The following is a 115,343-nucleotide window of genomic DNA, read 5'->3' as shown; positions in this document are numbered from 1 at the left end:
CAACTGATCCGGTAGCGCTATGAACGGGCCTTTCCTTGCAAATTTTGCAAGGAAAGGCCCGTTCATAGCATCCGGGAGCGGGTCGGACGAGCGGGTCAGACGAGCCAGACGGCCGCGTCCGGCGGCAGTTTCCCGTTCACCAGCGGCACGCTCGACAGCAGCACCTCGCCCGGCGGCACCGCGATCGGGCTCGCCGACGTGTTCAGCGCGCAGATCAGCCCGCCGCGGCGCCGGAACGCGAAACAGCCGGCCGGGGCGCCGTACCAGTCCAGGTCGTCGCCGCTGAACGCCGGATGCGTCTTGCGGATCTCGATCGCCTGCCGGTACAGCGACAACGTCGAGGCGGGATCTTCCAGCTGCGCTTCCACGGTCACAGACGCCCACGAAGCGGGCATCGGCAGCCACGTCCGCGGGTTGCGGGAGAAACCGAACGGCGGCAGATCGCCTTCCCACGGCAGCGGCACCCGCGACGCGTCCCGGCCGAACTCGGCGCCGGAGGTCTTGGCGCGCGGGTCGGCGAGCGCGTCGGGCGGGAGGTCGACGTTGCCGAGGCCGAGTTCTTCGCCGTTGTAGAGATAGACCGTTCCCGGCAGGGCGAGTTCGACCAGCGCCATCGCGCGGGCCCGCCGCACGCCCCGCTCGCCGCCGCCGTACCGGCTGACCTGCCGCCAGACGTCGTGGTTGCCGAGCGTCCAGGTGGCCTGGGCCCCGGCCGACTTCGGCACCGCCAGGGACCGTTCGATGGCCGTGCGCAGCGCGTCCGCGTCGAAATGCGTGAGCACCAAACGGAAGTTGAAGGCCAGGTGCAGTTCGTCCGGCCGCAGGTAGCGGGCGAGCCGCTCCTCGTCGGTCACCCAGATCTCGCCGACCGCCATGGCGTCCGGGTACTCGTCGAGCACCTTGCGGATCATCTGGTGGATCTCGTGGACACGGTCGTTGTCGAAGCGCGGGTCGTAGAACTCGCTCGGCCCGAGCGGGTTCACCCGCGGGTCCATGTCGGGCAGGCCCGGCGGTTTCGCCATGCCGTGCGCGACGTCGATGCGGAAGCCGTCCACCCCGTGGTCCAGCCAGAACCGCAGGGTGCGCTCCAGATCGGCGGCGACCTCGTGGTTGGTCCAGTTCAGGTCCGGCTGCTGCGGCGAGAACAGGTGCAGGTACCACTGGCCGTCGGGCACCCTGGTCCAGGCCGGGCCGCCGAACGCGCTGACCCAGTTGTTCGGCGGCGAGTCGCCGCGCGGGCCGAGCCCGTCGCGGAAGATGTAGCGATCCCGTTCCGGGCCGCCCGGAGGCGCCGCCATCGCCGATTTGAACCAGGCGTGGGTGTTGCTGGTGTGGTTGGGGACGACGTCGATGGTGACCTTGATGCCGCGTTTGTGCGCCTCGGTCAGCAGCACGTCGAAGTCGCCGAGCGTGCCGAACATCGGGTCGACGTCGCGCGGGTCGGCGATGTCGTAACCGTGGTCGGCCATGGGCGAGGAGTAGAACGGCGTCAGCCACAGCGCGTCGATGCCGAGCAGTTCGAGGTAGCCGAGTTTGCTCCGGATTCCTTCGAGGTCGCCGACGCCGTCCCCGTCGGAATCGGCGAACGAGCGCACGTAGACCTGGTAGAAGACCGCCTGGTCCCACCAAGTGGCGCCCCGCGCCATCACACGAAGCTGTTCATCATGCTGTTCGCCGCCATTTCGAGGTAGGCCCACAGCTGCTTGCGGTAGGGCTCCTCGATGTTCTCCTCGTCGACCGCGATCTTGATGCAGCGCAGCCAGGCGTCGCGTTCGATCGGGCCGATCTTGAACGGGTTGTGCCGCATCCGCAGCCGCGGGTGGCCACGCTGATCCGAGTAGGTGTGCGGGCCGCCCCAGTACTGCATGAGGAACAGCCGGAAGCGCTCCTCGGCCGGGCCGAGGTCCTCTTCGGGGTACAGCGGGCGAAGTACCTCGTCGACCGCCACCTCGGCGTAGAACCGCGCGACGATCCGGGTGAACACCGGTTCGCCGCCGATCGCCTCGTACAAGGTCGTGGGGTCTGGCTCGCTCACTGACACAGCTCCATTCTGCCCTGCACTTGTCCTACTGACTCGCGGGCCCGGACGACATATAGCGCCCCAGAGGTGGCTCGAAGCCCGCCTCGTCCAGCGCGGCGAGCAGGTTCGCCCGCAGCGCGCGCTGCACCGCCCACTGCTTGCCCGGCCGCACCTTCACCGTCATCCGGAGCTTGATGCCCTCGGGGGTGACGGTTTCCACGCCGAGCATCTCGGGCGGCTCCAGCACGTTGGGCGCCAGGCCCTCGCTTTCCAGCAGGGCCGTCGCCTTCTCGGCCATCAGCGCGATGGCCTTCTCGACGTCGGCGGAGTAGCTGACCGGGACATCGACGACGGCCACGGCGAAGCCCTGGCTCGAGTTGCCGACCCGCAGCACCTCACCGTTGCGGACGTACCAGACGGTGCCGTTGATGTCACGCAGGGTCGTGATCCGGAGACCGACCGCTTCGACCGTGCCGGACGCCTCACCGACGTCGACGACGTCACCGACGCCGTACTGGTCCTCGATCATCATGAACATGCCGGACAGGAAGTCCTTGACGAGGTTCTGGGCACCGAAACCGAGCGCGACACCGACGATGCCGGCGGAGGCGATGATCGGCGCCAGGTTGATGCCGAGTTCGCCCAGGACCAGGATGAACGCGAGGCCGTAGATCAGGAACGTCGCCATCGACTTGAGCACCGAGCCGATCGTGGCGGCCCGCTGACGACGTCGTTCCATCACCGCCGAACCGAGCACTTCGGGAGCCTTCTCCCGCAGCGGTCTCAACAGCGCCGGCAGCTTCTTGGAGCCGCCGGGCATCCGGGTCACGCGGTTGATCAGGCGTCGCACCAGGTAACGCAGCAGGAACGCGACGGCCATGATCATCAAGATCCTGATCGGCTTCGTCAGCAGCCAGCCCGCCGACGCGGCGAGCCATTGGTTGTTTGTGATGTCGAACACCTGGCCGCACAGCGTACTGGCGTCCCTCGTACAGGCCGGAGGTTCGGTGGGCAGCAGGTTCACGGAGAGGAAATGTCCTTTCGTGCTCGGTGGGGATCGTTCGCGCTGTCGAGCGCGGCGGCGGTCCCGGCGGATTTCGGCACACCCGACTTTTGGTGGCCGCGAGGTCGCGCGCATGTGACACGTCTTGTAACACACGTGCACTTTGGGGCTGATCTGTGGTCGACTATGCCTGCACCGGTGGAGGTGGTCGAGTGCCAGACCGACAACCCATCCCCCTCGGCGTCCCGAGCCAAGCCTTGGCCGGTCCGGCGCCGGAGGTCGTGTTGCGCGCTCATCCGGGAGGTGTCCCCTCGCATGGGGCCCCCTCGGGCGGGCCGGGAACGCGGCCAGGGGGTGTAGCCCGCCCGCCCGGACAGCGTAGAGGGCGGGACCCGTCGAACACGGCGGTACCCACTACGACTTCAGGGTCGTCTTGGGGCCGCAGACGGGTATTGCTGTTGAACGCCACGTTCGAACCGCTGACGGCGTTGCCGTTGCGGCGCGCGGTGGTCCTCGTGATGTGCGGCAAGGCCGAGGTGGTGCACGGCGACCCGGGAGGGCTCGAGGTGCACGCCGCCACGGTGTCGCTGCCCGTGCCGTCGGTGATCCGGCTGAGCACCTACGTGCGCGTGCCCTACCGCGCTCAGGTGCCGCTGACCCGGGCCGGGCTCATGCATCGCGACCGCTACCGCTGCGCCTACTGCGGAGGACGGGCCGAGACCATCGACCACGTCGTCCCGCGAAGCCGCGGTGGTCCGCACAGCTGGACGAACTGCGTGGGCTGTTGCGCCAAGTGCAACCATCGGAAGGCGGACAAGCTGCTTTCCGAGATCGGCTGGCGTCTGCGCGTGGTGCCGAGGGCCCCGCACGGGCCGCATTGGCGGTTGCTCGCCCATTCCAAGGAGGCCGACCCGTTGTGGCGGCCGTACCTCGGAACGGCGGCCTGACCGCCGGGCCCTGGACATGTCGGTGCCCCGGCTGCCTTTCGGCGGCCGGGGCGGGCCGATAATGCTGCTAGCTGGTGCCGCTACAAGTACGCCGTCCCCTACTACCGCGTAACTCGCCGTCGAGCCGGTCCGTGTCCGTGCTCAGGCGGCCAGGGAGAAGTCGCTCCGGCAGGTGACGCGGGTGCCACGGGTGACCCGGGTTCCGGCCGTGACGCGGGTGCCACGAGTGACGCGCGTGCCACGGGTGACACGAGTTCCGGCGGTGACGCGGGTGCCACGGGTCACCCGGGTGCCGCGAGTGACTCGCGTGCCGGCGGTGACTCGCGTACCGCGAGTGACACGTGTACCGCGAGTAACCCGTGTGCCCGCCGTCACACGCGTACCGGGGACGAATTCAGCTTCGAAGAGTGACGAAATGTCGTCGATGATCGCCTGGCCGGGTGTCTGGGTGCTCTGCATGACGTGTCCTCCTGCGACCGGTGCGTTACCTGCTGGGGGTGGGGGAGTGGGCGCAAGGCCCGTACAGGTGAAAAAGCTACGAGGATTTCAAGGCCGCGACAAGATGACAGCGCCGGGTGCGGCCGCCCGTACGTTGAGTTGCAACCTTTCGGCCTTGAGGGCTTCGGCTCAACGTGGGAGCGCTTTCGCGGCAAGCGGCGGACGGCCACCTCACGACGATGAGCGGTAGTCGTCGCGGAGTACGTTCGCGCGAGCGGGTGCGGCACGGCGGCGGCCATCCGGGTCGGATACGCTCACGCGCGTGAACCTTGTCGAGACGATCCTGGTCTTCGCGGTGATCCCCTTGGCCATCTACGCGCTTTGCGGAGTGGCCACGCTGCGGTCGAAGGGCGCGGGCATCGCCCGGTACCGGCCGGGGCAGCCGTGGGAGTACCCGGCCATGTGGTGGAGCGCCAACCCCGACGGTGTCGGCGCCAGGCATTCGCACGCGAACGCAGGCGGCGCGACCGCCGTCGTCGCGTCGGACGGAGCTTCGGTGACGGGAGGCGCTCGTGGCAACTGGTGAACTGACCCATTCGTCCGCGGCTGTTGACGAAGAGCCCGGTTACGGCGCCGCCGTTACCTCCAGCGGCCGGGTGTCCGCCGCCAAGATGTACGAACCGGCTGGGCCGATCAGCCCATTCTCGACCCAGCAGCTCGCCCGCTTGGACGAGGCGCTGACCCTGGCCAGCCGCGAGACCGGCCTCGACTTCAGTGTGTACCTCGGCGAGCTCGGCGAGGACACCCGCGTCACCGCCGAAGGGCTGCTGGCCTCGACCGACAACCCGGCGGACTCCGTCCTCGTCGCCGTGTCGCCGGGCCAGCGCGTGATCGAGATCTTGACGGGCTCGCTGGCCAAGCACCGCCTGCCCGACCGTGGCGCGAAGCTCGCCGTGGCCAGCATGGTGGCCTCCTTCAAGGAAGGCGACCTCGTCGGCGGTCTCGTCAACGCGCTGCGCATGCTGAGCGACCAGGCAGGCAGCCCCAGCTAGTCGCACTTTCCCGTGCCATGAACGGCCCGTTACTTGCAAATTTCGCAAGTAACGGGCCGTTCATGGCGTTCGGGACCTAGATGCCGGCCTGCGAGTCGAACTCACGGGCGGCCAGCGCGCGGACGATCCCGGCCCGGCCTTCGGAGACGAGACGGCGCAGCGCCGCCGGGTGCTCCCCGGTCAGCCACGCGTCCGACGCCTTCACCGTCGACGGCTCGATCGCCCACGACGGGTACAGCCCGACCACCGTCGGCTGCGCCCGCTCACTGGAACGCCGCTGCCAGACCTCGTCGATGACGTCGAAGTAGCGCGTCACGTAGTCGCCGAGCAGGTGCTTCTGGCCTGGGTGGGAGAAGCCGGTGATGAGCGAGTCGCTGACCGCGTTGGGCAGCTCGTCGTCGTACACCGCCCGCTGCCACGCGTCGGCCTTCGCGTCGTCGGTCGGCCGCAGCGCCCGCGAGCGCTCCGCCTGACGCCGTCCGGCGGCGGTGTCGTCCTTGGCGAGTTCCGAGTCGATCTCCGGGTTCTCCGCCTTGCCGTGCGCGACCAGCGCCTGCAGGAGCCGCCAGCGCAGATCGGTGTCGACGGTCAGCCCCTCCAGCGGAGCCGTGCCGTCGAGCCAGCCGGCGATGATCTCCAGCGTCGGCTCGTCGAGCACCGAGTGCGAGAGCGAGTTCACGAAGGCGAGCTGGTGGTCCGAAGCGGCCTCGGCGCCCTGCGCCAGCTCCAGCAGCCGCGCGGAGAACGCCGGCCAGCCCTTTTCCGTGGCCCAGGCCCTGTTCGCGTACGAGTTCAGCGCCGTCTGCGCCTGCAGCAGCAGCCGCTGCACCACGCCGACCTCGGTCTCGGTGTGCACACCGCGCTCGACCAGCGTGACGAAGTCGCGTGCCTTGAGCTCGGCCTCGCGCGTCATCTCCCACGCCGCCGACCAGCACAGCGTGCGGGGCAGCGGTTCGGTGATGTCGGCGACGCGGTCGATCAGCGTCGTCAGCGACGTCGGGTCGAGCCGCATCGTGCAGTAGGTCAGGTCGTCGTCGTTGACCAGCACGAGCTTGCCCGCGGGCAGCCCGACCAGGTCCGGCACCTCGGTGCGCTCGCCGTCGACGTCGAGTTCGACGCGGTGCTTGCGGACGATCTTGCCGCTGCCGTCCTCGTCGTAGACGCCGACCGCGACGCGGTGCGTCCGCAGCTCACCGGCACCCGGCTTGGCGCCGGTCTGCGTGACGGCGAAGGCGGTGTACTTGCCGTCCGCGCCGATCTCGTAGCGCGGGCTCAGCGAGTTGAGACCGGTCGTCTCCAGCCACTGGGCACTCCACCACGAAAGGTCGCGGCCGGAAGCCTCCTCCAGCGCGCCCAGCAGGTCCGCCAGGGTCGCGTTGCCCCACGCGTGCTTGCCGAAGTAGACCTTCAGGCCTTCGAGGAAGTGGTCGAGCCCGACGTAGGCGACGAGCTGCTTCAGCACGCTCGCGCCCTTGGCGTAGGTGATCCCGTCGAAGTTCACCTCGACCGCGTGCAGGTCGACGATGTCCGCGGCGATCGGGTGCGTCGAGGGCAGCTGGTCCTGCCGGTACGCCCACGACTTCTCGATGTTCGCGAAGCTGGTCCACGCGTTCTTGTACTCGGTCGCCTCGGCCTGGGCCAGCACGCTCGCGAAGGTCGCGAACGACTCGTTCAGCCACAGGTCGTCCCACCAGCGCATGGTGACCAGGTCGCCGAACCACATATGCGCCATCTCGTGCAGCAGCGTCTCGGCGCGGCGCTCGTAGGCGTAGCGCGTGACGCGGCTCCGGAAGACGTAGTCCTCCAGGAAGGTGACGGCGCCGGCGTTCTCCATCGCGCCCGCGTTGAACTCCGGCACGAACAGCTGGTCGTACTTGGAGAACGGGTACGGGGTCGCGAACTTCTCGTGATAGAAGGCGAAACCCTGCTTGGTCTCGGTGAACAGCTTGTCCGCGTCCATGTGCTCGGCGAGCGACGAGCGGCAGTAGATGCCGAGCGGGATGGTGCGGTGGTCGTCGGAGTACTCGTCGCGCCACTCGCTGTACGGGCCGGCGATCAGCGCGACCAGATAGGTCGAGATCCGCTCGGACACCGCGAAGACGATGCGGACGGCACCGTCCGGGGTCTCTTCGGTCGACTCGACCAGCGCGTTCGAAATGACCTTCCAGTCCTTCGGCGCGAGCACGGTGAGCCGGTAGACCGACTTGAGGTCGGGCTGGTCGAAGCAGGCGAACATCCGCTTGGCGTCCGCGGTCTCGAACTGCGTGTAGAGGTACACGCCGTCGTCGACCGGGTCGACGAACCGGTGCAGGCCTTCGCCGGTGTTCATGTACCGGCAGACCGCGTCCACGACGAGTTCGTTCGACTCGGCGAGCCCGGGCAGCTCGACGCCCTTGTCCTCGACGTACCCGCTGACGTCGAGGTCCGACCCGTTGAGAACGGCCGAGGAGACGCCCTCGGCGACGATGTCGACCCACGACGCCTCGCCGCTTCTGGCGCTCGCGAACTTGATCGTCGTCTTCGACGTGAAGGTCTTCTCGCCGGGACCGCCGCGGCCGTCGGTCAGATCCAGCTCGATGTCGTAGGACTCGACGTCGAGCAGGTCCGCGCGCAGTTTGGCTTGGTCTCGGGTCAGGTTGGGGGCGGGCACTGGCACCTCTGGTCATCGGTATCGGTTTTGGTTTCCAACTACAGGCATCCAATCATGTCCAGGGTGGTGCTGACGACGGGAACAACACCGACGGCCGCGATGTTGGCTGGCTGTGTAGCACCCTGTAAGCACCCCGCACACCAAGACGATGGCACTGGGAGAACGAGATGACCGCCCCGTCCGAGACGACCAAGGTCGACTTCTACTTCGATCCGATCTGTCCCTTCGCCTGGATCAGCTCGCGCTGGATCCTCGAGGTCGAGAAGCACCGCAGCCTCGACCTGAGGTTCCGCATCATGAGCCTGTCGGAACTCAACAGCGGTCGCGAGGACCTGCCTGAGCAGTACAAGGACCTCCTGAGCCGCGGCTGGGGGCCGGTGCGCGTCGCGACCGCGCTGGCGCAGAAGAACGGTGAGGAGGCGCTGCGCGACTTCTACACCGAGTTCGGCACGCGGCACCACAACCAGGGCGACAAGGACATCCCGAAGGTCATCAAGGAGACCCTCGAGGCCATCGGCGCCCCGGCCGAGCTGGCCGAGGCCGCGGAGTCGACCGAGTACGACGAGGCGCTCAAAAAGAGTCACTACGAAGGTATGAATCCGGTCGGAATGGACGTCGGCACACCGACGATCCACATCGACGGCGTCGCCTTCTTCGGCCCGGTGCTCAGCTCGATCCCGCGCGGCGAGGACGCCGTCAAGGTCTTCGACGGCGCCCGCGCGCTGGCGAGCTACCCGGACTTCTTCGAGCTGAAGCGCACCCGGTCCGGCGACCTGAACTTCGACTAAGAAGTCGCGAGAGCGGCCTTGGTGACATCGTCGGGGTAGGACGACCTCACGACGGCTTCGTCCGTCGTGAGGTCTCCCGCGGCGATCGCCGTCTTGAGCGCGAGCAGTTCGCGCAGGCCGTCGCGGTGCTTCTCGATGAACGGCCCGTCGACCGGGTCGCCGTGTCCGGCGACGATGATCCGGGGCTCCAGCGCGAGGATCGCGTCCATCACCGCGGGCCATTCCTCCAGTGAGCTGCCATCGTTGAAGGAGTAGGCGCTGAAGCCTGCTTGTGACGATGCCTTCTCGGCGGGAAAACGTGCCTCGAAGGGGGCGTTCTCCACGGCGTCGCCCGCGTAGATGATCCCGGCGTCCGGCACGTGGACGAACAGGTCGTGATCGGTGTGGGCGCGGCCGAGGAACCGCAGCACCGCCGTCCGGCCACCGAGGTCGATCACGGCCGTGTCGGTGACCAGCTTGCCGGGCAGGGTGATCTCGGTGCGCTCCAGCGCCGCCGCCATCTCCGGCCGGTTCTCGGACTCCATCTTCGCCATCCACTTGCGCCGGGCTTGCTCGCCGAATTCGGCCAGCTCGGCCACGCAGCCTTCGTGCGCCCAGACGTCGCAGGGCAGGAACGGCGTGGTGCCGAAGGCGTGGTCGAAATGCGCGTGGGTGTAGACGACCGACCACGGCAGCGGCGTGATCTCCCGCACCGCCGCGGCGAGTTCGGCGCCCTGGTCGACGTCGCCCCGGACGTCGACGACCAGGCAGCGTTCACTCCCGACGACCAGACCGACGGTCAGGTCCAGTTCCTCGTAGCGGCGTGCGTACACCCCGTCGGCGAGTTCGAGCCAGTTCACCAGGCCTCCAGAATTCCCTTGCGCAGCACCGGAACCGTGCTGCTCGTGTCGAGCCGTGCGGCGAGGGTCACGTCGTTCCCGTGCCCGGCCGCGGCCAGCTCACGCCCTGACGAACACTCTGCCAGCGCCACGGGGATGTCGGTCGCTTTCGCCGCTGTCGCCGCGAGGCGTGCTTCAGCGGACAGACGGCCGTAATCGCCGAGGGCGGCCACGATCGCGCCCGCGCCGAGCTGGTCCTCGACGCAGGGCCGCAGCGGGCAGCCCGCGAGGATTTCGGCACCGGTCGTGGCGGCTGCGTCGCACAACGTGGCGCCATTGGGTGAAGGAAGCGCCAGCAGGGTTCCGGAAGGGATTTCCGTCACAGACGAAGGTCGTAAAGTCCACTCGCCTTCACCCGCCAGGATGGCGCCTCGCTCTTTCGCGATTTCCGCGCCGCGGTGATCGCGCCAGCGGACCGGCAGGACGCGTCCGCCGTTGCCGAGGACGAGATCCGTTGTGGTGCAGAAGGAAAGCACGTCGACGATGACGAGAACGGCGCACTTCTCACCGAGGACGCCGACGCCTTCGGGTCCCCATTCGAGCCGGATGTCGGATTCCTGCTGGGCCCGGATGTCCACCCCCAGAGCATGCCCGAGGCCTGCGGTGATGGCAGACTCCGCGCTGTGCGTGTTTACCTTGGCTCTGACCATGCCGGTTTCGAATTGAAGAACCACCTCGTGGCCCACCTCAAGGAGAAGGGGCACGACGTCGAGGACGTCGGTCCCTTCGTCTACGACGCGGCCGACGACTACCCCGCCTTCTGCATCGAGGCGGCCCGCCGGGTCGTCGCGGACGAGGGCAGCCTCGGCATCGTCGTCGGCGGTTCCGGCAACGGCGAGCAGATCGCGGCCAACAAGGTCAAGGGCGCTCGCGCCGGCCTCGCGTGGAGTGTGGAGACCGCGAAGCTCACCCGTGAGCACAACCACGCCCAGGTGATCGGCGTCGGTGCGCGGATGCACACCGCCGAGGAGGCCACGGAGATCGTCGAGGCGTTCCTCGCGACCCCGCCGAGCCCGGACGAGCGGCACGGCCGCCGCGTCCAGCAGATCCTCGACTACGAGAACACCGGCTGGCCGCCGCCGCTTCCCGAGCACTGACATGCCCGAGGGGCACACGCTCCATCGCCTCGCCCGGCTGCACAAACGCCGTTTCGGCGGCCATCCGGTCGCGGTGAGCAGCCCGCAGGGGCGGTTCGCCACCGAAGCGTCCCGTTTGGACGGTCGGGTACTGGTGAAATCCGAGGCGTACGGGAAGCACCTGTTCCACGACTACGGTCCACACGGGACGGTGCACATCCACCTGGGCCTCTACGGCACGTTCTCCGACGAGCCGCTGCCCGCGCCCGAACCGATCGGGCAGGTACGGCTACGGATGGTCGGGCCGACCCATTCGGCTGATCTGCGCGGCCCGAACCAATGCGAGCTGCTCGACGCGGACCGCGTCGACGCGATCAAGGCCCGGCTGGGCCCGGATCCGCTGCGCCGGGACGCCAAGCCGGACAAGGCGTGGGAGCGGATCTCCCGGTCGAAGACGTCGATCGCGGCGCTGCTGATGGATCAGTCCGTGCTGGCGGGGGTGGGCAACGTCTACCGCGCCGAGGTGCTGTTCCGGCACGGCGTCGCGCCGCTCATTCCTGGCCGCGCGCTCGATCGCGAGCTGTGGGACGACCTGTGGGCGGACCTGGTGACGTTGATGCGCCACGGTGTCCGGGTGGGACGGATCGACACGGTGGCGCCGGAGCACCTGCCCGAGGTGACCGGCCGCGCGCCGCGGCAGGACCGGCACGGGGGCGAGGTCTACGTCTACCGCCGGGCCGGCGAGCCGTGCCTGGTCTGCGGGACGCCGGTGATGCGCAGCGACCTGGCCGCGCGGAACCTCTTCTGGTGCCCGACCTGCCAGCCCGCCTGATCTTTCGGTCCCGGACGCTATGAACGACTCGTTACTTGCGAAATTTGCAAGTAACGAGTCGTTCATAGCACTTGAAGGACCGGGGTCAGAAGCCGCCGAAGTCGCCGCCTCCGCCGCCGAAACCGCCGCTGTCGAAGCTGCCGCCGTCGAACCCGCCTCCGTCGTAGCCTCCGCCATCGAAGCCGCCGCCGTCGCCTCCGGCGTCACCGCCCGCGTCACCGCCGCCGTCGGCCGCGCCCGCGTCTTCCTGGCCGGCGTCGTAGCCGGACTCCCAGGCCGACGCGCTCGCGATCCCGGCCATACCGGAGAACATCGCGGTGAACAGCAGCATCGAACCGAGACCCCAGGCGCCGGCGACGAGCGCGGGCTTCCACCACGGCTCGCTGTACCAGCCCTGCGGGACCGGACGGCCTGCCACGCGCCCGCCCGGGTAGTAGTGCGGCGTGCGCTGGCTCGGATCCGGCGAGGCTTCGTAGTGCCCGTCCTCGACGTCGATCGAGCGGTACTCGGTGACCTTGCCCGCGCGGTCGCGTTCTTCGCTGCCGGGCAGATCCGGGCCGGGGTCCATGCCCATCGCGACCCGCGCGGCGCGCACGTAGTAGAGGCCCTCGACGGCGGTCTCCTTGACCAGCCGGGCCTGCTCCGCGGTCTGCGCCTGTTCCATCTGCGAGCCCGCGGCGTTGTAGCGCTCGGCGGCGTCCGCCATGGCCTGCTGGGAAGCGATGTCGTTGCCGGAGATGTTCAGTACCTGACCGCCGAGTCGTTCGACGAGACGTCGTGCGTCCGCCTTCGCGTCGTCCAGCAGGCGCTTCTTGGCCGCCGCCTGGGACTTCGCGAAGTAGATACCGCCGCCGACCACGACGACGAGGAGCACGATCAGGAAGATCGCGGTGCCCATGTGCCACTCCAGTAATCGTTCGGCCCTTTGATCCGGACAACGCGGGCGGTACGCCCGGGGTTCCCGGTGAGTGCTCCTGGTCACCACGCGCACTGGCGGGCGAAACTAGAACACGTTATAGTTCGCCCCATGAAGTTCACCCTGTCGATCGCGATGAATCCGCTCGATCAACTGGGCGAGCTCGCCCGCGCCGCCGAACAGGCGGGGTTCTCCTCGATCGCGCTCCCGGATTCCCTGTTCTATTCCGAAACGGTCTCGGCCGACTACCCGTACACACCCGACGGCAGCCGGTTCTGGACCGAGGAGACGCCCTGGGCCGATCCGCTGGTGGCGGCCGCGGCCATGGGCGCGGTCACCGAACGGATCACGTTCTACACCTCCGTGCTCAAACTCGGCTCCCGCAATCCGGTCCTGCTGGCGCGTCAGGTCAACTCGGTCGCCGCGCTGACCGGCGGCCGCTTCGCCCTCGGGCTCGGCGTCGGCTGGTCGCCGGAGGAGTTCCAGTGGTGCGGCGTGCCGTACGAGCGCCGCGGCAAACGCGTCGACGAGGCGATCGACGTCCTGCGGCTGATCCTCGACGGCGGGATGGTCGAGCACCACGGCGAGTTCTACGACTTCGACAAACTGCGGATGAGTCCCACACCGCCGTCGCGGGTGCCGTTCTACATCGGAGGCCACACCGACGTCGCGTTGCGCCGTGCCGTGCGCGTCGCCGACGGCTGGTCTTCGGCGATGATGAAGTTCGACGACCTCCGCGACACGATCACCCGGTTGCGTGCGTTGCTGGCCGAACAAGGCCGGGCCGACGATCCGTTCGAGTATCAGGCCGTCTGTATCGACCGCTTCGGGCTCGATGGTTACCGCGAGCAGGGCGAGATCGGCGTGACCGACGTGATCACCATGCCGTGGGTGTTCGACGGCGTCGGTTTCGACGCCGAGATCGGGCCGAAGCTGGATTCCATCAAGAAGTTCGGCGACGAGATCATCGCGAAGGTGGGGGACTGAGCCATGAGTGTCGACGTCTGCTGGGATCCGGCCGCCGAACAGCCTCCCGCGCGCCGGGCCGCGTACCGCTCGATGATCGCCGTCGCCTCCGGAGACCAGGACAGCTGGCTTGAACTCTTCGCCGGGGACGCCGTCGTCGAGGACCCCGTCGGGCCGTCGATGTTCGACGCCGAGGGCAAAGGTCACCACGGCCACGACGGGATCAGGGCCTTCTGGGAGGCGACGATCGCGAATGTCGAGCGCTTCCAGTTCACCATCCGCGATTCCCACGCGGCGGGAGACGAGGTCGCGAACGTCGGGACGATCACGACGTATCTGCCCGGCGGCTACCGCGTCGACACCGACGGCGTTTTCGTCTACCGGGTCCGGGAAGACGGGCTGATCGTCTCGGTGCGGGCGTTCTGGGAGACCGCGCGCGCCATGGCCACCGCACGGCAGGTCGAGGAGTGACCCTTTAAGGGCGGCTGTGGACGCCCCCCGACGGGGTAGGTTCCCACCATGCGGATCGGCGTGGTCAAGGTCGTGGTCCTGGTGCTGGGGTTCTACGCCTTAGACACGCTGATCTTCGTCCTGCTGGCCTTCGGCGGCGGCCTGCTGCTGGGCCGGATCGACAACGTCGCGCTGTTCCTGCTTGCCGCGCTCGGTTTGGGGCTGTCGCTCGGTGCCGGGGTCGCGGCCTTGCTGCCGTTCCGGGCGAAACCCTTCGAGCCGAACGGTGTCCCGCTCTTCCGTGACGACGCACCGGAACTGTGGGCCACGCTCACCGAACTCGGCGAGATGATCGGAACCCGGCTGCCGGATCAGGTGTGGCTCACCTCCGAGCCAGGGGCGTCGGTCATCGAAGAGGCGAGCCTGTTCGGCCTGAAACCCGGCCGCCGGTTCCTGATGATCGGCTACCCGACGCTCCAGGCGTTCACCCGCGTCCAGATGCGCGCGGTGCTGGCGCACGAGTTCGGCCACTACGGCCACTTCGACGCGCATATGACGGTGACGGGCTATCGCGCCCACGTCGCCGTCGCGCGCATGTTCGCACGCTTTCCCCGGAGCACGATCAACCCGCTCTCCTGGCTCTTCCGCGGCTACGCGCGGCTGTTCATCCTGACCCAGCAAGTCGCGAGCCGCCGCCGGGAGTACGGCGCCGACCAGATCATGGGCCGGATCGCCGGGCGGGCCGCGGCGCAGTCGGTGTTACGGCTGTTCCCGGTGCTCGCCGACGAGTGGACCCGGTTCGTCCACGTCCACGTCGAGTCCGGAGCGGATGTGGGGATGGCCCCCGCCGACGTCTACGGCGGCTTCGCCCGGATGCTCGAAGCGCGGCGCGAGTGGCTGTCCACCGCCGACGCGCCCCTCCGATCCTCATCGCGATGGGACACCCATCCGCCGACGGAGGAACGTCTGTGGGCCTTGGATATCGCACCTGATCGGTCCGATGTGGACGATCGCCCGGCGCTGGGTCTGCTCGCCGATTCCGCCAAGTCCGCCGCTCGGTTGGAAGAAACCGCCTTCGACTTCGACGGACGTCGCCGGATTCCTTGGGACGATTACCCTCGCGAGTCGACGCTGGCGCGGCTGAAGGCGGATGCCGAGGCCGCGTACCGGGCGATCGCCAGGGCCTCGGGACAGCCGGTGGGAAGCCTCGAAGCACTTCTCGCCTTGCCTGGAGCGGACATCCCGGAGGACGGTCTGGTGGCCGCCATCGTGCTGGCCGGCTGCGACGCGGGCACGATCCGCTTCGAGCATCGGTGGGACGACGAACCGGATTTCGTCCACGCCGACGGATCTTTCGTGGCCCTCTTCGACCTCGTGGAGGATCTGCTGATCGGCGAACCCGAGCATGTCGCGCGTGCTCGCGCGGCGCTGGCCGGGCTGGGCATCGACCCCGCGACCGCGAGCGGTGGCGCGGAACGGCTTTCGCCCCGCGGCTCGGAGGTCATCGGCGGCCTCGCGCTCGTGAAACTGGACGACCGGCTCGGGCACCTGCTCCTCACCGATCGGGGCCTGCTCTTCGTGGCCGTCCTGGAAAAGCCCGCCGACAGCGGCAAACAAGGGCTGCTGGCCCTGATGGCCGAGGCACCCGCGGCCCGGGCCGGGTCTGTCTGGCTACCGTACGAAGAGTTCGTGCGGGTCGTGAAGCACCGCGACTTCCCGATCAAGGCGACCATGACCCTGTACGACGGCACAGTGCATCGGCTGCATGCGTTCTACAGCGGGCACATCCACGAAAAGTCGCACGACACGATCCTCGGCGTCCTCAGCTGAGCCGCTCCGCGCGCAGCGTCAGGTACTGCTTTTCGGGTTCGCTCGCGGTCTTCTCCGCGGCCCGCAGGTACGCCTCGCGGGCGGCGCCGGTGTCCCCGGCCAGTTCCAGCAGATGCCCGCGAACCGAGTCGAGCCGGTGGGTCTGGCTCATGCGGGTGTCGTCGTCGAGCGTGCCGAGCAGTTCGAGGCCGGCTTCCGGGCCGTGGACCTCGGCGACCGCGACGGCGCGGTTGAGCGTGACGACCGGGCCGGGGGAGACCTTCTCGAGGACGTCGTAGAGCGCGAGGATCTGCGGCCAGTCGGTCTCCTTTGTCGTGGCCGCCTCGTCGTGGACGGCGGCGATCGCGGCCTGGAGCTGGTACGGCCCGACGGGTCCCGCTTCGAGCGCCCGGCTCACCAGCTCGACTCCCTCGGCGATCGTCTCCGCGTTCCACCGCGAACGGTCCTGGTCGGCGAGCGGGATGAGCGCGCCGTCCTCGGTGGCGCGGGCGGCGCGGCGGGCGTCGGTCAGGAGCATCAGCGCGAGCAGGCCGGTGACTTCGTCCTCGGCCGGCATCAGCCGCCGCAGCAGCCGGGTCAGCCGGATCGCCTCGGCGGTCAGGTCCGCGCGGTGCAGATCGGGGCCGCCGCTGGTCGTGTAGCCCTCGTTGAAGATCAGGTACAGCACCTGGAGGACGACACGGAGGCGCTCGTCGAGTTCGGCCCGCGGCGGCAGGACGAACTCCGCACCGGCCTTCTTGATGGTCTGTTTCGCGCGGCTGATCCGTTGCGCGAGGGTGGATTCCGGGACCAGGAACGCGGTCGCGATCTCGCCGGTGGTCAGGCCGCCGACCGCGCGCAGGGTGAGCGCGAGCTGGGACGGCGCCGACAGGGAAGGGTGACAGCACAGGAAAAGGACGGTGAGCGTGTCGTCCGATGAAGACACTGTGGACGGCTGCCCCGGCCCCGGGAGGTCGAGCGTCGCGGAGTTCTCTTCGCGACGGCGTCGCGCGCTCTCGCTGCGCCACTCGTCCACCAGCCGCCGCGACGCCACCGTCGCGAGCCACGATTTCGGGCTGTCCGGGATGCCCTGCTCCGGCCACTGCTGGGCGGCCGAGAGCAGAGCTTCCTGGACGGCGTCCTCGCAGGCGTCGAACTGCCCATGCCTCCGCACCAGCAACCCGATGACCTGCGGGGCCAGTTCTCTCAGCAGGGCTTCCACCCGGCGATCATCCTTCACGACGCCAGTCTTACCGCATTTCGTCCTCTAGTCGCGGTAGTTGCACGCGCAAGGACCGCAACCAGAGGACGAAACGCGGCGGGTCAGGAGGCGACGGGGAGTAGGCGACGGGGGGCGCGAAGCATCGTCTTCGGGTGGGCTTCGTCAGCTCGCCGAAGCGCCGTCAACCCGGATGGCTCAATGTGTACAGCCTCCGTAACGGGTGGCTCGGCGACACCGACCCTTTCCTGTGTCCAAGCGAGGAAACCGTCGTCATCGATCTCGGCGATGTGGCGGTTGACTCGGAAATCGCGGCGAGGATTCCCGATGCCGGCGCGTTTCTGCTCCAGGAACTTCCGATCACTGATGAAGGTATTTTCCGCGCTGTCGAAGCGTCCATCGACCGTTTGCGGCATGCCAACGGTGCCATCACCGGAAAGCGGCTGAGTGAGATCGGGAGCAGGAACTGGAAGGCGGGCCCGGTCACGCATCTGGCGTGGCTGACCGCCCAGGACGGCATCATCCTCGAGGTTTGGGCGTCGTTCGGCCTTGGCCGCCGGGAAGGCAAGCGAATAGGTCAACAGGTGCTCCAGGTCTATTTGATGCAAGGAATTCCGGCGGCAGCCACCTGGGCTTTCCGTTCTCGTCCGAATGCCCGGCTCGACCTCGATTCTCTCGTCGGCCAGCTGACCGGTAGCCGGATCGAGTGGATGGGCAAGCTGACCAACGGCGACATCATCAAATCCTTCAAGAAATGGCGACCCGACGAGAGGTGACTCATGAACAGATGTCCCAAGTGCGATAGGCCACTGAACGACTGTTCCGCGTGCAAGGGCGGCCGGGCACGCAGCCCGCTCGGTGACAGGCTCAGCTGCCGTAACTGCTCGTCCACCGGCCTGGTGTGCAGTCAGCACGGAGGCCACTGGAAGTAGGGCGAGTCACGGCTGCGGATCGCCAGGCTCGCGAACCGAGACGGCGAGGGCACCTCGCCTGAGGTGCCCTCGCCGTGTTCGCAGGTCAGAGTCGGGATGACAGGATTTGAACCTGCGACCCTCCGCTCCCAAAGCGGATGCGCTACCAAGCTGCGCCACATCCCGGGTCACACTCCCGGCCACTGATCACCGGGGGGTGTGCGCACAGCCTAGCGGGTCACGCTAAGCTGTTTTCGCACCCGGTACTTCGGGGGCATGCGGGTGTAGCTCAATGGTAGAGCCCTAGTCTTCCAAACTAGCTACGCGGGTTCGATTCCCGTCACCCGCTCCATCGCTCCAAACGAGACCCGCAGCCACTCTGGCCTGCGGGTTCTTTCGTCTCCGAGGCCCAAGTACGTGAAGGCCTCCTTCCCTACGCTCAAGGTAGGGAAGGAGGCCTTCACGGAGCTACGGGCTCAGTCGGTGTCGTCCGAGGCCACCACGACCTGCGAGAGACCGCTTGAAGCGGCATCCGCCTCGAGGTGTGCCGCGATCAGGTCCAGCAGCCTGTCGGTGTCCACCGGCTTGGTGACGTAGTCGTCCGCGCCCGAGGCCAGGGTCCGCGCCTTGTCCTCCGCCGTCGCCTTCGCGGTGACGGCGATCACGGGCAGGTCTTCGTGGGCGGCCTCGGCCCGGATGGCGGCGATGGTGGCGTTGCCGTCCAGTTCCGGCATCATCACGTCCATCAGGACGAGCGCGGTGTCCTCGTGCCGTTCCAGGGCCCGGATACCCGCGACGCCGGTCTCGGCGTAGATGACTTCCAGGCCGTTGCGTTCCAGTACGGCGGCGAGCGCGAAGACGTTGCGCAGGTCGTCGTCGACGATGAGGATCTTCTCGCCGTGGAACCGCTGCGCCGGCGCGGTCGAAGGTACCGGGATCACCTGCGGGACGGCCATGATCAGCGGGACACCGCCGGCCTGCGCCGTCGGCACGATCAGGTTCGACGCGCTCACCGGCAGGTACAGCGTGAACGTGCTGCCCTTCCCGGGCTGGCTGCGGACGCGGAGTTCGCCGCCGAGCAGTTCCGTCAGCTGCTGGCTGATGGACAGCCCGAGCCCCGTCCCGCCGTACTTGCGGCTGGTGGTGCCGTCGGCCTGGCGGAACGCGTCGAAGATGATCGCGAGCTTGTCCGGCGCGATGCCGATCCCGGTGTCCTCCACGGCGAACGCGAGGACGCCGGGGGCATCGCGGAGGCTGTCGGCTTCCACCTCGCGCGCGTCGGCCATCCGGATGTGCAGGCGCACGCCGCCCTCGTCGGTGAACTTCGCCGCGTTGGACAGCAGGTTCCGCAGCACCTGCTGGACGCGGTGTTCGTCGGTGTTGATCGACGACGGCACCGGCGGGTCGATCAGGACGGCGAACTCGAGCCCCTTGTCCGCGGTGAGCGGGCGGCAGATCGATTCGACGTACTCGACCAGTTCGGGCAGCGTGACGTCGGACATCTGCAGGTCCAGATGGCCGGCCTCGACCTTGGCCATGTCGAGGATGTCGTTGATCAGCTGCTGCAGGTCACTGCCGGCGGAGTAGATCGTCCGCGCGAACTGGATCTGTTTGCCCGAAAGGTTTCCGTCCGGGTTCTCCGAGAGGAGCTTCGCCAGGATCAGCGCGCTGTTGAGCGGTGTCCGCAGCTCGTGCGACATGTTCGCCATGAACTCGGATTTGTACTGCGACGCCATGGTCAGCTGCCCGGCGCGCTCTTCGAGTTCCTGCCGCGCCTGTTCGATCTCGCTGTTCTTGACCTCGATGTCGCGGTTCTGCTGGGCCAGCAGCGCCGCCTTCTCGGCGAGGTCGGTGTTCGAGCGGCGCAGTTCCCGTTGCTGTGCCTGCAACTGCTCGGAGCGTGCGCGCAGTTCCTGGGCCAGGCGCTGGGATTCGGTCAGCAGCGCCTCGGTGCGCGAGTTGGACTGGATGGTGCTGACGTTGACCGCGATGGTCTCCTTCAGCTGCTCCAGCAGGTCGATGTGGACGGTGCTGAAAGCGTTGATGGACGCCAGTTCCAGCACGCCGAGCACCTCGCCCTGGAACAGCACCGGCAGCACGATCACGTTGACCGGGGCGGCCGAACCCAGACCGGACGAGATGAGCGCGTACTCCGGCGGGGCTTCGTGGACCAGGATCGTGCGGCGGTCGACCGCGGCCTGCCCGATGAGCGATTCGCCGGGGGAGAACCTGAGGCCCGCCTGGGATTTCGCCAGCCCGTAGGTGGCGATGCTCTCCAGGATGGTCTCCTCCTGCTCGTCCTCGCGGCCGAGGAAGAACGCGCCCTGCTGCGCCGACACCAGCGGGGTCAGCTCGGACAGGATCAGCGACGCCACCGACGCGAGATCGCGGTGCCCCTGCATGAGCGCGGACAGCCGGGCGAGGTTGGTCTTGAGCCAGTCCTGTTCCTGGTTGGCGCGGGTGGTCGCCTTCAGGTTCGCGATCATCTGGTTGATGTTGTCCTTGAGGTCGGCCACCTCCCCGGACGTGTCGACGGTGATCTGCCGGGTCAGGTCGCCCGCGGTCACCGCGGTGGCGACCTGCGCGATCGCCCGCACTTGGGTGGTCAGGTTCCCGGCCAGCTGGTTCACGCTCTCGGTCAGCCTCGACCAGGTACCGGCGACACCGGGCACCTCGGCCTGGCCGCCGAGCATGCCGTCCGTGCCGACCTCGCGGGCGACACGGGTGACTTCGGAGGCGAAGGCCGAGAGCTGGTCGACCATCGTGTTGATGGTCGTCTTGAGTTCGAGGATCTCGCCGCGGGCGTCGATATCGATCTTCTTCGACAGATCGCCCTGCGCCACCGCCGTCGTCACGGTGGCGATACTGCGGACCTGGCCGGTCAGGTTGTCGGCCATGACGTTGACGTTGTCCGTCAGCGCCTTCCACGTGCCCGCCACGTTCGGCACGCGGGCCTGGCCGCCGAGGATGCCTTCGGTACCCACCTCGCGGGCGACACGCGTGACCTCGTCGGCGAACGCGCGCAGCGTCTCGACCATGCTGTTGATCGTCTCGGCGAGCACGGCGACTTCGCCCTGGGCGTCGATGGCGATCTTCTTCGACAGGTCGCCGTTCGCGACCGCCGTCGTCACGGTGGCGATGCTCCGCACCTGGTCGGTGAGGTTGTCGGCCATGACGTTGACGTTGTCGGTGAGGTCCTTCCAGGTTCCCGCGACGCCGCGCACCTGCGCCTGGCCGCCGAGCTTGCCTTCCGTACCGACCTCGCGGGAGACACGGGTGACTTCGTCGGCGAAGGCCGAGAGCTGGTCGACCATGATGTTGATGGTGTTCTTGAGTTCCAGGATCTCGCCGCGCGCGTCGACGATGATCTTCTGGGTCAGATCGCCCTTCGCGACCGCGGTCGTCACCTGAGCGATGTTCCGGACCTGGTCGGTCAGGTTGTTCGCCATGAAGTTGACGTTGTCGGTCAGGTCCTTCCACGTCCCGGCCACGCCGGGCACGGTGGCCTGACCGCCCAGCCGCCCGTCACTGCCGACCTCGCGGGCGACCCGGGTGACTTCGTCGGCGAACGACGACAGCTGATCCACCATCGTGTTCAGCGTGTTCTTCAGTTCGAGGATCTCGCCCTTGGCGTCGACGGCGATCTTCTGCGACAGGTCGCCCTTCGCCACCGCTGTCGCCACCTGGGCGATGTTCCGGACCTGAGCGGTGAGGTTGTTGGCCATGAAGTTGACCGACCCGGTGAGGTCGCGCCAGGTCCCGGCGACCCCGGGCACCTGCGCCTGGCCACCCAGCTGACCTTCCGTGCCGACCTCGCGGGCGACCCGGGTGACTTCGTCGGCGAACGACGAGAGTTGGTCGACCATCGTGTTGACGGTCGTCTTCAGTTCGAGGATCTCGCCGCGCGCGTCGACCGTGATCTTCTGGGTCAGGTCGCCCTTCGCGACGGCGGTGGTGACCTGGGCGATGTTCCGGACCTGGTCGGTGAGGTTGTCGGCCATCTGGTTCACCGAGTCGGTGAGGCCACGCCAGGTCCCGGCCACGCCCGGCACGGTCGCCTGGCCGCCGAGACGGCCTTCGCTGCCGACCTCGCGGGCGACCCGGGTGACTTCGTCGGCGAACGACGAGAGCTGATCCACCATCGTGTTCAGCGTGTTCTTCAGTTCGAGGATCTCGCCCTTGGCGTCGACGTTGATCTTCTGCGACAGGTCGCCCTTCGCCACCGCGGTGGCCACCTGGGCGATGTTGCGGACCTGGTCGGTCAGGTTGTCCGCCATCAGGTTCACCGAATCGGTGAGGTCGCGCCACGTGCCCGCCGCGCCGGGGACCTGCGCCTGGCCGCCGAGACGGCCTTCGCTACCCACCTCGCGCGAGACCCGGGTGACTTCGTCGGCGAAGGCCGAGAGCTGGTCGACCATGATGTTGACGGTGTTCTTGAGTTCCAGGATCTCGCCGCGCGCGTCGACGTGGATCTTCTGCGTCAGATCGCCCCGCGCGACCGCGGTGGTGACCTGGGCGATGTTCCGGACCTGGTCGGTCAGGTTGCTGGCCATGACGTTGACGTTGTCGGTCAGGTCACGCCAGGTGCCCGCCACGCCGGGGACCTCGGCCTGGCCGCCGAGACGGCCTTCGGTGGCGATCTCGCGGGCCACTCTGGTGACCTCGGTCGCGAACCGGGAAAGCTGTTTGATCAGGCCGTTCACCGTTTTCGCCACTTCGGCGAACTGACCCTGCAACGGCCGCCCGCCGACTTCCAGCGGCATCGGCTCCGACAGGTCGCCCTCGGCGACCGCGACGAGGACCCGGTTGAGCTCGGCGGTGGGCCTGCTCACGTCCTCGATCAGCCCGTTGACGACGTCGACCGCGGTCGCCCAGCCGCCGGGCCCGATCTCGGCGGCGACCCGTTCGGTCAGCCTGCCTTCCTTGCCGACCGCTTCGCGGACGCGCAAGAGCTCGGTGACCAGACGCTGGTTGCGTTCGGCGATGTCGTTGAAGGCGACGGCGAGCTGTGCGGTGAGCCCGTCGCCGTGCGCCACGAACCGCCGCCGGAAGTTGCCGTCCCCGAGGTCACGGGCCGCCGAGAGCAGGCGTTCCAGGGTCGCTTCGTCCACCTGGCCGCCACCACCTTCGGCAGGGTTCCGGTCCCTTTGGGAGTGCTGTGTCATCTGTGTCGACCCTCTCCACCACGCATGCCAAGCCATGGTCGTCGCATCAGCGTGCCATGATTCGACCTACACTTCGAGCCAGTCCGCCCGCTCACGCTGCGCTACCCGCCAGGCAGGAGGAGGTCCGGGAATGGTGTCACGGCCGGCCCCGGCCTCGACGTCGCTCCCCTCGGAGCCGTCGGCAGGGGCGAGTGAGGGCGCGCTGCCCGAATCCGGGAGGTTCTGGCGCGAGCTGCTCGAGGACGTGCGTGACGCCGTGCTCCTGCAGGATGTCGGCGGCGCTTTGCGCTGGTCGAACCCCGCGGCCAGGGAGCTGTTCGGCGGCGGTCGCCCGGTGCTCACCGCCGAAGGCCCGGACGTCGGTCACGTCGAGCACACCGGACGCCGGTTCCCCGCGCGGATCCGGCCGCTGCCCGGCGGCTGGCACGCCTGGACGGTGACCTCGGAGGTCGCCGCGGACGGCCCGCGTGTCGACGGCTTCCTCGCCGCTTCCGCACCCCGTCTCGCCTCGGCACGGGGACGGCACGGGACGGCCAAGGTGATCGCCGAGGTCGCCGCGGCCGAACTCGCGGACTGCGTTTTCGTGCTCTTGCCCACCACCCGGGGACGCTGGGAATGGTGGAGCTGCGACCACCGCACCAACCACGGCCACGGCCGTATCCGCCGCGTTCCGGCCCAGCTGGCGCCGGTGCTCGCCGGGACGTTCGCCTCCACCGAGGAACCCGAGGCCAAGGTGGTCCCGGAGGAAGAGGTGACGACGCTGCCCGCGGTCGTCGCGGAACGGCTCGCCGGCCACGCGTCGGTCACCGTGGTCTCGCTCGGTCTCGACGGCGGCGCCGGGGTCACCGGCGCGGTCGTGCTGGGCAGGCGCGGCTCGCCGTCGTTCGGTGAGGGCCATCCGCGCGCGGTCACCGAATTCGCCCGCGCGGCCGGGACGGCGCTGGCCAACGCGCACCGCTACGCCCGCCAGGAAGAGGCCACCCGCGGCCTGGAGACCACGCTCCGCCCGACACCGCCGCCGGACGTTCCCGGCGTCCGGTTCGACGTCTGGTACGAGCCTTCGGGCGGTCTGCTCGACGTCGGCGGCGACTTCTACGACGTCCTGCCGCGCGAGGACGCCGGCGCGATGTTCGTCCTCGGGGATGTCTGCGGCAAGGGCGCCGAGGCGGCCGCGCTGACCGGCCGGGTCCGGCAGACCGTCGCCGCGCTCAACCTCGTCGAACGGGACGGCACGACGCTGCTGAGCCTGCTCAACTCCTTGCTCATCAGCGGCGGCAGCGGCCGGTTCGCGACGCTGGTGCTCGGTTCGGTGCTGGCGGACGTGGACGGCCTCGACCTCACGCTGGCTTCCGGCGGGCACCCCGCGCCGCTGGTGATCCGCCGCCGAGGCGGGGTCGACGAGATCACCCTGCCCGGCACGCTGGTCGGGATCTCCCCGCAGGCCCGGTTCGCCGAGACGACGATCCGGCTCGCCGAGGGCGACGTCTGCCTGCTCTACACCGACGGGATCACCGAGGCGCGCCACCACGAGCGGACCTCGGACCTGTTCGGGGACGAGCGGCTGCGGGAACTGCTGATCGGCTGCGCGGGGCTGTCCGGCCGCGAGGTGGTCGCCCGCGTCCGCTCGGCGGTGCGGGACTGGCTCGGCAGCGGGACGCACGACGACATCGCCGTCCTGGCCATCGAAGCCGCGCCGGGTCAGCTACGAGCCGCCCAGTAACCGCACCACCGCGCGTTCGACGATTTTCCGGGCTTCGTCGGGGTCACTCACCTTCCCGGCCCGCCGCATCGCCTTCCCGATCGTCCGGTCCTGGCCGTACGCGGTGATCACGCGAGGGTCCACATAGGACCGCCGAGCCACGGCAGGGGTGTTGCCGAGGCCTTCCGCGACCTCGGTCATCACGGCCTTTTCGGCTCGCTTCAGACCTCGTTCACTCGACGGCTTTTCCGTGTCGGCGAAGGCGGAAGCGGCGAGCACGGTGGCGTTCCAGGTGCGCAGATCCTTCGCGGTGAAGTCGTCGCCCACGAGCTCCTTGAGCCGCTCGTTGATGTCGTCGGCCTTCACCTCCTGCCAGTCGCGGCCGTCGCGGTAGGCGAGCAGGCGCACGTCCCCGCCGCGGCCCCGCCGGAGCGACCGGACCAGCCGCACGAGGCCGTCGTCGCGCAACCGGACCTTTCGCTGTATCCCGCCTTTCGCGGGATAATCGCAGACCAGGCACCCTTCGCTGACCTCGACGTGCTCGCACAGCAGCGTCGCCACCCCATGGGTGCCGTTCTCGTCGGCATAGTCCTCCCCGCCGGTCCGGAACACGCCGAGGTCGATCATCCGCAAGGCCCCGGCTAGCACCCGATCGCGGGAGAGACCGCGCCCGTCGAGGTCCTCCTGGACGGCTTCGCGAAGCCGGGGGAGCCGTCGTGCCAGCGCGAGCACCCGTTCGTGTTTTTCCTCGTCCCGGGCCTGACGCCACTCCGCGTGATAGAGGTACTGGCGCCGCCCGGCGTCGTCCACGCCGACGGCCTGGATATGCGCGTTGTCCTCCGGCGAGATCCAGACCCGCCGCCACGCGGGCGGGATCGCCAGCCCGTCGATCCGCTCGCGGACTTCCGCGTCTTCGAGCGGCTCGCCGTCCGGGGTCAGGTAGCCGAAGCCGCGACCCCTGCGCCGCCGCCGGATTCCGGGGGACCCGAGGTCTGCTCGCCGAAGTCGCATGACCACCGGATACCCGCGGTGATCGGAGTTCATACCCGTGGTTCGAAGGGCCTGGTCCGGGGTAATCACCGGGCGAAGGTGACCTTAGGAGGAACCCCATGGCGACACCGTTGAACGGGCGCCGCGTGGCCATCCTGGCCGCGGACGGCGTGGAGCAGGTCGAACTGGTCGAACCGCGCAAGGCGGTCACCGAGGCGGGGGCCACCGCCGAAATCGTCTCGCTCGAATCCGGCGAGATCCAGGCCATGAACGGCGATATCGACAAGGCGGACAAGTTCCCGGTCGACCGCATGGTCAAGGACGTCACGATCGACGATTTCGACGCGCTGGTGCTGCCCGGCGGCACGATGAATCCGGACAATCTTCGCGCGGACGAGAACGCCGTCCGGTTCGTCCGCGATTTCGTCACCAGTGGCAAACCGGTCGGCGTCATCTGCCACGGCCCGTGGACGCTGGTCGAGGCCGACGTCGTCCGCGGCCGCACGCTGACGTCGTATCCCAGCCTGCGCACCGACATCCGCAACGCCGGTGGCACCGTCGTCGACGAGGAGGTCGTCTCCGACAACGGCCTCATCTCCAGCCGTAACCCCGGCGACCTGCCGGCGTTCTGTGCCGCGATCGTGGCGGAATTCGCGAAATGACCGGTACGCGTCACGGAATCGAGTGGCGCCGGTCACACTCTAGGAGGACCCTGGTGGCAGAGAAGGGGGTGCCGCGATGACCGTGCATTCACGACGCTACGGCCGTTGGTGCCGTGAGCACTTCGATATCCACCCGGAAGACGAGTGCCCCGACGGGGCCGCCGGGCAGGCCGTCGAGGCCACCACGAAGGTCGACGCCGCCGAAGCCGGGATCGTTCAGAGCGGGATCGTTCAGGGCGAGGCCCTTCAGGGCACGGCCGAGATCGGCGACGTCGCCGGGGGCGAGCCCGGCAGGCTCAACTGAGCGTGCGCCGGTACCAGACCCGCTTCGGTCCCGGCAGCCCGATCCGCGAGACCAGGTCGGTCACCACACCGCCGATGATCAGCCACAGCAGGGCGGCGAGCCCGTCGTTGAGCAGGGTGCGCAGTTTCGCGCCGTCGGGGGTGAACAGGTCGCGCAGGCCGAGGGAGATCCCGGCCGACCACCGGTCGATCAGCTGGGCGAACCCGTTGCCGGAGTTGGCTTCGCCGAAGACGAGCAGGATGTGCACGATCAGCACCAGCGCGAAGACCCAGCACACCGCGTGGACGAGCGCGTTGACCGTGCGCACGACCCGGATCCGCCGTGGCGTCCGTTCGACGATTTCTTCCTGCGGTTCGCGCGGGTCGTTGATGTAGGTCATCTTCGGCTCCCATCATCGTCCACAGTGGACTGTCCGGTCGGGCGGAGGCTCAGCCGGAGGCCGGCTCCTTCGTCTGGCTCCTGGTCTTCGTCTTGGTCTTCGTCCTGCTCGGCTTGGTGGAGGCGCTCGAATCACCGGAGGTCGCGGACGTTCCGCTCGGCGTCGACGTGACGCCGACGTTCGGGACGGTGCCGGGCGGTTCGCCGTTGACCGGGACGTCCTCGGTCACCACGACCGTGCCCGGCGGCTCGTCGCCCGCGCGGGTGGGGACGTCGACCCCGGTCTGGGGCGGATCCTGGCCCCCGGCCTGGCTGGGGCCGCTCGCCGCGGGCGGAGCCACCCCGCTGTCCTGCTGCACGGGTGCGGGGGCGCCGGTCTGGTTCATCGCCAGCAGCACCCCGATGGTGATCGCGGCGGCCGGTGCGCTGACGGCGGCGAGAAGGGCCACCCGCCTGCGGTTTCCCGGGCCGATGTAGGCGACCGCGGTCCCGGTGGAGTCCTCCAGCAGGATCCGGGCGATCGCCGCCGCGGTCGGGCGATGCGAGGGTTTGCGCGCGGTCATCCCGCGCAGCAACGTCGTCAGCGTGGTGGACAGCCCGGTGGGGATCTTCGGCTGCCGGTGCAGCCGCCCGACCGCGGCCTCCACCGGCGTCCCGGTGTACTCCCGTTCGCCGGAGAGACATTCGAGAAGGACCAGCCCGAACGAGTAGACGTCGGCGGGCGGGCCGATGTCCTCGCCCCGGACCTGTTCGGGCGCCATGTACGCCGCCGTGCCGACGACGCCGCCGGTCTCGGTCACCCTGGTGGCGTCGAAGGCGTGCGCGACGCCGAAGTCACCGATCAGCGGGCCCTCGTCGGCCATCAGGATGTTCGCCGGCTTGAGGTCGCGGTGGGTGATGCCGTGCGCGTGGACGTGCGCGAGCGCGTCGGCGAGCCGGGCCGCCAGTTCCAGGACCGCTTCCTGGGAGAGCGGGCCCGAGCGGAGGCGCTGGGCCAGGTTCGGCCCTTCGACCAGGCGCATCGTGAGATAGGAGTAGCCGTCGTCGGAGCCCGCGTCGTACAGCGGGACGAGACCGGGATGGCGGACCACGCTGAGCGTCTCGATCTCCTGATCGCGTCGGCGTTCGTCGCGGTCGAGGGTGTCGGCGTGGAACAGTTTCAGCGCGACCTCGCGTTCTTCACGCAGGTCGCGAGCGCGGAACACACGGGCCGTCGCGCCGCGGCCGAGCAGATCGCCCACCTCGTACCGGCCGGCGAGCCTGCGCGGCAGATGGTCCGGGTCGTGGACGTTCAGGCTGAAGCGGCGTTCCGTGGTCCCGGCATCCTCATCACCGTCAGCGCGCGTACCCGCGTCGTCCATCGGTGCTACCTCCGTCTCACCGGCCGAACGCCGAGTACCCGGTCTCGACCCGGACGAAACAAGTGTGCGAGCGTACCGGACGGGAGATGTACGTTCACTCCGAACGGAGCGCAACCCCCGTGCGGGTGAGACGTCCCGTGATCATGAAACCGATCCGGTGGGCCGCCTTCGCCGCCACCGTGCTGACCGCGCTCGTCACCGTCACCCCGTCCGCCGTCGCCGAACCGTTGGTACCGAAGGGTTTCGCGCCCGCGTCGACGAGCTGGACAGGGCCGCAACGAGGGTTCGTCCTGGGGTTTTCACCTTGTGGGAAGCCAGGATGGTGTGCGTCGCTGCTGGCCACGGACGACGGCGGGCGGCGGTGGCGGCCGGTCGGCACACCGCCGGTCTCCTTGCCGGACAACCACAATCAGGTCCGGCTCACCGTGATCGACGAGCGTGACGTCTTCCTTTCCGACGGCACGAAACTGCTCGCGAGCCGCGACGGAGGACGCACCTGGTCCCGGGTCCGGCTCGCCGGTGTTCGAGAACCGTTCTATATTTCGAAAATCGCCGAATCTGGGGCGAGGGTGTTCGCCATGGTCACCGGATTCGGCAGCCCGTCGACGACGACGCTCTACGCCGGGCTCGCCGGTTCGCGGATCCTTCTGCCGGTCCCGGGGTTCACCGTCACCGGTTCGGCCACCTACGGCGACGTCGCCACGAGCGGCGGGGTCCAGGTGTCGATGGGGGCCGACTACCGCGTCCAGAAGTACTGGACGTCGGCCGACGGCTTCACCTTCGCCGACGCGCCGGCACCCTGCCCGGCCGACACTTCGGCTTCGTTGAGCGGAATCCGGCGGGGTCAGGTGCTGGCACTGTGCAGCGGGGGACCGGGATCGCCGCAACCGGGGGCGACGGTCCGGCACCTGTGGCGGGCACCGCGGCTCGGCGGGCGGTTCACCGGGACGGCCCAGGCGCCGACGCTCGGGATCAACCAGAGCTTCAGCGCAGCCTCGCCCACCGCGGCGACCGTGGCGGCGGAAGGCGGCGGCACCGGGTTCCTCCACAGCACCACCGACGGTGGCGCGACCTGGACGACGACCGAACTCAGCGGCCGCGGGGTCTGCCTCAACGACCTCGAGTTCCCCGCCGAACGCGTCGGAGTGGTCGTCGACGGGCTGCCCGACGCCGAGGGCGGGTCGGCCGTCTACCGCACCACGGACGGCGGTGTCACCTGGCGTGAACTCACCTTCGGGTGAGACTGCGCGGCCACGGTCGTGATCTCCGCAGGTAGGCAAGGCCCTGTGGGGAGGTTCACAGTCCCCCACGGCATGTCGTAACCTGAGCACTGTCCGTCGATGTCGAGGGAAGCCGTGGGCCGTGTTCGCCGCGATCCGCGCTGAAGGGTGGAGCGTGTCCATGACTTCGGACGAGGTCCGGTCTGTGCCGAGGCGTCCGCCGGCCCTCGACTACAGCAAGCCCAATCTCGCCCGGATGAAGGACGCCCTTCTCGGGGGGCACGATCACTACGAGATAGACAGGCAAGCCGTCGAGGCCTTCCTCACGGTGGCCCCCGACGGCGCCGCGGTGGCCAAGGAGTTCCGGTCCTGGGCGAGCCGGGTGGTCCGGTTCCTCGCCGGCACCCGTGGGGTCGGCCAGTTCCTCGATCTGGGCTGCGGCATGCCCTACGTCGACAACACGCACCACTCGGCGCAGCGGTACAATCCCGACGCGCTGGTCGTCTACGTCGACGACGACCCGGTGGTCCAGGCACACGGACTGGCGTTGCTGGAAGACCATCTCGTGCACGTCAGCGGCGCGGACCTGCGCGATCCCGAGCAGACGCTGAGCGATCAGGTGGTCGCCGAGCACCTCGAACTCGACCGCCCGGTCGCGGTGCTCCTCAACGCGGTGCTGCACCACATCGAAGACCTCGGCAAAGCGCAGGCCATCGTCCGCGGCTATGTCGATGCGCTCGCGCCCGGGTCGTATGTGCTGCTCACGCACTACTACACCGACGGCGACGGTGCGCGCGGCGCGTTCGCGCGGAAGCTCGACGGCCTGATGGCCGGCATCGGTTACCCGACGGTGCACCGCAGCCGTGAGGAGATCGAGTCGCTCTTCGACGGGCTGGAGATCCTCGAGCCCGGCGTCGTCCACCTGCACGAATGGTGGCCGGAAGGCCCCCGTCTGGCGCCCTTGACCCAGCTGAACTACCTCAGCCTGGGCGGCGTGGGCGTCAAACTTTAGTCTTTGAGGGACTGGAAGAACGCCTTCAGTTCGTCGTGGGCGGTTCCGAAGTCCTCGGTGTTCCCGGTGATCGCCAGTTCCAGCTTCTCGCCGTCGGTGAGTTCCAGCGTCAGGTAGACGGTGAGCTTCCGTCGCGGGAAACCACCGGCGACGACGTCCGTGAACGGGATCCGCCGCGCGCCCGGCTCGGCCCGCAGGTCGTCGAGGCCGCGTTCCCGCAGCTTCCGGATCCGCTTGCGGTCCGACACCCCGCGGGCCCCGATCAGGCCGGCGACCCCGCGCCGGATCAGCACGGAACGCGCCATCGGCAGCAGTACCACTTCGGTGTCGCAGACGATCAGGTCGTACAGCTTCCGCTTGGCCTTCAGCGCGGTGAACATCCCGAGCATCCGGGCCTCGCCGGGATCGGGGGCGAGTCCGGGTTCCTGTTTGCAGAAATACGCGGCGGGCACGTTCAGCAGCTGCAGGTTCTCGACCAGTTCGTCGACCGCGCGCGGACTGGCCACGGCCGGGCCGACCAGGTCGACGACGTCGAACGGCTCCCCGTCGCCGAGGCACAGTTCCCAGCCGCCGCCCCAGTTCAGCCGGTGCGCGGCGACGCCGTGGTCGATCAGCGCGGCGGTGACGGTCTCGGCGAACAACTCGGTGAGCAGGTCCCGGCCCTCTTCCCGGGACGGGGCCCGCAGGGGCTTGGCGAGCGCGTCGGCGTCGCCGTCACGCAGCACGCGCACGACCTCGCCGATCGTGCCGCGCGGCGCCAGCCTGCTCTCGATCCCGGCCGCGGTCAGCAGCTTCGCGCCCTCCGCCACCGAAGCCCGCCCGGCGCGTTTGACGACCTCGTCCCAGTCCGCGCGCGGCCCGACGTCGCGGATCAGCACGTCCAGTTCCGCGGCGGGAACGTCGGTCTTCGGGGCGCCCAGCAGCGACCAGCCCGGCCGCGCGTCCGGTTTCACCGGGTTGTCCGGCAGCCCGGCCAGCGCGGAGAGCCGCCGTTTCGTCGGCGGATGGCTGTCGAATCGGGTCAGCTCTTCGCTGTCGAGGATGTCTTCGGCGTACTCGGTGACCCAGTCCCGCTGGACCGGGTGGTTGAGATAGGAGCGGAAACCCAGCAGGACCGCGGGAGTGCGCCTCGCCGTCGCGCCGAGCGAGACGTAGCGCTCGCAGTAGTCCTTCCACAGCGGGCTCAGCGTCGCGACCTTCCGCAGCGCCGCGGCGGCGGTCCGGCTGCCGGCCGCGAGCACGGACGCCTCGTCGGCCTGCAGTTCCTGCCGCCGGTTGGCCGACCGCGCGATCAGGAGGTACAGCTTCGAATAGGCGGACAGCAGCGCCCTGGCGGGACCGCCGTCGAGCCTGCCGACGGTGAAGGCCAGCGTCTGGGTGCCGCGGTAGGTCAGCGCGAGCAGCCGGGTGTGGCCGCCGCTGTAGTGGCCGAGTTCGTGCGCGAGCACCGACCGCAGTTCGCTCACGCTCATCGCGGCCAGCAACGGCAGCCCGATCAGCATCGTGCGACGGCCCGGGCGCAGGCCCAGGAACCGGGCGTCCTCGCTGACCGCGGCGTTGATCTCGCCGATCAGCACGATCTCGTCCGGCGGCCGCGTCTTCACCTGCTCGGCCAGGTCGTCGATCATCCGCCACAACGCGGGATGGGCGTCGCGATCCAGCCGCGGCCCCTCGATCGGGGGACGCCGCGCCCGCAAGGCGCTGACCAGGCCGAAGCCCAGCGCGATCATCATCGCGAGCCCGGCCAGCATGACGTAGGTGCCGGTCTTGCCCTGGATCCGAAGCCCCGCCACCACACTCGCCACCCCGACCGCGACGACCACCAACGGGAACGCCACAAGGAGAAGGGTCGCGAGGACGGCGCGTCCTCGGGCCTGCATCGTCCGGTTACCTCTTTTCGCACTGGTGCCCTCTGTGCGGCCGAATAGTAACCGGCTACACAGAGGCCTCGTGCGAGAACGAAGAGCTACGCCCGCTACCTGCGGAAGTCCGTGAAGGACTCCTTGAGGGACTCTGATTCCCTCAAGGAGTCCTTCACGGAACTCTGGGCCCGGTGCCTACGCGACGTTGAAGGTGTCAGGGTCCGGGCCGGTCCGGAGGCCGCGGTCCAGGCCGGACAGCGAGGCGACGTCCTCCTCCGACAGGGTGAACCCGAAGACGTCGAGGTTCTCCTTGATCCGCGACGGCGTCACGGATTTCGGGATCACGACGTTGCCCAGCTGCAGGTGCCAGCGCAGCACGACCTGCGCGGGAGTGCGCCCGTGCTTCTCCGCGAGCGCCTTCACGGCCTGCTCGCCGAGCAGGTCGCCGCCCTTGGCCAGCGGGCTCCACGCCTCGGTCGCGATGCCGTGCTTCGCGTCGAACGCGCGCACCTCGGCCTGCTGCAGGTATGGGTGCACCTCGACCTGGTTCACCGCCGGGACGACGGAACCGGCGTCGAGAAGCCGCTCGAGGTGGGCGGGCTGGAAATTGGAGACGCCGATCGCGCGCACCCGGCCGTCGGCGTAGAGCTTCTCGAAGGCCTTCCACGTGTCGAGGTAGAGGTCGCGCTCCGGCGTCGGCCAGTGGATGAGGTAGAGGTCGAGCCGATCCAGGCCCAGTTTGGCCAGGCTGGCGTCGAACGCCTTCAGCGTCGCGTCGTAGCCCTGCTCGCTGTTCCACAGCTTGGTGGTGATGAACAGGTCGTCGCGGGCGATGCCGGACTCGGCGAGCGCCTTGCCCACACCGGCTTCGTTGCCGTAGATCGTGGCGGTGTCGATGCTGCGGTACCCGGCGTCCAGCGCGGCCTTGACCGCCGCGGTGGTCTCGTCGTCCGGTACCTGGAAGACGCCGAACCCGAGCTGCGGCATCTCCACCCCGTTGATGAGCTTGACGGTGGGAATGTCGGTCACTTGACTTTCCTTTCGGTGATTACTGAGGTTCAGGCGGCGGGGGCCGGTTCGGCGCGACGGGCCTTCCGCCGTCCGCGATCGAGCATGCCTGAGATGACGGCGACCAGCAGTCCGGCGAGCGCCAGGGCGGCGCCGATCCAGTTGGGCGCGGTGTAGCCGAGACCTGCGTCGATGGCCTGGCCGCCGAGCCACGCGCCCCCGGCGTTGCCGAGGTTGAACGCGGCGATGTTGGCGGCCGAGGCCAGCGCGGGCGCGCCTTCGGCCTTGTCCATGACGCGGGCCTGCAGTGGTGCGACGGTCGCGAAACCGGCGGCGCCGAAGACCGCGATGGTGATCGCGGCGGGCAGCTGGGAGTGCGCGGTGAAGACGAACACGACCAGCACGGCCGCGAGCACGGCGAGGATGACGTACAGGCTGGGCATCAGTGACCGGTCGGCCGCCTTGCCGCCGAGCAGGTTGCCGACGAAGAGGCCACCGCCGAACAGCACGAGCAGCCACGTCACCGCGCCGGAGGAGAAGCCGGCGACCTCGGTCATCATCGGGGCGATGTAGGTGAAGGACGCGAACACCCCGGCGAAACCGAGCGCGGTCATCGCCAGCGCCAGCCACACCTGCGGGCGCCGGAACACGGCGAGTTCGCTGCGCAGCCCCGCACTCGGGACGATCTGCTGCTTCGGCACGAGCGCGAGGATCCCGATGAGGCCGATCACGCCGAGGACGCTGACCGCCCAGAACGTCGAACGCCAGCCCATCGCCTGTCCGAGCGCGGTCCCGGCGGGGACGCCGAGGACGTTGGCCACGGTCAGCCCGGTGAACATCATCGCGATGGCGCTGGCCTGCTTGTTCGGCGCGACCAGTGACGCGGCGACGACCGAGCCGACGCCGAAGAACGCGCCGTGCGAGAGCGCGGCGACCACCCGGCCGGTCATCAGCAGGCTGTAGGTCGGGGCCAGCGCGGAGGCCACGTTGCCGGCGATGAACAGGACCATCAGGCCGACCAGGACCAGCTTGCGAGGCACCCGCGACGCGAGCGCCGTCAGCACCGGGGCGCCGACGACGACGCCGAGCGCGTAACCGGAGATCAGCAGCCCCGCGGAGGGGATGGACACCCCGAAGTCGCCCGCGACCTCGGGCAGCAGGCCCATGATCACGAACTCGGTGGTGCCGATACCGAAGGCGCTGATCGCCAGTGCGAGCAGAGCGGCAGGCATGAGGAGGTCACTTCTTCCCGTAGAGTGGTGTTAACTGGCGTTAGCAACTACGAGCGTCTGAAATAGTTGCACGCGCCGTATATTGCACACGCTTGATGATGCACGACGCAACTAAGCTCGGGCAACCGGGGAAGAGGTGAACCGTGTCACTGGCCGATGACGCCGTGGAGGCACGCGCGCAGGGCTGGCGGACGCTCGCCGCGCTGCACGCGCGGATCGAGGACGCGCTGGAGCGCGCGCTGGCGCAGCACCACGAACTGTCCGTCAGCGAGTACACCGTGCTGGACGTGCTCGCCCGCCAGGACGGGTTCCACCTGCGGATGAACCAGCTGTCGAACGCCGTCGTGCTCAGCCAGTCGGCGACGACGCGGCTGGTCTCCCGGTTGGAGGACCGGGGTCTGCTGCAGCGGTACCTGTGCCCGACCGACCGGCGCGGGATCTACACCGAAGTCACGGCGACGGGACAGGAACTGCTCGTCGCCGCGCGGCCGACGCACGACGCCGTCCTCACCGAGGCCCTGTCCGCCGCCGAGGAACTCCCCGAACTCGCGCCCCTGGTGTCCGCACTCGGAAAGCTCACCTTCGCCCGCCCTTAACTCGCGTTTCGTTCTCTAGTCGCGGTAGTTGCGCACGCATGGACCGCAAGTAGAGGACGAAACGCGGGCGGGCTGGCAAGGTGAGCAGGGTGGACGATCTTCTGTTGCGCCGGGTCCGGGTCGGCTTGGCGGGCTCCCTGTCGGACGTGCTGATCAAGGGTGGCCGGATCGCGGCCATCGCCGGCCCCGGGCAAGCGGGTGAGGCGTCGGAGATCCTGGACGGGCACGGTGGCACCGTCCTGCCCGGCCTCGTCGACGCGCACGCGCACACCGCGCAGTGGTCGGCCGCGCGCCGCCGGATCCCGTTGGAGCAGGCGAGGTCCGCGGCGCACGCCGTCGACCTCGTGCTCGCCCATCTGCTGGCGAACCCGGTGCCGCCCGGCTCGCTCGTGCTCGGCGCCGGGTTCCGTGACGGCCTCTGGCCCGACGTGCCGCACAAGGACCTGCTGCAGAAGGCGTTGCCGGGTCATCCCGTCGCCCTGTTCAGCGCCGACCTCCACACGCTGTGGCTCAGCCCGGCCGCGCTGAAACTCATCGGCCGCGAGCATCCGACCGGGCTGCTGCTGGAGAACGACTGCATGAGCGCGACGGCCGAACTGCCGGTCGCGCCCACCGACGAAATCGACGGCTGGGTCGCCGACGCGCTCGACGCCGCGGCCGCCCGCGGGGTCACCAAGATCGTCGACTACGAGTACACCGACACCGTCACCGACTGGCGCCGACGGCTGGCACGGAAACCCTTGCCCGTACGGGTTTCCTGCGTGATCGCGAAGTACCTGCTCGACACCGCCGTCGAACGCGGCCACCGCACCGGCGACGTCCTCGAAGACACCGGCGGCCTGCTCACGGTCGGCCCGTTCAAGCTGTTCGTCGACGGCTCGCTGAACACGCGCACCGCGTACTGCGTGGAGCATTACGCAGGAACCGAGTCCTTCGGGCTCCTCGAACTGCCGCCCGAGGAGCTGGAACCGTTGATGCGCAAGGCTTCCGAGCACGGCCTCTCCCCGGCCGTGCACGCGATCGGCGACCACGCCAACAAGATCGCGCTCGACGCCTTCGCGGCCGTCGGCTGCGCGGGCCGGATCGAGCACGCCCAGTTGCTCCGCGCCGACGACGTCGTGCGGTTCGCCTCGCTGGGTGTCGTCGCGAGCGTGCAGCCCGCGCACCAGCCGGACGACCGGGACGTCGCCGACCGGCACTGGCACGGCTGGACCGACCGGGCTTTCCCTTACGGCGCCTTGCATCGCGCCGGGGTGACCATCGAGTTCGGCTCCGACGCGCCGGTCGCGCCGCTGGATCCGTGGGACGCGATCGCGTCGGCCGTCAGCCGCACCGACGACGATCGTCCGGCGTGGCATCCCGAGCAGGCCATGCCGCTGGAGGCCGCGCTCGCGGCGGCGTCCGGTGGCCGTTCTTCGGTGGCTGTCGGGGATGTCGCGGATCTGGTCGTCACCGCGGTGGATCCGTCGCGGCTTTCCCCGGCCGGGCTGCGCGACATCCCCCTCACCGCCACCGTGCTGAACGGCCGGATCACTTACGTGTCTTGAGTCCGCGACGGGCTGTACACCAACGGCGCGGTGGAATTCGCCGAAGACGTCGTGCGCGCAGCGATCTGACCCGGCTGGCCCTTTCCTTGCCCAGGGGCAAGGGTCAAATGAGAAATCATGCTGAAAACGCTCGGCGTGGACCACCGCCTGCTCGACCGGATCCGGGACCTGCACGGTTCGCTCGGCATCGACGTCGCCTGTATCACCCGGATGGTCGACGAGGACACGCCGCGCGCGGACGTGCTCCGGGACCTCGGCGAGCGGCTCACCGAACTCGGCGCGGCCCTGATCCGCCGATCGGACGACGTCGACGCCGACGTGCTCGCGAAGCTGCCCGACGACGGCTGGCTGCCCGAAGCCGGGGTGCATCACCAGGCGCTGATCGTGGCGCACAACGTCGGTGCGCGACCCCTGCGATGCGGGCGCATCTACCTCGGCCTCTGCGGTGCCGCGTGCTTTCCCTTCTACGGCAGGGACCTCACCGGCCGGACGGCGCGGCACGACCGGTGCCGCGCCTGCCAAGACCGCCTGTTCCGGTGACGGTCGCTGCGATCGGCGCCCGGGTGGGGCAGGGTGAGGTGGCCAAGGAGGGAGCGCTCATGACCACCGAAAAGCTGTTCCGGGTCGCCATCGCTTTGAAGGGCCTCGACGGCGCCCTGCAGGTGGTGGGCGGGCTCGTCCTCATGCTCGTCCCGGCCTCGGTCATCACCGGCTTCGCGCACGCCGTGGTCACGCGCGACCTGCTCGGCGACCCCGAGGGCACGCTGGCCCGGCACCTCGAACTCGCCGCCGGCCACTTCGTCGAAGGCCGGACGTTCGCCGTCGCCTACCTGCTCGCGCACGGGCTGATCAAGCTCGGCCTGGTCTGGGCGCTGGCCCGCAAGGTGCTGCGCGCCTACCCCGTCGCCGCCGTGGTGCTTTCGGCGTTCGTGGTCTACGAGATCATCCGGGCGATCCACACCCACTCGCTCGCACTGCCGTTGTTCGCCGCACTCGACGTCGTCATCGTCGTGCTGGTGCTCCGCGAGTACCGCCAGCTCAAGAGGGATCGCGTCGCGGCCTGACCGCCCGGTTCAGGCCGCGACGCGAAATTTCTTCGTGATGTCCTCCGCCCGAGGCGGGTCCACCACGATCGCGGTGGCGTTGTCGGAGCCACCGATCGAGATAGCCGTCCGCACCAGCTCGGTCGCCGCCCTGTCCGCCATCCCGAGGATGTCGAGCATGGTCGCGCCGCTGAGCGTCTTGTGCACGCCGTCGCTGGTGAGGAGCAGGCCGCCGGTGGCGACGACGGCCGTGCCGATCTCGTGTTCTCCGGCCGTGCGGACGCTGGTGGTGACGACGTGTTCCATCCGCGGTGTCACAGGTTGATCATGGTCGCGGAAGTACTGCGCCAGCGTATGGTCTTTCGTGACCTGCCGCACGGTGTAGCCGTCCCAAGCGTACGCCCGTGCGTCTCCGACCCATGCGAGGTGATACCCCTTGTCGCTCTGCACCGCCACGACGAGGACACAGTCACCTGTCCCGCCGAGGTCGTGAACGGCCCGCTGAGCAGCCAAAACAGCCTTGACCGCGCCGTGGCCGACCGGCGTCCGCGCCGCCGCCGAAGCCGCCGTCCGAGCCGCGCGTGCCGCGGACGGGTGATCTCCGACCCCGTCCGCCAGGGCGAACACGATCCCCGCCCCGCCGGCGGCCGCATAGGCCCCGACGGCGTCCGCGTTGAGCTTGCGCGGCCCCTGCGCGCTCGCCGTGTGCCAGCGTGGCAGCTCCCGGTCGGTCATGGCCTTCTCCTCACCCCTGGGTGATTCTTTCCCTACTTCCAGGATCCGCCTGTTTCCTGTGCGCGGGCTGAGGTTCGGGTGTCGGTCGCCTGTCGGTGCCGGGCCAGAGCGCGGTGGTCTGCGCCGGGGGTGTGTGGAAATCGGGACACTCAACGTCCCTATTTCCACACAGTGCAGCGACATTCGACCGGCCCGCCCACGTTCTCGTCCGACCAGCGCGGCCGCGTTCCAGGAGCGTCCCGAGCTGGTCGGGGCGCACGAGGTCCCAGCGGTACGGCCGATTCACGCCGTCCAGGATCCCGTGCGCCCCAACGCTTTGTCGACGCATTTACCGCGCTCAGGAGCGCAGGTCGTACACCGTCTGCTCGCCGACCGTGGTGGCGGTGAAGTTCGCCGCGACCCATTCGCCGATCTCGTTCGAACCGCCGCCAGGGCCACCGCCCCGGCCGCCTTCGACGTAGTAGCCGATCTCACCGTTCGCCACGTACTGCTGGAATTCCGCGAGCGTCGGCGCCGGGTCCTGACCGCTCCAGCCGCCGATGCCGATCACCGCCTTCCCGCTCGCGAGTTCCAGGCTCGCGGCCGACTGCGAACTCGCCGTCGCCGCCGCCCATTTGGTCGTGGTGGCCGAAAGCAGGGCCCCGACCTCCGACGAAGCGCTCTCTTCCATCCCCGGACCGCCCATGCCCATGCCGCGCTCGCCGCCGGAGGTGGGCCCGGACGTCGGGATCGACCCGGAATGCGCCTGGGACGACGTTTCGACGGCGTAGGCGGCGGTCCCGAGACCGACCGTCAGCACGGCCACCGTCGCGACGACGGCGACGAGTTTGCGCATCGGCGGGACGCCGACCAGCACGACGGTCGCGGTCACCAGCCCGAGGCCGGCGATGATCCAGCGCAGCGCGGGCAGCCAGTCGGCGTTGCGGTCCAGCAGGATGTACGCCCACACCGCGCTGGCCGCGATCATCAGCGACAGGAACACGCGCGGCGCCAGGTGCGCCCGGCCCTTCCACAGCGAGGTCCCGGAGATGGCCACCACGGCCGCGATCGACGGTGCCAGCGCGACGGCGTAGTACGGGTGCACGATGCCGCTCATGTAGCTGAACACCAGCGCGGTGACGAGCATCCAGCCGCCCCACACGATCAGCGCGGCCCGGGTCTTGTCGGTCCGCGCGGCCCGCCGGGTGAACCACAGCCCCGCGACCAGCCCGATCAGCGCGGCGGGCAGCAGCCAGGAGACCTCGCCACCGAAGCTGGCCCCGAACATCCGGGTCAGGCCGCTCTCGCCGCCGAAACCGACGTTCCCGCCACCCGCGGTCCCGACCGTCATGCCGCCGCCCCGTCCCTCGCCGAAGATCCGGCCGAGACCGTTGTAGCCCAAGGCCAGTTCGAGGAGGCTGTCATCGGTCGAGCCGCCGATGTAGGGCCGCGAGTCCGTCGGCCACAGATCCACCAGCGCGATGAACCAGCCCGCCGAGACGACCACCGACGCGACCGCGCCGAACAGGTGAAGCAAACGCTTGCGCACGGACGTCGGCGCGGCGACCAGGTACGCGAGGCCGAACGCCGGCAGCACCAGGAACGCCTGCATCATCTTGGTCAGGAAGCCGAATCCGATCGCCGCGCCGGCGAAGGCCAGCCAGCGCGGGCTCGCCTTTTCGATCGCCCGGACCGTGCAGTAGGCGCCGACGACCAGCAGCAGCGTCAGCAGCGCGTCCGGGTTGTTGAACTTGAACATCAGTGCGGCCACCGGGGTGAGCGCGAACGCGGCCCCGGCGAACAGCCCGGCGACCGGGCCGGACGTGCGCTTCACCGTCAGATACAGCAGGCCGACCGAGCCGACGCCCATCAGCGCCTGCGGGGCCAGCACGGTGAAACTCGAGAAGCCGAAGATCCGCGCGAACGCTGTCGTGACCCAGAGCGCGGCCGGGGGCTTGTCGACCGTCAGGATGTTCCCCGAGTCGAGGGAGCCGAACAGCCACGCCTTCCAGTCCTGCGTTCCGGCCTGCACCGCGGCGGCGTAGAAGGAGTTGCCGTAGCCGGAGGCCGTCAGGTTCCAGAAGTAGAGCAGCGCGGTGCCGGCCAGCAGCGCCAGGACGGCGGGCCGGACCCAGCGGGCCCGCGGTGGCGCGACGTCTTCCGCCGCGGGTGCGGGTTCCACCCGGGAAGCGAGTGCGGTGGTCATGGGTTCAGCTCTCCATCTCGGTGGCGGGCTGGCGGCGGGAGCGGAAGACCCAGCCGCGCAGCAACAGGAAACGCAGCACGGTGGCCGCGAGGTTCGCGAGCACCAGCACGCTGATCTCGAGCGTCAGCCCCGGTGCGGTCATCGTGTGCAGCACGGCCAGCGCGCCGCTGGTGAGCCCGAGGCCGAGGCCGAAGACGACCAGGCCTTGGAACTGATGCAGCCCGGCGCCTTCGGAGCCGCGGATGCCGAAGGTGAGCCGCCGGTTGAGCGCGGTGTTGCCGATCGCCGTCACCAGCAGCGCGACCAGGTTCGCGGCCTGCGCGCCGGTGAACGTCCGCAGCAGCAGGAAGAGCACGAGGTAGGCCAGCGTGCTGGCGACACCGACCGCGGCGAACCGCACCAGTTGACGCACGAGGCTCGGCGCCACGCCCGGCGCGTGGACCTGGATCGGCGCGCGGCCCAGTTGTTCGCGCAGGCTGCTGACCGGGATGTGGCCGGTCATCGTCGCCCGTGTCAGCCGCGCGATGCCCTTGAGATCCGCGGTGGCGGTGGCGACGATGTTCACCGACGAGTCCGGATCGTCGACCCAGTCGACCGGGACCTCGTGGATCCGCAGCCCCGATTTCTGCGCGAGCACCAGCAGTTCGGTGTCGAAGAACCAGCCGGTGTCCTGGACGTGGGGGAGCAGGCGTTCGGCGACGTCGGCACGGATGGCCTTGAAACCGCACTGCGCGTCGCTGAACCTCGCCGCCAGCGTGCCGCGCAGGATCAGGTTGTAGCAGCGGGAAATGAACTCCCGCTTCGGCCCTCGCACCACCCGCGCGCCGCGGGCGAGCCTGCTCCCGATGGCCAGATCGGAATGCCCGGAGATCAGCGGGGCGACGAGCGGGCCGAGCGCGGCCAGATCGGTCGAGAGGTCGACGTCCATATAGGCCAGCACCGGAGCGTCCGAAGTGGACCAAACGGCGCGAAGGGCTCGCCCGCGGCCTTTCTCGTCCAGATGGCGGACCTCGACCTCGTCGAACTCGCGGCCGAGCCGTTCGGCCACGCGCAACGTTTCGTCGGTGCTGGCGTTGTCGGCGATGGTGATCCGGAACGGGTACGGGAACTGTTCCTCGAGATGACCGTGCAGCCTGCGGATGCACGGTTCGAGGTCGGTTTCCTCGTTGTAGACCGGGATGACGACGTCGAGCACGGGGGAGCCGGTCGGGGTGATGGCGGGGCGGCGGCCGGTGTCGGCGCGGGAGGTGATCGCGGCTGTCATGTCTTCAATCTCGGCCATCGCGCTGAGCCTGGATTGTGTCTCGCCTGTGCCGTTCCTGTGTTCCGGCACGGGTTTCACCGGCTCAGGTCGTAGACGGTGACATCGTCCACTGTGGTCGGTGTGTAGGTTTCCTCGACCCATGTGGCGATCTGCTCGGCGGCGTCACTTCCGGTCTCGCCGCGCATCATCATGCCGCCGCCGAGGAAGTAGTGGATCTGTCCATTTCGGACGTACTCCTTGAACTGTTCCAGTGTGGGCGCGGGATCCGTCCCGTTGAACCCGCCGACGGCCATTACCGGTGCCCCGCTGCCGAGCTGGAAACCCGCGGCGTTGTTGGACCCGACCGCCGCCGCTGTCCAGGTGTGGTTCGCGCTGTCCTTCTGCAGCAGGGCGACCAGGTTCTCGCCGGGCAGGCTGGTCCCGAGCAGGCCACCTGCCCCGCCGCCCCGCCCGCCCATACCGCCGGTGCCCATGCCCATGCCACGGCCGGTCGCGGGGCCCGCGGAGGGAAGCGCGCCGGAATGCGGGGTGGCCGCCGTCGCGACCGTGTACGCGCCGGTGCCCGCCAGAACGGTGACCAGCGCTCCGACGGCGACGACTTGTCGTGCCGCGTCGGGTAACTGCGCGGCGAAGAAGACCAGGATCGCGCACAGCAGACCCACGACGAGGATCCCGATCGCCAGCCCCGGGAGCCAGGTGGACTGGCGGGACAGCAGGACGAACGCGGTCAGCGAAGTCAGCGCGATACCGGCGCTCAGCGTGCCCGCCGCGGCCGGATTGCCGCGAGCACGCCACAACTGCACCGCCGCGATCCCGACGAGCGCGGCGATCGCCGGGGCGAGCGCGATCATGTAGTACGCGTGGATGATGCCGCTCATGTAGCTGAACACCAGGGCGGTCGCCAAAAGCCAGCCGCCCCACAGGATCAGTGCCGCGCGGCTCGGGTCGGTGCGCCGTGCGCGGCGGGTGAACCACAGCCCGGCGCCCAGCGCGACCACGGCGGCCGGCAGCAGCCAGGCGATCCCGCCCGCCATCTCGCTGCCGAACAGCCGCGCCCAGCCGGTGCCGCCCCAGCCGCCGTTCCCGCCGCCGCCGACACTGCCGACCTCGTCGCCGGTGATCCGGCCGAAACCGTTGTAGCCCAAGGCGAGTTCCCACAGGCTGTTCTCCTGCGAGCCGCCGATGAACGGGCGGTCCGCGGCAGGCCACAGCGCGACGACGGCGAGGTACCAGCCGGCGGAGACGAGGGTCGCGCTCAAAGCTCCGAGCAGGTGCAGCAGGCGACGGCCGAGCGACGTCGGCGCGGCCACCAGGTACGCGATCCCGAACGCCGGCAGGACCAGGAACGCCTGCAACATCTTCGCCAGGAAGCCGAAACCGACGGCGACCCCGGCCAGCGCGAGCCAGCGCGGGCTCGCCTTCTCCAGTGCCCGCACGACGCAGTAGGCGCCCGCGATCAGCAGCAGGACGAGCAGCGAGTCCGGGTTGTTGAACCGGAACATCAGCGCCGCGGCCGGGGTGAGCGCGAGGATCCCGCCCGCGAGCAGGCCCGCGGCCGGTCCCGAAGTCCGCCGGACCGTGGCGTACAGCAAGGCCACCGAGCCGATGCCCATCAGCGCCTGCGGCACCAGGATGCTCCAGGCGTTCACGCCGAACAGGCGAGCGGAGAGGCTCATGAACCACAGCGCGGCCGGGGTCTTGTCGACGGTGATCGCGTTCGCCGCGTCGCTCGATCCGAAGAACAACGCCTTCCAGCTCAGCGATCCGGCCTGCGCCGCCGCCGAGTAGAAGGCGTTGGCCCAGCCGGATTCGCCGAGATTCCACAGGTACAGCACGGCTGTCGCGAGCAGGAGCGCGGCCAGTGACGGCCGGACCCAGCGAGGATCGGCGGGCGGGTCCGCCTCGGTGGCCGGAGCGTCGGTTGCGGCGTCGTCTCGGGAGGCGAGGAGGGTCATGCCCCCAGGTTCAGGGGCCGACCTGGGGGTGCCTTGTGCCGAAGCTGTGTGCGGCCTGTGGGGATCCGATCACCGGCAGATACACCGCGAACTCGGTCCGGCCTGGCCGGCTGTGCACCTCGATCGTGCCGCCATGGGCCACCACGATCGCCGACGCGATCGCCATGCCGAGCCCGGTGCTGCCGGTACTGCCCGCGCTGCGCGACCGGGACGAATCGCCACGGGCGAACCGTTCGAACACGCTCGGCAGGAGTTCCGGGGTGATGCCGGGGCCGTCGTCGGTCACGGTCAGCACCGCGGTCCCGCCGTGGGAGCGGCTCAGCGAGGTGACCACCGTGGTGCCCGGCGGGGTATGCGTGCGCGCGTTGGACAGCAGGTTCGCCAGAACCTGGTGCAGCCGCTGGACATCGCCGTGGACGGTCAGCGGACCGTCCGGCAGGCGCAGTTCCCAGCGGTGTCCCGGGCCGGAGACGTGCGCGTCGCCGACGGTGTCCGCGGTCAGCCGGGTGAGATCGACTTCGCCGACGTCGAGCGGCCGTCCTCCGTCGAGTCTCGCCAGCAGCAAGAGATCCTCGACCAGCGTCGTCATCCGGGCGGACTCGGACTGGATGCGGGACAGCGAATGCGCGACCTCCGGCGGCGCCAGGGTGCTGCTGCGCCCGGCGAGTTCGGCGTAACCGCGGATCGCCGCGAGCGGGGTGCGGAGTTCGTGGCTCGCGTCCGCGACGAACCGGCGGACGCGGGTTTCGCTGGCGTGCCGCGCGTCCAGCGCCTGCGAGATGTGCCCGAGCATGAGATTGAGCGCGGAGCCGACCTGGCCGACCTCGGTGCGCGGATCGGTGTCGATCTCCGGCACCCGCACCGAAAGCGCGACCTGGCCGCGGTCGAGCCGCATCGCCGACACACGGCCCGCCGTCGCGGCGACGCGATCGAGTGGCCGCAGGGTGCGCCGGACCGCGAACGCGCCGAGGAAGGCCGCGCCGACGGCGCCGGCCGCGGACACCCCGAACAGGATCAGCCCGACGGTCAGCAGCGTGTCCTGCGCCGGTTCGAGCGGGAGTCCGGTGACGACGACCCCGCCGGGGATCGAGACCGCCCGCACCCGGTAGTCGCCGAGGCCGCCGAGCGTCATGGTCACCGGCGGACGGCCCACCGGCAGGGCGTGCAGACCGGCTTCTTGCTCGGACGACAGTCTCTGGGGAAGTCCTTGTACCGAAAGGACTCCGGCGTAGAGCACCTGATCGCCGGTGAAGCGCACGTTGAGCGTCCCGGACGCCTGGCCGGGCGCGTTGAGCGGATCGGGCCCCGGGCCGTGCTGGTCGTCCGGCGGCTTGTTCGCGAAGTCCTGGGCGCGGGCCGACGCGGCGGCGAGCTGGCCGTCGATCTGGTCGATGAGGAACGACCGCAGGGCGATCTCGCTGGCGACACCGATGAGGAGGCAGACGAAGGTGAGCAACAGCACCATCGAGCCGGTCAGCTTGGTGCGCAGGGAAAGCCGCCCGGGCCGGGACCACCGGCGAGGGCCGGTGGTCGATGCCATTCCGGGAGCCATGCCTTCGAGCGTGCGCCGTGGTCGTATGCGCGCGTTGTGTCCCGCCTGTGAGCTCGCTGTGTGCCGCGGTCACAGGGAGGTCTGACGGCGGGCACAGGTCCGGCACAGCCGGGGTGCGGACGGTGGGGGAAACGACGACACCACAGGAGTTCCGATCATGAACCAGCCTCACGAGAACACCGCCACCGCTCCGTCTACATCGGACTGGGGAGCGCCGTCGCCTTCGTCGAAGAAGCCCCGCTCCGGCAAGCGCAAGGCGCTGGGCGCCGGTGCGGCCGCGGCGGTTCCGGTGGTTCCGCGAGCCGTGCCCTGCACGGAGAGTTCGTCGTCTCCGACGGGAACGGCGGCTACACCACTCAGCTCACGCAGACCGGGAAGGTGACCGAGCTGAGCGCGACGTCGCTGACCGCGGTGAGCGACGACGGCTTCAGCAAGATCTACACGATCGACTCATCGGTGGCGAGCGGCGTCGAGACCGGTGACACGGTCAGCGTCGTCGCGACGACCTCCGGGACGACGGCGACCGCCGAATCAGTCCGGGAAACGACGGGAGACGACCAGGGACCTCCCGACGGCGGGATCCCTCCCGGCCAGTAAGCGTGATCAGACGGACGACACCCGTGATCAGAGGCGTATCTCGCGTGATCAGACGCCGCACACTCAAGTGCGGTGTCCAGTCACGCGAGATACGCCTCTGATCACGCGAGTGCGGTGTCCGGTCAGCGGTCGTAGTCGACGGTCAGTTCGGCGGTGGTCGCCACGGCCCGGCAGGTCAGGATCCGCCCGGCGGCGACCTCGTCGCCGGTGAGCGCGTAGTGCACGTCCATCCGCGCGTCGCCTCGCACCACCGTCGCCCGGCAGGTCCCGCAGGCCCCGCCGACGCACGCGTACGGCGCGTCCACGCCGTGCCGCAGAGCGGCGCTGAGCACGGTCTCGCCCACGGTCGCCGGGATCTCGGCGGTCTTCCCGCCGGCGGTCACCGTCAGGATCGGGCCCGGACGGCGCGAGGGCCGGACCGGGAGCGCGCCCTGGAACAGTTCGAAGTGGACGTTCTCTTCCGGGACGTCCTTGTCGGCCAGCGTCCGGCGGGCCATGTCGACCAGTTCGCGCGGGCCGCAGAGGAACCAGTCGTCCACCTTCGCCGGGTGCAGCCGCGCCTGCAGCAGCGCCCGGAGGCGGGTGCCGTCGAGGCGGCCGCGCTGGTAGCGCTCGTGCGAGATCGCCAGCGCCTCGCCGACGATGTCGGACGGCTTCCCGATCCGCTGCGTCCGCAGGTCCGGGTCGCGTTCGTCGGTGCGGTAGTGCACCACGTGCAGCCGGCCGCCCAGCCGCGCCGCGAGCGCACCGAGTTCCTCGGCGAACATCGTGCTGGCGCCGGAGGTGTTGATGTAGAGGAGGGTGGCCCGGCTGTTCGGCTCGTCGATCAGCGTCGTGGCCAGGATCGACAGCACCGGCGTGATCCCGCTGCCCGCGGCGAGCGCGACGTACCGGCCGGAGCGGCCCTCTTCGGGGGTTAGCGTGAACACACCGTCAGGGGGGAGGACGTCCAACACGTCGCCCGCCTCCAGTTCAGTGGTGGCGAAGGTGGAGAACGCGCCGCCGATCTGGTGCTTGATCGCGATCCTCAGTTCGCCGGAGCCGGGCGTCGAGCAGATCGAGTACGCGCGCCGCACCTCTTCCCCGTCGACTTCCGCGCGGATCACGACGTGCTGGCCGGGGGTGAACCGGAAGGTCTCCCGCAGCCGCTCGGGCACTTCGAAGTTCACGGTGACCGCGCCTTCGCACAGCGGCCGGACGTCGGCCACGCGCAGCTGGTGGAACGCGCTCGGCGCCCGGGGCTGCGGGGCCGGCGGCGGCTCTTCGTCGAACGAGCCGGTCAACTGACGCCATTCGCGGTATTCCGACGACGTCAGCCCGCGGCCCCAGGCGGTGGCGATCGGGACGTCCTTGGCGAGGTAGGCGTCGCGGTTGTCGTTCCAGGCGCGCAGGTACCGGTAGAACGGGATCGCCGGGTGGAGATGGTGCACCAGGTGGTAGTTCTGGCACAGCATGATCGGTGTCATCAGCCATTCCAGGCCGACCCGGACCCGGGTGGCGCCGAACCGGTTCTGCCGCTGGGCGCCGAGGTCGTGATGCGGGAGCCAGTCGAACCACCAGGCCAGCACGGCCAGCCCGATGCGCTGCGGGATCAGGTAGACCACCAGCAGTTCCCAGCCGTGGCCGGTCGCGATCAGCCAGCCGAACGCGGCGAGGCTGAGGAGGATCACGACCGCGGTCTCGATCCGCTCGGACGGCGGGCGGGTGCGCTGCCGGGCCACGGAGAAACGGGCGTACCAGCCGTCGATCGTCAGCCACCGCAGCGGCAGCTGCCACCAGGGGCCGTGCGCTGTCCACGCGTCGGGATCGGTGTGCGCGTCCTCATTGGTGTTGCGGTGGTGCTCCAAGTGGATGTAGCGCACGAAGGGAAAGGCGCCATAGCTCGCGACGAACGGCATGGCGAGCCTGCCGAGAAGTTCGTTGACCCAGGTGAGCTGGCCGGCCGCGTGGTGCGTCGACTCGTGCAGCACGGTGAACATGGTGAAAGTGACCAGCGCGTGCAGAGGGATGGTCACCCACAGCGGCGCGGCACCGTTGACCACCAGCCAGGTGGCACCGGCCCAGACCATGGCCCCGCCGACGAACAACAGCACGGTCGGCACCGAGACCACCGGAAGCGGGATCCGCGGGTTGGGCACACCCCGTCCAGGTCTCTCGGACAGGTCCCCCGCGTCCTTGGGCCGGGTAGCGGCGACGGTCATCGATCGGTCCCCTCGGTCGATGCTACCGGGACAAGCTGTCACACCGTAGACAACTAGTACTGGTTTGTAAACTTCAACTACCTGCTGAAACGTCCGGTGACGGCGCCCGATGGTGAAGCCCGGCACGCATCCGTGTCCAGGATCGGACGGCTTCGTAACAGAGAAGAACCGAAAACTGGTCCGATCGGGTGGTCTGTGTCCTGTTCGCCGGACGACGTCCGAATGCTGTGATCCCGGCCGGAAAGGGCACTGGAAGCCCCCGGACCCGGGCCGATGAGCCGCGGGGCCTAGACTCGGTCGGCCCGGTCTGCAAGGTGACCAGGGGACATCCGCCGCGGATCACGAAGCTGACCGCGACCGGATGCTCAATCACATCGTTTACCGCTCGAGGAGATTACGTTGAAGAGCACCGTCGAGCAGCTCAGCCCGACGCGAGTCAAGATCAATGTCGAGGTGCCGTTCGACGAGCTCAAGCCGAACTTCGACCGCGCCTACCGCAAGATCGCCCAGCAGGTGCGCATCCCCGGCTTCCGTCCGGGCAAGGCGCCGGCTCGCGTGCTGGAAAGCCGGATCGGGCGAGCCCCGGTGCTCGACGAGGTCGTCAACGAGGTCATTCCGGCCAAGTACATGGAAGCCGTGCGCGCGGGCGAGGTCCGCACGCTGGGCCAGCCCGAGTTCGAGGTGACCAAGCTCGAGGACCGTGAGGTGCTCGAGTTCACCGCCGAGGTCGACATCCGTCCGGAGATCTCGCTGCCCGACCTCGAAGGCTTCACGGTCAGCGTCGACGACGTCGAACTGACCGACGCCGAGGTCGACGAGCAGCTCGACGAGCTGCGCGCCCGTTTCGGCACCCTGACCGGTGTCGAGCGTGCGGCCGAGACCGGCGACTTCGTCTCGATCGACCTGGCCGCCACGGTCGACGGTCAGGACGTCGAAGAGGCTTCGACCACCGGGCTGTCCTACGAGATCGGCTCCGGCCAGCTCGTCGACGGCATCGACGAGGCGATCGTCGGCGCGAACGCGGGCGAGACCAAGTCCTTCACCACGAAGCTGGTCGCCGGCGAGCACGCGGGCAAGGACGCCGAGGTCACGGTCACGGTGCAGACCATCAAGCAGCGCGAGCTGCCGGAGGCGGACGACGAGTTCGCCCAGATGGCGAGCGAGTTCGACAGCATCGACGAGCTGAAGGGCGACCTTCGCGAGCGTCTCGGCCGCGTCAAGAAGATGCAGCAGGGCGTTCAGGCGCGGGACAAGGTCCTCGAGGAACTGCTCGAGCGCACCGAGGTCCCGATCCCGGAGAAGGTCCTCGACGCCGAGATCGAGAACCGCAAGCACGACGCGATCCACCCGTTCGACCACAACGAGGCCGAGTTCGCGAAGGCACTCGAGGCCGAAGGCCGCACTCTGGAAGAGTTCGACGCGGAGGTTCGCGAGGAGTCGGAGAAGGCGGTCCGCACGCAGCTGCTGCTGGACACCATCGCCGACGCCGAGAAGACCTCGGTCAACGACGGCGAGCTCACCGAGCGGATCATCTACCAGGCCCAGCGCTTCGGTGTCAGCCCGGACGAGTACGTCCAGCGGGCGCAGCAGTCCGGTCAGCTGACCGCGATCTACGCCGACGTCCGTCGGGGCAAGGCGCTCGCCACGGTGGTCCGCCGGACCACCGTGACCGACGCCTCCGGCACCGCGGTGGACCTCGACGAGCTCTTCGGCCCCGCAGCCGAGGAGACGCAGGTCACCGAGGAACCCGCGAAGACTGCGGCCGAGTAGGGAATACGCGGTCCTCGCGAAACGGACCGTAAAGCTGTAAGCGAACTTGGGCGGTGTCAGGCATTCTGCACCGCCCAAGTTCGTTAGGGTCGGTTGCAAGATCTTCAGCACCTGGACACAGCATCTGGACATACAGCGGCGGCCGAAGCTCGGCCAGGCCGCCGTCGGCGAAAAGGCAGGCAGACGTGACGCAGCACACGCCCGAGGCGCGGTCCGGAACCGCAGGGCTCAACCTCACCGACTCGGTCTTCGAGCGGTTGCTCCAGGAGCGCATCGTCGTCCTCGGTTCCGAGGTCAACGACGAGGTCGCGAACCGGATCACCGCCCAGTTGTTGCTGCTCGACGCAGACGACTCCGATTCGGACATCCGCTTCTACATCAACTCGCCCGGTGGCTCGGTCACCGCGGGGTTCGCGATCTACGACACCATGCAGCTCATCCGCCCGGACGTCGCGACCTACGCGATGGGCCTGGCCGCGTCGATGGGGCAGTTCCTGCTCTCGTCCGGCTCGCCCGGCAAGCGGTACGCGCTGCAGCACGCCCGCATCCTCATGCACCAGCCGTCGGCCGGCGTCGGTGGCACCGCCTCCGACATCGCGATCCAGGCCGAGGTGTTCGGCAAGTGGAAGCAGGAACTGGCCAAGATCACGGCCGAACAGACCGGCCAGACGGTCGAGCAGATCGTCAAGGACGGCGACCGTGACCGCTGGTTCACCGCGCAGGAGGCGAAGGACTACGGGTTCGTCGACCAGGTCCTGACGCGCGAGAACCCGCTTCCCAACCGCTGATCCGCGCCGGAACACAGGAGATTCCCATGACCAACTATCAGCTTCCGATGGGATCGCAGGCGGTGCCGTCCTCGCAGTCCCGGCTCCAGCTGCCGCAGTCGCGGTACGTCCTGCCCTCCTATGTCGAGCGCACCAGCTACGGCATCAAGGAGTCGAACCCGTACAACAAGCTGTACGAAGAGCGCCAGATCATGCTCGGCGTGCAGATCGACGACGCGTCGGCGAACGACGTCATGGTCCAGCTGCTGCACCTCGAGCACGAGGACCCGGACCGCGACATCATGATCCTGATCAACTCGCCCGGTGGCTCGTTCACCGCGCTGATGGCGATCTACGACACGATGCAGTACGTCCGCCCCGACATCGTCACCATGTGCATCGGCCAGGCCGCTTCGGCCGCCGCGGTGCTGCTGGCCGCGGGTACCCCCGGCAAGCGCTTCACGCTGCCGAACTCGCGCGTGCTGATCCACCAGCCCGCCACCGAGGGCACCTACGGTCAGGTGTCGGACCTGGAGATCCAGGCCAACGAGATCCAGCGGGTGCGGCGCCAGATGGAGGTCATCCTGGCGAAGCACACGAACAAGGAAGCCGACGACATCAAGAGGGACATCGAGCGCGACAAGATCCTGACGGCCGACGAGGCCAAGGCGTACGGGATCGTCGACGAAGTTCTCGAGTACCGCAAGGCTTCGAGCAGCTGATCGCACCGGAACCGGTGCGTGTCGGGAGACGACACGCACCGGATCCCTGGTCTATGGTCAGCTTCTGGCGTGCTCAGATGTGACGTTGGTTCTCCCGCCGAGGGCATCGGGCGGGTACCGTCAGTGGCAGTGTGTGAGGCTCCGAGCGGTCATCCGTGACCGGGGCGGTAAGACAGTCAGGCGCAACAGTGCGGGCGTAGAGAGTGCGCCGGAGGGGACGAGGTCAACGGCCATGGCACGGATCGGTGACGGCGGCGACCTGCTGAAATGTTCTTTCTGCGGCAAGAGCCAAAAGCAGGTGAAGAAGCTCATTGCCGGCCCCGGGGTCTACATCTGCGATGAGTGCATCGATCTCTGCAATGAGATCATCGAGGAAGAACTGGCCGAAGCGGGTGAGGTCAAGCTCGACGAGCTGCCCAAGCCCGCGGACATCCACGAGTTCCTCGAGCAGTACATCATCGGCCAGGACGACGCGAAGCGGACGCTGGCCGTGGCGGTGTACAACCACTACAAGCGTGTGCAGGCCGACGACAAGGCCGGGCCGAAGGATTCCAAGGACGAGACCGTCGAACTGGCGAAGTCCAACATCCTGATGCTCGGACCGACGGGATGCGGCAAGACCTACCTGGCCCAGACGCTGGCGAAGATGCTGAACGTCCCGTTCGCGATCGCGGACGCCACGGCGCTCACCGAAGCCGGCTACGTGGGCGAGGATGTCGAGAACATCCTGCTCAAGCTGATCCAGGCGGCGGATTACGACGTCAAGCGGGCCGAGACGGGCATCATCTACATCGACGAGGTCGACAAGATCGCCCGGAAGTCGGAGAACCCCTCGATCACCCGCGACGTGTCGGGTGAGGGCGTGCAGCAGGCGCTGCTGAAGATCCTCGAGGGCACCACCGCTTCGGTGCCGCCGCAGGGCGGCCGCAAGCACCCGCATCAGGAGTTCATCCAGATCGACACGACGAACGTGCTGTTCATCGTGGCCGGCGCGTTCGCCGGGCTGGAAAAGATCATCAACGAGCGGGTCGGCAAGCGCGGCCTCGGTTTCGGTGCGGAGATCCGCACGAAGGCCGAGATCGACGAGAGCGACATCTTCTCCGACACCATGCCGGAGGACCTGATCAAGTTCGGGTTGATCCCGGAGTTCATCGGCCGGCTCCCGGTCGTGGCGACGGTGACCCACCTGGACAAGGAGTCGCTGGTCAGCATCTTGACCGCGCCGCGCAACGCGCTGGTGAAGCAGTACAAGAAGCTCTTCGAGATGGACAACGTCGAGCTGGAGTTCACCCCGACCGCGCTCGAGGCCATCGCCGACCAGGCCGTGCTCCGCGGCACCGGCGCCCGTGGCCTGCGCGCGATCATGGAAGAGGTCCTGCAGCCGGTCATGTACGACATCCCGAGTCGCGACGACGTCGCGAAGGTCGTCATCACCGAGCAGACCGTCCGCGAGAACGTGAACCCGACGATCGTGGCGCGTCAGCCGTCACGTCGTCGCAGCAGCGAGCGCGGCGAGAAGTCCGCCTAGGCAGCAGCTTTGTCCAGCATTGTCACCACCGATGCCCCGGCCGGGAACCTCCGGCCGGGGCATCGGTTTTTACGCGGCCCTGCCCGGCCGGTGACCGGTCCGGGATAGGATGCGCGGGTGCCGCTGACTCCCACGAAGGACGAGAACGAGGCTCCCGAGCTGGCAGCCACGAGTCCACGCGAGGTCAGAGGGCTCGTCGAACTCACCGAACGCATCATCCTCGGTGCCTATCGCGGGCACCCCTGGATCCCGCGTGCGCTGACGATCGTGCTCGGCGTGCTGGTGGTCACCTGCCTGGTGGCGGGTGTCGTCCGGCTGTCGCTGCTCCCGCTGATCCCGTTGCCGCTGTTCGCGGTGTCGGCGTACGCTCTCGTTCGCATCAAGGCGGCGCGGGCCGCGGAGACCGACCGGTCGCTCGTCGCCTGGACCGGGTTGTACACCGGTGCCACACTCACCGGATTCTGGTTGATCTCGATGGCGGGACGCTGGTTGGGCTGATCGGCCCGGCTGATTCGTGATTTTCCCCCATTGGACGGGTTTCATCTTCGTGATGGTGGGGTAAGACGACAAAGTGACAGTCACCATGGAGCCCTTTGTGCACGTGGGCCTGCTCTACTCTGGTGACACCGAGTACCTGGACGGTACGGTTCCGTACATTCTGGAAGGCCTCACGCTCGGCGAGCCGGTGGCGGTGGCCGTTCCCGGCCGGAATCTGACGCTCATCGAGGACGCGCTGGGCGAATCGGCGGCCGAAGTCGAGTTCATCGACATGACCGAGGCGGGCCGTAACCCGGGCCGCATCCTCCCCGGCGTGCTCCTCGCGTTCGCGGACAACCGGCGGGGCCCGGTGCGCATCATCGGCGAGCCGATCTGGGCGGGCCGTTCGGCGGTCGAGTACCCGGCGTGCGCGCAGCACGAGGCGCTGATCAACTTCGCTTTCAGTGGCCGCGCGCTCAGCGTCCTGTGCCCTTACGACCTGAGGAGTCTCGGCGAGGGTGTCCTGGCCGACGCCGAGCAGACCCATCCGCTCCTCTCCGGGACCGGAGGCGACCGCCCGAGTGCCGCTTACGCGCCCGATTCGGTCGTCGACAGGTACAACCTCCCTCTGCCCGAGCCGTGCACGGTCGAGACCTTCAGGTTCGATCTGGCGCGTCTCGCGGCGGTCCGCCGCTTCGCGCAGACGCGGGCGGAGGACAGCGGGCTCGGCCCGGACCGGGTGGACGATCTCGTGCTCGCGGTGGCGGAACTGTCCGCCAACAGCGTGCTGCACGGTGTGGGCCAGGGCGTCGTCCGGGTCTGGCGTGACGAGGGTCATGTGCTCTGCGAGGTCATCGACGAGGGCACGCTGAGCGATCCGCTGGCGGGCCGGCGCCCGGCCCCGCCCGGGCAGATCGGCGGCCGCGGCCTGGTACTGGTCAATCAGGTCGCCGACCTGGTCCGGCAGTACCGGAGGCCGGGCTCGACGGTGACGAGGGTGTACTTCCGCGTCTGAGCCGCCACCGCGGTCTTCCTCGCGATGGCGGCCGGTGACGCGCGTCAGGTGAACAGGCTGCGGCCCGCGATCAGTTCGTCGACCTCGGGGTCGGTCGCCCGCAACTGGTCGATCAGCGTGCTGTCGGTCTCGCTCCCGATGTGATCGGTGTTGTCGTTGAGCCACGACGGGGCATACCCGAAGAGCACCAGGCGCCGCCGTCCGCAATCGGCGGCCGTCGGAGTCGTCTTGTGCCAGAGATTGCCGTGCATGAGGATGCAGTCACCCGGGCTGAACTTCAGCTGGACCTCGTCCGGGTGGGTGTCGTACGTGCCGTCGTAATCGCGGCGCGGGTCGTTGTCGATATGGCTTCCCGGAATGACCGACAGCGGACCCTCTTTGTCCCCGATTTCATCGAGATAAATGAGTCCCTGCATGGTGTGCGGATAGCAGAAGAATGGCGGGAGCGGGTCCGGGATCACCGCCATGTGGTAATGCCAGGCGACGCCGGCGTCGGCCACGCCCGCCAGTGCGACCCGGGATTCGACGTAGAACGAAACCTGGGGGCCGAGCAGCGCGCGGGCGACCGTGAGCGAGGGGTCGTACTTGATCAGCCGGTGGAAGGTCTCGTTCCGTTCGAGCAGCCGGCGGAAGTAGAGCCCGTTTCCTTCGTACACCTCGGCTTTCGGCTTGCCCTTGTCCTCTTCGATGATCTCTTCGAGGGCGGCGCCGAAATCCTCGATCCATTCCGGCGGGATGAAGTTGCGGCGGACCAGGAAGCCGTCCCGCACGAAGGTTTCCATCTCGTCCGGGGAGGCGTGCACCTTGATCTTGTGCTGCGGGTAGTCCTTGAACCGGTTGTTCACGTCGTACTTGATTTCGTAACTGTCGAGCGCCTTGGTCATCAGAGAGCCCTTCGGTTTCTCGGTACTCGCCGTCCGGAATCGACTGTAGCCACGAAAAGAAGGCCTTTGTTCTTTGTCGGGCGCTCTCTGGTGCACGCGCTCTTGCGTTAGGATTTCGCTTGTCTCGCCGGCGAGACGCGCGATTTCAGGCGTTCTTGGGCACGTGCTTGCCGAGGAACGCGACCAGGCTGGGCACGACCGTGCGGTTGAAGGCGTCGCCGTGTTTGCCGCGCGCGGTGTGCGCGACGGCGGGCCGTGCTTCGGAGATGAACTTGCGCACCCCGCCGATGAACGGATCCTCGGTGCCGCACCAGATCGCGGTCGGCACGCTCTTCGTGGTGGCGACGTGGCGCAACGGGTCCAGCGAGCCCCAGTCGGTGGCGTCGCGGAAGGCACGGCGCTTGCTCATCTCGGACCACGACGTCATCAGGGCGGGCGCGAGGGCGGCGACCGCGGCGGGCGGGCGACGGCGTTCCAGCCGGCGCCGGGTGTAGAGGAGCGCGCCGAAGCCGCCCATCGAGAGACCGGTGGCGGCGAACGGCAGCCCGTCCCGGCCGCCGAGGCCGCGCGCGGCCAGCCAGCGAGGGACCTCTTCAAGCAGCATCGCCATCGGGTTGTCGCCGGGCTGGTTCTCGTGCCAGTAGTGATCGCCGCCGTCGACGGCCACGAACCCGAACGGCGGGACGGCCTTGCGGGCGACGTCGCTGCCGAGTTGCTTGAGGAGCCCGGTGGGGGCCGCGTGCCGGGCGGTGCCGTGGAGGCCGTGCAGCATCAGCGACATCGGCAGGCCCTTGGGCGGGGCCTTGGTCGGCAGCATCAGCACCAGGTCGACCTCGCGGCCGCGGGCTTCGGAGTAGACGCGTTCGACGCGGGGGGTGCCCAGCTGGGTCGCGGGGGTCGGCGAAGCGACACCGAGCGCCCGCTGGAGGGCTTCGCTGAACGGGAGGACGCCGGTGGCCGTTCCGGCGGTGAGCCCGGCCACGCCCAGTCCTGAAGCGCCGGCGATCAGCATGGAACGGCGGCTGAGCCAGCGGCGCGCGTCTCGCACCCCGTGAAGCGCGTCGTGCGCCTCTTGCCCCTTGTCGTCGTTCACCCGTCCCCGTTCCCCCGATGACCTGCTACCAGGTCAGACGCGCACTTCCGCTTCAAGGTTGCACGTGACACCGACCTGTGACCGGGGTATCGCCGGATCAGGTGTCGATGTTTCCCTCATTCGCGCGCCATGACTCGATCGAGACCCGCACGGACTCCGTCGCGGCTTCGAGGGTGTCGCCGAGGCCCACCCCGAGGGTGGTGGCCAGCGGAACGAGGATCTGCTCCACGCCGTTCTCACCGTCGCCGAAGTAGCCGGCGACCTCCAGCGTGATGTAGCCGTGCACGGCGCTCCAGAGCTGCGCGGCGACGGCGAACTCCGGGGCGGGGCGGAACCGGCCCGCCTTGATCACCCGCTCCGCGGCGCGGACGAGATAGCTGAAGGCCACGATGCCCTCTTCGCTGAGGTTCTGACGCGTCTCTTCGTTGGTCATGTCGCCCAGCGCGGCCTTCTGCCCGTTGGGCTGGCTCTGGCCGAAGGTCACCGCGTAGAGCTGCGGGTTCTCCACCACGGTCTGCCGGTACGCCAGCGCCAGGGTGAGGATGTCGGCCGCCGGGTCGTCGGTCTCCTGGACTCCGCCCAGATTCGCCGAAAGCCGCCGGAACCCTTCGCGGGCGACCTCGTCCACCAGTGCGCCCATCCCGCCGAAGTGGGTGTAGACGGCCATGGTCGACGCGCCGATCTCGGCCGCGAGCTTGCGGGCCTGCAGGGCCTCCGGGCCGCCGTCCGCGAGCAGCCGGATCGCCGCCTCGATCAGCTTGGCCTTGACCTCGGCGGCGGAGGGTTTGGGTGACATGCTTGCCAGTATCCCATAACCCTGTTATAAATGTATCCATAACCACGTTATATCGATCGCAGCATTTATCAAAACCAGGGGACACGTGATGGGTAACAGGTTCCTCGAGGGCAACTTCGCCCCGGTCAGCCGCGAGCACACGATCACCGAACTGAGCGTCACCGGGCATATCCCGGAGTACCTGGACGGGCGGTACCTGCGCAACGGGCCGAACCCGCTGTCCGAAGTGGACCCGGCGACCTATCACTGGTTCATGGGCGACGGGATGGTGCACGGCGTCCGGCTGCGCGACGGCCGCGCCGAGTGGTACCGCAACCGATGGGTGCGCAACCCGAGGCTGTCGGAAGCACTCGGCGAGCGCTGGGAAGGCGGCCAGGTCGCCGGGATCGCCTCCATGGGGGCCAACACCAACGTGATCGGCCACGCCGGCAAGACGATCGCGCTCATCGAGGGCGGCGTCACCAACTTCGAACTGGACGACGAACTCGACACCGTCGGCGCGTGCGACTTCGACGGCACCCTGCCGGGCGGCTACACCGCCCACCCCAAGCGCGATCCGGAAACCGGCGAACTGCACGCCGTGTCGTACTTCTTCGGCTGGGGCAACAAGGTTCAGTACTCGGTGATCGACGCGGCCGGCCGGGCCCGCCGCAAGGTCGACATCGAGGTCACCGGTTCGCCGATGATGCACGACTTCTCCCTGACCGAGAAGTACGTCGTCTTCTACGACCTGCCGGTCACCTTCGAGACCGAACAGGCCGTCGCCGCGTCCGTTCCGTCGTTCATGCGCACCCCGGCCCAGCTCGTGCTGTCCGCGATCGTGGGCAAGGTGAAGGTGCCGGACCCCATCAGCGCGAGGCTGCGCCGGCGCGTCTCGGGTAACGGCGGCCTCCCGTACCGCTGGAACCCGAAGTACCCGGCGCGGATCGGCGTCATGCCGCGCGAGGGCGGCAACGGCGACGTCCGCTGGTTCGAGGTCGAGCCCTGCTACGTGTTCCACCCGATGAACGCCTACGACGACGGCGACAGCATCGTGCTGGACGTGGTCCGGCACCCCAAGATGTTCGACAGCGAACTGCGCGGGCCCGCCGAGGGGCCGCCGACCCTGGACCGCTGGACCGTCGACCTGGCCGTCGGCAAGGTCGTCGAGGAACGCCTCGACGACCAGGGGCAGGAGTTCCCTCGCGTCGACGAGCGGCTTCTCGGGCGTCCGCACCGGTTCGGCTACTCGGTGTCCACAAGCGACGGATCGGCGTCGTCGGGGTCGCTGCTCAAGCACGACCTGTGGAACCGGTCGGTCGCTTCGAAGGAGTTCCGTCCCGGCAGTCAGGTGGGGGAGTTCGTCTTCGTTCCGTCCTCTGTGGACGCGGGGGAGGACGAGGGTGTGCTGATGGGCTTCGTGTACGACGCCACGACCCAGAAGAGCGACCTCACCATCCTGGACGCGGGGACGCTGGAGACCGTCGGCGCCGTCCACCTTCCGGACCGGGTGCCCAACGGCTTCCACGGCAACTGGGACCCGTCTAGCTGAAAGCGCGTGAGGGCCACCCTCAGGGACTCAGAGTCCCTGAGGGTGGCCCTCACGCGCTTGGGCAATCGGTCAGCTGAGGTCGGAGACTCGGTGGTCGCCGGTGTAGAGGTTCATGCTGTCCCCGCGCAGGAAACCGATGAGCGTCATGCCGTTCTCCTCGGCCAGTTCCGCGGCCAGCGACGACGGCGCGGAAACCGCCGCCAGCAGGCCGATCCCGACCATGGCGGCCTTCTGAACCAGTTCGAACGAGGTGCGGCCGGACACCAGCAGACCGGCGTCCGCCGCGGGGATCCGGCCTTCCTGCAGTGCCCAGCCGAGCACCTTGTCGACGGCGTTGTGCCTGCCGACGTCCTCGCGGACGACGGCCAGGTTCCCGTCGGTGTCGAAGAGGGCGGCCGCGTGCAGCCCGCCGGTGCTGGCGAAGACCTTCTGGTGCGTGCGCAGCGTGTCCGGGAGTTTCGACAGCACCTCGGTGGTCACCGTGAATTCGGACTTCTCCGGGGAAAACCGGCTGCGGAGCTTGACCGCGTCGAGCGCGGCCTTGCCGCAGACGCCGCAGGAGGACGTGGTGTAGAAGTTCCGCTCGACACCGGTCTCCGGCGGAGCGACGCCCTCGGCCAGCGCGATGTCCAGCACGTTGTAGGTGTTGCGCCCCTGGTCGTCGACGCCGTCGCAGTACCGCGCGGTCGCGATGTCCTCGCGCGAGGCGAGCACGCCTTCGGACAGCAGGAACCCGTGAGCCAGTTCGACGTCGTGGCCGGGAGTCCGCATGGTGACCGCGAGAGCCTTGCCTCCGACCCGGATTTCCAGCGGTTCTTCGGCCGCCAGCGCGTCGGGTCGTCGCACGTCCCGGGTCGCGGAGATCTTCCGCACCGGACGGCGCACCGTCACCCTGCCCACTTGTCCACCCTTCTGGCTCGTTATTCGACACTCGAGTACTGCAACGCCGGGCATTAAGTAATACATTCCCAGTGTTCACCCCCACAGTACGGAGGCGTCGGATGGCTGCCGGCTTCCTGGATCGTTCCCGCATTGTCGCGCCCCCGGGCTGGAGCCGCTGGCTCGTACCGCCCGCCGCGCTGGCCGTGCACCTGTCGATCGGGCAGGCGTACGCATGGAGCGTCTTCAAACTCCCGCTGGAGAAGACCCTCGGGCTCACCGGCACGCAGAGCGCGCTCCCGTTCCAGCTCGGCATCGTGATGCTGGGACTTTCGGCGGCGTTCGGCGGGACGCTGGTCGAGCGCAACGGCCCGCGCTGGGCGATGTTCGTCTCGATGGTCTGTTTCAGTTCGGGCTTCCTGATCTCCGCGCTCGGCGTGGCGACGTCGCAGTACTGGCTCGTCGTCCTCGGCTGGGGCGGGATCGGCGGCATCGGGCTCGGCATCGGCTACATCTCGCCGGTGTCGACGCTGATCAAATGGTTCCCGGACCGGCCGGGGATGGCCACCGGGATCGCGATCATGGGCTTCGGCGGTGGCGCGCTGATCGCCTCGCCGTGGTCGACGCAGATGCTGGGCGCGTCGCCGTGGACGATCGGGACGGTCGCGACGGCGTTCCTCGTGCACGGCCTGGTCTACGCGGTTTTCATGAGCCTCGGCATCTTGCTGATCCGGGTCCCGGCCGACGATTGGAAGCCGAAGGGCTGGCAGCCGAAGACCGACCACGGCAACGCGATGATCACCACGGCGAACGTGTCGGCGCGCAACGCCATCAAGACGCCGCAGTTCTGGCTCCTCTGGGTGGTCCTGTGCTTCAACGTGACGGCGGGCATCGGCATCCTGGAGAAGGCGTCGCCGATGATCGCCGACTTCTTCCGAGAGACCTCGGCGCCGGTCGGCACCGCGGCCGCGGCCGGGTTCGTCGCCCTGCTTTCGCTGACCAACATGCTGGGCCGGTTCGTCTGGTCGTCCACTTCGGACCTGGTGGGGCGCAAGAACATCTACCGGCTCTACCTCGGCGTCGGCGCCCTGCTGTACCTGGTGATCGCGCTGACCACCAACGCCTCGAAGCTCGTGTTCGTCCTGTGCGCCATGCTGATCCTGTCCTTCTACGGCGGCGGGTTCGCGACCGTCCCGGCGTACCTGAAGGACCTTTTCGGCACCTACCAGGTCGGTGCGATCCACGGCAGGCTGCTGACGGCGTGGTCGATGGCGGGTGTGCTCGGGCCGCTCATCATCAACGCCATCGCCGACGGGCAGAAGGCGGCGGGCAAGACCGGTCCTGACCTCTACACGACGTCGCTGTTCATCATGATCGGCCTGCTGGTCATCGGTTTCGTGGCCAACGAACTGGTCCGTCCGGTCAACCCGAAGTTCCACGAGCCGGTGCCGTCCGGCGAGCCCGCGAGGAGTGAGACCCGATGACCGAACAGGCTCCCGAGCGCCGCACCGGGCTGATGGTGCTGGCCTGGCTGTGGGTCGCGCTCCCGTTCGCCTATGGCGTGTACGAACTCTTCCGCAAGGTGGTCCAGCTTTTCGGCGGCTGACCCGCGTAGGGTTCGGCGCGTGGGTGTACTGGTGACCGGGGCATCGCGCGGCATCGGCCGCGCGATCGCCCGCGCTTTCGCGGAAAAGGGCGACCGTGTCGCCGTCCACTTCGCTTCGAACCAGGAGGACGCCGAGCAGACGTTCGACGAGCTTCCGGGTTCCGGCCATGGCCTCGTTCGGGGCGATGTCTCGGATCCCGAGGTCGCGCGACAGGTAGCCGACGAGGCCGAGGCCCTGGTGGACGGAGTCGACGTCCTGGTGAACAACGCCGCCGTCGCGCCGTCGCCCGCGTCGGCCCATCCCGTCGCCGAAGTGTCCTATGAGGACTGGCAGAAGGTCTGGCGGCGGATGGTCGACGTCAACGTGCTCGGTACGGCGAATGTGACCTACTGCGTGGCACGGCACATGATCGCGCGAGGCGCTCCCGGCCGGGTCGTCAACATCGGGTCGCGGGGCGCGTTCAAGGGCGAGCCCGACTTCCCTGCGTACGGGGCCAGCAAGGCCGCTCTGCACTCGCTCGGGCAGTCGCTGGCGGTGTCGCTGGCGCCGCACGGGATCGCCGTGACGTCCGTCGCGCCGGGCTTCACCGCCACCGACCGGGTGGCCGTCCAGCTCGAAGGCGCGAGTGGCGAGGTCCTGCGCGGGCAGAGCCCGTTCGGCCGGGTCGGCACGCCGGAGGAGGTCGCGGCGGCGGTGCTGTACCTCGCCTCCGCCGAGGCCGCGTGGGCGTCCGGCGCGATCCTCGACCTGAACGGCGCGTCGCATCTGCGGATGTGAAGTGGATCACTTATGCAGCAGTGATGGCCTCTCGCGCGTCTGAGGAGTGTGCACAAACTGGGGAAGGTCCTCGTCGCCGTGATCGCGGTGGCTGTTTTCAGCGGGACCGCGTACGGCTACACGACGCTGGAGTCGCTCGACGGCATCACCCGCGAAGACGTGATCGAGGCGCCGGAGCCGGGAGAGCAGCCCGCCGACGGTTCGCTGGACATCCTGCTGGTCGGCCGCGATTCGCGGACCGACAACCAGGGCAAGCCGCTGGCCCCGGAAATCCTGCGTGAGCTGCGGGTCGGCGCGAACGGCGACGACCTGACCGACACGCTCATCGTGATGCGAATCCCCAACGGGCAGCAGGCGGTGAAGGCCTTCTCGATCCCGCGCGACTCCTGGGTCGCGCAGCCGGGGCAGAAGGACAAGAGCAAGATCAACGAGATCTTCGGCCGCGCCAAGTTCGCCTCGGCGAGTGCACAGCGCGAGGCGGGCAAGACCGACAAGGCGGAGATCGACAAGCAGGCGATCACCGTCGCCCGTAAGGCGACTTTGAAGGCCGTCGAGGAGCTCACCGCGGTCAAGATCGACCATTTCGCCGAGGTCAACCTGCTGAGCTTCTACGAGATCAGCAAGGCCGTCGGCGGGGTCGAGGTCTGCCTGAACAAGGCCACCAAGGACCGCGATTCCGGCGCGGACTTCCCCGCCGGGAGGCAGACGATCCAGGGCGCCGACGCGCTCGCCTTCGTCCGTCAGCGCAAGAACCTGCCCCGCAGTGACCTCGACCGCGTGCGCCGTCAGCAGGTGTTCCTCGCGGGACTGGCGAAGCAGACCCTTTCCGGTGGCACGCTGGCCAACCCGGCCCGGGTTTCCGAACTGATCGACGCGGTGAAGCGTTCGGTCGTGCTCGACGGCTCGTGGGACCTGCTCGACTTCGTCCGGCAGATGCGCGGGGTTTCCGGCGGCGGCATCGCCTTCGACACGATCCCCGTGGTCAACCCCGACTACCGCTACGACCCCAGGCATCCGACCTGGACCGCCGTGCAGGTGGACCCCGCCCAGGTGCGTGCCTTCGCCGCAGGCTTGATCGGCGGGCAGCCCGCCACGCAGCAGGCGCCCGCCGGTCCCACCGTCGACGTCCTCAACGCCAGTGGCAAGGACGGTCTCGCCTCCCGCGTCTCGGATCTGCTGGGGGAGAAGGGTTTCGGTAAGGGCGAGGCGAAGAACGCCGACGAGGTCCGCCGGACTTCGCTGGTCCGGTACAGCGACGCCGCCGACCGTGGCGCCGAGGTCGCGAAACTGCTCGGCGGGCTGACCGCTCAGAAGGTCGATTCCGTTCCGGCGGGCCATATCGAGGTCGTCCTCGGGCAGGTCTACAAAGGACCGGGTGCGTCCTCGGGCGGCGGGGGAGCGGCCGGCGCGCAGGGCGACCAGCCGATCACCCCCGACACCTCGGGCTGCATCGACTAGGTGTACTGACCTGAGAGGTTGGGGCGGGTGGCCGCCGCGTGCCGTGAAGGACTCCTTGAGGGACCCAGAGTCCCTCAAGGAGTCCTTCACGGACCTGGAACGCACCCTCGGCCCAGACGGGGGTCATTCCCTCGGCGGGATCTTGCCGTTCTTGGCGACCGGAAGGCCGAGCTGAGTCGGTTCGGTGAGGGTGACCTGCTCGGTGGGCAAGTGTGCGAGCACCGGGTTCAGGTGGGTCAGTTTCAGCGTGACCGGACCGATGACACTGGGGCCGGTGCGGATGTCGGACTTCGCCAGATCCAGCCACTGGACGGTGTCGAGCACCTCCGGAGGGATCTCGTCACCCCGTTTGGCGACCGGGACGCACAACTGCCGCGTGGCGCCGACCTCGACGTCCACCTTCGGCCGGTCGGCCAGCACCGGGTTGAGGTGCCCCAGCGTCAACGGGAAGGGACGGCCGGGGATGCCGAGGACGCGCAGGGCGTAGCACTCGAGGTCGATGTGCCGCACGAACGACAGGATTTCCGGGGGCGGTAGTTGGCCGTTCTTCGCGACCGGGACGCACAACTGCTCCGGCGACAGCATGGTCACGTGGGCGTCCTGGATCCCCAGCTTCTGCACGACGGGGTTCAGATGGCTCAGCGTCAGCGGGAAGTTCGCCGCGCCGCCTTCGATCCGATAGCAGGACAGATCCACCCAGCGGACGTAGTCGAGGATCCCGCGCGGCGGGATGACACCGTTCTTCGCGACCGGCACGCAGAGTTGCTCGCGTGCCCCCAGTTTGACCGTCTCGGCCGGCAATCCCGCGAGTACGGGATTGAGATGCCTCACGGTGACCGCGGTCGGCGGCGGTTCGTAGCCTTCGGTCCGGTAGCAGGACAGATCGAGCTGGGAGACGAAGGGGAGCGGCGGCGGTGCGGCCGGAGCGGCGGTGGCCGCACCGGGCAGCGTCGCGACGAGAACGAGCGAAGCCAGGGCGGCGAAGCAGCGCAGGATCGATCTTCGGGACATGACAAGGCCTTTCCGCGAGCATCGTGAACGGGTTACCCCTTCACGGTGCTCTCGGATCGATCCTGCCCGGCACCGCCAAGCGGGCGGCCTAAGGTGCGGGTAAGAGGTCTCGGCTGACGCGGGCCGACCTTCGGCTACGCCAAGGGCTCCAGCCGGACCACGATCGCCTTCGACACCGGGGTGTTCGACTTGTCCGCCACCGCGTCCAGTGGCACCAAGGAGTTCGCCTCGGGGAAGTACGCCGCCGCGCAGCCGGGCGCGGTCGGATAGGAGACCACCCGGAACTGTGGTGCGCGCCGGTCGCCGTCCCGCCATTCCGAGACCACGTCGACCATCGCGCCGTCGGCCAGCCCCAGCGACACGAGGTCGTCGGGGTTGACCAGCACCACGCGCCGGGCGTCCTCGATCCCGCGGTAGCGGTCGGAGAGGCCGTAGATCGTGGTGTTGTACTGGTCGTGGCTGCGCATCGTCTGCAGCAGCAGCCTGCCCTCGGGCACCTGCGGGTACTCGAGTTCGGAGACGGTGAAGTTCGCCTTGCCGTTGGCGGTTCCGTTGAACTGCCGGGAATCGCGCGGCGCGTGCGGGAGGACGAACCCGTCGGGCTCGCGGACCCGGGCGTTGTAATCGTGGCAGCCGGGGATGACGCGGGCGATCCGGTCGCGGATGAGGTCGTAGTCGCGGTGGAAGTCCCGCCACGGCACGGCATGCCCGGCACCGAGCAGGGCCTCCGCGAGATGGCAGACGATCGCGACCTCCGAGAGCAGATGCTCACTGGCCGGGGTCAGCCTGCCGCGTGAGGTGTGCACCTGCGACATCGAATCCTCGACGGTGACGAACTGCTCGCCGCCGGCCTGGGTGTCGCGTTCGGTGCGGCCCAGCGTCGGCAGGATCAGCGCGGTCTTGCCGGGGACGACGTGCGATCGGTTGAGCTTCGTCGACACGTGCGCCGTCAGCGAGCACGATTTGAGCGCCTTCTCGGTCAGGTCGGTGTCCGGGGTGGCGGAGGCGAAGTTGCCGCCGACGGCGAAGAAGACCTTGCCCTTGCCGTCCCGCATCGCGCGGATCGCGGCGACGGTGTCGTAGCCGTGCTCGCGCGGGACCTTGATACCGAATTCGTCGTCGAGGCTGTCCATGAACGAGTCCGGCATCTTCTCCCAGATGCCCATCGTCCGGTCGCCCTGGACGTTGGAGTGCCCGCGCACCGGGCACAGCCCCGCGCCCGGCTCGCCGATCATGCCGCGTACCAGCGCGAGGTTCGCGATCTCGGAGATCGTCTGCACCGCGTGCTTGTGCTGGGTGAGGCCCATCGCCCAGCAGTAGATGGTCCGCTCCGACGTCGCGATCATCCGAGCCAGCCGCTCGATCTGCTCCCGCGGCAGCCCGGTCGCGGTACCGACCTCGGTCCAGTCGATCTCGCGGAGGTGCTTCGCGTAGTCCTCGAAGCCCTCGGTGGTGGACTCGACGAACTCGCGGTCGACGATCGTGCCCGGCGTCTCCTGCTCCCATTTCAGCAGGAGATGCCCGATCGCCTGGAACAGCGCGAGGTCGCCGCCGAGGCGGATCTGCGCGAACTCGTCGGCCAGCGGGGTGCCCTTGCCGATCACGCCGCGGACGTTCTGCGGGTTCTTGAACCGCATCAGCCCGGCCTCGGGCAGTGGGTTGACCGCGACGATCTTCGCGCCGTTGCCCTTGGCCTCTTCCAGCGCGGACAGCATGCGCGGGTGGTTCGTGCCCGGGTTCTGGCCGACGACCACGATCAGGTCGGCCTTGTGGATGTCGGCGAGCGACACCGAGCCCTTGCCGATCCCGGTGGTGGCCGCGAGCGCGGCGCCGGAGGACTCGTGGCACATGTTCGAGCAGTCCGGCAGGTTGTTGGTGCCGTAGGAACGCACGAGCAACTGGTAGAGGAACGCGGCCTCGTTGCTGGTGCGGCCGGAGGTGTAGAAGATCGCCTCGTCCGGGTCTTGGAGCGCGCGGAGTTCGTCCGCGACCAGTGTGAACGCGTCGTCCCAGGAGATCGGCTCGTAGTGCGTCGCGCCGTCGCGCAGGACGAACGGCTCGGTGATCCGGCCCTGCTGACCGAGCCAGTAGTCGGTTTTGACCGACAGGTCCTGGATCGAGTGCTCGGCGAAGAACTCGCGGCCGACCCGGCGTTTGGTGGCCTCCTCGGCGACGGCCTTCGCACCGTTCTCACAGAACTCGGCGAGCTTGCGTTTCTCGCCGTCGACCTCGCGCGGCTCCGGCCAGGCGCAACCAGGGCAGTCGAAGCCGTCGCGCTGGTTCAGCAGGCGCAACGTCTTCACCGTGCGCGCTGCGCCCATCTGCTCCATGCCGCGGACCAGGGAGACGGCGACGCCGGGGATCCCGGCCGCCCAGCTTTTGGGTTTGCTGACCTCTAGCTGGGTCTCGTCGACGTCGTTCGCAGGCGCTTCGCGGGTCATGGCTCCATCGTGCGCCCTGCCGCTCCCGGGCGCGACCGAGGGGTGCTCGCTAGGCGTGCGTGACGATCCGGCTGATCTGCGTCTCGTCCAAGGGGAACCACGGGGTTTCGTTGACGCCGTAATCCTGCAGCTGGTTCACCGTCACGGCGGTCACGATCAGCACGACCAGGCCGACGATCGCGGCGATCCCCGGCCACCGGGCCGAACCCGGCTCGCGGTAGCCGCCGGAAGCTCCGGCTGCCTTGCGCTGTTTCCGCCGCTTCTTCTTCAGTTCTTTCTTGGCACCCAGCCAGGCGTCCACCTCGGCGTGCTTCTGCCAGTTCGGATCGATCAGATCCGGGTGGGTCTCGATGCGACGATCTTCTTCGTCCATGGTGCTCTCGTCCCCCGGTGATCGTGGTGCGCCGCCGAATTCCACCGGCCACCATACCCGGACCGCGGCGCCGTCACGGCCGGTGAGCAGTGCGGATGAAAACCTGCTGACAGGGGTTCGTAGACTTGTCAACTGTGACCGAGAACGCCCAGCCGCAGCAGACCGACCTTCCGGGTGCCTGGAACCCGGCCGATGAAGAAGCCTCGCTCTACCAGCGTTGGGTGGACGCCGGGTACTTCGTGGCCGACCCCACGTCGGACAAGCCGCCGTTCACGGTAGTCATCCCGCCCCCGAACGTGACCGGCTCGCTGCACATCGGCCACGCCTTCGAGCACACCCTGATCGACGCCGGCACTCGTTTTCACCGCATGCTCGGTGACGAGACGCTGTACCTGCCGGGTATGGACCACGCGAGCATCGCGGTCCACGCGCTGGTCGAGAAGCAGCTCCGCGCCGAGGGCACCAGCCGTCGCGAACTCGGCCGTGAGGCCTTCGTCGACCGCGTCTGGCAGTGGAAGAACGAGCACGGCGGCAAGATCCTCGCCCAGATGAAGCGCCTCGGCGAGGGCGTCGACTGGACCCGCGAGCGGTTCACCATGGACGACGGCCTGTCCAAGGCCGTCAACACGATCTTCAAGAAGCTCTTCGACGACGGCCTGATCTACCGCGCCGAGCGGCTGGTCAACTGGTCGCCGGAGCTGCGGTCGGTGCTGTCCGACGCCGAGGTGAAGCACGAAGAGGTCGAGGGCGAACTCGTCTCCATGCGCTACGGCGACGGCGAGAACGCGATCATCGTGGCCACCACCCGGATGGAGACGATGCTCGGCGACACCGCCGTCGCGGTCCACCCGGACGACGAGCGCTACACGCACCTCATCGGCACCGAGGTCGAACTGCCGCTGACCGGGCGCATGATCCCGATCGTCGCGGACAAGCACGTCGACCCGGAGTTCGGCACCGGCGCGGTCAAGGTGACCCCCGCGCACGACCCGAACGACTTCGAGATCGGCCAGCGGCACGACCTGCCGATGATCACGATCATGGACGAGCAGGGCCGCATCGACGGCACCGGCACCGAATTCGACGGCATGGACCGCTTCGAGGCCCGCGTCGCGGTGCGGGAGAAGCTGCGCGAGCAGGGCCGCATCGTCGCCGAGAAGCGCCCGTACCTGCACAGCGTCGGGCACTCGGAGCGCTCGAAGGAGCCGATCGAGCCGCGTCTTTCGCTGCAGTGGTTCGTCAAGGTCGGCCCGCTCGCGAAGGCCGCGGGCGACGCGGTGCGCGACGGCCGGGTCAACGTCCACCCGCCTGAGATGGAGAAGCGCTACTTCGACTGGGTCGACAACCTGCACGACTGGTGCATCTCGCGCCAGCTGTGGTGGGGCCACCGCATCCCGGTCTGGTACGGCCCGAACGACGAGGTCGTCTGCGTCGGACCGGACGAGGAGCCGCCCTCGGGCGAGGGCTGGACCCAGGACCCGGACGTGCTCGACACCTGGTTCTCCTCGGGTCTGTGGCCGTTCTCCACTCTCGGCTGGCCGGAGAAGACGCCGGACCTCAACAAGTTCTATCCGACGTCGGTGCTGGTCACCGGCTACGACATCCTGTTCTTCTGGGTCGTGCGGATGATGATGTTCGGCCTCTACGCCACCGGCGAGGCGCCGTTCAAGACCATCGCGCTGCACGGCATGGTCCGTGACCAGTACGGCAAGAAGATGTCGAAGACCGCGGGCAACGGCGTCGACCCCATCGAGTGGATGGACCGCTACGGCACCGACGCGCTCCGCTTCACCCTCACCCGGGGGGCCAACCCGGGCACCGACGTCCCGATCGGCGAGGAATGGGTCGCGGGTTCCCGGAACTTCACCACGAAGCTCTGGAACGCCACCAAGTTCGCCATGATGAACGGCGCGGACGCGAACGCCCCGCTGCCCGCGGCGGATCAGCTCACCGAAGCCGACCGCTGGATCCTCGGCAGGCTCGGCGCCGTCACGACCGAGGTCACCGGCTACCTGGCGGACTACCAGTTCGCCAAGGCCACGGACACGCTCTACCAGTTCACCTGGACCGAGTTGTGCGACTGGTACCTGGAACTGTCGAAGGTCCAGGTCTTCCAGGGCGACGAAGCCCGTGTGACGGCGACGCGCGCGGTGCTGGGGCACGTGTTCGACACCGTGCTGAAGCTCCTGCACCCGTTCATCCCGTTCATCACCGAGAAGCTGTGGACGGCGCTGACCGGCCGCGAGTCGCTGGTGATCGCCCCGTGGCCGGTGGCCGACGCCTCGTACGCCGACGCGGTGGCGGACAAGCGGATCGCGGACGTGCAGAAGCTGGTCACCGAAGTCCGCCGGTTCCGCGCGGACCAGGGCCTCAAGCCCAGCCAGAAGGTGGCCGCGCGGCTGTCCGGCGACGGGTTCGCCGAGATCACCGGGCACGACGAGCCGATCCGCGCGCTGGTCCGGCTCACTCAGCCCGAGGACGGCTTCGCGCCCAGCGCGTCGCTGGAGGTCGGGCTCTCGGCCGGCGTCGTCACCGTCGAGCTGGACCTGTCCGGCACGATCGACGTCGCCGCGGAGCGCAAGCGCCTGCAGAAGGACCTCGGCGCCGCCGAGAAGGAACTGGCACAGGCCGAGGCCAAGCTCGGCAACCAGGCCTTCATCGACAAGGCGCCGGAACAGGTGATCGGGAAGATCAAGGCCCGCAAGGAGACCGCGGTCGCCGACATCGAGCGCATCACCGCCCGGCTGGCGACACTGCCCGCCTCCTGAGGTCCCCAAGCGCGTGAGGGCCACCCTCAGGGACTCAGAGTCCCTGAGGGTGGCCCTCACGCGCTTACCAGCCGGAGCCGTTTCAGGCGATGTTCCGTTCGCCGGGCCGCCAGACGGGCGCCGATGTGCCGGCGAACCGGTCGGCGAACTCCCGCACCGGGGCCGACCGCAGAACCCGGTGCAGCTCAAGGAAGTACCGCGTCTCGTGGCCCAAGGTGGAGTCCGCGAGCAGTTCGGGAAGCTGGGATTTGTCGAGGTTCTGGTGGAGCTTCGGATCCGGGCCGAGCGCGGTCCGCCGGGCGACTTCGAGCCAGCAGGCGATGGTGGACAGCTCCGGGTCCCCGGGCGGCGCCTGCGTTCTCGCGTGGTCGAGCAGCTCACCCCAGACCCGGGTGTCGTAGAGCTGGAAGATGCTGTCCCGGATCTCGATGACCCGGCGGTGCAGGCTTTCCCAGGCGTCACCGGTGTCGAACAGGTCCCGGGCGCGCGAGGGCACCGGGGTCAGGCTGAGCTCGGGGGTCGAAGCCCGCAGGGAGCGCCACAACGAATACAGCCGGATGCGGCGGTACCGGTGGACGGCGGCCGTGCGGAACGGTTCCAGGGCCACGATGACGCAGCCGAGCGGGAAGAGCACGAAACGGATCGTGCTCAGCGCCACCGCGACGGCCGGCAGCCAGGACGGGATGGGCGTCAGCCGCTCGACCGTGCGGATCGCCATGAAGGGCACGATCACCAGGTCACCGGCCAGGATCATGGTCAACGCGGGCCGCAAGGGGCCGCCACGCACGGCGGGAAGGTGCCGCCACAACAGCCAAGCCGCCGTGCCCGCGGCACCGACCATGTACGCCGCCGCCACGAGCGCGTAGGCGGCGAAGGGGGCGGATTCGCCGGAGGAAGTGAAGCGGTCTTCGGGCGACGTCACGGCGAAGAGCGCGATCATCGCGAAGCCGCTGGCCGAAGCCCAAGCGCCCCACACCAGTTTTCGCCGTCCGGACAAGGGACGGGATCCGGTGAGGTGGACGACGAAGGACAGCGTCGCGGTGATGTCGACGATGCCCCAGACACCTTGAAGCAGGTTGTTGAAGCTGACGATCCCGGTGACGTCGTTCACCCACGCGCCGAACCAGGGCTGCACGAGCACCGAACTGGCGGCGAACACCGCGAGTACCAGCAGGAGCGGGCGCTGGTTCCGGCCGCCGCGCAGCAGCGACGGGGCCCTGGCGAGCAAGGTCGTCAGGACGACGGCCAGGAGTACCTGCCGCGCGACGTCGTCGAACATCAGGTGAGGCCGAACGAAACCGCGGCTCGCCGTTCGAAGAGGCTCCGGTGAGCCGAAGGACGCTGCTTCGCCAGCTTCAGCGTCTTGGAGGCGAAGGTCTCGGCGACCTCTTCCTGGAACGCGGTGTAGCGGGTGCGGACGGCGTGGCTCGCGACCGCCGAAGCGAGGTCCGCGTGCGGCTCCGGACCGGCGGGCCCGTGCCCGGCGAGCAGATGGCAGATCTCGTGCAGGATCACGTGATCACGGTGGTAGCCGGTGATGCCGTGACGGCAGATGATGTGGTCGGCGCGGCCGTCGTCGTACCAGAGCCCGGACGGCAGCGCCGCCAGGTCCAGCAGGTGCACGACCAGGCGCTTGCCGCGTTTCCGTTCGAGGCGGGCACAGAGTTCGGTGACGCTCCACGGCCTGGGCAGCGCGGGCAGGCGGTCGATCAGGACCGCGGCCGCGGTGCCCGTCGCCGACAGATCCATCAGCCGTCCCACCTCCCCGCAGAGGACATCGCGGAGCCCATCTGATCATCTCCCGGCGACGCTGAGAACCCGAAGTCCCTCAAACGGGCTAGGCCGGGTCCGGGCCGGGTTCCGTCCGCGAGGACACGATCTCGATCGCCTGCTGGATGGCCGCGAGCTGCGCGGCGTCGAAGGTGGCCAGCCGGGCCGCGAGGGCCTGGACGTGCTGGGGATCCGGCTGCTTCGCGCCGGTGGGCTGGAGGCTGGTGGACCGCAGGAAGTGGCCGGGGTTCTTGCCGAAGAACGTGGCCAGCAGCGTCCGGGTCCGGTCGGTGAGATTTCCCGCCGTCCCGTTCAGGATGTTGCCGACGTGGCCGTGGGAGATGGCTTCGCCGCCGTTCGCCGCGCCGATGTCCGCCGAGATCTTCCGGACGCCGGGTACGCGGCCCGGGGCGTACTTCTCCTCGAGCAGCGCCTTGATCGTCGACGCGAGCCAGGACGGGCCGGCATCCCCGGGTGGATCGCTGCTCATGGCGGGCACCTCTGTCTTCATGTCCGTCCGCTGCTCGTACCGTACGACACCCGGGTCGCCGGCGTCTCGAGGAACCTCGGGAGCACTGTCCACTGGGTGTCCACTCTACTTGACAGTCTCGTCGCGGTGCGGATACGCTCGATTACCGGAAAGGCTCGTGGGTAAGGGACCGCGCGCTTTATCGGAATAGGTATCGCTGGGGTCGGAAACGAGTACCGCTGGGGTGGGATCGCTTTTCGCGCGTTGAATAGCGTCCGCTGTTCGACCATGAGTATTCAGGGTGGAACTCTCGGCCGGAAAACGCGAAGATCGGGGGATCCGTGCGGGTCGGCTCAGCCGGTGACATCGGGGTGAACGAGCGTGCCGGTCTCGTGCCCCCGGTCGGTCAGGTGGCGGAAGCCGTGGACGTTTCCGTGCTGCTGCCCGCCGATTCCCCGAGGAGCGGTGGCGTCAGCGAGGACTACGTCCGGGAACTCGCGCAGTCGGGCGAACCCCTCGCGCCGATCGTCGTGCAGCGCTCGACCCTGCGTGTGATCGACGGTATGCACCGGTTGCGGGCCGCGATGCTGCGCGGCCGCCGGTGTATCGACGTCCGGTTCTTCGACGGCACCGACCAAGAGGCGTTCGTGCTCGCCGTCCGATTGAACGTAGAGCAGGGGCTTCCGTTGTCGCAGGCCGATCGGGCCGCCGCCGCGGCGCGGATCCTCCATGACCGTCCACAATGGTCTGATCAGATGATCGCCGTCGCGACCGGGATCTCCGGCAAGACGGTGGCGTCGATCCGGCGGCGTTCAACCGTGGAGATTCCGAAGTCGAACACCCGGATAGGCCGAGACGGGCGGCATCGTCCGCTGAGTACCGCGGAAGGCAGGCTCCGCGCGGGCGAACTGCTGGCGCGCAATCCCCGGACTCCGTTGCGTGAGATCGCCGAGCGGGCGGGGATCGCCCTCGGTACGGCGCGCGACGTGAAGGAACGGCTGCGGATGGGTCGGCATCCGGTGCCGCCGCGGCAGCGCACGGCTTCCGAGCAGGACATCCTGCCGGGCAACGGCTTCCTGAACGAGGAAGCCGAAGAACGGTCTGCGCGGGAACTGCTCGCCGAACTGATGGCGAAGCTGGGTGTCCTCGGCCGCGACCCGGCGGTGCGGCTCAACGAAGAAGGCCGCGCCGTGCTCCGGCTGCTCGGCGCGCACGGGGCCGGTCTCCGGGACTGTGAACGCATCGCCGACAACGTCCCGCCGCATTCCCGTGCCGCGATGATCGAGGCCGCCGGCAAGTGTGCCGAAGTGTGGCAGCACTTCGCGCGGCGCCTGGAACTGCGCGACGACACGGGATCCTGATTCCTTCTCTGGTCAAGGGCCCGAATCGCGGGATGTGAGAACAACATTCCGTGGACGGAAATCGATTACCTGGGTACGTTGAAGTCATGTCGGAAACTCACTTCGATTTCCCGAAATCCGATCGAAAAAAACAGCGGAATAATCGTGAAGCGACGCCTCTGGCTTCGGGATTCCCGGTGCAGAGGTCGGCTTCCGAAAAGACTTTCCGGCCGTCGAAAAGGATTTCGATCCACCCCTCGGCCGTCGCCGAGCCGGGTGGCCTGCGCTTTCCCGAGGAGATGACGCTGGAGGTGTGGCGCGCGGTCGGCGAACGGCTGGCCGATCTCGCCAACGCGTCGTGCTGGTGGATCGGTGACTGGCTCGTCTATGGCCAGGACAAGTACCCCGACCGCTACAAGCGGGCGATCGCCAGGACGTCGCTGGACTACCAGACCCTGCGCAACTACTCGTGGATCGCGCGGAAGTTCGAATTCTCCCGGCGTCGTCCGGCGCTCAGCTTCCAGCACCACGTCGAGGTCGCCGCCCTTCCGCCCGCGGAGCAGGACCATTGGCTGCGGTTCGCCGAGAAGTTCTCCTGGTCCCGGAACGAACTGCGGAAGCAGATCAAGGACAGCGCCGAGACCGGCGGCACCGGCCAGGACGGGCCCGCCACCAGCGTGCGGATCGATCTCGACGACGACCGGATGCGTCAGTGGAAGCGCGCGGCCGAGCGCAGCAACCGCAGCCTGCCGAGCTGGATCCTGATGACGCTGGACGCCGTGCTGGAGAGCGAAGAGGACTAGAGTCCGGCCACCTGGGGAAGTCCTTCCGCGGCGATGCGGTGCAACGTGTCCATCGAGCCCGCGTAGATCCCTTCCGGCCGGGGCCAGTGGATGACCACGTGCGTCATCCCGATCGCCGCGAAGGCTTCGGCGATCCGCAGGTAACTCCCCACAGACTCCAGCGGATCGCAGCCGGAAAGTGGTGTGGGCACGAAGATCCGGTCGATCTCGTCGACGTCGCGGCCGGCGCGGTCGCAGGCCCGCCTGAGTTCGTCGAACTGGCGCGCGACCACGGCGAGACCGTCCTCCATGGACAACGTCTTCGTCCACTCGGTCGGCCCGATCGTCACCCAGGCGTCGCCATAGCGCGCGGCGAGGTCGAGGGTTTTCGGCCCGGCGGCGGCGATGGCGAGCGGAAGCCGGGGCCGCTGCACGCATCCCGGAGTGTTCCGCGCTTCGTTCACGGTGAAGAACCGGCCGCGGAAGTCCGTCACCGGTTGCCGCAGCAGCTTGTCCGTCAGTTCGGTGAACTCGGCGAACCGCGCTGCCCTATCCCGAGCCGACAACGTCTTCTGGCCGATGACCGCGCCGTCGCCCGCGTCCGCCGCGCCCGCGCCGATGCCCAGGGTGAACCGGCCACCGGAGACGTCGTCGAGGGTGATGGCGTCCTTCGCGGTCACCACCGGATGGCGGAAGTTGGGCGAGGTGACCAGGGTGCCGAGCCGGATCCGCTGGGTCGCGCAGGCGGCGGCGGTGAGGAACGGGAAGGCGGAGAACCACGGGAGGTCACGGAGACTGCGCCACCACAGGTGGTCGTAGGTCCAGCCGGAGTCGAAGCCCAGTTCGTCGGCCCGCGACCACCGCTTCACGCTTTCCGACCACCGGCTCTCGGGCAGGATCATCACTCCGGTGCGCATCGCGGTCAGCCTTTCTTCGGGCTCTGCCGGATCTCGAGGTTGACCCCGGCCTGTTTCGTGGTGTCGAAGTAGGTGAAACCACTGGAATCCGGGCGCCTGCCGGCGATCCACGGCGGGATGCCGAGCGCGCGCGCCGCCTCCGTTCCCGCGTCGACGTCGTCCACCACGAACCCGAGGTGGAACACGCCGCCGCCCTGGTCTTCCAGGAACCGCTTCATCGGGGTGTCGCCCGCGCCGGGTTCGAGCAACTGGAGTTGCATCGTCCCGACGTCGGCGAACTTGTACTTCAGGTCCAGGTAGGGCTCCCGGTCCGGGACGTTGAACGTGTACTGCGTCAGCGGCGGGTAGTCGTGCCACGGGCCGATGCCCGCGGAGAGGTAGAACTCGACGGCGCGGTCGATGTCGGCCACCACGACACAGACGTGGTGCAGGGTGTGGAACGGCGTGCTCATCTCGGTCGCCTTTCGTTACCAGGTCACGGGAAGTGTCTCGACGGTGCGCAGGAGACTGTCCTCGCTCCAGGCGACTTCCCCGGCGGGGATCGCCAGCCGCAGCGAGGGGAGCCTGCGGGCGAGAGTGCCGATGACGACCTGGAGTTCCATCCGGGCCAGCGGTGCGCCGAGGCAATGGTGCGCGCCGTGGCTGAAGGTCAGGTGCGGGTTCTCGGTCCGGCCGAGGTCGATCTCCTCCGGCCGCGCGAAGACCGCGGGATCGCGGTTGGCCGAATACGGCGCGGTGACCACGGCGTCGCCGGCCCGGATCAGGACGCCGTCCATGTCGACGTCTTCGGCGGCCATCACCGGGAAGGTGGTCACGCGGATCAGCGGAAGGAACCGCAGCAGTTCTTCGACCGCGCGCGGAGCCAGTTCCGGGTTGTCCACCAGCTGTTCCCACAACTCGGGCCGAGCCAGCAACGCGTAGATCGAGTTGCTGATCTGGTTCGCCGTGCTCTCGAATCCGCCGACCAGCAGGACCATACAGAGCGAGATCAGTTCGGCCTCGGTGAGTTTCTCGCCTTCCCGGGCGGTGATCAGGACACTGACGAGATCGTCGGCGGGCGCCTTTCGCCTGCGTGCGACCAGATCCGCGAAGTAGGCGCCGAGTTCGGCGCGCGCCAGGTCCATCTCCTCCAGGCCGTGCACGCCCTGCATCCGGATCGCCCAGGCGGCGAACCGGTCGCGGTCGGCGACGTCCGCGCCGAGCAGCTCGCAGATCATGGTGACCGGCAGCAGCCAGGCGAGGCCACCGGCGAGATCCGCTGGGCGTCCCTGCCGCAGAAGGTCGTCGAGCAGGCCGTCCACTGTGGACTGAGCGCGTGGCCGCAGCTTCTCGATACGGGGGACGCTGAACGCCCTGGCGACGAGTTTGCGCAACCTGAGATGTTCGGCCCCGGTCGCGGTCAGGAACGAGTCCCGGCTGGCCGGGTACGACTCGGTCGCACGGGGAGTGTCGGTGTCTTCCGGGGTGGTCCGCCGGAAACGCGGATCGGCCATCACCAGCTTGACGTCCTCATGCCGGGTCACCAGCCAGGCCCAGCTGCCGAACGGCAAGCGGACCTTCGCGACCGGTTCCTCGTCCCGCAGCCGCGCGTAATGCGGATGCAGATCGAGCCGCTCGGCCGGCCCGAAGGGGTACGGCTGGATGTCCTCGTCGGTCGAGGTCATGGAGAACTGCTCCTTCGTGACGACGAAGTGGAAATCCCGAATACGACTTTATCCGAAGAACGGCAACGGTTTTCGCGGTCGCGCGCGCCCGTCTCCGGGGTAACTTCGATTCGCCCGCGAACCTAGTACGAGGGGATGTTTCTTCATGGGACCTGAAGTGGTGGAGTTCCGCGACGGCGAGCAACTGGCGGTATGGCAGGACTTCCGGCTGTCGACGATGCCGGTGCTCATCAGCTCGATGCATTTGTGCCACGCAGTGTTCGCGCTGGCCGACAGCGGCGTGCTGGCCAATCTCCGCAACGGGAAACGGCGGCCGGAAGACGGACTCCTGGCGGGCACCGTCGAGAGCATCGGCCTGGACTTCCTGAAATACCTGGAAATGCGCGGTGTACTGGAACAGCGCGCCGACGGCTATTTCCTGACCCGCCAAGGAGAACTGCTGACCGAGGACGTCTCGCTCGCGCGGCTGGGCGTCTACCTGGAGTCCTATGGCCCGGTGGTCAGCCGGACGAGCGAGTTGCTGACCGGTAAGGCGACCTACGGGGTGGATGTGCACCGGGAGGGCGGGCCGCTCGGGAAGCACAGCGCGTCGCTCTTCTCGATCTTCCACACGCCCGTGCTCGTCGAAGCCATGCGCGGACGCGGTGTCCAGCGCATGCTCGACGTCGGCTGCGGCGGCGGGAGCCTGCTGGTCGACGCCTGCCTGCGCGACCCGGACCTCACCGGGATCGGGCTGGACATCGACGCGGACGCCGTCGAAGAGGCGAAGCGCCTGGCCAGCCGGGAAGGCGTGGCCGACAGGCTCGAATTCGTGGTCGGCGACGCGTTCGACCCGAAGAGCTGGCCGTCCGTCTGCCTCGACGCGGACGGACTGTGCATCGTGAGCGCGCTGCACGAACTGTTCCGTGACGGCGAGCAGGCGGTGATCGACGTCATCAACGCCTACGGGGAAGTGTTGCCGGAGCAGAAGATCCTGCTGGTCGGCGAACCGGAGATCCGCTACGACGCCTTCGACAACGACGACGACTTCTACCTCGTCCACATCCTCACCAACCAGGGTCTGCCGCGGGAACGGGCCGCGTGGCTGGACGTGTTCGCGAAGACGAACATGGAATGCCGCCGGGTCTACCGCCGCCCCGAAGCCGGGCCGCGGGTGTGCTTCTACGATCTGGTACCCAGCAAGTCCTGAAAGGCCTCAGCCCACTATCCGCGAATCAGTCCGTGAAGGCCTCCTTGGGGGACTCAGAGTCCCTCAAGGAGGCCTTCACGGACTTGAGAACCGCGAAAGCCAAGGAACGGTCAGCGGGGCACGCGGATTCCGGCGGCGGGGGAGCAGGAAGCCACCGCCGCCCGGCCGACGAGCGCCAGGGACCGGGAGAAGTCCTCTTTGCACCGCGACGTCGCGGAGTCGCGCATCGAGGACGGCTCTTCCCCTTCACTGGGCGCGAATCGGGGGTAGAGCGTGTTCGCCGCGATGTCCAGGTTGATCGCCTGGAGCCGCCGGATCAGCTGCACCACCACGGATTCGTAGGACATCGGTGCCCGCACGGTCAGGAAGATGCCGTCGTAGAGGGTCTGCAGCATCCCCCGGCGGCCACGCAACCCGTTCTGGGTGTTCCGGGCCGTCTGCAGCAGCGAAGGACCGGACGGGACGAGTTTGGCCGCGATGCCTTCGTGGATGCGTTCGTTGAGCCGGCATTCCTCGGCCAGCGCCGCCCCCGCCGGGCCGTCGAAGCTCACCCGGCCGCGCAGCAGCGACCGCACCGGGCCGTAGTCGCGGGCCCACGAGCCGCTCAGGTGCGGATGCTGCCGTGCGATCACCGCCCTGATGACCCGGTTGTAGATCTCGCGGGTGCCCGAACTGGTGTAGAGCAGCATCAGCGAATAGCCGCGGACGTAGTGGCGCGCCTGCCGGAGCGCCTCGTCGGAGCCCGGGTGGTTCTCCGCTTCGGCCATGGCTGCCGCGAGCAGTTGCCAGACCAGGAAGGTCGTCTGGTGCCCGGTGATCCACCGGAACCAGAAGACCCGGTCGACCGTCGTGCCGTCCGGCGGTTCCAGCGCGGCGACGGCGTCCGGTCGCGGATGCTCGCCGAGCCGGTGGACCCCGGGTTCGCCCGGCAGCGTGGAGCCGTGCTCGTCCGGGGCGGCCCACCCGGCGGGCAGGAACAGCGTCTCCAGCCCGTAGGGCAGCCCGCCGAATTCCCAGCCGTCGCCCTCGGGCAGGGCGAAACCGGGTACCTCAGCCGGAGTGGTCATGAGGCCCGTCCGGGAAGTGGCTGAATTCGAATTCCAGTCCGTTGACGTCATAGAGATAGAGGCTCCGCATCCCGTCCTCGTCGACGACGATCTCGGTCACCGGTTCGGGCCGCGCGAAGGTGTATTCGCCGGAGTCGTACAGCTTCAGCCATTTCTCGCGCCAGTACACGAGTTCTTCCGGCGTCCGCGCCGGAAGGCAGATGTGCTGGAACTGGTTCGCTTCGGGCGGGGTGGCCGGCGGGCCGTCCGGGCCGAGGGTGAAGACGTGGAACCGGACGCCGCCCACCGCCAGTTCCGCGAGTTTGCTGATCCCCGGCAGGCGGCTGGTGGTCAGCGGCGAGAACTTCTCCAGCGTCCAGGACACCTCGCAGCCGAAGTAGTCCCGGTACCACCGCGTGGAGTTGTCCAGATCCGTCGTCTGCACCGCCACGTGGTGGATCCCGTCCGCCAGCGCGTGTTCGGCCGCGGTGGCGGCTTTTTCGGTCACTTCCAACGACATTGCTACCTCCGGTTAGCGGCAGTTCGCGTAGGGCTGGCGGCCGCGCGGGCTGGCCGCGGCGAGCACCAGCTGGTTCGCGTGGTCGAACCCGGTCGCGCAGACCTTGCCGAGGGAGAGTTCCGGTACCAGGTCCACCAGGTGACCGCGCCGGGCGAGCTCGGCGACCTGGTCCGGCGCGCAGCTTCGCTCCAGCATCAGCACGCCGGGCCGCGACTCGTGCGGCACGAACGACGAAGGGACCTGTCCGATGTAGAACGTCGTCGCCTCGGTGGCGGCCTGGGTGTCCATCCCGAAGTCGACGACCGAGAGGAAGAACTCCAGCGTGTACTGGTCCTGCTGGTCGCCGCCCGGCGTCCCGAAGGCGAGGTACGGCCTCCCTTCGCGGAGCACCACGGTGGGACTCAACGTCGTCCGCGGCCGCTTGCCCGGTCCGAGGGAGTTCGGGTGGCCTTCGTCGAGGTACATCGTCTGGCCGCGAGTGCCCAGCGCGAACCCCAGCTCGGGGATGGCGGGGGAACTCTTCAGCCAGCCACCGCTGGGGACCGCCGAGACCAGGTTGCCGTGCCGGTCGGCGACCGTGACGCAGCAGGTGTCGTTGCGCGCGGAGGTGAGCTGGGCGATCGTGGGCAACCCGTTGTCGAGCTGGCGCAGCCATTCCGCTTCCTGGTCCGGCACACCGTCGACCCTCGGGCGTTCCGGCATCCGGGGTGTCCTGCCGTCCGGCGATCCCGGTCGCAGCTGCCTGCTGGCTTCCCCGGTGATCAGTTTCCGGCGCTCCTCGGTGTAGGCCGGGTCGAGCAGGCCCGCCATCGGTACGTCGGTGAAGTCGGGGTCGCCATACCACGCTTCGCGGTCGGCGAAGGCGAGTTTGGCGCTCTCCGCGACCGTGTGGATGTGGTCCGCGCTGCCGTGCCCCATCGCGCCGAGGTCGAATCCCTCCAGCAGCGCGAGTTGTTGCGCGAACACCGGTCCCTGCGACCACGGCCCGGGCTTGAACACGTCGTGCCCCCGGTATCCCTGGTGCAGCGCCGGTTCCACGTCGGGACGCCAGTCCGCGAGGTCCTGCCCGGTCAGCAGGCCTCGGTGCCGCTCACCGGTGGCGTCGAGCATCTCCTTGCGGGGGACGAAGGCGTCGATCGCTTCGGCGACGAACCCGCGGTAGAAGGCGTTGTGCGCCGCCTCGATCTGGCCTTCCCGGTCCGAGGTGGCGGATTCGGCTTCCTTCAGCAGACGCTGATAGGTGTTGGCCAGCAACGGGTTCCGGAACCGCGAGCCGGGCGCGGGCGCCACCCCGCCGGGCAGGTAGACCTGCGCGGAGGTCGGCCATTCGTCGGCGAACAGCGGGGCGAGCACGCTGATCGCCCGCGCCATGTCGGGGAACAACGGGAAACCTTCGGCCGCGTAACCGATCGCCGGGTCCAGCACGTCGGCGAGCCGCATCGTGCCGAACTCCGCGAGCAGCCGCAGCCAGGCGCCCATCGCGCCGGGGACGCACGCGGGCAGGAAGCCGGAGCCGGGTACCTGAGGCAGGCCCAAGGCGCGGAACGTCTCGATGGTCGCGGCCATGGGCATCGGCCCCTGCCCGCAGACCGCGGTCGCGCCATCGGTCCCGGCCTGGTGCGCGACGATGGAGACGTCGCCGCCCGGTCCGTTGAAATGCGGCTCGACCACCTGGAGCACGAAACCCGCGGCCACCGCCGCGTCGTAGGCGTTGCCGCCCTTTTCGAGGATCGACATCGCGGTGCCCGACGCCAGCCAGTTCGTCGACGCCACCGCCCCGAGCGTCCCTTTGAGTTCCGGTCTGGACAAGTTCACGGGCTCACCACCGAATCGTGTTGGTTGCGGTGCAAGCAATTCTCCTATGAAGCGATATCGGAAAGCGCCGATAGCCGGGCGGAGTTTCGATCACGCGAAGCTGTCTCGCCGGCGAGACAGCTTCGGCCGAAGAGGACCGTCCGACGAGAACAATTCCCCGGCCACGATGCCTAGTCTTGGCTCCATGGCAGCAAATCCCGATAGGGTGACCGCCGGAGCAGACGTGCGCGGACGTGAGTTGTCCGTGGAACAGCGGAAGATCATCGCGATGCGGCTGCGCGGCCGGACAGGCGGGACGACGTCGCCCGCCGGCACGGAGATCACCGCCCGGCCCGGTGAACCCTTGGTGGCCTCCTTCGCGCAGCGCCGCCTGTGGTTCCTTGAGCAGCTCATGCCGGGTTCGGCCATGTACACCGTCGAGAATCTGTGGCGGATCACCGGACCGCTGGACGTCGGCGCGCTTTCCCGCGCGCTCCAGGAACTGTGGCGCAGGCACGAGATCCTGCGGGTACGGTTCGAAGACGTCGACGGCGAGCCGAAACCGGTCATCGATGACGACGGTGTCCTGGATCTGTCCCTTGTGGACCTCGCCGCGCCGACCGTGGAAGCGGCGGACGCCGAAGTGCGTCGCTCGGCCGGACAGGACGCGGCGCGGGGATTCGACCTCGCCGCCGGCCCGCTCGCCCGCGCCCGGCTGCTGCGATGGGACGCCGGGACGAGCTTCCTGCAGCTGACCCTGCACCACGTGATCGTCGACGGCTGGTCGATGGACGTGCTGTGGACCGAACTGGCCCGGCTCTATGGTGCGTTCTCCCGGGAGGAGCCGTCGCCGCTTGCGCCGCTGCCGATCCAGTACACCGATTTCGCCGCCTGGCAACGGGAATGGCTGGCCGGGCCGCAGTCCGCCGAGCAACTCCGGTACTGGCGTGAGACCCTGGCCGGCGCGCCACCGTCGGTCGACCTGCGCACCGACCGCCCCCGCCCGGAAGTCCTCAGTGGACAAGGCGGGCTCGCCGAGTTCATCGTCCCGGCAGAGGTCACCGCGCGGCTGAAGACACTCGGTCGTGAGAACGGCGCGTCGCTGTTCATGGTCCTGCTGGCCGGATTCGACGTGCTGCTCGCGCGCTACACCGGCGGCAGTGACCTCGTCGTCGGCTCGCCGATGGCGGGCCGGGTGACCGGCGAACTGGAACGGCTGATCGGGTTCTTCGTGAACTCCGTGCCCCTGCGGGTCCGCTGGGACGGCGATCCGACCTTCGAAGAGGTCGTGAACCTGGTGCGAGAAACGGCACTGGAGGCCTATGCGCACGAGAGCCTGCCGTTCGAGCGCATCGTCGAGGAGGTCGTGCCCGAACGCGACGCCGGCCGCAACCCGATCTTCCAGGTGTGGTTCGACGGAGGCCGCGAGGTCGAGCCGCCCGCGCTGCCCGGCCTGATCGTCGAACCGCTGCCCGACGAGACGCACAGCACCCGCTTCGATCTCGAACTGCGCCTGGAACTCCGTGACGGCGAACTCGCGGGTTCCCTGTTGTACAGCACCGATCTCTTCGAGGAGTCGACGGCACAACGGCTCGCGGGGAACTACCAGCGCGTGCTGGCCGCGGTCGCGAAAGAACCGCAAGCGCGGCTGTCCACCCTGCCGGTCCCGGCCGAGGCCGAGGTCGAGCAGGTTCTCCTGGGCTGGAACGACACCGCCTATGACGGCCCCCTCGACGCCGATCCGCTCGCCCGGTTCGCCGTACTCGCCGCACGGAAACCGGATCGCCCGGCGCTGACCTTCGCCGGTGAGACGCTCGGCTACGGGGAACTGGACGCGCGAGCCAACGCGCTGGCGCGGGTGCTCGCCGGACGCGGGGTGGGGCCGGAGACGGTCGTGGCACTCGCCGTCCCGAGATCGACCGAGCTGGTCGTCGCGCTGCTCGCGGTGCTGAAGACGGGCGCCGCCTACCTCCCGCTCGACATCGACCAGCCCGCCGAGCGGCTGGCGCTGATGCTCGCCGACGCCGCGCCCGCGCTGATCCTGGTCACGAGCGCTTCCGCCGCGATCGAAACTCCGGGAGTGCCGAGGCTGGTTCTCGACGACCCGGAGACGTCGGCGACCGACCGAGGCCCGCTCACTTCGGCCGAACTGACCGGCCCAGCGCTGCCCGATCACCCCGCCTACGTGATCTACACGTCGGGCTCCACCGGGCGGCCCAAGGGCGTCGTGGTCACCAGAGCGGGTTTGGCCAACCTCCTGGAACTGGTTGCCGAACGTCTCCCGATGTGCCCCGGCGACCGGTTCTTCGCCGTCACCACGGTCGCTTTCGACGTCGCGGCCGTGGACCTCTACCTGCCGCTGATCAGCGGGGCGACGCTGGTGGTCGCGCCGCAGGACACCGCCCGCGACCCTCGACTGCTGGGCGCGCTGCTGCGGGAATCCGGCGCGACCATGATGCAGGCGACGCCGTCGCTGTGGCACGCGCTGATCGAGGCCGACCGCGAATCCGTGCGGGGCCTGGAGATGATCGTGGCCGGCGAGGCGCTGCCCGCGGAACTGGCCAGGACGATGTGCGCGCTGGCGAGCAGGGTGACGAACTTCTACGGGCCCACCGAGACGGCGATCTATTCGACCGCGGCGGCCGTCACCGAACCGGTGACCGCGCCGACGATCGGCACCCCGGTCCGGAACACCCGGCTCTACGTACTCGACCGGTTCCTCGCCCCGGTGCCGATCGGAGCGGCGGGGGAGTTGTACATCGCCGGTGACGGTGTCGCGCGCGGCTACCGCGACCGGCCGGGCCTGACCGCGCAGCGGTTCGTGGCCTGCCCGTTCGGCGCGCCCGGCGAGCGGATGTACCGCACCGGTGACCTGGTGCGCTGGACCACCGGCGGTGAGATCGAGTTCCTCGGCCGCACGGATCACCAGGTGAAGCTGCGCGGGTTCCGGATCGAGCCGGGAGAGATCGAGTCGGCCTTGGCCCGCCATCCCGACGTCGGCCGTGCGGTCGTCGTCGCCCGTGACGACGCGCCGGGCGGGCATGGGCTCGTCGCGTATGTGACGCCTTCCTCGGACTCGGACTCGGACGCCGAAGCGGATCTGGACGATCGGCAGGTCGAGGAGTGGACTTCGGTCTTCGATACGGCCTATGTGGACGACACGGATCTCGGGGTGTGGCAGAGCAGTTACACCGGTGAGGCCATCCCCGAACCGGAGATGCGGGAGTGGATCGGCACCACCGTCGAGCGGATCGGTGGCCTGGCGCCGAAGCGGGTGCTGGAACTCGGCGTCGGCACCGGCCTGATCCTGGACGGCCTCGCCGCGAGCTGCGAAACCTACTGGGGCACCGACGTTTCCGCGACGGTGCTGGAGCGGCTGCGGACCCGGGTGGCGGCGGATCCCGCGCTCAGCGGCAAGATCGAGCTGAAGACACAGGCGGCCGACGACGGCACCGGGCTGCCCGCCGGATTCTTCGACACCGTCGTGCTGAACTCCGTCGTCCAGTACTTCCCGAGCGTCGGCTACCTGCGGACCGTTCTCGAGAACGCGCTGCGGGTCACCGCGCCGGGCGGCGCGGTGTTCGTCGGCGACATCCGCAACCGGGACCTGCTCACGCTCTTCCGCACGGCGACCCGGCTGGCCGGGCTCGCTCCCGGCGAGGATCCCGCCACGCTGCGCGAGGAGATCGCGCAGGCGGTCGCCAAGGAGAAGGAACTGGTGATCTCGCCGTCGTTCTTCGCCGCGTTCCGGAAGACGGTCGAGGGAGTCTCGGGGGTCGACATCCGGCTCCGGCGAGGTGTCCACGGCAACGAGATGTCGCGCTACCGGTACGACGTGGTGCTGCACAAACACCCGGCAACAGTGTCCGAAGTGGACTCGGTGCCCACGCGGGAGTGGCCCGATCACAAAGGTGCCGAGTGGCTGACCGCGTTGCTGGCCGAGGGACCCGTGCGGATCACCGGGGTACCGAACGCTCGGCTGACCAGGGATTCCGCGTGGGCCACCGCACTCGATCACACGGAAAGCCCGGACGAACTCGCCGACGCGGTCCGCGCCGCCCGCCCGTCCGACGGTCCCGATCCCGAATGGTTCGCCGAGGTGGGCGAGCGCTTCGGCTACGAGACCGCGGTGACCTGGTCCGGTGAGCGGCAGGACCGGCTTGACGTCGTGTTCGCCACCGCCTCCGCGCAGGACGGCGTCTACCGGCCGCCCCCGGATCTCGCACCGGACCCCGCTGCCCACACGAACGAACCCGCACGCGCCTCTCGGGCCGGGGTATCGGTCGCGGCGTTGCGGCAGACGCTCTCCGCCGAGCTCCCCGGCTACATGGTGCCGTCGGCCTTCGTGGTCCTGGACGCGCTTCCCTTGAACCCCAACGGCAAGATCGACCGCAACGCCCTGCCGTCGCCGGAGGCACGCAGCGGTGGCGGACGTCGTCCCCGGAGCGAGGCCGAAGAGGCACTGTGCGTGGTCTTCGCCGATGTCCTCGGCCTGACCGAGATCGGGATCGACGACGACTTCTTCGCGCTGGGCGGGCATTCGCTGCTCGCCACCCGGCTGCTGAGCCGGATCTCGGCCACCCTCGGCGTCTCGCTTCCGGCCAGGGCCCTGTTCGACGCGCCCACGGTGGCCAAGCTCGCGCCCCGGCTGGCGGACACCGGCGAGACCCGGGCCGTCCTCCGGAGGATGACCCGGCCGGAAATACTGCCGCTGTCGTTCGGGCAACGGCGGTTGTGGTTCATCCAGCAGCTCGAAGGCCCGGCCGCGACCTATCACATGGGGATGGCGTTGCGGGTGCGCGGCGACCTCGAGCCGCTCGCGCTCCAGGCCGCGTTCGCCGACGTTGTCACGCGACACGAGAGCCTGCGGACGGTGTTCCGGGAGATCGGCGGCGAACCGGCCCAGGTGGTGCTGCCCGTCGCGCGTCCCGAACTCGCGGTGCGTGAGACCTCGGAGAGTGAACTGGCCGAGGCACTCGCCGACGCAGCCGCGACGGCGTTCGATCTCTCGGCAGACCTGCCGGTCCGGGCGACGCTGTTCCAGGTGACACCCGGGGAAGCGGTGCTGCTGGTGGTGCTGCACCACATCGCGGCCGACGGCTGGTCGGTGCGCCCGCTGACCCGCGACCTCATCGCCGCCTACGAAGCGCGGTCACGCGGCAAGGCTCCCCGGCTGCCCCGATTGCCCGTGCAGTACGCGGACTACACGCTGTGGCAACGGGAAGACCTCGGTGACGAGGCCGACCCGGAGTCGGTGATCGCCCGGCAGCTGGCGTACTGGCGCGAGCGGCTGGCCGGCCTCCCGGGCGAACTGGAACTCGGTGCCGACCGGCCCCGCCCGGCGGTGTCGAAGCATCGCGGCGCGACCGTCCCGTTCGCCCTGGACGCCGAGGTGACCGTCCGGCTGGAGGAGCTGGCCAGGGCCACGGGCGCGAGCCTGTTCATGGTCGTGCAGGCCGGATTGTCGGCGCTGCTGAGCAAACTCGGGGCGGGGACGGACATCCCGATCGGCGTTCCGGTGGCGGGCCGTCACGACGAGGCCTTGGACGACCTCGTCGGCTTGTTCGTCAACACGCTCGTGCTCCGCGCCGACACCTCCGGCGACCCGGCCTTCCGCGACCTCGTCGACCGGGTGCGCACCACCGATCTCGCCGCGTTCAGCCATCAGGACGTGCCGTTCGAGCGGCTGGTCGAGATCCTCAACCCGGCCCGCTCGATGGCCCGGCATCCGCTCTTCCAGGTCGCGCTCACCTTCGAAGAAGAGGAGGAGTCGTCGGCAGGGTTCGCGGTGCCGGGGCTGGAGATCCGGGAGGAGCCGGTGGAGACCGGCACTTCCCGGTTCGACCTCACCTTCCTGATTTCGAGGCGGCCGGGCGCCGGCCTGGGCGGCGGGCTGGAGTTCAGCCTCGAACTGTTCGACCCGGAAACGGCCACGCGGATGGTCGCCCGGTTGGTACGACTGTTCGAGTCGGTCGCGCGCGACCCAGGCCTCCGACTGTCCCAAGTGGACCTGCTGGAGCCGTCCGAACGTGAGTTCCTGCTGGCGCCGGCCGACTCCTCCGCGCCGACCGGATCGATTCCGGCGGCGTTCGAGGCGCAGGCCGAACGCACTCCCGACGCGATCGCCCTGGTGGACGGCTCACACACCCTCACCTACCGCGAACTGAACGACCGGGCCGACCGGCTGGCGGCGGCGCTGGCCGCCCGGGGCGCGTGCGCGGAACGGTTCGTCGCGGTCGCGCTGCCCCGCTCGGCGGACCTTGTCGTCGCGTTGCTCGCAGTGCTCAAGACAGGCGCCGCCTATGCCCCGATCGACCCGGGTCACCCCGCCGAGCGGATCGCGCTCCTGCTCGAAGAGATCCAGCCGGTGCTGGTGATCAATGAAGACGATCTTCCTTGGCAGGCAGTGGATTTGTCCGAGATCGGAGAAGCACCACTCACGGAAGTCGACATCCACCCCGGCTCGGTCGCGTACGTCATCCACACCTCCGGCTCCACCGGGCGGCCCAAGGGCGTCCTCGTACCTCACGGCAACGTACTGAGCCTGCTCGCCGGAACCGGTCCGGGTTTCGACTTCCGCCCCGACGACGTCTGGACCTGGTTCCACTCGGCCGCGTTCGACTTCTCGGTCTGGGAACTCTGGGCGCCGTTGCTGAGCGGTGCCCGCGTCGTGGTGGTCTCGCACGACGTCTCACGGTCGCCCGTCGAGCTGGTCGACCTGCTCGCCGAGCACCGGGTCACCGTGCTGAGCCAGACGCCGTCCGCGTTCGCGCAGTTCGCCGTCGCGGCCCGAGCCCGGCCCACCGGGCACCTGTCCTCGTTGCGTCGCATCATCTTCGGCGGCGAGGCGCTGGACGCGCGGTCGGTCACGGATTGGCTGTCCTGGCACGAAGACGGGCCCGATCTGGTCAACATGTACGGCATCACGGAGACGACCGTGCACGTGACCCGGCTGGGGCTGACCGGTGCTTCGGTCGCCGCGCGGCCACGGGCGATCGGGGAGCCGATCGACGGCGGCGCGGTCTACCTGCTGGACACGGCGCTGAACCCGGTACCCCTCGGCGTCGCGGGGGAGGCCTACGTGGCGGGCCCCCGGCTCGCCCGCGGGTACGCCGGGCAGCCGGGCCTGACCGCCGAACGGTTCGTGGCCTGCCCGTTCGGTGCTCCCGGCGAGCGGATGTACCGCACCGGCGACGTCCTGCGGCGGAGCAGGGACGGCGGCCTGGAGTACCTCGGACGGTCGGACGACCAGGTGAAGATCCGCGGATTCCGTATCGAACCCGGCGAGATCGAGGCCGCGCTCGCGGACCATCCCGCCATCGGACGGGTTTCCGTGGTGCCGCGCGAGGAAGGGCGGGATCGCCGTCTGGTCGCGTACGTGGTGCCCGCCGCCGAAGAACCCGACCCGGCGGAACTGCGGGCGTTCGCGGCCGGCCGGCTGCCGTCGCATCTCGTCCCGGCTGCGTGGGTGTTCGTACCCGGGATGCCGTTGACCACCAACGGAAAGCTCGACGTCAAGGCGCTGCCCGCCCCCGACTTCGGTGCGGTGTCGGCCGGACGCGGTCCGCGCACCACTCCCGAAGAAGTCCTTTGTGGACTCTTCAGCGAGGTGCTCGGGCTGGCCACGGTCAGCACCGACGACAACTTCTTCGCGCTCGGAGGGCATTCGCTCTTGGCGACCCGGTTGTGCACCCGGGTCGCGGAAACACTGGGCGTCCCTCTGCCCGTCCGGGAGGTGTTCGCCACGCCGACTGTCGCCCAGCTGGCGGAAACCCTCGGCACGTCGGACGCCCGCAGCGGGCTCGATGTGCTGCTGCCGCTGCGCTCCGCGGGTTCCCGGCCGCCCCTGTTCTGCCTGCATCCCGCGGCCGGGATCGGCTGGCGGTACGCCGGGCTGCTCCGGCATATCGACCAGGACGTCCCGATCCACGCGCTGCAGCATCCTCGGCTCGGCGCGGGCGGTGAGGCGGCCCAGCCGATCGCGGAACTGGCGACGCTCTACCTCGAACACATCCGATCCGTGCAGGCCGAAGGCCCGTATCACCTCGTCGGCTGGTCGTTCGGCGGGCTGCTGGCCCACGAACTGGCGGTGCGGCTGCGCCGGGACGGCCAGGAGGTGGCCCTGCTGGCGATGCTCGACTGCTACCCGCCGGAGGTGACCGGGGACGTCGATCTGGAGCAGGTCATGGCGTCCACCGACATCGCGGGCATCCTGCGCGACCAGTCCGGGGTCGGTTTCGAGTTCGACGCGGCGGAGGAACAGGCGATCTACGACGTGATGATCGGCAGTTCCAAGATCGCCCGCGACTTCGAGCCCGGGACGTACGACGGCAACGTCCTGTTCTTCGCCGCGATCCGTGATCAGCGGAAGTTCGGCTGGACCGCACAGGACTGGCGGCCCTTCGTCACCGGGCGGATCGAAAACCACCCGCTCGACTGCGAACACCTGCACCTGATGCGGCCCGAACCGCTCGCCGAGATCGGCCGCGTTCTCGACCTTGCCGTCCGGAAGTCCACAGTGGACCCGATCCGAGGAGGAAAGTGATGACCAATCCGTTCGACGACCCCGAAGGCTCGTACCTCGTCCTGGTCAACGATGAGGGGCAGCACTCGCTGTGGCCGTCCTTTGTGGATCCGCCCGCGGGCTGGACCGTCGCACTCCGTGACGCACCCAGGGAAGCCGCTCTCGCCTATGTGAACGAGCACTGGACGGATCTGCGACCGCTGAGCCTGGTGCGCGCGATGGCCGAACCGCCCGCCTGAGCCGACCCGCCCCCGCCAGAGCCGAACCGATCGGAGAACCGGTGAGCATGTCCTTCCCCAAGGCCGAACCTGATCTGGTGGGGTGGTTCGAACAGGCCGCGGCGGTGACGCCCGACGCGGCCGCGCTGGTGTGCGGCGACGCCGGTCTCTCGTTCGGCGAACTGGACGCCGAGGCGAACCGGTGGGCCGGTTTCCTGCGAGAATCCGGTGTGGGGCCCGAAGTCGTCGTCGGCGTGTGCGCGGCGGCCGGGATCGAGGTCTTCGTGGTGGCGCTGGGTGTCTTGAAGGCCGGGGGCGTCTATCTGCCGCTCGACCCGGCGCAGCCGGACGAGCGGCTCGCGTACATGCTCGGCGACGGGGGCGCGTCGATCGTGGTGGCCGAGGCTTCCGCGCTCTCCCGGCTGGGTTTCTCGGGGAAGACCGTGTGCCTGGACGAAGCAGACGTCTCCGGGTGGGACGGCACGCGGGTGGACCGGACCGTGCTCCTCGAATCGCTGACGTATCTGGTGTACACCTCCGGTTCGACGGGCAGGCCCAAGGGCATCGCGCTCACCGAACGCACCCTCCGCAACGTCGTCGGGTTCCAGCTCGCGCGGGGCGGCGGACGACGCAACGGCCTGCAGGTCTCCTCGCTCGGGTTCGACGTGTCCCTGCTGGAAATGTTCGTGACCTGGCTCAGCGGCGGGACACTCGTCGTCGCGACCGAAGCCGAGCGGCAGGACCCGGACGTCCTGCTGCGGCTGATCGCCGAACAGACGGTGGAACGGCTGTATCTGGGACCGGCGCTGCTCGGCCAGCTCGCGAACGCCTGGGCGCGGCGACCCGTCGGGACGGCGTTGCGCGAGATCCTCGTTTCCGGTGACGTGGTGCGGCTTTCCGGCGAGGTCCGCGACTTCCTTGACGCGCTCCCGAATGTGGTGCTGGAGAACCAGTACGGGCCGTCGGAGACCCACGAGGTCTCGGCCTTCCTGCTGGACGGCGACAGCACGGAGTGGCCCGAGCTGCCCTCGATCGGCGCGCCCATCACCGGGGTGACGGTGTACGTGCTCGACGAGTTCCTCAACCCGGTGCCCGCCGGTGTGCGAGGAGAGATCTATGTGGACAGTCCCGGCCTCGCGCGGGGATACGTCGGCCAGGCCGGGCTGACCGCGGAACGGTTCGTCGCGAACCCGTTCTCCGACGGCGCCGGGGCGCGGATGTACCGGACCGGGGACCGGGGGAAATGGCGGCCGGGTGGCGGGCTGGAGTTCGGCGGCCGGGTCGACGACCAGGTCAAGGTCCGCGGGTTCCGGGTGGAACCGGCCGAGGTGGAGGCCGCGCTGACCGCGTGTCCCGGCGTCGGGAGCGCCGCGGTGAAGGTCGTCGAGGGCGCCGGTGGGGTCAAGGTCCTGGCGGGCTACGTGGTGGCGCCCCAGGTTTCCGTGCGCGAGATCCGCGAGTTCGTCCGGTCGAAGCTGCCGGACTATCTCGTCCCGGCCTCGCTGACGGTGCTGGATGCCTTGCCCCTCAACCGGAACGGAAAGGTCGACAAGAAGGCGTTGCCGGTTCCCGAGTTGTCGCGACCGGAGCTGTCCGGTGAGTTCGTGGCGCCGCGCACGGTCCGGGAGGAGCTTCTCGCGGAGATCTGGTGCACGGTCCTCGGGGTCGACGGCGTCGGGGTCGAGGACGACTTCTTCGAGCTGGGCGGACATTCCCTGCTGGTCACCCAGGTCGTTTCCCGGATCCGCGCGGTGTTCGGCGTCGCGCCGCCGGTCCGCGCACTGTTCGAGCACCGCACCATCGCCGGGCTGGTCAAGCTGATCGACGGCGCCACCCGCGCCGAACTGCCGCCGATCGAACCACGCGCCGGCGGCGATCTCGCGTTGTCCTTCGCTCAGCGTCGGCTGTGGTTCATCGACCAGCTGAGCCCCGGCTCGCCGAGGTACGCGGTGGAGAACCTGTGGCGGCTCGACGGCGAACTGGACGTGCTGGCGTTCGCCCGGGCGCTCGACGAGGTGTGGAAGCGACACGACGCGCTGCGGGCGACGTTCGCCGACGACGGCGGCAGGCCGCGTCAGGTGATCGCCCCGCCCGGCCCGTTCGGGCTCCCGGTGCGGGATCTTTCGTCGCTCGCGGCGGAGGAGGCCGAGCAGGCCGCGATCCGTTTCGCGGAAGAGGACGCCGGACGCGGGTTCGACCTCACTCGCGGTCCGCTGGTGCGCGCCCAGCTGTTCCGGGTGGGCCGGACCCGGCATTTCCTGATGCTCAACTTCCACCACGTCGTCGTCGACGGCTGGTCCATGCGCGTCATCTGGAGTGAGCTTTCGGCCGTCTACCAGGCCTTCACCGAGGGCAGGCCGTCTCCGCTGCGGCCGTTGCCCGTGCAGTACGCCGATTACGCGGCCTGGCAACGGTCCTGGTTGGACGGTGAGCAGGCCGCGCGGCAACTGGAGTTCTGGCGCGCGGAACTCGCGGGCGCCGATCTCGCGGTCGAACTCGCCGCGGACCATCCGCGCCCGGCGGTGCCGAGTGGCCGGGGCAGGCGGCTGTCCTTCGAAATCGGCCCCGGACTGACGCACCGGCTGCGCGCGATCGGCCGCGCGGAGGGCGCGACCATGTTCATGGTGCTGCTGGCGGCCTTCAACGTCGTGCTCGCCCGCAACACCGGGTCCACCGACATCGTCACCGGCACCCCGGTGGCCTGCCGGAACCGCCCCGAGATCGAAGACCTGGTGGGTTTCCTGGCCAACACGATCCCGGTGCGGGTCCAATGGGCCGGGGACCCGGCCTTCACCGAACTGCTGCGCAATGTCCGCGATACCGCGCTTCGGGCCTACACGAACGAAGATCTGCCCTTCGACCGTCTCGTCGAAGACCTGGCGCCGGCGCGGGATTTGAGCCGCAACCCGCTCTTCCAGACCTGTTTCGTGGTCGACAGTTCGATGGAGTTCGCCCAGCCGCACGGGCTGACGGTCGATCAGGTCGGCACCGGGATCGGCAATACCCGCTTCGACCTCGAAGTCCTCGCCGACGAATATCCGGACGCGTTGCGGGGATTCCTCGGTTACAGCACGGATCTGTTCACCGAGGACACCGCGTCCCGGCTGCTCGGCCACTTCCTGCGGGTGCTGGAAAGCGTCGCCGCCGAACCGGACCGCAGGCTTTCGCGGCTACCGGTGCTGGGCGATGATGAGAAGCACACGCTGCTGGTCGGGTGGAACCGGTCGCGGGGCTTCGAACTTCCCCTCGAGCGTGAGCTGATCGGTTCGTTCGAGGACAGGGCGGCGAAGACCCCGGACGCGCGTGCGTTGGTGTGCGGTGGTTCCGAGGTTTCGTTCGGGGAACTGGACGCCGCCGGCGACCGGTGGGCGTCGCTGCTCCGGGAATCGGGAGCGGGCCCGGAGGTCGTGATCGGTGTCTGCACGGGTGTCGGGACCGAGGTCTTCGAGATCATGCTGGGCGTGCTGAAGGCGGGCGCGGTGTACCTGCCGCTGGATCTCGCGCAGCCCGGTGAGCGGCTGAACCTGAAGCTCGCCGACTCCCGCGCGGAGATCGTCGTCGCGGACGAGGCGGTGACCCACCGGCTCGCCGGATTCGACGGGACCGTGCTGTGCCTCGACGACGTCCGCGAAGACGTCGCCCGGCGCCCGGCGGCAAGGGTGGATCGCCTGCCACTGCGGGATTCGCTGGCGTACATGGTCTACACGTCGGGCTCGACCGGGAAGCCGAAGGGGATCGCGCTCACCGCGCGGACTGTGGAACACCTGGTCGCGTGGCAGCTCTCACAGGATCCACGGCCGCGGACCTGCGGGCAGCTGGCGCCGATCGGGTTCGACGTCTCCCTGCAGGAATTCTTCGTCACCCTGTTGTCCGGCGGAACCCTGGTGGTGCTGACCGAACAGGAGCGGCAGGACCCCGAGACCGTGCTGCGGGCGCTCGCCGAGAACGGCGTGGAACGGCTTTTCCTGCCTCCGGCGCAACTGGGCGAGCTGGCGCTGGCGTACCAAGGGCACGCTCTTCGGGTCGACGAACTGATCCTGGCCGGGGAAGCGCTGCGGTTCTCGCACGAGGTCAAGGCGTTCGTCCGTGCGCTGGGCCCGGAGACGGTGGTGGAGAACCAGTACGGCTCGTCCGAGGAGTACAAGGTCACCTCGATGGTCTTCTCCGGGGACTGCACCGGCTGGCCGGATTCGCCGCCGATCGGCCGTCCGGTCGCCAACGTGTCGGTGTTCGTGCTCGACCGGTTCCTGAACCCGGTACCGGCCGGTGTGCCGGGCGAGATCTACGTGCAGAGCCCAGCTCTGGCTCGCGGGTACGCCGGGCAGCCGGGGCTGACCGCGGAATGGTTCGTGGCGAACCCGTTCTCCGACGTCCCGGGGACACGGATGTACCGGACCGGGGACCGCGGGCGCTGGCTGCCCGGTGGTGTGCTGGAGTTCGTCGGCCGCGTCGACGACCAGGTCAAGGTCCGCGGCTATCGCGTGGAACTCGGCGAGGTCGAAGCCGCGCTCACCGCGTGCCCCGGCGTCGGTGCCGCTGCGGTGTCCGTCGCCGAGGGAGCCGGGGGCGCTGTGGTGCTCGCGGGATACGTCGTGGCGGCGACGGGGGAGACCGTGTCCGTCCGTGCGGTGCGCGAATTCCTCCGGTCGAAACTGCCGGACTACCTGGTGCCCGCGTCGGTGACGGTGCTGGAGTCGTTGCCGCTCAACCACAACGGCAAGGTCGACCGCAAGGCGCTGCCCGCTCCCGCGTTGTCGAGGCCGGAGCTTTCCGGGGAGTTCGTGGCCCCGCGCAACGCGCAGGAGGAAGTCCTCGCCGAGGTCTGGGGCGAGGTCCTCGGGATCGAAGGAATCGGTGTCGAGGACGACTTCTTCGAGCTGGGAGGGCATTCCCTGCTGGTGACCCAGGTCGTCTCCCGTATCCGCGGGATGTTCGACATCGGGCTGCCGATCCGCGTGCTGTTCGAAAACCGCACCATCGCCGAACTGGCCGAAGCCGTCGAGGAGGCGGTGGTCGCCGAGGTCGCCGCACTGTCCGATGAGGACATCCGACGGCTGACCGCCGATTCCTGAAAGGACAGGACATGACACATCAGCTCGTTTCCTCGGGCAGCGCGTTCGAGAAGGTATTCGGGTACTCCCGCGCGGTGCGGGTGGGGCCGCTGATCGCCGTCGCCGGAAACACCGCCGCCGGACCGGACGGGCCGGTCGGCGGAGCGGACGTCGCGGAGCAGACCCGGGAGGCGTTGCGGCGCATCGAAGGCGCGCTGAAAGAGGTCGGCGCGTCCCTCGCCGACGTCGTCCGCACGAGGGTGTTCGTCACCGACATCACCGCCTGGGAGCAGGTCGGAGCGGTGCACACCGAGTTCTTCGCCGATGTCCGGCCCGCCAGCACGATCGTCGAAGTGACCGCACTGGTCCGCCCCGACCTGGTGGTCGAGATCGAAGCGGACGCCTATGTCTCCGGCTGACCGGACCTTGCCGGCGCTGTTCGCCCGGCAGGTGGCCGAGACGCCGCAAGCCATCGCGATCGAGTCCGGAAAGGACGAACTGACCTATGCCGCGCTGAACGCCCGCGCCGACCGGCTGGCGGGTCTGCTGATCGCTCGCGGCGTCGGCCCGGAGAGTGTGGTGGCGCTCGTCCTGCCGCGTGCCCCCGGCACCGTCGTCGCCATGCTCGCGGTGCTCAAGGCCGGAGGTGCCTACCTCCCGGTGGATCCGACGTACCCGGAGGCCCGGATCGCGCATATGCTCGACGACGCGAAACCGGACCTGGTGCTACGCGAAGACCTCCAGGCCGGCCCCGAGGCGACGCCGGTACGCCCTCGATTGTCGCCGTCGAATGCCGCGTACATCATCTACACCTCAGGTTCCACGGGCGCTCCGAAGGGAGTGACGGGGCTGCACGAGGGGCTGGTGAACCGCCTCGCATGGTTCGCTGCGAAGTTCCCGGAGCAGCGCGGGAAGCGTGTGCTGGCCAAGACGTCGCTCAGTTTCATCGACGGCACCACCGAGGTATTCGGCACGCTGACCAGCGGCGGCACCCTGGTCTTTCCCGCCGCGGGGGACTTGCCGGATCTGGTGGCGGAAAACAGGATCGACCGGCTGACCGTGGTGCCCAGCCTGTTGCGCACCCTCCTCGCCGAGCCGGAGGCCTTGACCGGCTGCGGTTTCTGGATCAGCAGCGGCGAACGCCTCGACGGCGAACTGGCCCTCGCGGCGAAGGCGGCGCTGCCGGACGCTCGGCTGATCAACCTCTACGGCTGCTCAGAAGTGAGCGGGGACAGCCTGTGGGCGGAGTACGCCGGCGGTGACGAGGTGCCGATCGGTACGCCGATCGGCGGCACCCGTGTCCACGTGCTCGACGAAAAACTGAGGCCGGTTCCCGAAGGTGAGCTTTACGTCGCCGGAAGTGGCCTGGCCCGGGGCTATCGGGGGCGGCCGGAGCTGACCGCCGCACGTTTTGTCGCCGAGCCCGGCGGCCCGCCCGGCAGTCGCATGTACCGGACCGGAGACCTCGTTCGCCGCCGTCCTGACGGAGCCCTGGACTTCATCGGCCGGGCCGACGACCAGATCGACCTGCACGGCTTCCGGATCGAACCGGCGGAGGTCGCGGCGGCGCTGAGCGGACATCCCTCGGTCGCGCGGGCGGCGGTCGCGAAACGAGGCGAGGACCTTCTGGTCGGCTACGTCGTCGCCGCTCCCGGCGCCGTCGTCGATCCGGCGGACGTCCGGCGGCACGCCACCGAAACCCTGCCCGCGCATCTGGTCCCGACCGTCGTGCTGGTGCTCGACGACCTGCCCACCACGCCCAGCGGCAAACTGGACCGGAACGCCCTGCCCGCACCGGACTTCCGGTCCGGCGGCCGCGCACCCCGGGACGCTCGTGAGGAGCGGCTGTGCGCGTTGTTCGCCGAAGTACTGGACGTGCCCGCGGTCGGCGTCGACGACGAATTCCTCGCGCTGGGCGGGCATTCCCTGAGCGCGGCGAGACTCGTCAACCGCATCCGCGCGGAGCTGGGCGTGGAACTGGACGTCACCGATCTGCTCGACGGCGGGACGGTCGCCACACTCGCCGAACGCACGGGCGGGCGCCGTCCGCCGCTGATCGCCGGACCCCGGCCCGACCGGATCCCGCTTTCCCCCACTCAGCAACGACTCTGGTTCTCCGGCCGGCTAGAGGGCACCAGCGCGGTCTACAACCTGCCTTGCGCTCTGAGGCTTTCGGGCGACCTGGACGAGACCGCCCTGGCCGCGGCACTCCAGGACGTCGTGGCCCGGCACGAAAGCCTCCGGACCACGTTCCCCGACGACGACGGTGTGCCCCGGCAGGCGGTGCTCCCGCCGGAAGCCCCCGGAATACAGCGGGTCCACTGTGGACGAACCGGCCTCGCGGACGCGGTCCGGACAGCCGTCCGCCACGAGTTCGACCTCGTCGCCGAACCGCCGCTACGGGTGACGCTGTTCGTGATGGACCCGGGGGAGTGGGTACTGCTCCTGCTGACCCATCACATCGCGACCGACGGCTGGTCGATGGCGCCGCTGGTCCACGACCTCGGCGTCGCGTACTCGGCACGTAGGGAAGGAACGGCGCCGGACTGGGCCCCGCTGCCGGTCCAGTACGCGGATCACACGCTGTGGCAACGGGAACTCCTCGGCGGCGAAACGGATCCGGACAGCCTGCTGTCCCGGCAGACGGAGTTCTGGACCGAGACCCTGGAAGACCTCCCGGCCGAACTGGAGATCCCGCTGGACCGTCCCAGGCCCGCGACCCCGACCGGACGCGGCGGCCTCACGGAGTTCTCGGTGGACGCCGGCACGCACCGGCGGATCCGGGAACTCGCCACGGCGCACCGGGCGACGACGTTCATGGTCCTGCACGCGGCGCTCAGCGCGCTCTTGACGAGGATGGGCGCCGGAACCGACGTGCCGATCGGGACCGTGGTGGCCGGGCGTGACGACCGCGCGCTCGAAGAGGCGGTCGGCTTCTTCGCCAACACGCTTGTCCTGCGAGGTGACACCGCCGGGAACCCCCGGTTCGCCGACCTGCTCGGCCGGGTCCGCGCCGACGACCTGCTCGCGTATGCGAACCAGGACACGCCCTTCGACCACCTGGTCGGCGTTCTGAACCCCCTGCGGTCACCGTCGCGGCACCCGCTCTTCCAGATCTTGCTGCTGCTGGACAACACCGCACCGGCCCGGCCGAGCCTGACCGGCCTGCGCGCCGAGCCGTATCCGGTCGAAAGCGCGTTCGCCCGCTTCGACCTGGCTTTCGAGTTCGTCGAGCGGACCGGGCCCGGCGGGGAACCGCGGGGGCTGGCCGGTTCCGTGGAGTACAGCGCGGACCTGTTCGACGCCGAGAGCGCCGGACAGTGGGCGCGGCGGCTCGTCCGCGTGCTCGAAGCGGTGGCCGCCGATCCCCAGGTGCGGATCGGCCGCGTCGACATCCTCGATTCCGCCGAACGACGGGAGTTGCTGGGCCGATGAATCAGAGACTGGAAGGGCCCGCGGACTTCGACGTCCGCGCGGACACCGCTTCCCGGCTGCCGTCGCTGACCGGGATGCGGTTCGTCGCGGCCGCGGTGGTGGTCCTGCACCACTCGTTCTTCATGTACTTCTTCGCCGATCCCGAGATCAACACCCTGCTCACGCGGATCGGCATCGGCGGCGCGTTCAGCGGTGTCGGATTCTTCTTCATGCTCAGCGGATTCGTGCTGGCGTGGTCGGCCCGCGACGACGGCGTCCTGCGGTTCTGGCGGCGCCGCGTGGTCAAGATCTATCCCAACCACTTCGTGACCGCGCTCGCCGGCATCGGGCTGGCGCTGCTGTTCGGGATGACGCTGTCCGTGCCCCAAGTGGTGCCCAACCTGTTCCTGGTGAACACCTGGGTGCCCGACCAGGTGGTGCTGACCGCGATCAACCAGCCGAGCTGGTCACTGTGCGCGGAGTTGTTCTTCTACCTGCTCTTCCCGTGGCTGTTCCGGCTGGCGAAGCGGATCCCGGAGGAACGGCTGTGGTGGTGGGCAGGCGCGGTGGTGCTCGCGGTGATCGCGGTGCCGTTCTTCGCGCGGACGGTGTTCCCGTCCTATCCCGAGGTGCCCGGGCTGCCCGCGTCCGCCTGGCAGTGGTGGTTCTGTTACCTCTTCCCGCCCGTGCGGCTGCTCGAATTCTTCCTCGGCATCCTCATCGCGCGGCTCGTGCGGGCGGGCCGCTGGGTGCCGGTGGGCATGCTGCCCGCCCTGCTCGCGCTGCTGGCAGGGCTTGTCGTCCAGATCCTCCTGCTGCCGAGGGTCTACGGGATCGTCGCCCCGGTGGTGGTGCCGATCGCGCTGGTCATCGGGGCAGGCGCGACCGCGGACCTGCGCGGCACGGCCAGCCCGTTCCGCGGCCCGGTGATGCGGTGGCTCGGGGAGATCTCGTTCGCCCTCTACATGGTCCATTTCCTGGTGCTGCAGTTCGGAAAGCAGCTGCTCGGCGCGGAACGCACCTGGAGCGGCCCCGCCGCGGCCGGCGTCATCGCGATCTTCTTCGTGGTGTGCCTGGCGTTGGCGTGGCTGCTCTACACCGCCGTCGAGAAACCGGCCATGCGCCGGTGGGGTGGTCAGCGAAGATGACCGAGGATCACCCTGGCGACGCCCACCATGCCGGTCCGGTAGGGGTGATACGCCGCCGCGGCGAGCAGTTTCGTGTGCTGCCCGTTGATCCACGCGGCACCCTTGGGCGCGCAGGCGTCATGCCCGGCCGACGGGCCGAAGGTGTCCACAAAGGACGACTCGCCGTCGGCGGCCACGGCCTTCTCGATCGCCGAGTTCAACGTCTGCTCGACGTCGTTGAGCCACGCGTAGTCACCCTCGGCGAAGGGCAGGACGCTCGGGCAGTAGCCGGATTGCGGCGCGATCCGCGGGTAACCGATGACGAGGACGTCCGCCCGCGGTGAGCGCGCGTGGATCCCGGCCAGCACCCTCTCGACGTTCTTGCCGGTGTCCGCGATCTTGGCCTTGACGGTGTCCACACCGCCGACGGTGAACTGCTCCTGGCACGGGTTCCCGGTGGGATCACTCGCCCGCAGCGACGGGCAGGTGCCGACCAGCGTGCCGAAGACGCCGTAGTCGTTGCCGCCGATGCCGATGGTGACCAAGTCGGTGTCGGCGCGCAGCGCGGAGAACTGGGCCGGGTTACGGCCGAGGAAGACGCTCTGCGGCTGCGTCATGTTGGTGGTGTCGGCGCCGCCGCAGCTGATGTCGGTGTAGGAGCGCACCCGCAGCGCGCCGGCCAGGAAGGCGGGGTAGTTCTGCGTCGACTTGCCGCAGCCGAGCGGATCGAGCCGGGGGAGGGGGATGAGCGGGCCGGAGGTGTACGAATCACCCAGCGCGACGTAGTTGCGGTACGTCCGTTCGGTGGCCGTGGCCGCCGTGGCGGAGGCGATCAGCAGGACGATGGTCGAGACGGCCGCGAACAGGACGCGTCTGTAGCGCATGAGTGACCCCGATCTCCCGAGCTGGATGACCCTTCAAAAATGAACCGGATCCGGTCTGCTCGGCGCCGCCGATCGGGTGGTCGGCCGCCATCTTCACCCGCTTGGGGTGTCACATCGAGTGATCGTCTTCTCGCCTGCGGTAAACGAGGAGGTAGCGGTAGAAGAGCAGGTTCCGGACCTTGCTCTCCGGCAGTAGGCGGGCGGCGTCACGCCGGATCCGGCCCATCGGCGGGAACGCCTCCGCGATCGGCGCCGACGGCAGCGGATCGACTCCGCCGTTCAGTCTCTCGCCCGCGTACACGACCACCCTGGCCAGGGCGTTGACCGGCGAGGCCACGAGGGCGCGGATGTAGTCGGCTGGAGTGCTGGGCCTGCCGAGGCCCAGCACGGCCAGCACCCCGCCGGGCACCAGCGCGTCCCGCAGCTTCGTGACCGTGTCGAACGGCACATGATGCAGCGAGGCGAGGCAGGAGATGAAGTCGTACGCCTGGTCCGGCAGCTTTTCGGTGACGACGTCCGCCTGCCGGTAGGAGATCGTGCCGGGACCCGGCGAACCGGCCGCGCGGGCGAGGTCGATCATCGGGCCGGACCGGTCGATCGCCTCGACGTGCATCCCGGTGGCCGCCAGCCGTCGGGCGAACCGGCCGCTGCCGCAACCGACGTCCAGCGCCACCCCCGGCCCCGGAGGCAGCTGGTCGAGCAGCAGCGGGTGGTAGTGGTCGTTGTGGTTGAACCCCATGCGTCGAGAGTGCCAGCAAAGCCGCACGTAGACTCGTCCCGACCGGGAGTAAGGCGTTAAGAGGAGAGTTCGTGCCGCGAGGTGACGGCCGGGATTCCGAGGAGTTCGCAGAATCCCCGGACCTGGCAGATCTGGACAGTTTCGCCGGTGTCGACGAATTGGGGGCGCGCGCCCACGATCCGTCGGACGACACCGACCCGGATCTGGACGCCCCCGACGCCGCGTACCAGGTGGGCGGCGGTTCCAGGGCGGGCATCGGCGGGATCGGGCAGCTGGGGGACAACCTCGCGCTCGGCCCGGTGCCGGACCTCACCGTCCCCGAGGACATGGAACTGCACGAACTGGACGACCAGGGCGGCGACCTGGCCCCGGCCGACCCGAACGGCCAGCAGGCCCGCCGCGAACTGCTCGCCGTCGAGGCCGAGCTGAACCTGCGCTGGCCCGAGACGAAGATCGAGCCGTCCCTGACCCGGATCTCGGCACTGGTCAACCTCATGGGCGAACCGCACCGCGGCTACCCGGTGCTGCACGTGGCCGGGACCAACGGCAAGGGCTCGACCGCCCGGATGATCGACGCGCTGCTGACCCGGATGGGCCTGCGCGTCGGCCGGTACACCAGCCCTCACCTGCAGCTGGTCACCGAACGGATCGCGCTCGACGGCGCACCGATCTCCGCCGCCGCGTACGTGGACCTGTACCGCGACGTCGCGCCGTACGTGACCATGGTGGACAACGCGGGCGGACCCGACGCGGTGCCGATGAGCAAGTTCGAGGTGCTCACCGGCATGGCCTTCGCGGCCTTCGCCGACGCGCCGGTCGAGGCCGCCGTCGTCGAAACCGGGCTCGGCGGCTCGTGGGACGCCACCAACGTCGCGACCGGCGACGTCGCCGTCATCACGCCGATCGGCGTCGACCACGTCGAGTACTTCGGCGGCGATCCGGCCAAGGCCGCGGTGGAGAAGGCCGGGATCATCAAGCCCGGCAGCGTCGCGATCATCGCCGAACAAGACCCCGAAGTGCAGAAGATCCTGCTGGACCGCGCGGTGGAGGTCGACGCGAGCGTCGCCCGCGCGGGCAGCGAGTTCGGCGTGCTGGAACGCCACATCGCCGTCGGCGGGCAGATGCTGAAGCTGCAGGGCCTCGGCGGCGTCTACGACCAGATCTTCCTGCCCCTGCACGGCGCCCACCAGGCCGCCAACGCCGCGCTCGCGCTGGCCGCGGTCGAAGCGTTCTTCGGCGCGGGCAAGGACAAGCAACTGGTCCTCGAAGCCGTCCGCGAGGCCTTCGCCGAGGTCGAGACCCCCGGCAGGCTGGAGCGCGTCCGCGCCGCACCGACAGTGCTGCTCGACGCCGCGCACAACCCGCACGGCGCCAAGGCACTCGCCACCACCATCGCCGAGGAGTTCGACTTCCGCCGCCTCGCCGCCGTGGTCGGCGTGATGGCGGAGAAGGACGCCCGCGGCATCCTGGACGTCCTCGAACCGGTCATCTCCGAGATCGTCGTCACCAAGAACTCCTCGCCCCGCGCGATGCCGCTCGACGAACTCAACGAAATCGCCATCTCGATCTTCGGCGAGGACCGCGTCTTCGCCGAGCCGAGCCTGGACGCGGCCATCGAGACCGCCATCGGCCTCGTCGAGCAGAGCGACGACCCCGAAGAACCGCTGGCCGGCGGCGGAGTGCTCGTCACCGGCTCGGTGGTCACCGCGGGCGAAGCCAGGACCCTGTTCGGAAAGGGACCGGCATGACCGACGTGGCCCCGAAGCCGCCCGCGAAGGACCCGATGAAGTCCTTCCGCGGCGTGATGGCCGGTTCGCTGATCATGGAGGGCATCACGGTCGCGCTCGCGCTGCCCGTGATCGCCAAACTCGGCACCGGTGTCGGCTCGTTCACCGGCTGGTCCGTGATCGCGATAGCGGTCGCGCTCATCGTGCTGTGCGGTTTCCTGAAGAAGCCGTGGGCCGTGCCCGCGGTCCTGGTGCTGCAGGTGGCGCTGATCGCGTTCGCCGTGGCGGTACCCGCGGTGGCGATTCTCGGCGTGATCTTCCTCGGGTTCTGGCTGTGGCTGCTGTGGCTGCGGCGGGACGTGGCGCGGCGGATGGCGGCCGGGACACTCCCGAGTCAGCAGCAGCAACCTCAGTAGGCCTCGTGAGTGGTAATGACGGTTCTAACGACCCGGATCACTCACGAGTCCCGTGCCCTGCCGCCCCGGGCGTGACTGGATGGACGACACGTCCGCGGCCGGGCTTCCACCCCGTGTCGTCCATCTGGACACGCTCGCCGTCCGTCTGGACACGCGTGTCGTCTCTCCAATCACGCGAAACCGCCGCTCGCGCACCGGCCAGAGGCTGCCTCGCCCGCAAGTAGAGGACTAAACGCGGGGGTCCCCCACTCGCTCGATGTAGGTACCTCAAACACTCTTGGCTCTAGCCGTCATTACCGCTCACGAACGTTCGTTCATCGTCGCGCAAGCCGCAGTTGGCCCACCGGCCGTCACCGCGGGATAGAACCGCGCCATGACCGCTTCCCACCACAATCGCCGCACGCTGCTCAAAGCCGGGTTGACCGGCGCCGGAGCACTCGCCACCGGCCTTCTCGTCCCCTCGACGTCGAGCGCGGTCCCGCTGCTGCGCGGTGGCCGCCCGACGCTCACCCACGGCGTCCAGTCCGGCGACGTCACCGCCGGGTCCGGCATCGTCTGGTCGCGCGCCGACCGGCCTTCGCGGCTGATCGTGGAGGTCGCCAGGGATTCCTCCTTCCGGCACGCGCGCCGCGTGCGCGGTCCGGTGATGACCCCGGAGACCGGCGGGACCGGCAAGGTCCGCGTCGCCGGCCTGCTGCCCGGTTCCGAGGTCCACTACCGCGTGACCGCCGAATCCCTCGACGGACGTACTCGCAGCGAAGCCCTCACCGGCCGCTTCTCGACGGCGCCGCTCGGCCGCGCCGATGTCCGCCTGGTGTGGTCCGGAGACGTCGCCGGGCAGAACTGGGGTATCAACCCGGAACTCGGCGGTATGACGATCTATCGCGCGATGGCCGACCGGCGGCCGGATCTGTTCCTGCACTGCGGGGACACGGTGTACGCCGACGCGCCGCTCACCGAAACCGTCGCGCTCCCCGGCGGTCGCGTGTGGCGCAACATCGTCACCCCGGAGAAGGCGAAGGTCGCCGAGACGCTCGACGAGTACCGCGGCCAGTTCGCCTACAACCTCCTCGACGACAACCTCAAGCGCTTCACCGCGAACGTGCCCGCCTATGTCCAGTGGGACGATCACGAAGTCGTGAACAACTGGTACCCCGGCGAGATCCTCAACGACCGCCCCGAATACACCGAGAAGCGGGTCGACGTGCTCGCCGCGCGCGCGTTCCAGGCGTTCCACGAATGGCACCCGATCGACCAGCGCCGTGCTGTCGACGGCCGCGTGTACCGCAACTTCCGGCACGGTTCGCGCGCCGAGGTCTTCGTGCTGGACATGCGGACCTACAAGGACGCCAACACCGCCGACCAGACCAAACCGGGGCGGATCCTCGGCGACCGGCAGGCGCGCTGGCTCGTCGACGCGCTCGACCGCAGCACGGCCACCTGGAAGATCATCCAGGCCGACCTCCCGATCGGCCTGACCGTCCCGGACGGCAAGGCCATCGAGGGCGTGGCCAACGGCCTGCCCGGCGCGCCCGGCGGCCGTGAGACCGAACTCGCCTGGGTGCTGCGCGAAATCTCACGGCGCAAGGTCCGCAATGTCGTCTGGCTGACCGCCGACGTGCACTACACCGCGGCGCACCACTACTCGCCGGATCGTGCTTCCTTCAGCGATTTCGACCCGTTCTGGGAGTTCGTCTCCGGCCCGCTCAACGCCGGCGCGTTCGGCCCGAACACCCTCGACCCGACTTTCGGGCCGGAGGCGGTGTTCGTGCACGCCCCGCCGGCCGCGAACACCTCGCCGGCGGACGGGTTCCAGCACTTCGGCGAGGTGAACATCGACGGCCGCAGCGGTGCGCTCACGGTCGATCTTCGCGACGCTACGGGCGCTTCGCTGTGGTCGAAGACCCTGCATCCCCAGCGATGATCAAGGCCGGGTGAGCAGTTCGGTCAGCACCGCGATGCTGCGGTCCCCGTGCCCCGCGTCGACGGCTCGCCGCACCAGGTCGTGCAGGGGAAGCTGCCAGTCGACGTCGACGCCCTCCTCGGCCAGTTCGAGGTCGGCGGCGGCGCCGGCGTGGAAGATGTCCACCGAGGACGCGGGAGCGGAGTAGTCGCCGCTGTCGATTTCCTTGGTGAGCATCGGAAGCACCGAGATGATCATCTCGAACCATTTGGTGGCGTAGGGCAGCAGCGTTTCCGCTTCGAGCCCGCGTGACCGCAGCAGGGCGGCACCCTGGAAGAACCCGACCAGTGCGGGCAACAGGGTGCCGCCCACGGCCATCTCGTACAGCGCGGCGAGATCGGTCTCCCCGCCGAGGTGGACGGTGTCTCCTCCCAGTACCAGCAACGTGTCCAGGTACTCGTCGAAGACGGACTTGTCGCCGCCGTAGTACAGCAGCGTGCCCGGTGCGCCGACGGCCGACGGCACGTTCTTGACGGCGCCGTCGAGGAACCGCGCGCCGTGGCCCGTCGCCCAGGCCGCCATCCGGCGCGCTCCGGCGGGCGAGCCGCTGTTCAGCGTGACCAGGGCCCGCCCGGCCAGCGCCGCGGCAGCCGGTTCCAACGCCGCGAGGGTGTCCTCATAGGTGGTCAGGCAGGCGATGATCAGCGGACTCGCCCGTACGGCTTCGTCCGGCGTTTCGGCGAGGTGCGCTCCCCTCGCGACAAGGGGCCCGGCCTTCGAGGCCGTCCTGTTCCACACGGTCGTCGGGTGCCCGGCCGTGAGGAACGCGCCCGCCAAGGCCGTCCCCATCGAACCGAGCCCGACGACGGTCACCGGCGTTTTCGGCATTTTTCGCTCCAGTCAAAAGGAAATCTTCGGGACGACTCCATGCTGGGGCTTTACCTACATTCGTTCAAGTACCTACTATTTTGCCAGGTACTGACAAAAAGGTAAGGGGGACGATGGCCAAGAACCGGACGTTCACCTGCGGCCTCGACGCCGCGATCGCCGTCATGGGCGGCAAATGGAAAGGCCTGATCTTGTTCGCGCTCCAAGACGGGGCGCTGCGTTTCGGGGAACTGCGGCGCGCGGTGCCCGGTATCAGCGAGCGGGTGCTGATCCTGCAACTGCGGGAGATGGAGGCCACCGGACTGCTGCATCGCGAGGTGTACCACCAGGTTCCGCCGAAGGTGGAGTACTCGCTGACCGAGTTCGGGAGCTCGCTCAACACCGCGATGGCCGTGCTCGGCGAGTGGGGCGAGGAGCACATCGAACGGATCGAGGCCATTCCCTGGTCCGACCTGAAGTGAGCGGCGAAGCACCCAGTAGGCTCCGGGCGAATAGCACGAAACCCACCCAAGGAGAAATACCGTCGTGACTGAACGCACGCTGGTCCTGGTCAAGCCCGATGGCGTCGCGCGCGGCCTCGTCGGCGAGGTCATCTCGCGCATCGAGCGCAAGGGCCTGAAGCTCGTCGCCCTCGAACTGCGCACCGTCGAGCGCTCGGTCGCCGAGGAGCACTACGCCGAGCACAAGGAGCGCCCGTTCTTCGGTGACCTCCTCGAGTTCATCACCTCGGGCCCGCTGGTCGCGCTCGCCGTCGAGGGTCCGCGCGCCATCGCCGCGTTCCGTCAGCTCGCCGGCGGCACCGACCCGGTCGAGAAGGCCACCCCGGGCACCGTGCGCGGCGACTTCGCGCTGGAGACCCAGTACAACCTCGTGCACGGCTCGGACTCGCCGGAGTCGGCCGAGCGCGAGCTCAAGCTCTGGTTCCCCGAGGTCTGACAGACTCGTGGGTGGTGCGGGGGCTTCACCGCGCCACCCACGATCGGGGGGATGGTCGATGACGCCGGACGAGTACCTGGCACGGCTGCGCGAGCTCACCACCGGTTTCGCCCAGGTGGTGCGCACCGGGGACCACGCCGCGCCGGTTCCGTGCTGCGGCGACTGGCTCCTGCGTGACCTCGCCGTCCACCTCGGCAACGTGCACCTCTGGGCGGCGGAGATCGTGCGCACCGGCGAGCGCGGGGCGCAGGACTTCGCCGTCGAACCGGGCGCCGATCTCGCCGCTTGGTACCGCGAATCCGCGGACGGCCTCATCGAGGCGCTGCGCGGGGCCACCCCGGACGACAGCGCCTGGAATTTCACCGCTTCCGCCAAGAACAAGGCCTTCTGGTTCCGCCGCCAGGTCCACGAGACCGCGGTGCACCTGCTCGACGCGCACCGCGCGGCCGGGACCGAGTACATCCTCGACCCGTCGATCGCGGCCGACGGCGCGGACGAGGTCCTCCTCGCCATGCTGCCGAGGGTGAAGCGCTGGCACACCCCGCCGGTGGTCACCGTTCCGTTGCTGCTGAAGACATCCGACACCGGACACGCCTGGTTGATCACACCGCCGGGACAGGACACCGACGTTCCCGGCTCGCGACAGGCCGACCCCGCGGAGACCGCGGAAGCCGTCGTCGAAGGGGCCGCCGAGGGGCTGGACTTCCTGCTGTGGCAACGGGTCGGCCTCGCCGAATCCGGCCTGAAGATCACCGGGGACGTCGCCGCGGCGGAGACCTTCCTGGCCGGTCCTTTCACACCCTGACGGACAGCGCCCTACGCCGTTCGGTTCACGTTCACCTCCGGGTCTTCTCCTGGCGGCTCGCGTCCGCTGTGCTGTGCTGAGCCGACTCTCACTCGATCGTGGGGTACTTCGTGAGAAGATCACGCCTGTTGTTGCTCGCTGCCCTGCTGCCCGGACTGCTGATCGCGGCGCCGGTGCACGCCGATCCGCTGACCGCTCCGCTCGGTCCGCCACCCGTCGAAGCCGCGCGCGCGGCCTCTTCGGCGAAGGAGGGCCCGTCCGCGTACGCGGTGGCGGCGCCCGACGACGGTCTCGTCACCACCAGCGCGACTTCGCGCGTGGCGCCGGGGCTGAACCTGACCGAGTTCGACCGGTACGACCCGGCGGGCTGGATCCGCGGCGACACCCTCGCCGTCGACCTCACCAGCAAGACGCTCAAACCGACTTATCTCAGCCCTGGCACGGTTTCCGCGCGGACGCCGCTTTCACAGCAGGTCGCCGGGGCACGCGCGGTCGCCGGCGTGAACGGCGACTTCTTCGACATCAACGCCACCGGTGCGCCGATCGGCGTCGGCGTGGACGGCGGGAAGCTGCAGACGGCGCCGGCGAGCGGGCACAACCTGACCGCGTCGATCACCGAGGAAGGCAAGGCGCGCCTCGCGGAGGTGTTCCTCGAAGCGTCGGTCACCCTGCCCGGCGGCCGCGTCGTCCCCGCGTCGAACTTCAACAGCCCGGTGCTGGGCGGGAACGCGATCGGCGTCTACACGCCGCTGTGGGGCGCGTCGTCGAGGCGGACTTCGGTCGCGGGCGCCCAGCGCGTCGCCGAGATCGAGGTCCGGGACGGTGTCGTCACGCAGGTGCGCCCGCAGCCCGCCGACGGCCCGATCGCCGCGGGCAGCACGATCCTGCTCGCCCGTGACGGCGGCGCGGAGACGTTGTCCGGTTTGAAGACCGGCGACCGGGTCGGCGTCGCCTACGCGCCGAAGAGTGACGCGGGCAAGATCTCCGTCGCGGTCGGTGGCAACGTGGTCCTGCTGCGCGACGGCGCGATCCAGCCGGTCGACAACGTCGCCATGCACCCCCGGACCGCGGTCGGGTTCTCCGCCGACGGCACGAAGATGTGGCTCGCCACGGTCGACGGCCGCCAGGCGGACAGCCGCGGGATGACGGAACTGGAACTCGCCCGCCATCTGAAGTCGCTCGGCGCGGACGACGCCGTCAACCTCGACGGCGGCGGCTCTTCGACGCTGCTCGCCCGCGAAGAAGGCGAGCGGACGCCGCTGGTGCGCAACTCGCCGTCGGACGGCGGGGAACGCGTGGTGCCCAACGGGATCGGGGTCACCACGGTGCCCGGCACCGGCCGGCTGACCGGGTTCTCGCCGCGTCCCGCGCAGGACACCGCCGACGCCGCGCGAGTGCTTTCCGGACTGACACGGAAACTCACCGCCGGGGCCCACGACGAGACCGGGGCCGCCGTCGCCGCCGAAGCCCAGTGGCTCAGCACGAACCCGTTCCGCGGCACCGTGACCAACGGCGTCTTCACCGCGCACGCCGACAGGCTCCGGCCGGACGCCCCCGCGAACGTCGACATCTACGCGAAGCGGAACGGCGTCCTGGGCAAGACGACGCTGGGCGTGCTCGGCTCGCCGGTCCGGCTGGGCACGAGCACCGAGCAGGTCGCGTTGTCCGGTGAAGGCGCGCGGAGCACGTTCAAGGTGTTCGGCTACGACGCCGACGGGTACGGCACGTGGATCGAGCCCGACGACGTCAAACTCGACTACGACTCCGCCGTGGTGCGGATCGAGCCGTCCGGCGATGGGTTCGCCGTCACCGCGTTGAAGGCTTCGGGCGCTTCGGCGATCACCGCCACCGCCGCCGGGAAGACGACGCATCTGGCGGCGTCGGTCGGCACCGAATCCCGTGTCGCCGCCGCACTGGACGGCCCGGCGGGCTGGAGCGCCAGCGTGTTCCCGGCCGTCGTCGGCGCCGCGCTTTCCGAGGCGCCAGGCCGCGAGAGCGGGCTCGGACTCGCGCTGGACTACCGGCTGAACGGGACCAACGCCACGCGCGCGGCGTACGTCAACTCGGCGGCACCGATCGCGGTGCCACCCGGAACCCAGCGCGTCGGCCTGTGGGTCAACGGCGACGGGAAGGGTGCCTGGCTGCGGGCGGAACTCCGCGACGCCGCCAACGTACCGTCCATTGTGGACTTGACGCTGAGTGTCGATTGGACCGGCTGGCGGTACGTCCGCGCCGCCATCCCGGCCGGCCTTCCCGATGGACAGCGGCTGACGAAGTTCTACGCCGTCGAGAACGTCCCGGATCAGCAGTACGAAGGGCGGCTGGTCTTCGACGACCTGACGTTCGAGGTCGCACCGGCGGCGAGCGTTCCGGCCGACGCGGCGCCGCGTGATCCGGCGCTGATCCTCGACGGCGCGGCGACCGGCGGGCTGCGGATCGCCGTGGTCAGTGACGCGCAGTTCACCGCCGACAACCCGGGCGGCCCGCTGGTCGCGCAGGCCCGGCGGGCGCTGCGTGAGGCGGTGGCGGCGAAACCGGATCTCGTGCTGATCAACGGCGACTTCGTCGACCGCGGCACGGCCGCCGATTTCGTGCTGGCGAAAGCGATCATCGACGAGGAACTGGTCGGCAAGGTGCCCTGGTACTACGTCCCGGGCAACCACGAGGCCGACGGCGGACACGGTCTCGCCGAGTTCCAGGCGGCGTTCGGGCAGACCCACCGCGTCGTCGACGTCGCCGGAATCCGGCTGGTGCTGATGGATTCCTCCCGCGGTTCGCTGCGCGCGGGCGGATTCGACCAGATCCGGATGCTGCGCGAGGCGCTGGACGGCGCGAAGGCGGACGCGCGGATCCGCGGTGTGGTCGTCGCGATGCACCACCCGGTCAAGGACCCGAGCCCCACCGGGAATTCACAACTGGCCGACCGCAAGGAAGCCGCGATGCTCACCGGCTGGCTGACCGCCTTCGAACGGGAGTCGGGCAAGCAGGCGGCCGCGATCGCCTCGCACGCGGGCGTTTTCAGCCTGTCGCGAGTGGACGGCGTGCCGTACCTGGTGAACGGCAACTCCGGGAAGTCCCCGGCCGCCGCACCCGGCGACGGCGGATTCGTCGGCTGGACGATGGTCCGGTTCGAGCCGGGCGACCGGGCACAGCCCGTCCGGTTCGAGACGCGGCCGAACGTCGACACACTGACGCTGTCCGGGCCGGCGGTTCTGGCTCGCGGTGAGAAGGCCGATATCCGGGCGGCGGTGACGCAGGGAGCGCGTCAGATTCCGGTGTCGTACCCGGTCAGCGCGGACTGGAAGGGCGGCTGGGGCACGCACGTCGCCGGTGGGTTCGCGCCCGCGATGCCGTGGGATGTCGCGACCTTCGACCCGGCGACCGGTCTGCTGACCGCGCTCCGGGCCGGGGTGGCGCACCTTTCGGTCACCGTCAACGGGGTCACGCGGAGCCTCTCGGTCACCGTGATCTGAGCCCCGGCAAATGCTATGAACGACTCGTTACTTGCGAAATTTGCAAGTAACGAGTCGTTCATAGCGCGGGTCAAGCGGCTTCGTGCGCCTCTTCGACGGACCCGGGCAGTGCCGGGCCGCGCGGCGGGATCGCGTCGGCCTTCGCCGGGTCGATCTTCTTCACCGAACCGTCGGCCGCGGTCTGCGCGATCGCGAGCATCGAGGCCAGCGCGTCCTGGATCTGCTGCTGCTCGCGGTCGGGGATGAGGCTCAGTTCGATCAGCACGCTGCCGTTGCCCAGCAGGCCGTAGCCGTTGCGGGCGATGCCCTGGTAGTCACCGCCGGGGTACTGCGACACGTAGCCGCCGTTGCCGTCGATCGAGCGCTGCACCACGACCGCGATCTGCTTCGCGAAGTCCACATCGGACGGTTTCACGCCCGCGTTCGTCGGCCACAGCGTGGAAGCGGTGATTTCCTTGCCATTGGCGTCCTTGTAGCGGCCCTGCATGTGGTAGTCGACCATGATGTCCGGTTTGAACGACGCGTTCCGCCGCTGGATCAGGCCGGCTTCGGTGGCCGGATTGTCCTTCGGCGCCACGGCCGGGTCGTGGTAGCGGTTGATGTCGTAACCCTTGCCCTTTTCCCCGTACTCGGGAGTGGCTTCGGGGTCGAAGTTGTAGCGCCAGTCGTGTTCGTGGCCGTCCGGGTTGGCGCGCACGACGATGTCGACGGTCACCTTCGAGAGCAGCTTCTGCTGCCAAGCGCTGTGCCCGACGCCGACCTTGCGCAGGAACTCGAGCGCGGCGGGCGTGCCGAGCGGCTCGTCGCCGTGCTGCTGGGTGACGTACTGGACGCGCGTCTTGCCGTGGCCGACCCTCGCCGCCCACACCGGACGGCCCTCGTTGCTGCGGCCGATCTTGCTCACCTGGATCTTGCCGTGGCTCTGCAGCGCCAGCTTGTGCAGTTCGAAGGCCAGCTTGGCGGTGGACGGCCGCGGGTCGACGGTCCGGCCGTCCACACCGGCTTCCGCGGCTTGCGCGGCCGGTGCCAGCATCAGCCCGGCGGCGACGAAAACGGATAACAAGGCGATTCTGGGCTTGAGACTCATGGTCGCCGAGTATCGACGAGCCGGGACTGTCCAACAAGGGCGCCGATAAACCTGTCGAATTTTGTCGGTGGCAGGTTCTAGGGTGCGAACCGTGGGTGACCTAGGACACGAACCGGCCATGGTGCAGGCGAAGGCGTTGGTGAAGCGTTTCGGCGACTTCGAGGCCGTACGCGGGATCGACATCGAAGTCCGGCCCGGAGAAGCGTTCGGCTTCCTCGGGCCCAACGGCGCGGGCAAGTCCTCAACCATGCGCATGATCGCGAGTGTGTCCCCTCGCAGCGACGGCGACCTGCGGGTCCTCGGCATGGACCCGGACGTCGAAGGGCCGAAGATCCGCGCCCGGCTCGGCGTGGTGCCCCAGCAGGACAACCTGGACACCGAGCTCACCGTCCGGCAGAACCTGCAGATCTACGGCCGCTACTTCGGGCTATCCCGCGCACACGTGCGGAGCAAGGCCGAGGAGCTGATGGAGTTCGCCCAGCTGACCGACCGGGCGGACGCGGAGGTCGATTCGCTCTCCGGCGGGATGAAGCGGCGGCTGACCATCGCGCGGTCCCTGGTCAACGATCCCGAGCTGCTCCTGCTCGACGAGCCGACCACGGGGCTCGACCCGCAGGCCCGCCACCTGCTGTGGGACCGGCTGTTCCGGCTCAAGGCCGGCGGGACCACGCTCATCATCACCACGCACTACATGGACGAGGCCGAGCAGCTCTGCGACAGGCTGGTCGTGATGGACGACGGCCGCATCGCCGCCGAGGGCTCACCCTCCGATCTGATCAGCCGGTACTCCACCCGCGAGGTCGTCGAACTGCGGTTCCCGAACGGCGAGCAGGAGGCGGCGGCGAAACAGATCGAAGGACTGGCCGAACGCATCGAGGTGCTGCCGGACCGCGTCCTGCTCTACACGATGACCGGTGAGGCCACCCTCGAACAGGCGCACGCGCGCGGGCTGCGGCCGCTGTCGAGCCTGGTCCGCCGCAGTTCGCTGGAGGACGTCTTCCTCCGGCTCACCGGCCGGACGCTGGTGGACTGATGACCACGGCGGAGACGAAGGCCTCGACGGGCCGCGTGGTGTCGACCTGGCTCGGCGCCTGGCTGCGGGTCGAGGGGTACTGGATGTGGTACCGCCGGTACTGGTTGTCCACGTTGTACTCGACGGGCCTGCAGCCGGTGCTGTTCCTGGCCGCGATGGGGCTCGGATTCGGCTCGCAGGTGCAGGCAGGCGCCGCGACGGGCGGGTTCTCGTACCTCGAGTACGTCGCGCCCGCGCTGCTCGTCGCCGGGGGCGCGCAACTGGCGGTGGGCGAGTCCAGCTATCCGGTGCTGTCCGGATTCAAATGGCAGCAGAGCTACGTGGCCGTCACCGCGTCCCCGATCACGCCGGGACAGGTGCTCGGCAGCCAGATCATCTGGGTCGGGATCCGGCTCACCCTGGCGGGGGTGATCTACGCCGTCATCGCGGCCCTGTTCGGATCTTGGACGAGTTTCGGCGTGCTCGCGGTCATCCTGATCGGGGTGCTCACCGGGATCGCCTGCGGCACCCCGGTGATGGCGCTGGCCGCGACCACCTACGACGAGGGCTCGAGGTTCGGCCTGGTGTTCCGGTTCGTCCTGATCCCGATGACGTTGTTCTCCGGAACGTTCTTCCCGATCGCCGAACTGCCCGTACCGCTGAGGTGGATCGCCTGGATTTCCCCGCTGTGGCACGGAAACGAGGCCGCCAGGGCGGTCAGCCTCGGCACCGTCGGCCCGCTCGCGACGCTGGGGCACCTCGCCTTCCTGGTCGTGCTGGCCGGGGTGGGCTGGGCGCTGGCGCACAAGTACTTCTACCGACGGCTGGTGGTCTGATGGCTGTTCTCACCGAGGCGCTGCGACGTGGAGTGCCGAGGCGCGGTGTGCTGCTGCGCGTCCTGCCGCCGTCGATGTACAGCGGTCGCTCGAAGGCGGTGCTGGAACGCACGTTCCTGACCTACTCGCACGTCTGGATGCTGTTCGTGTCCGGCGCCTTCGAGCCGCTGTTCTACCTGATGGCCTTCCAGCTGGGGTTCGGCAAACTCGTCGGCGAGGTCGTCGGCCCCGGCGGCCAGGTGATGAGCTACGTCGCCTTCGTCGCGCCCGGTCTGCTCGCGGCGTCGGCGATGAACGGCGCGATCCTGGACTCGACGTACAACCTGTTCTTCAAGTTGAAGTACTCGAAGCTGTACGACGCCATGCTCGCCACCCCGATCGGGCCGCTGGAC

General features: G+C 69.1%; 94 protein-coding genes and 2 tRNA genes (2 of these 96 running past the window's edge). 53 read left to right on the top strand and 43 right to left on the bottom strand.

Annotation, left to right across the window (positions count from 1 at the left end):
- Positions 1-7: the end of an LVIVD repeat-containing protein gene (locus tag ACLJRL_RS22420; RefSeq protein ID WP_410658195.1), read on the top strand. The gene continues 1,442 nt to the left of window position 1, outside the view; the window shows 7 of its 1,449 coding nt (coding positions 1,443-1,449); its start codon lies off the left edge, out of view; its stop codon occupies positions 5-7.
- An 88-nt stretch (positions 8-95) separates the two neighbouring features.
- Here the strand turns inward: ACLJRL_RS22420 and ACLJRL_RS22415 are convergent, their stop codons facing one another.
- From ACLJRL_RS22415 to ACLJRL_RS22405, 3 genes are read right to left on the bottom strand one after another with little or no spacing between them, the layout of a single operon-like run.
- On the bottom strand, positions 96-1,646 hold the full coding sequence (locus ACLJRL_RS22415) for a glycoside hydrolase family 13 protein (RefSeq protein ID WP_410658194.1): 1,551 nt from the start codon (positions 1,644-1,646) through the stop codon (positions 96-98).
- Positions 1,646-2,041 carry a globin gene (locus tag ACLJRL_RS22410; RefSeq protein WP_410658193.1) on the bottom strand — a complete coding sequence of 132 codons (396 nt, stop codon included), beginning with the start codon at positions 2,039-2,041 and terminating at the stop codon, positions 1,646-1,648. Before ACLJRL_RS22410 ends, ACLJRL_RS22415 begins: the two co-directional genes overlap by 1 nt.
- A gap of 25 nt (positions 2,042-2,066) precedes the next feature.
- On the bottom strand, positions 2,067-3,044 hold the full coding sequence (locus tag ACLJRL_RS22405) for a mechanosensitive ion channel family protein (protein ID WP_410658192.1): 978 nt from the start codon (positions 3,042-3,044) through the stop codon (positions 2,067-2,069).
- Positions 3,045-3,475: 431 nt separating this feature from the next.
- Between ACLJRL_RS22405 and ACLJRL_RS22400 the strand changes: the two genes are divergently transcribed.
- The 3 genes from ACLJRL_RS22400 to ACLJRL_RS22390 all read left to right on the top strand — a co-directional run bounded on the left by ACLJRL_RS22400 (position 3,476) and on the right by ACLJRL_RS22390 (position 5,460).
- Positions 3,476-3,970, top strand: coding sequence for an HNH endonuclease (locus tag ACLJRL_RS22400; protein WP_410658191.1), 495 nt, complete (start codon positions 3,476-3,478; stop codon positions 3,968-3,970).
- Between the two features lie 760 nt (positions 3,971-4,730).
- A complete protein-coding gene (locus ACLJRL_RS22395; RefSeq protein WP_410658190.1) occupies positions 4,731-4,994 on the top strand; it encodes a hypothetical protein in 264 nt (87 codons plus the stop codon).
- Positions 4,981-5,460, top strand: a complete 480-nt coding sequence (locus tag ACLJRL_RS22390) for a DUF5130 family protein (protein ID WP_410658189.1) — start codon at positions 4,981-4,983, stop codon at positions 5,458-5,460. The genes ACLJRL_RS22395 and ACLJRL_RS22390 overlap by 14 nt, the downstream gene beginning before the upstream one ends.
- A 76-nt stretch (positions 5,461-5,536) precedes the next feature.
- On the opposite strand, the gene pepN is transcribed toward ACLJRL_RS22390, so the two are convergent.
- Entirely contained in the window at positions 5,537-8,110 is a 2,574-nt protein-coding gene (pepN, locus tag ACLJRL_RS22385) for an aminopeptidase N (RefSeq protein WP_410658188.1), read from the bottom strand.
- Between the two features lie 167 nt (positions 8,111-8,277).
- Here pepN and ACLJRL_RS22380 point away from each other — a divergent pair, with 167 nt between their 5' ends.
- Complete coding sequence (locus ACLJRL_RS22380) at positions 8,278-8,898, top strand: DsbA family protein (RefSeq protein WP_410658187.1); 621 nt, start codon at positions 8,278-8,280, stop codon at positions 8,896-8,898.
- Here the strand turns inward: ACLJRL_RS22380 and ACLJRL_RS22375 are convergent.
- Together ACLJRL_RS22375 and ACLJRL_RS22370 are read right to left on the bottom strand one after the other, a co-directional pair.
- A complete protein-coding gene (locus tag ACLJRL_RS22375) occupies positions 8,895-9,737 on the bottom strand; it encodes an MBL fold metallo-hydrolase (protein WP_410658186.1) in 843 nt (280 codons plus the stop codon). The genes ACLJRL_RS22380 and ACLJRL_RS22375 overlap by 4 nt on opposite strands.
- Positions 9,734-10,354 (bottom strand): 2-phosphosulfolactate phosphatase, encoded by a 621-nt coding sequence (locus ACLJRL_RS22370; protein ID WP_410658185.1) that lies wholly within the window; start codon positions 10,352-10,354, stop codon positions 9,734-9,736. The genes ACLJRL_RS22375 and ACLJRL_RS22370 overlap by 4 nt, the downstream gene beginning before the upstream one ends.
- A 45-nt stretch (positions 10,355-10,399) precedes the next feature.
- On the opposite strand from ACLJRL_RS22370, the gene ACLJRL_RS22365 reads away from it, so the two are divergent.
- Positions 10,400-10,873: a ribose-5-phosphate isomerase gene (locus ACLJRL_RS22365; RefSeq protein WP_410658184.1), complete on the top strand. Its 474-nt coding sequence runs from the start codon at positions 10,400-10,402 to the stop codon at positions 10,871-10,873.
- Between the two features lies 1 nt (position 10,874).
- Positions 10,875-11,684, top strand: coding sequence for an Fpg/Nei family DNA glycosylase (locus tag ACLJRL_RS22360; protein WP_410658183.1), 810 nt, complete (start codon positions 10,875-10,877; stop codon positions 11,682-11,684).
- Between the two features lie 85 nt (positions 11,685-11,769).
- Here the strand turns inward: ACLJRL_RS22360 and ACLJRL_RS22355 are convergent, their stop codons facing one another.
- The gene (locus tag ACLJRL_RS22355; protein ID WP_410658182.1) at positions 11,770-12,582 is read right to left on the bottom strand and encodes a hypothetical protein; all 813 of its coding nucleotides are present in this window, start codon (positions 12,580-12,582) and stop codon (positions 11,770-11,772) included.
- Between the two features lie 129 nt (positions 12,583-12,711).
- On the opposite strand from ACLJRL_RS22355, the gene ACLJRL_RS22350 reads away from it, so the two are divergent.
- Genes ACLJRL_RS22350 through ACLJRL_RS22340 form a run of 3 tightly spaced genes read left to right on the top strand, consistent with a single transcriptional unit; the run spans position 12,712 to position 15,846 of the window.
- Positions 12,712-13,587 carry a TIGR03619 family F420-dependent LLM class oxidoreductase gene (locus ACLJRL_RS22350; protein ID WP_410658181.1) on the top strand — a complete coding sequence of 292 codons (876 nt, stop codon included), beginning with the start codon at positions 12,712-12,714 and terminating at the stop codon, positions 13,585-13,587.
- A gap of 3 nt (positions 13,588-13,590) precedes the next feature.
- Positions 13,591-14,037, top strand: a complete 447-nt coding sequence (locus ACLJRL_RS22345; RefSeq protein ID WP_410658180.1) for a nuclear transport factor 2 family protein — start codon at positions 13,591-13,593, stop codon at positions 14,035-14,037.
- Positions 14,038-14,085: 48 nt separating this feature from the next.
- Complete coding sequence (locus ACLJRL_RS22340) at positions 14,086-15,846, top strand: M48 family metallopeptidase (RefSeq protein WP_410658179.1); 1,761 nt, start codon at positions 14,086-14,088, stop codon at positions 15,844-15,846.
- Here ACLJRL_RS22340 and ACLJRL_RS22335 read toward each other — a convergent pair.
- Complete coding sequence (locus tag ACLJRL_RS22335) at positions 15,839-17,065, bottom strand: RNA polymerase sigma factor (protein ID WP_410658178.1); 1,227 nt, start codon at positions 17,063-17,065, stop codon at positions 15,839-15,841. The two genes, ACLJRL_RS22340 and ACLJRL_RS22335, sit on opposite strands and share 8 nt — an antisense overlap.
- Before the next feature lie 134 nt (positions 17,066-17,199).
- Here ACLJRL_RS22335 and ACLJRL_RS22330 point away from each other — a divergent pair, with 134 nt between their 5' ends.
- Positions 17,200-17,820, top strand: coding sequence for a hypothetical protein (locus tag ACLJRL_RS22330; RefSeq protein WP_410658177.1), 621 nt, complete (start codon positions 17,200-17,202; stop codon positions 17,818-17,820).
- Positions 17,821-18,067: 247 nt separating this feature from the next.
- On the opposite strand, the gene ACLJRL_RS22325 is transcribed toward ACLJRL_RS22330, so the two are convergent.
- Positions 18,068-18,141 (bottom strand) — tRNA-Pro (locus ACLJRL_RS22325).
- Between the two features lie 92 nt (positions 18,142-18,233).
- Here ACLJRL_RS22325 and ACLJRL_RS22320 point away from each other — a divergent pair.
- A tRNA-Gly gene (locus ACLJRL_RS22320) sits at positions 18,234-18,307 on the top strand.
- A 124-nt stretch (positions 18,308-18,431) separates the two neighbouring features.
- Here the strand turns inward: ACLJRL_RS22320 and ACLJRL_RS22315 are convergent.
- Positions 18,432-23,120: a HAMP domain-containing protein gene (locus ACLJRL_RS22315; protein WP_410658176.1), complete on the bottom strand. Its 4,689-nt coding sequence runs from the start codon at positions 23,118-23,120 to the stop codon at positions 18,432-18,434.
- Between the two features lie 130 nt (positions 23,121-23,250).
- Here ACLJRL_RS22315 and ACLJRL_RS22310 point away from each other — a divergent pair, with 130 nt between their 5' ends.
- Positions 23,251-24,840: a SpoIIE family protein phosphatase gene (locus ACLJRL_RS22310; RefSeq protein ID WP_410658175.1), complete on the top strand. Its 1,590-nt coding sequence runs from the start codon at positions 23,251-23,253 to the stop codon at positions 24,838-24,840.
- Here the strand turns inward: ACLJRL_RS22310 and ACLJRL_RS22305 are convergent.
- Positions 24,823-25,830: a DNA topoisomerase IB gene (locus tag ACLJRL_RS22305; RefSeq protein WP_410658174.1), complete on the bottom strand. Its 1,008-nt coding sequence runs from the start codon at positions 25,828-25,830 to the stop codon at positions 24,823-24,825. The genes ACLJRL_RS22310 and ACLJRL_RS22305 overlap by 18 nt on opposite strands.
- Positions 25,831-25,928: 98 nt before the next feature.
- On the opposite strand from ACLJRL_RS22305, the gene ACLJRL_RS22300 reads away from it, so the two are divergent.
- Both ACLJRL_RS22300 and ACLJRL_RS22295 read left to right on the top strand, forming a co-directional pair.
- Positions 25,929-26,471 (top strand): type 1 glutamine amidotransferase domain-containing protein, encoded by a 543-nt coding sequence (locus tag ACLJRL_RS22300; RefSeq protein ID WP_410658173.1) that lies wholly within the window; start codon positions 25,929-25,931, stop codon positions 26,469-26,471.
- Positions 26,472-26,547: 76 nt separating this feature from the next.
- A complete protein-coding gene (locus ACLJRL_RS22295) occupies positions 26,548-26,775 on the top strand; it encodes a hypothetical protein (protein ID WP_410658172.1) in 228 nt (75 codons plus the stop codon).
- Here ACLJRL_RS22295 and ACLJRL_RS22290 read toward each other — a convergent pair.
- Positions 26,768-27,154, bottom strand: a complete 387-nt coding sequence (locus tag ACLJRL_RS22290) for a hypothetical protein (protein WP_410658171.1) — start codon at positions 27,152-27,154, stop codon at positions 26,768-26,770. The genes ACLJRL_RS22295 and ACLJRL_RS22290 overlap by 8 nt on opposite strands.
- A 49-nt stretch (positions 27,155-27,203) precedes the next feature.
- Positions 27,204-28,514, bottom strand: a complete 1,311-nt coding sequence (locus tag ACLJRL_RS22285; protein ID WP_410658170.1) for a protein kinase domain-containing protein — start codon at positions 28,512-28,514, stop codon at positions 27,204-27,206.
- 143 nt (positions 28,515-28,657) lie between these two features.
- On the opposite strand from ACLJRL_RS22285, the gene ACLJRL_RS22280 reads away from it, so the two are divergent.
- A complete protein-coding gene (locus ACLJRL_RS22280) occupies positions 28,658-29,755 on the top strand; it encodes a hypothetical protein (RefSeq protein ID WP_410658299.1) in 1,098 nt (365 codons plus the stop codon).
- Positions 29,756-29,915: 160 nt separating this feature from the next.
- Positions 29,916-30,746: an SAM-dependent methyltransferase gene (locus ACLJRL_RS22275; protein ID WP_410658169.1), complete on the top strand. Its 831-nt coding sequence runs from the start codon at positions 29,916-29,918 to the stop codon at positions 30,744-30,746.
- Here the strand turns inward: ACLJRL_RS22275 and ACLJRL_RS22270 are convergent.
- The 3 genes from ACLJRL_RS22270 to ACLJRL_RS22260 form a co-directional block, all read right to left on the bottom strand.
- Positions 30,743-32,626, bottom strand: a complete 1,884-nt coding sequence (locus tag ACLJRL_RS22270) for a M48 family metallopeptidase (protein ID WP_410658168.1) — start codon at positions 32,624-32,626, stop codon at positions 30,743-30,745. The genes ACLJRL_RS22275 and ACLJRL_RS22270 overlap by 4 nt on opposite strands.
- A 177-nt stretch (positions 32,627-32,803) precedes the next feature.
- On the bottom strand, positions 32,804-33,637 hold the full coding sequence (locus tag ACLJRL_RS22265) for an aldo/keto reductase (protein WP_410658167.1): 834 nt from the start codon (positions 33,635-33,637) through the stop codon (positions 32,804-32,806).
- 29 nt (positions 33,638-33,666) lie between these two features.
- Positions 33,667-34,848: an MFS transporter gene (locus ACLJRL_RS22260; RefSeq protein ID WP_410658166.1), complete on the bottom strand. Its 1,182-nt coding sequence runs from the start codon at positions 34,846-34,848 to the stop codon at positions 33,667-33,669.
- A gap of 143 nt (positions 34,849-34,991) precedes the next feature.
- Here ACLJRL_RS22260 and ACLJRL_RS22255 point away from each other — a divergent pair, with 143 nt between their 5' ends.
- The 4 genes from ACLJRL_RS22255 to ACLJRL_RS22240 all read left to right on the top strand — a co-directional run bounded on the left by ACLJRL_RS22255 (position 34,992) and on the right by ACLJRL_RS22240 (position 38,055).
- Entirely contained in the window at positions 34,992-35,444 is a 453-nt protein-coding gene (locus ACLJRL_RS22255) for a MarR family winged helix-turn-helix transcriptional regulator (RefSeq protein ID WP_410658165.1), read from the top strand.
- Between the two features lie 89 nt (positions 35,445-35,533).
- Entirely contained in the window at positions 35,534-36,991 is a 1,458-nt protein-coding gene (locus tag ACLJRL_RS22250) for an amidohydrolase (RefSeq protein WP_410658164.1), read from the top strand.
- A 117-nt stretch (positions 36,992-37,108) separates the two neighbouring features.
- Entirely contained in the window at positions 37,109-37,531 is a 423-nt protein-coding gene (locus ACLJRL_RS22245; protein ID WP_410658163.1) for a hypothetical protein, read from the top strand.
- Between the two features lie 59 nt (positions 37,532-37,590).
- Entirely contained in the window at positions 37,591-38,055 is a 465-nt protein-coding gene (locus ACLJRL_RS22240) for a DUF2127 domain-containing protein (RefSeq protein WP_410658162.1), read from the top strand.
- Between the two features lie 9 nt (positions 38,056-38,064).
- Here the strand turns inward: ACLJRL_RS22240 and ACLJRL_RS22235 are convergent, their stop codons facing one another.
- The 6 genes from ACLJRL_RS22235 to ACLJRL_RS22210 form a co-directional block, all read right to left on the bottom strand.
- Positions 38,065-38,769 (bottom strand): PP2C family protein-serine/threonine phosphatase, encoded by a 705-nt coding sequence (locus tag ACLJRL_RS22235; protein WP_410658161.1) that lies wholly within the window; start codon positions 38,767-38,769, stop codon positions 38,065-38,067.
- Between the two features lie 337 nt (positions 38,770-39,106).
- A complete protein-coding gene (locus ACLJRL_RS22230; protein WP_410658160.1) occupies positions 39,107-40,954 on the bottom strand; it encodes a glycosyltransferase family 39 protein in 1,848 nt (615 codons plus the stop codon).
- Between the two features lie 4 nt (positions 40,955-40,958).
- Positions 40,959-42,218 (bottom strand): glycosyltransferase, encoded by a 1,260-nt coding sequence (locus ACLJRL_RS22225; protein WP_410658298.1) that lies wholly within the window; start codon positions 42,216-42,218, stop codon positions 40,959-40,961.
- A gap of 74 nt (positions 42,219-42,292) precedes the next feature.
- A complete protein-coding gene (locus tag ACLJRL_RS22220; RefSeq protein WP_410658159.1) occupies positions 42,293-44,173 on the bottom strand; it encodes a glycosyltransferase family 39 protein in 1,881 nt (626 codons plus the stop codon).
- Positions 44,174-44,183: 10 nt separating this feature from the next.
- A complete protein-coding gene (locus tag ACLJRL_RS22215) occupies positions 44,184-45,725 on the bottom strand; it encodes a sensor histidine kinase (protein ID WP_410658158.1) in 1,542 nt (513 codons plus the stop codon).
- A 168-nt stretch (positions 45,726-45,893) separates the two neighbouring features.
- Complete coding sequence (locus ACLJRL_RS22210) at positions 45,894-46,040, bottom strand: hypothetical protein (RefSeq protein ID WP_410658157.1); 147 nt, start codon at positions 46,038-46,040, stop codon at positions 45,894-45,896.
- Positions 46,041-46,103: 63 nt separating this feature from the next.
- Between ACLJRL_RS22210 and ACLJRL_RS22205 the strand changes: the two genes are divergently transcribed.
- Positions 46,104-46,322: a hypothetical protein gene (locus tag ACLJRL_RS22205; protein ID WP_410658156.1), complete on the top strand. Its 219-nt coding sequence runs from the start codon at positions 46,104-46,106 to the stop codon at positions 46,320-46,322.
- 122 nt (positions 46,323-46,444) lie between these two features.
- Here ACLJRL_RS22205 and ACLJRL_RS22200 read toward each other — a convergent pair whose 3' ends face one another.
- A complete protein-coding gene (locus ACLJRL_RS22200; protein WP_410658297.1) occupies positions 46,445-48,460 on the bottom strand; it encodes a fatty acid desaturase in 2,016 nt (671 codons plus the stop codon).
- A 462-nt stretch (positions 48,461-48,922) separates the two neighbouring features.
- Between ACLJRL_RS22200 and tig the strand changes: the two genes are divergently transcribed.
- The 6 genes from tig to ACLJRL_RS22170 all read left to right on the top strand — a co-directional run bounded on the left by tig (position 48,923) and on the right by ACLJRL_RS22170 (position 54,802).
- Positions 48,923-50,293, top strand: a complete 1,371-nt coding sequence (tig, locus tag ACLJRL_RS22195; protein WP_410658155.1) for a trigger factor — start codon at positions 48,923-48,925, stop codon at positions 50,291-50,293.
- Positions 50,294-50,478: 185 nt separating this feature from the next.
- Complete coding sequence (locus ACLJRL_RS22190) at positions 50,479-51,081, top strand: ClpP family protease (protein ID WP_410658154.1); 603 nt, start codon at positions 50,479-50,481, stop codon at positions 51,079-51,081.
- Positions 51,082-51,107: 26 nt separating this feature from the next.
- Positions 51,108-51,782 (top strand): ATP-dependent Clp protease proteolytic subunit, encoded by a 675-nt coding sequence (locus tag ACLJRL_RS22185; protein ID WP_410658153.1) that lies wholly within the window; start codon positions 51,108-51,110, stop codon positions 51,780-51,782.
- A gap of 232 nt (positions 51,783-52,014) precedes the next feature.
- On the top strand, positions 52,015-53,310 hold the full coding sequence (gene clpX, locus ACLJRL_RS22180; protein ID WP_410658152.1) for an ATP-dependent Clp protease ATP-binding subunit ClpX: 1,296 nt from the start codon (positions 52,015-52,017) through the stop codon (positions 53,308-53,310).
- Between the two features lie 117 nt (positions 53,311-53,427).
- Positions 53,428-53,808: a hypothetical protein gene (locus tag ACLJRL_RS22175; RefSeq protein ID WP_410658151.1), complete on the top strand. Its 381-nt coding sequence runs from the start codon at positions 53,428-53,430 to the stop codon at positions 53,806-53,808.
- An 85-nt stretch (positions 53,809-53,893) separates the two neighbouring features.
- A complete protein-coding gene (locus ACLJRL_RS22170; protein ID WP_410658296.1) occupies positions 53,894-54,802 on the top strand; it encodes an anti-sigma factor RsbA family regulatory protein in 909 nt (302 codons plus the stop codon).
- Positions 54,803-54,846: 44 nt separating this feature from the next.
- On the opposite strand, the gene ACLJRL_RS22165 is transcribed toward ACLJRL_RS22170, so the two are convergent.
- The 3 genes from ACLJRL_RS22165 to ACLJRL_RS22155 all read right to left on the bottom strand — a co-directional run bounded on the left by ACLJRL_RS22165 (position 54,847) and on the right by ACLJRL_RS22155 (position 57,575).
- Positions 54,847-55,686, bottom strand: a complete 840-nt coding sequence (locus ACLJRL_RS22165) for a phytanoyl-CoA dioxygenase family protein (protein WP_410658150.1) — start codon at positions 55,684-55,686, stop codon at positions 54,847-54,849.
- Between the two features lie 145 nt (positions 55,687-55,831).
- A complete protein-coding gene (locus ACLJRL_RS22160; protein WP_410658295.1) occupies positions 55,832-56,698 on the bottom strand; it encodes an alpha/beta hydrolase-fold protein in 867 nt (288 codons plus the stop codon).
- Between the two features lie 178 nt (positions 56,699-56,876).
- Positions 56,877-57,575 (bottom strand): TetR/AcrR family transcriptional regulator, encoded by a 699-nt coding sequence (locus ACLJRL_RS22155; protein WP_410658149.1) that lies wholly within the window; start codon positions 57,573-57,575, stop codon positions 56,877-56,879.
- An 88-nt stretch (positions 57,576-57,663) separates the two neighbouring features.
- Between ACLJRL_RS22155 and ACLJRL_RS22150 the strand changes: the two genes are divergently transcribed.
- Positions 57,664-59,106 carry a carotenoid oxygenase family protein gene (locus tag ACLJRL_RS22150; protein ID WP_410658148.1) on the top strand — a complete coding sequence of 481 codons (1,443 nt, stop codon included), beginning with the start codon at positions 57,664-57,666 and terminating at the stop codon, positions 59,104-59,106.
- A gap of 69 nt (positions 59,107-59,175) precedes the next feature.
- Here the strand turns inward: ACLJRL_RS22150 and fdhD are convergent, their stop codons facing one another.
- A complete protein-coding gene (gene fdhD / locus ACLJRL_RS22145; protein ID WP_410658147.1) occupies positions 59,176-60,006 on the bottom strand; it encodes a formate dehydrogenase accessory sulfurtransferase FdhD in 831 nt (276 codons plus the stop codon).
- Positions 60,007-60,107: 101 nt separating this feature from the next.
- Here fdhD and ACLJRL_RS22140 point away from each other — a divergent pair, with 101 nt between their 5' ends.
- From ACLJRL_RS22140 to ACLJRL_RS22125, 4 genes are read left to right on the top strand one after another with little or no spacing between them, the layout of a single operon-like run.
- Positions 60,108-61,469 carry an OFA family MFS transporter gene (locus ACLJRL_RS22140; RefSeq protein ID WP_410658146.1) on the top strand — a complete coding sequence of 454 codons (1,362 nt, stop codon included), beginning with the start codon at positions 60,108-60,110 and terminating at the stop codon, positions 61,467-61,469.
- Positions 61,466-61,591 (top strand): hypothetical protein, encoded by a 126-nt coding sequence (locus ACLJRL_RS22135; protein ID WP_410658145.1) that lies wholly within the window; start codon positions 61,466-61,468, stop codon positions 61,589-61,591. The genes ACLJRL_RS22140 and ACLJRL_RS22135 overlap by 4 nt, the downstream gene beginning before the upstream one ends.
- 19 nt (positions 61,592-61,610) lie before the next feature.
- On the top strand, positions 61,611-62,369 hold the full coding sequence (locus ACLJRL_RS22130; RefSeq protein ID WP_410658144.1) for an SDR family NAD(P)-dependent oxidoreductase: 759 nt from the start codon (positions 61,611-61,613) through the stop codon (positions 62,367-62,369).
- A gap of 48 nt (positions 62,370-62,417) precedes the next feature.
- Positions 62,418-63,827, top strand: a complete 1,410-nt coding sequence (locus ACLJRL_RS22125; protein WP_410658143.1) for an LCP family protein — start codon at positions 62,418-62,420, stop codon at positions 63,825-63,827.
- A 123-nt stretch (positions 63,828-63,950) separates the two neighbouring features.
- Here the strand turns inward: ACLJRL_RS22125 and ACLJRL_RS22120 are convergent, their stop codons facing one another.
- From ACLJRL_RS22120 to ACLJRL_RS22110, 3 genes are all read right to left on the bottom strand, one after another.
- A complete protein-coding gene (locus ACLJRL_RS22120) occupies positions 63,951-64,838 on the bottom strand; it encodes a hypothetical protein (protein ID WP_410658142.1) in 888 nt (295 codons plus the stop codon).
- A gap of 134 nt (positions 64,839-64,972) precedes the next feature.
- Positions 64,973-67,279: an FdhF/YdeP family oxidoreductase gene (locus ACLJRL_RS22115; RefSeq protein ID WP_410658141.1), complete on the bottom strand. Its 2,307-nt coding sequence runs from the start codon at positions 67,277-67,279 to the stop codon at positions 64,973-64,975.
- 49 nt (positions 67,280-67,328) lie between these two features.
- The gene (locus ACLJRL_RS22110) at positions 67,329-67,652 is read right to left on the bottom strand and encodes a hypothetical protein (RefSeq protein WP_410658140.1); all 324 of its coding nucleotides are present in this window, start codon (positions 67,650-67,652) and stop codon (positions 67,329-67,331) included.
- Between the two features lie 134 nt (positions 67,653-67,786).
- Between ACLJRL_RS22110 and ACLJRL_RS22105 the strand changes: the two genes are divergently transcribed.
- Entirely contained in the window at positions 67,787-70,420 is a 2,634-nt protein-coding gene (locus ACLJRL_RS22105) for a valine--tRNA ligase (RefSeq protein WP_410658139.1), read from the top strand.
- Between the two features lie 82 nt (positions 70,421-70,502).
- On the opposite strand, the gene ACLJRL_RS22100 is transcribed toward ACLJRL_RS22105, so the two are convergent.
- From ACLJRL_RS22100 to ACLJRL_RS22090, 3 genes are all read right to left on the bottom strand, one after another.
- A complete protein-coding gene (locus ACLJRL_RS22100) occupies positions 70,503-71,699 on the bottom strand; it encodes an MAB_1171c family putative transporter (RefSeq protein ID WP_410658138.1) in 1,197 nt (398 codons plus the stop codon).
- Positions 71,699-72,169: a hypothetical protein gene (locus ACLJRL_RS22095; protein ID WP_410658137.1), complete on the bottom strand. Its 471-nt coding sequence runs from the start codon at positions 72,167-72,169 to the stop codon at positions 71,699-71,701. Before ACLJRL_RS22095 ends, ACLJRL_RS22100 begins: the two co-directional genes overlap by 1 nt.
- Before the next feature lie 88 nt (positions 72,170-72,257).
- The gene (locus tag ACLJRL_RS22090) at positions 72,258-72,680 is read right to left on the bottom strand and encodes a hypothetical protein (protein WP_410658136.1); all 423 of its coding nucleotides are present in this window, start codon (positions 72,678-72,680) and stop codon (positions 72,258-72,260) included.
- A 320-nt stretch (positions 72,681-73,000) separates the two neighbouring features.
- On the opposite strand from ACLJRL_RS22090, the gene ACLJRL_RS22085 reads away from it, so the two are divergent.
- Together ACLJRL_RS22085 and ACLJRL_RS22080 are read left to right on the top strand one after the other, a co-directional pair.
- Positions 73,001-74,020, top strand: a complete 1,020-nt coding sequence (locus ACLJRL_RS22085) for a ParB N-terminal domain-containing protein (RefSeq protein ID WP_410658135.1) — start codon at positions 73,001-73,003, stop codon at positions 74,018-74,020.
- A gap of 176 nt (positions 74,021-74,196) precedes the next feature.
- Positions 74,197-74,802 carry an LmbU family transcriptional regulator gene (locus tag ACLJRL_RS22080; RefSeq protein ID WP_410658134.1) on the top strand — a complete coding sequence of 202 codons (606 nt, stop codon included), beginning with the start codon at positions 74,197-74,199 and terminating at the stop codon, positions 74,800-74,802.
- Here ACLJRL_RS22080 and ACLJRL_RS22075 read toward each other — a convergent pair.
- Genes ACLJRL_RS22075 through ACLJRL_RS22065 form a run of 3 tightly spaced genes read right to left on the bottom strand, consistent with a single transcriptional unit; the run spans position 74,799 to position 77,362 of the window.
- Positions 74,799-75,698 (bottom strand): LLM class flavin-dependent oxidoreductase, encoded by a 900-nt coding sequence (locus tag ACLJRL_RS22075; RefSeq protein ID WP_410658133.1) that lies wholly within the window; start codon positions 75,696-75,698, stop codon positions 74,799-74,801. The genes ACLJRL_RS22080 and ACLJRL_RS22075 overlap by 4 nt on opposite strands.
- Positions 75,699-75,703: 5 nt before the next feature.
- Positions 75,704-76,150, bottom strand: coding sequence for a VOC family protein (locus ACLJRL_RS22070; protein ID WP_410658132.1), 447 nt, complete (start codon positions 76,148-76,150; stop codon positions 75,704-75,706).
- A 15-nt stretch (positions 76,151-76,165) separates the two neighbouring features.
- Complete coding sequence (locus ACLJRL_RS22065) at positions 76,166-77,362, bottom strand: cytochrome P450 (protein WP_410658131.1); 1,197 nt, start codon at positions 77,360-77,362, stop codon at positions 76,166-76,168.
- A gap of 145 nt (positions 77,363-77,507) precedes the next feature.
- Here ACLJRL_RS22065 and ACLJRL_RS22060 point away from each other — a divergent pair, with 145 nt between their 5' ends.
- On the top strand, positions 77,508-78,551 hold the full coding sequence (locus ACLJRL_RS22060; RefSeq protein ID WP_410658130.1) for an SAM-dependent methyltransferase: 1,044 nt from the start codon (positions 77,508-77,510) through the stop codon (positions 78,549-78,551).
- A 110-nt stretch (positions 78,552-78,661) separates the two neighbouring features.
- On the opposite strand, the gene ACLJRL_RS22055 is transcribed toward ACLJRL_RS22060, so the two are convergent.
- The 3 genes from ACLJRL_RS22055 to ACLJRL_RS22045 are packed head-to-tail and all read right to left on the bottom strand — an operon-like array spanning position 78,662 to position 81,932.
- On the bottom strand, positions 78,662-79,618 hold the full coding sequence (locus tag ACLJRL_RS22055; RefSeq protein ID WP_410658129.1) for a hypothetical protein: 957 nt from the start codon (positions 79,616-79,618) through the stop codon (positions 78,662-78,664).
- On the bottom strand, positions 79,602-80,117 hold the full coding sequence (locus ACLJRL_RS22050) for a VOC family protein (RefSeq protein WP_410658128.1): 516 nt from the start codon (positions 80,115-80,117) through the stop codon (positions 79,602-79,604). The genes ACLJRL_RS22055 and ACLJRL_RS22050 overlap by 17 nt, the downstream gene beginning before the upstream one ends.
- 12 nt (positions 80,118-80,129) lie before the next feature.
- Positions 80,130-81,932: a gamma-glutamyltransferase family protein gene (locus ACLJRL_RS22045; RefSeq protein ID WP_410658127.1), complete on the bottom strand. Its 1,803-nt coding sequence runs from the start codon at positions 81,930-81,932 to the stop codon at positions 80,130-80,132.
- A 223-nt stretch (positions 81,933-82,155) separates the two neighbouring features.
- On the opposite strand from ACLJRL_RS22045, the gene ACLJRL_RS22040 reads away from it, so the two are divergent.
- Genes ACLJRL_RS22040 through ACLJRL_RS22015 form a run of 6 tightly spaced genes read left to right on the top strand, consistent with a single transcriptional unit; the run spans position 82,156 to position 100,266 of the window.
- Positions 82,156-90,456 carry an amino acid adenylation domain-containing protein gene (locus tag ACLJRL_RS22040; RefSeq protein WP_410658126.1) on the top strand — a complete coding sequence of 2,767 codons (8,301 nt, stop codon included), beginning with the start codon at positions 82,156-82,158 and terminating at the stop codon, positions 90,454-90,456.
- Positions 90,456-90,674 carry an MbtH family protein gene (locus ACLJRL_RS22035; RefSeq protein ID WP_410658125.1) on the top strand — a complete coding sequence of 73 codons (219 nt, stop codon included), beginning with the start codon at positions 90,456-90,458 and terminating at the stop codon, positions 90,672-90,674. Before ACLJRL_RS22040 ends, ACLJRL_RS22035 begins: the two co-directional genes overlap by 1 nt.
- A 47-nt stretch (positions 90,675-90,721) precedes the next feature.
- Entirely contained in the window at positions 90,722-95,725 is a 5,004-nt protein-coding gene (locus ACLJRL_RS22030) for an amino acid adenylation domain-containing protein (RefSeq protein WP_410658294.1), read from the top strand.
- An 11-nt stretch (positions 95,726-95,736) separates the two neighbouring features.
- Entirely contained in the window at positions 95,737-96,123 is a 387-nt protein-coding gene (locus ACLJRL_RS22025; protein ID WP_410658124.1) for a RidA family protein, read from the top strand.
- Complete coding sequence (locus ACLJRL_RS22020; RefSeq protein ID WP_410658123.1) at positions 96,110-99,139, top strand: amino acid adenylation domain-containing protein; 3,030 nt, start codon at positions 96,110-96,112, stop codon at positions 99,137-99,139. Before ACLJRL_RS22025 ends, ACLJRL_RS22020 begins: the two co-directional genes overlap by 14 nt.
- Positions 99,136-100,266, top strand: coding sequence for an acyltransferase family protein (locus tag ACLJRL_RS22015; RefSeq protein ID WP_410658122.1), 1,131 nt, complete (start codon positions 99,136-99,138; stop codon positions 100,264-100,266). The genes ACLJRL_RS22020 and ACLJRL_RS22015 overlap by 4 nt, the downstream gene beginning before the upstream one ends.
- Here the strand turns inward: ACLJRL_RS22015 and ACLJRL_RS22010 are convergent.
- Together ACLJRL_RS22010 and ACLJRL_RS22005 are read right to left on the bottom strand one after the other, a co-directional pair.
- Positions 100,254-101,129, bottom strand: a complete 876-nt coding sequence (locus ACLJRL_RS22010; RefSeq protein WP_410658121.1) for an SGNH/GDSL hydrolase family protein — start codon at positions 101,127-101,129, stop codon at positions 100,254-100,256. The two genes, ACLJRL_RS22015 and ACLJRL_RS22010, sit on opposite strands and share 13 nt — an antisense overlap.
- Positions 101,130-101,238: 109 nt before the next feature.
- The gene (locus ACLJRL_RS22005; RefSeq protein WP_410658120.1) at positions 101,239-101,868 is read right to left on the bottom strand and encodes a class I SAM-dependent methyltransferase; all 630 of its coding nucleotides are present in this window, start codon (positions 101,866-101,868) and stop codon (positions 101,239-101,241) included.
- 71 nt (positions 101,869-101,939) lie between these two features.
- On the opposite strand from ACLJRL_RS22005, the gene folC reads away from it, so the two are divergent.
- From folC to ACLJRL_RS21990, 3 genes are all read left to right on the top strand, one after another.
- The gene (gene folC, locus ACLJRL_RS22000) at positions 101,940-103,616 is read left to right on the top strand and encodes a bifunctional tetrahydrofolate synthase/dihydrofolate synthase (RefSeq protein ID WP_410658119.1); all 1,677 of its coding nucleotides are present in this window, start codon (positions 101,940-101,942) and stop codon (positions 103,614-103,616) included.
- Complete coding sequence (locus tag ACLJRL_RS21995; protein WP_410658118.1) at positions 103,613-104,011, top strand: DUF4233 domain-containing protein; 399 nt, start codon at positions 103,613-103,615, stop codon at positions 104,009-104,011. Before folC ends, ACLJRL_RS21995 begins: the two co-directional genes overlap by 4 nt.
- A gap of 373 nt (positions 104,012-104,384) precedes the next feature.
- Positions 104,385-105,935, top strand: a complete 1,551-nt coding sequence (locus tag ACLJRL_RS21990; RefSeq protein ID WP_410658117.1) for an alkaline phosphatase D family protein — start codon at positions 104,385-104,387, stop codon at positions 105,933-105,935.
- Here ACLJRL_RS21990 and ACLJRL_RS21985 read toward each other — a convergent pair whose 3' ends face one another.
- Positions 105,936-106,802, bottom strand: a complete 867-nt coding sequence (locus tag ACLJRL_RS21985; protein WP_410658116.1) for an NAD(P)-dependent oxidoreductase — start codon at positions 106,800-106,802, stop codon at positions 105,936-105,938.
- 113 nt (positions 106,803-106,915) lie between these two features.
- Between ACLJRL_RS21985 and ACLJRL_RS21980 the strand changes: the two genes are divergently transcribed.
- The 4 genes from ACLJRL_RS21980 to ACLJRL_RS21965 all read left to right on the top strand — a co-directional run bounded on the left by ACLJRL_RS21980 (position 106,916) and on the right by ACLJRL_RS21965 (position 112,016).
- Positions 106,916-107,263 (top strand): winged helix-turn-helix transcriptional regulator, encoded by a 348-nt coding sequence (locus ACLJRL_RS21980; protein ID WP_410658115.1) that lies wholly within the window; start codon positions 106,916-106,918, stop codon positions 107,261-107,263.
- A gap of 64 nt (positions 107,264-107,327) precedes the next feature.
- The gene (ndk, locus tag ACLJRL_RS21975; RefSeq protein ID WP_184901348.1) at positions 107,328-107,738 is read left to right on the top strand and encodes a nucleoside-diphosphate kinase; all 411 of its coding nucleotides are present in this window, start codon (positions 107,328-107,330) and stop codon (positions 107,736-107,738) included.
- Positions 107,739-107,796: 58 nt separating this feature from the next.
- Positions 107,797-108,543 carry a maleylpyruvate isomerase family mycothiol-dependent enzyme gene (locus ACLJRL_RS21970; RefSeq protein ID WP_410658114.1) on the top strand — a complete coding sequence of 249 codons (747 nt, stop codon included), beginning with the start codon at positions 107,797-107,799 and terminating at the stop codon, positions 108,541-108,543.
- 128 nt (positions 108,544-108,671) lie between these two features.
- Positions 108,672-112,016, top strand: coding sequence for a phosphodiester glycosidase family protein (locus tag ACLJRL_RS21965; RefSeq protein WP_410658293.1), 3,345 nt, complete (start codon positions 108,672-108,674; stop codon positions 112,014-112,016).
- A 70-nt stretch (positions 112,017-112,086) separates the two neighbouring features.
- Here ACLJRL_RS21965 and ACLJRL_RS21960 read toward each other — a convergent pair whose 3' ends face one another.
- Positions 112,087-113,103: a M14 family zinc carboxypeptidase gene (locus ACLJRL_RS21960; RefSeq protein WP_410658113.1), complete on the bottom strand. Its 1,017-nt coding sequence runs from the start codon at positions 113,101-113,103 to the stop codon at positions 112,087-112,089.
- 118 nt (positions 113,104-113,221) lie between these two features.
- Here ACLJRL_RS21960 and ACLJRL_RS21955 point away from each other — a divergent pair, with 118 nt between their 5' ends.
- The 3 genes in view from ACLJRL_RS21955 to ACLJRL_RS21945 are tightly spaced (each overlapping or abutting the next) and all read left to right on the top strand, a layout consistent with a single transcriptional unit that may run on beyond the window.
- Positions 113,222-114,136: an ABC transporter ATP-binding protein gene (locus tag ACLJRL_RS21955; protein ID WP_410658292.1), complete on the top strand. Its 915-nt coding sequence runs from the start codon at positions 113,222-113,224 to the stop codon at positions 114,134-114,136.
- Positions 114,136-114,951: an ABC transporter permease gene (locus ACLJRL_RS21950; RefSeq protein WP_410658112.1), complete on the top strand. Its 816-nt coding sequence runs from the start codon at positions 114,136-114,138 to the stop codon at positions 114,949-114,951. Before ACLJRL_RS21955 ends, ACLJRL_RS21950 begins: the two co-directional genes overlap by 1 nt.
- A protein-coding gene (locus ACLJRL_RS21945; protein WP_410658111.1) for an ABC transporter permease crosses the window boundary here: on the top strand, positions 114,951-115,343 show its start. 450 nt of this gene lie beyond the right edge of the window; 393 of the gene's 843 nt are visible here — the first part of the coding sequence; the start codon lies at positions 114,951-114,953; the stop codon falls past the right edge of the window. Before ACLJRL_RS21950 ends, ACLJRL_RS21945 begins: the two co-directional genes overlap by 1 nt.

The sequence above is a fragment of the Amycolatopsis sp. lyj-112 genome (assembly GCF_046549055.1).
GTDB lineage: Bacteria > Actinomycetota > Actinomycetes > Mycobacteriales > Pseudonocardiaceae > Amycolatopsis.
Note: the sequence above shows the minus strand (reverse complement) of the source record. Positions and strands in the feature narration are given on the sequence as shown.

Excerpts from the sequence above, each read along its gene's own strand:
- ACLJRL_RS22270 (WP_410658168.1), bottom strand. The coding sequence starts at position 32,626 with ATGCAGGCCCGAGGACGCGCCGTCCTCGCGACCCTTCTCCTTGTGGCG.
- ACLJRL_RS21980 (WP_410658115.1), top strand. The coding sequence starts at position 106,916 with ATGGCCAAGAACCGGACGTTCACCTGCGGCCTCGACGCCGCGATCGCC.
- ACLJRL_RS22310 (WP_410658175.1), top strand. The coding sequence starts at position 23,251 with ATGGTGTCACGGCCGGCCCCGGCCTCGACGTCGCTCCCCTCGGAGCCG.
- ACLJRL_RS22215 (WP_410658158.1), bottom strand. The coding sequence starts at position 45,725 with ATGGCTCCCGGAATGGCATCGACCACCGGCCCTCGCCGGTGGTCCCGG.
- ACLJRL_RS22135 (WP_410658145.1), top strand. The coding sequence starts at position 61,466 with ATGACCGAACAGGCTCCCGAGCGCCGCACCGGGCTGATGGTGCTGGCC.
- ACLJRL_RS22005 (WP_410658120.1), bottom strand. The coding sequence starts at position 101,868 with ATGGGGTTCAACCACAACGACCACTACCACCCGCTGCTGCTCGACCAG.
- ACLJRL_RS22090 (WP_410658136.1), bottom strand. The coding sequence starts at position 72,680 with ATGAGCAGCGATCCACCCGGGGATGCCGGCCCGTCCTGGCTCGCGTCG.
- ACLJRL_RS22295 (WP_410658172.1), top strand. The coding sequence starts at position 26,548 with ATGACCGTGCATTCACGACGCTACGGCCGTTGGTGCCGTGAGCACTTC.
- clpX (WP_410658152.1), top strand. The coding sequence starts at position 52,015 with ATGGCACGGATCGGTGACGGCGGCGACCTGCTGAAATGTTCTTTCTGC.
- ACLJRL_RS22070 (WP_410658132.1), bottom strand. The coding sequence starts at position 76,150 with ATGAGCACGCCGTTCCACACCCTGCACCACGTCTGTGTCGTGGTGGCC.
- ACLJRL_RS22285 (WP_410658170.1), bottom strand. The coding sequence starts at position 28,514 with ATGGACGACGCGGGTACGCGCGCTGACGGTGATGAGGATGCCGGGACC.
- ACLJRL_RS22120 (WP_410658142.1), bottom strand. The coding sequence starts at position 64,838 with ATGTCCCGAAGATCGATCCTGCGCTGCTTCGCCGCCCTGGCTTCGCTC.
- ACLJRL_RS22010 (WP_410658121.1), bottom strand. The coding sequence starts at position 101,129 with ATGCGCTACAGACGCGTCCTGTTCGCGGCCGTCTCGACCATCGTCCTG.
- ACLJRL_RS22025 (WP_410658124.1), top strand. The coding sequence starts at position 95,737 with ATGACACATCAGCTCGTTTCCTCGGGCAGCGCGTTCGAGAAGGTATTC.
- ACLJRL_RS22055 (WP_410658129.1), bottom strand. The coding sequence starts at position 79,618 with ATGACCACTCCGGCTGAGGTACCCGGTTTCGCCCTGCCCGAGGGCGAC.
- ACLJRL_RS22235 (WP_410658161.1), bottom strand. The coding sequence starts at position 38,769 with ATGACCGACCGGGAGCTGCCACGCTGGCACACGGCGAGCGCGCAGGGG.
- ACLJRL_RS22050 (WP_410658128.1), bottom strand. The coding sequence starts at position 80,117 with ATGTCGTTGGAAGTGACCGAAAAAGCCGCCACCGCGGCCGAACACGCG.
- ACLJRL_RS22315 (WP_410658176.1), bottom strand. The coding sequence starts at position 23,120 with ATGACACAGCACTCCCAAAGGGACCGGAACCCTGCCGAAGGTGGTGGC.
- ACLJRL_RS22020 (WP_410658123.1), top strand. The coding sequence starts at position 96,110 with ATGTCTCCGGCTGACCGGACCTTGCCGGCGCTGTTCGCCCGGCAGGTG.
- ACLJRL_RS22240 (WP_410658162.1), top strand. The coding sequence starts at position 37,591 with ATGACCACCGAAAAGCTGTTCCGGGTCGCCATCGCTTTGAAGGGCCTC.
- ACLJRL_RS21955 (WP_410658292.1), top strand. The coding sequence starts at position 113,222 with ATGGTGCAGGCGAAGGCGTTGGTGAAGCGTTTCGGCGACTTCGAGGCC.
- ACLJRL_RS22355 (WP_410658182.1), bottom strand. The coding sequence starts at position 12,582 with ATGGGCACCGCGATCTTCCTGATCGTGCTCCTCGTCGTCGTGGTCGGC.
- ACLJRL_RS22075 (WP_410658133.1), bottom strand. The coding sequence starts at position 75,698 with ATGCGCACCGGAGTGATGATCCTGCCCGAGAGCCGGTGGTCGGAAAGC.
- ACLJRL_RS22290 (WP_410658171.1), bottom strand. The coding sequence starts at position 27,154 with ATGACCTACATCAACGACCCGCGCGAACCGCAGGAAGAAATCGTCGAA.
- ACLJRL_RS22095 (WP_410658137.1), bottom strand. The coding sequence starts at position 72,169 with ATGGATCTGTCGGCGACGGGCACCGCGGCCGCGGTCCTGATCGACCGC.
- ACLJRL_RS21960 (WP_410658113.1), bottom strand. The coding sequence starts at position 113,103 with ATGAGTCTCAAGCCCAGAATCGCCTTGTTATCCGTTTTCGTCGCCGCC.
- ACLJRL_RS22380 (WP_410658187.1), top strand. The coding sequence starts at position 8,278 with ATGACCGCCCCGTCCGAGACGACCAAGGTCGACTTCTACTTCGATCCG.
- ACLJRL_RS21990 (WP_410658117.1), top strand. The coding sequence starts at position 104,385 with ATGACCGCTTCCCACCACAATCGCCGCACGCTGCTCAAAGCCGGGTTG.
- ACLJRL_RS22260 (WP_410658166.1), bottom strand. The coding sequence starts at position 34,848 with ATGCCTGCCGCTCTGCTCGCACTGGCGATCAGCGCCTTCGGTATCGGC.
- ACLJRL_RS22115 (WP_410658141.1), bottom strand. The coding sequence starts at position 67,279 with ATGACCCGCGAAGCGCCTGCGAACGACGTCGACGAGACCCAGCTAGAG.
- ACLJRL_RS22065 (WP_410658131.1), bottom strand. The coding sequence starts at position 77,362 with ATGACCTCGACCGACGAGGACATCCAGCCGTACCCCTTCGGGCCGGCC.
- ACLJRL_RS22245 (WP_410658163.1), top strand. The coding sequence starts at position 37,109 with ATGCTGAAAACGCTCGGCGTGGACCACCGCCTGCTCGACCGGATCCGG.
- ACLJRL_RS22160 (WP_410658295.1), bottom strand. The coding sequence starts at position 56,698 with ATGCTGATCGCCGGCGCTTCAGGACTGGGCGTGGCCGGGCTCACCGCC.
- ACLJRL_RS22060 (WP_410658130.1), top strand. The coding sequence starts at position 77,508 with ATGGGACCTGAAGTGGTGGAGTTCCGCGACGGCGAGCAACTGGCGGTA.
- ACLJRL_RS22015 (WP_410658122.1), top strand. The coding sequence starts at position 99,136 with ATGAATCAGAGACTGGAAGGGCCCGCGGACTTCGACGTCCGCGCGGAC.
- ACLJRL_RS22035 (WP_410658125.1), top strand. The coding sequence starts at position 90,456 with ATGACCAATCCGTTCGACGACCCCGAAGGCTCGTACCTCGTCCTGGTC.
- ACLJRL_RS22185 (WP_410658153.1), top strand. The coding sequence starts at position 51,108 with ATGACCAACTATCAGCTTCCGATGGGATCGCAGGCGGTGCCGTCCTCG.
- ACLJRL_RS21970 (WP_410658114.1), top strand. The coding sequence starts at position 107,797 with ATGACGCCGGACGAGTACCTGGCACGGCTGCGCGAGCTCACCACCGGT.
- ACLJRL_RS22170 (WP_410658296.1), top strand. The coding sequence starts at position 53,894 with ATGGAGCCCTTTGTGCACGTGGGCCTGCTCTACTCTGGTGACACCGAG.
- ACLJRL_RS22360 (WP_410658183.1), top strand. The coding sequence starts at position 10,875 with ATGCCCGAGGGGCACACGCTCCATCGCCTCGCCCGGCTGCACAAACGC.
- ACLJRL_RS22280 (WP_410658299.1), top strand. The coding sequence starts at position 28,658 with ATGAAACCGATCCGGTGGGCCGCCTTCGCCGCCACCGTGCTGACCGCG.
- ACLJRL_RS22275 (WP_410658169.1), top strand. The coding sequence starts at position 29,916 with ATGACTTCGGACGAGGTCCGGTCTGTGCCGAGGCGTCCGCCGGCCCTC.
- ACLJRL_RS22030 (WP_410658294.1), top strand. The coding sequence starts at position 90,722 with ATGTCCTTCCCCAAGGCCGAACCTGATCTGGTGGGGTGGTTCGAACAG.
- ACLJRL_RS22225 (WP_410658298.1), bottom strand. The coding sequence starts at position 42,218 with ATGACAGCCGCGATCACCTCCCGCGCCGACACCGGCCGCCGCCCCGCC.
- ACLJRL_RS22345 (WP_410658180.1), top strand. The coding sequence starts at position 13,591 with ATGAGTGTCGACGTCTGCTGGGATCCGGCCGCCGAACAGCCTCCCGCG.
- ACLJRL_RS22165 (WP_410658150.1), bottom strand. The coding sequence starts at position 55,686 with ATGACCAAGGCGCTCGACAGTTACGAAATCAAGTACGACGTGAACAAC.
- ACLJRL_RS22100 (WP_410658138.1), bottom strand. The coding sequence starts at position 71,699 with ATGTTCGACGACGTCGCGCGGCAGGTACTCCTGGCCGTCGTCCTGACG.
- ACLJRL_RS22305 (WP_410658174.1), bottom strand. The coding sequence starts at position 25,830 with ATGCGACTTCGGCGAGCAGACCTCGGGTCCCCCGGAATCCGGCGGCGG.
- ACLJRL_RS22150 (WP_410658148.1), top strand. The coding sequence starts at position 57,664 with ATGGGTAACAGGTTCCTCGAGGGCAACTTCGCCCCGGTCAGCCGCGAG.
- ACLJRL_RS22230 (WP_410658160.1), bottom strand. The coding sequence starts at position 40,954 with ATGACCACCGCACTCGCTTCCCGGGTGGAACCCGCACCCGCGGCGGAA.
- ACLJRL_RS21995 (WP_410658118.1), top strand. The coding sequence starts at position 103,613 with ATGACCGACGTGGCCCCGAAGCCGCCCGCGAAGGACCCGATGAAGTCC.
- ACLJRL_RS22155 (WP_410658149.1), bottom strand. The coding sequence starts at position 57,575 with ATGTCACCCAAACCCTCCGCCGCCGAGGTCAAGGCCAAGCTGATCGAG.
- ACLJRL_RS22340 (WP_410658179.1), top strand. The coding sequence starts at position 14,086 with ATGCGGATCGGCGTGGTCAAGGTCGTGGTCCTGGTGCTGGGGTTCTAC.
- ACLJRL_RS22415 (WP_410658194.1), bottom strand. The coding sequence starts at position 1,646 with ATGGCGCGGGGCGCCACTTGGTGGGACCAGGCGGTCTTCTACCAGGTC.
- ACLJRL_RS21985 (WP_410658116.1), bottom strand. The coding sequence starts at position 106,802 with ATGCCGAAAACGCCGGTGACCGTCGTCGGGCTCGGTTCGATGGGGACG.
- ACLJRL_RS22300 (WP_410658173.1), top strand. The coding sequence starts at position 25,929 with ATGGCGACACCGTTGAACGGGCGCCGCGTGGCCATCCTGGCCGCGGAC.
- ACLJRL_RS22110 (WP_410658140.1), bottom strand. The coding sequence starts at position 67,652 with ATGGACGAAGAAGATCGTCGCATCGAGACCCACCCGGATCTGATCGAT.
- ACLJRL_RS21950 (WP_410658112.1), top strand. The coding sequence starts at position 114,136 with ATGACCACGGCGGAGACGAAGGCCTCGACGGGCCGCGTGGTGTCGACC.
- ACLJRL_RS22140 (WP_410658146.1), top strand. The coding sequence starts at position 60,108 with ATGGCTGCCGGCTTCCTGGATCGTTCCCGCATTGTCGCGCCCCCGGGC.
- ACLJRL_RS22220 (WP_410658159.1), bottom strand. The coding sequence starts at position 44,173 with ATGACCCTCCTCGCCTCCCGAGACGACGCCGCAACCGACGCTCCGGCC.
- ACLJRL_RS22350 (WP_410658181.1), top strand. The coding sequence starts at position 12,712 with ATGAAGTTCACCCTGTCGATCGCGATGAATCCGCTCGATCAACTGGGC.